This window comes from Nocardioides sp. SRI_004 (assembly GCF_057586415.1).
Genome location: NZ_JBYCZV010000005.1, coordinates 56,511 through 168,175, shown reverse-complemented (window position 1 = coordinate 168,175; position 111,665 = coordinate 56,511). Strand labels below are relative to the sequence as shown.

The 111,665-nt window shown below is 71.0% G+C and carries 111 protein-coding genes, 1 tRNA gene and 1 pseudogene (2 of these 113 cut by a window edge); 72 read left to right on the top strand and 41 right to left on the bottom strand.

From position 1 onward, the window contains the following. From AC2YHB_RS08570 to AC2YHB_RS08535, 8 genes are all read left to right on the top strand, one after another. Positions 1–236: the final stretch of a CDP-alcohol phosphatidyltransferase family protein gene (locus AC2YHB_RS08570; RefSeq protein ID WP_179647527.1), read on the top strand. It extends 424 nt beyond the left edge of the window; only the last 236 of its 660 coding nucleotides appear in the window; its start codon lies off the left edge, out of view; the stop codon is at positions 234–236. 6 nt (positions 237–242) lie between these two features. After that, on the top strand, positions 243–704 hold the full coding sequence (locus AC2YHB_RS08565; protein WP_051932344.1) for a hypothetical protein: 462 nt from the start codon (positions 243–245) through the stop codon (positions 702–704). Positions 705–723: 19 nt separating this feature from the next. Further along, complete coding sequence (locus AC2YHB_RS08560; protein WP_179647526.1) at positions 724–888, top strand: hypothetical protein; 165 nt, start codon at positions 724–726, stop codon at positions 886–888. 22 nt (positions 889–910) lie between these two features. Further along, complete coding sequence (gene nadD, locus AC2YHB_RS08555; RefSeq protein WP_257026784.1) at positions 911–1,543, top strand: nicotinate-nucleotide adenylyltransferase; 633 nt, start codon at positions 911–913, stop codon at positions 1,541–1,543. Next, positions 1,540–1,926, top strand: a complete 387-nt coding sequence (rsfS, locus tag AC2YHB_RS08550; RefSeq protein ID WP_036546624.1) for a ribosome silencing factor — start codon at positions 1,540–1,542, stop codon at positions 1,924–1,926. Before nadD ends, rsfS begins: the two co-directional genes overlap by 4 nt. Continuing rightward, positions 1,923–2,525 (top strand): histidine phosphatase family protein, encoded by a 603-nt coding sequence (locus AC2YHB_RS08545; RefSeq protein WP_179647525.1) that lies wholly within the window; start codon positions 1,923–1,925, stop codon positions 2,523–2,525. The genes rsfS and AC2YHB_RS08545 overlap by 4 nt, the downstream gene beginning before the upstream one ends. 135 nt (positions 2,526–2,660) lie before the next feature. Then, a tRNA-Ala gene (locus AC2YHB_RS08540) sits at positions 2,661–2,736 on the top strand. Positions 2,737–3,213: 477 nt separating this feature from the next. Beyond that, entirely contained in the window at positions 3,214–5,298 is a 2,085-nt protein-coding gene (locus AC2YHB_RS08535) for a hypothetical protein (RefSeq protein WP_179647524.1), read from the top strand. 152 nt (positions 5,299–5,450) lie between these two features. On the opposite strand, the gene AC2YHB_RS08530 is transcribed toward AC2YHB_RS08535, so the two are convergent. Then, a complete protein-coding gene (locus AC2YHB_RS08530; protein ID WP_036546606.1) occupies positions 5,451–6,050 on the bottom strand; it encodes a TetR/AcrR family transcriptional regulator in 600 nt (199 codons plus the stop codon). A gap of 174 nt (positions 6,051–6,224) precedes the next feature. Between AC2YHB_RS08530 and AC2YHB_RS08525 the strand changes: the two genes are divergently transcribed. From AC2YHB_RS08525 to AC2YHB_RS08505, 5 genes are all read left to right on the top strand, one after another. Next, positions 6,225–7,643 (top strand): APC family permease, encoded by a 1,419-nt coding sequence (locus tag AC2YHB_RS08525; protein WP_179647523.1) that lies wholly within the window; start codon positions 6,225–6,227, stop codon positions 7,641–7,643. A 26-nt stretch (positions 7,644–7,669) separates the two neighbouring features. Beyond that, on the top strand, positions 7,670–8,716 hold the full coding sequence (gene speB / locus AC2YHB_RS08520; RefSeq protein WP_036546600.1) for an agmatinase: 1,047 nt from the start codon (positions 7,670–7,672) through the stop codon (positions 8,714–8,716). Continuing rightward, a complete protein-coding gene (locus AC2YHB_RS08515; protein ID WP_487353782.1) occupies positions 8,713–10,086 on the top strand; it encodes a flavin monoamine oxidase family protein in 1,374 nt (457 codons plus the stop codon). The genes speB and AC2YHB_RS08515 overlap by 4 nt, the downstream gene beginning before the upstream one ends. 9 nt (positions 10,087–10,095) lie before the next feature. Beyond that, positions 10,096–10,893, top strand: a complete 798-nt coding sequence (locus AC2YHB_RS08510) for a class I SAM-dependent methyltransferase (protein WP_487353781.1) — start codon at positions 10,096–10,098, stop codon at positions 10,891–10,893. Between the two features lie 88 nt (positions 10,894–10,981). Next, positions 10,982–12,190, top strand: coding sequence for a glycosyltransferase 87 family protein (locus AC2YHB_RS08505; protein WP_487353780.1), 1,209 nt, complete (start codon positions 10,982–10,984; stop codon positions 12,188–12,190). Here the strand turns inward: AC2YHB_RS08505 and AC2YHB_RS08500 are convergent. Next, positions 12,152–12,751, bottom strand: a complete 600-nt coding sequence (locus AC2YHB_RS08500; RefSeq protein ID WP_207006275.1) for a 1-acyl-sn-glycerol-3-phosphate acyltransferase — start codon at positions 12,749–12,751, stop codon at positions 12,152–12,154. The genes AC2YHB_RS08505 and AC2YHB_RS08500 overlap by 39 nt on opposite strands. Before the next feature lie 89 nt (positions 12,752–12,840). After that, positions 12,841–13,020: a hypothetical protein gene (locus tag AC2YHB_RS08495; RefSeq protein ID WP_179647519.1), complete on the bottom strand. Its 180-nt coding sequence runs from the start codon at positions 13,018–13,020 to the stop codon at positions 12,841–12,843. A 92-nt stretch (positions 13,021–13,112) separates the two neighbouring features. Between AC2YHB_RS08495 and AC2YHB_RS08490 the strand changes: the two genes are divergently transcribed. From AC2YHB_RS08490 to AC2YHB_RS08470, 5 genes are all read left to right on the top strand, one after another. Further along, positions 13,113–13,535 carry a Fur family transcriptional regulator gene (locus AC2YHB_RS08490; RefSeq protein ID WP_207006274.1) on the top strand — a complete coding sequence of 141 codons (423 nt, stop codon included), beginning with the start codon at positions 13,113–13,115 and terminating at the stop codon, positions 13,533–13,535. A gap of 25 nt (positions 13,536–13,560) precedes the next feature. Further along, positions 13,561–15,771: a catalase/peroxidase HPI gene (gene katG, locus AC2YHB_RS08485; protein ID WP_207006273.1), complete on the top strand. Its 2,211-nt coding sequence runs from the start codon at positions 13,561–13,563 to the stop codon at positions 15,769–15,771. Positions 15,772–15,850: 79 nt separating this feature from the next. Beyond that, complete coding sequence (locus AC2YHB_RS08480; RefSeq protein WP_487353779.1) at positions 15,851–16,150, top strand: GNAT family N-acetyltransferase; 300 nt, start codon at positions 15,851–15,853, stop codon at positions 16,148–16,150. Beyond that, positions 16,147–16,617 (top strand): carboxymuconolactone decarboxylase family protein, encoded by a 471-nt coding sequence (locus tag AC2YHB_RS08475; RefSeq protein WP_036546585.1) that lies wholly within the window; start codon positions 16,147–16,149, stop codon positions 16,615–16,617. Before AC2YHB_RS08480 ends, AC2YHB_RS08475 begins: the two co-directional genes overlap by 4 nt. Before the next feature lie 77 nt (positions 16,618–16,694). Then, positions 16,695–18,773: a PhoX family protein gene (locus AC2YHB_RS08470; RefSeq protein ID WP_179647517.1), complete on the top strand. Its 2,079-nt coding sequence runs from the start codon at positions 16,695–16,697 to the stop codon at positions 18,771–18,773. A gap of 64 nt (positions 18,774–18,837) precedes the next feature. Here the strand turns inward: AC2YHB_RS08470 and AC2YHB_RS08465 are convergent, their stop codons facing one another. Further along, complete coding sequence (locus AC2YHB_RS08465; protein WP_036546578.1) at positions 18,838–19,599, bottom strand: SDR family NAD(P)-dependent oxidoreductase; 762 nt, start codon at positions 19,597–19,599, stop codon at positions 18,838–18,840. A gap of 86 nt (positions 19,600–19,685) precedes the next feature. Here AC2YHB_RS08465 and AC2YHB_RS08460 point away from each other — a divergent pair, with 86 nt between their 5' ends. From AC2YHB_RS08460 to AC2YHB_RS08445, 4 genes are all read left to right on the top strand, one after another. Next, positions 19,686–21,458, top strand: coding sequence for an ABC transporter ATP-binding protein (locus tag AC2YHB_RS08460; protein WP_308645445.1), 1,773 nt, complete (start codon positions 19,686–19,688; stop codon positions 21,456–21,458). Positions 21,459–21,629: 171 nt separating this feature from the next. Beyond that, positions 21,630–24,110: a leucine--tRNA ligase gene (leuS, locus tag AC2YHB_RS08455; RefSeq protein WP_487353778.1), complete on the top strand. Its 2,481-nt coding sequence runs from the start codon at positions 21,630–21,632 to the stop codon at positions 24,108–24,110. A gap of 7 nt (positions 24,111–24,117) precedes the next feature. After that, on the top strand, positions 24,118–24,990 hold the full coding sequence (locus AC2YHB_RS08450) for a DegV family protein (protein WP_179647515.1): 873 nt from the start codon (positions 24,118–24,120) through the stop codon (positions 24,988–24,990). Between the two features lie 131 nt (positions 24,991–25,121). Further along, complete coding sequence (locus tag AC2YHB_RS08445; protein ID WP_179647514.1) at positions 25,122–26,072, top strand: helix-hairpin-helix domain-containing protein; 951 nt, start codon at positions 25,122–25,124, stop codon at positions 26,070–26,072. Between the two features lie 52 nt (positions 26,073–26,124). Here the strand turns inward: AC2YHB_RS08445 and AC2YHB_RS08440 are convergent, their stop codons facing one another. Beyond that, a complete protein-coding gene (locus tag AC2YHB_RS08440) occupies positions 26,125–27,159 on the bottom strand; it encodes an HPP family protein (protein WP_179647513.1) in 1,035 nt (344 codons plus the stop codon). A gap of 37 nt (positions 27,160–27,196) precedes the next feature. Between AC2YHB_RS08440 and AC2YHB_RS08435 the strand changes: the two genes are divergently transcribed. Both AC2YHB_RS08435 and AC2YHB_RS08430 read left to right on the top strand, forming a co-directional pair. Further along, on the top strand, positions 27,197–27,979 hold the full coding sequence (locus AC2YHB_RS08435; protein ID WP_487353777.1) for a DUF4131 domain-containing protein: 783 nt from the start codon (positions 27,197–27,199) through the stop codon (positions 27,977–27,979). Positions 27,980–27,986: 7 nt separating this feature from the next. Further along, the gene (locus tag AC2YHB_RS08430) at positions 27,987–29,681 is read left to right on the top strand and encodes a recombinase family protein (RefSeq protein ID WP_487353776.1); all 1,695 of its coding nucleotides are present in this window, start codon (positions 27,987–27,989) and stop codon (positions 29,679–29,681) included. A gap of 235 nt (positions 29,682–29,916) precedes the next feature. Here the strand turns inward: AC2YHB_RS08430 and AC2YHB_RS08425 are convergent, their stop codons facing one another. From AC2YHB_RS08425 to AC2YHB_RS08390, 8 genes are all read right to left on the bottom strand, one after another. Then, complete coding sequence (locus tag AC2YHB_RS08425; RefSeq protein WP_487353775.1) at positions 29,917–30,312, bottom strand: hypothetical protein; 396 nt, start codon at positions 30,310–30,312, stop codon at positions 29,917–29,919. Positions 30,313–30,616: 304 nt separating this feature from the next. After that, positions 30,617–30,964, bottom strand: a complete 348-nt coding sequence (locus AC2YHB_RS08420; protein ID WP_487353774.1) for a hypothetical protein — start codon at positions 30,962–30,964, stop codon at positions 30,617–30,619. An 11-nt stretch (positions 30,965–30,975) separates the two neighbouring features. Further along, positions 30,976–31,872, bottom strand: a complete 897-nt coding sequence (locus tag AC2YHB_RS08415; protein WP_487353773.1) for a phage major capsid protein — start codon at positions 31,870–31,872, stop codon at positions 30,976–30,978. Between the two features lie 105 nt (positions 31,873–31,977). Next, a complete protein-coding gene (locus AC2YHB_RS08410; protein WP_487353772.1) occupies positions 31,978–32,478 on the bottom strand; it encodes a hypothetical protein in 501 nt (166 codons plus the stop codon). Continuing rightward, complete coding sequence (locus AC2YHB_RS08405) at positions 32,475–33,812, bottom strand: phage portal protein (RefSeq protein WP_487353771.1); 1,338 nt, start codon at positions 33,810–33,812, stop codon at positions 32,475–32,477. The genes AC2YHB_RS08410 and AC2YHB_RS08405 overlap by 4 nt, the downstream gene beginning before the upstream one ends. A gap of 1 nt (position 33,813) precedes the next feature. After that, entirely contained in the window at positions 33,814–35,292 is a 1,479-nt protein-coding gene (locus AC2YHB_RS08400; protein ID WP_487353770.1) for a terminase large subunit domain-containing protein, read from the bottom strand. Positions 35,293–36,549: 1,257 nt separating this feature from the next. Further along, positions 36,550–36,924: a hypothetical protein gene (locus AC2YHB_RS08395; protein ID WP_487353769.1), complete on the bottom strand. Its 375-nt coding sequence runs from the start codon at positions 36,922–36,924 to the stop codon at positions 36,550–36,552. A 174-nt stretch (positions 36,925–37,098) separates the two neighbouring features. Continuing rightward, positions 37,099–37,296: a hypothetical protein gene (locus AC2YHB_RS08390; RefSeq protein ID WP_487353768.1), complete on the bottom strand. Its 198-nt coding sequence runs from the start codon at positions 37,294–37,296 to the stop codon at positions 37,099–37,101. A gap of 142 nt (positions 37,297–37,438) precedes the next feature. Here AC2YHB_RS08390 and AC2YHB_RS08385 point away from each other — a divergent pair, with 142 nt between their 5' ends. Both AC2YHB_RS08385 and holA read left to right on the top strand, forming a co-directional pair. Beyond that, the gene (locus AC2YHB_RS08385; RefSeq protein WP_487353767.1) at positions 37,439–39,028 is read left to right on the top strand and encodes a ComEC/Rec2 family competence protein; all 1,590 of its coding nucleotides are present in this window, start codon (positions 37,439–37,441) and stop codon (positions 39,026–39,028) included. 45 nt (positions 39,029–39,073) lie between these two features. Further along, on the top strand, positions 39,074–40,045 hold the full coding sequence (holA, locus tag AC2YHB_RS08380) for a DNA polymerase III subunit delta (protein ID WP_036546565.1): 972 nt from the start codon (positions 39,074–39,076) through the stop codon (positions 40,043–40,045). Positions 40,046–40,165: 120 nt separating this feature from the next. Here holA and rpsT read toward each other — a convergent pair whose 3' ends face one another. Beyond that, positions 40,166–40,426, bottom strand: coding sequence for a 30S ribosomal protein S20 (gene rpsT / locus AC2YHB_RS08375; protein ID WP_036546562.1), 261 nt, complete (start codon positions 40,424–40,426; stop codon positions 40,166–40,168). Positions 40,427–40,628: 202 nt separating this feature from the next. Here rpsT and AC2YHB_RS08370 point away from each other — a divergent pair, with 202 nt between their 5' ends. After that, on the top strand, positions 40,629–41,105 hold the full coding sequence (locus tag AC2YHB_RS08370; RefSeq protein WP_179647511.1) for a hypothetical protein: 477 nt from the start codon (positions 40,629–40,631) through the stop codon (positions 41,103–41,105). 12 nt (positions 41,106–41,117) lie between these two features. On the opposite strand, the gene AC2YHB_RS08365 is transcribed toward AC2YHB_RS08370, so the two are convergent. Further along, positions 41,118–42,041 carry a phosphotransferase family protein gene (locus tag AC2YHB_RS08365; protein WP_308645444.1) on the bottom strand — a complete coding sequence of 308 codons (924 nt, stop codon included), beginning with the start codon at positions 42,039–42,041 and terminating at the stop codon, positions 41,118–41,120. An 8-nt stretch (positions 42,042–42,049) separates the two neighbouring features. Continuing rightward, positions 42,050–43,075: a LacI family DNA-binding transcriptional regulator gene (locus tag AC2YHB_RS08360; protein WP_036546554.1), complete on the bottom strand. Its 1,026-nt coding sequence runs from the start codon at positions 43,073–43,075 to the stop codon at positions 42,050–42,052. A 120-nt stretch (positions 43,076–43,195) separates the two neighbouring features. Between AC2YHB_RS08360 and AC2YHB_RS08355 the strand changes: the two genes are divergently transcribed. Together AC2YHB_RS08355 and AC2YHB_RS08350 are read left to right on the top strand one after the other, a co-directional pair. After that, the gene (locus tag AC2YHB_RS08355; protein WP_179647510.1) at positions 43,196–44,632 is read left to right on the top strand and encodes a purine-cytosine permease family protein; all 1,437 of its coding nucleotides are present in this window, start codon (positions 43,196–43,198) and stop codon (positions 44,630–44,632) included. Next, positions 44,629–46,263: an amidohydrolase gene (locus AC2YHB_RS08350; RefSeq protein ID WP_179647509.1), complete on the top strand. Its 1,635-nt coding sequence runs from the start codon at positions 44,629–44,631 to the stop codon at positions 46,261–46,263. Before AC2YHB_RS08355 ends, AC2YHB_RS08350 begins: the two co-directional genes overlap by 4 nt. Here the strand turns inward: AC2YHB_RS08350 and AC2YHB_RS08345 are convergent. Then, the gene (locus tag AC2YHB_RS08345) at positions 46,230–47,822 is read right to left on the bottom strand and encodes an alkaline phosphatase D family protein (RefSeq protein WP_179647508.1); all 1,593 of its coding nucleotides are present in this window, start codon (positions 47,820–47,822) and stop codon (positions 46,230–46,232) included. The genes AC2YHB_RS08350 and AC2YHB_RS08345 overlap by 34 nt on opposite strands. A gap of 102 nt (positions 47,823–47,924) precedes the next feature. Here AC2YHB_RS08345 and lepA point away from each other — a divergent pair, with 102 nt between their 5' ends. After that, positions 47,925–49,796, top strand: a complete 1,872-nt coding sequence (gene lepA / locus AC2YHB_RS08340; RefSeq protein ID WP_179647507.1) for a translation elongation factor 4 — start codon at positions 47,925–47,927, stop codon at positions 49,794–49,796. Further along, positions 49,793–50,737 (top strand): aminoglycoside phosphotransferase family protein, encoded by a 945-nt coding sequence (locus AC2YHB_RS08335; protein WP_308645443.1) that lies wholly within the window; start codon positions 49,793–49,795, stop codon positions 50,735–50,737. The genes lepA and AC2YHB_RS08335 overlap by 4 nt, the downstream gene beginning before the upstream one ends. Here the strand turns inward: AC2YHB_RS08335 and AC2YHB_RS08330 are convergent. Then, the gene (locus AC2YHB_RS08330) at positions 50,709–51,758 is read right to left on the bottom strand and encodes a hypothetical protein (RefSeq protein WP_179647506.1); all 1,050 of its coding nucleotides are present in this window, start codon (positions 51,756–51,758) and stop codon (positions 50,709–50,711) included. The genes AC2YHB_RS08335 and AC2YHB_RS08330 overlap by 29 nt on opposite strands. Positions 51,759–51,780: 22 nt before the next feature. Here AC2YHB_RS08330 and AC2YHB_RS08325 point away from each other — a divergent pair, with 22 nt between their 5' ends. The 7 genes from AC2YHB_RS08325 to AC2YHB_RS08295 all read left to right on the top strand — a co-directional run bounded on the left by AC2YHB_RS08325 (position 51,781) and on the right by AC2YHB_RS08295 (position 59,007). Continuing rightward, positions 51,781–52,470 (top strand): MOSC domain-containing protein, encoded by a 690-nt coding sequence (locus tag AC2YHB_RS08325; protein ID WP_179647505.1) that lies wholly within the window; start codon positions 51,781–51,783, stop codon positions 52,468–52,470. Between the two features lie 47 nt (positions 52,471–52,517). Next, on the top strand, positions 52,518–54,353 hold the full coding sequence (locus AC2YHB_RS08320) for an AMP-dependent synthetase/ligase (RefSeq protein ID WP_179647504.1): 1,836 nt from the start codon (positions 52,518–52,520) through the stop codon (positions 54,351–54,353). A gap of 199 nt (positions 54,354–54,552) precedes the next feature. Next, positions 54,553–55,458, top strand: coding sequence for a dioxygenase family protein (locus AC2YHB_RS08315; protein WP_179647503.1), 906 nt, complete (start codon positions 54,553–54,555; stop codon positions 55,456–55,458). A gap of 23 nt (positions 55,459–55,481) precedes the next feature. Further along, complete coding sequence (hemW, locus tag AC2YHB_RS08310) at positions 55,482–56,693, top strand: radical SAM family heme chaperone HemW (RefSeq protein WP_179647502.1); 1,212 nt, start codon at positions 55,482–55,484, stop codon at positions 56,691–56,693. Positions 56,694–56,726: 33 nt separating this feature from the next. Continuing rightward, entirely contained in the window at positions 56,727–57,176 is a 450-nt protein-coding gene (locus AC2YHB_RS08305) for an FAD synthase family protein (protein ID WP_242530272.1), read from the top strand. Continuing rightward, positions 57,173–58,750: a class I SAM-dependent methyltransferase gene (locus AC2YHB_RS08300; RefSeq protein ID WP_179647501.1), complete on the top strand. Its 1,578-nt coding sequence runs from the start codon at positions 57,173–57,175 to the stop codon at positions 58,748–58,750. Before AC2YHB_RS08305 ends, AC2YHB_RS08300 begins: the two co-directional genes overlap by 4 nt. Next, positions 58,747–59,007, top strand: coding sequence for a DUF6752 domain-containing protein (locus AC2YHB_RS08295; protein ID WP_036546530.1), 261 nt, complete (start codon positions 58,747–58,749; stop codon positions 59,005–59,007). The genes AC2YHB_RS08300 and AC2YHB_RS08295 overlap by 4 nt, the downstream gene beginning before the upstream one ends. 4 nt (positions 59,008–59,011) lie before the next feature. Here the strand turns inward: AC2YHB_RS08295 and AC2YHB_RS08290 are convergent, their stop codons facing one another. From AC2YHB_RS08290 to AC2YHB_RS08280, 3 genes are read right to left on the bottom strand one after another with little or no spacing between them, the layout of a single operon-like run. Then, a complete protein-coding gene (locus AC2YHB_RS08290; protein ID WP_308645442.1) occupies positions 59,012–59,860 on the bottom strand; it encodes a DUF3097 domain-containing protein in 849 nt (282 codons plus the stop codon). A gap of 20 nt (positions 59,861–59,880) precedes the next feature. Further along, positions 59,881–60,660 carry an MBL fold metallo-hydrolase gene (locus AC2YHB_RS08285; protein ID WP_179647500.1) on the bottom strand — a complete coding sequence of 260 codons (780 nt, stop codon included), beginning with the start codon at positions 60,658–60,660 and terminating at the stop codon, positions 59,881–59,883. A gap of 57 nt (positions 60,661–60,717) precedes the next feature. Next, positions 60,718–61,458 (bottom strand): hypothetical protein, encoded by a 741-nt coding sequence (locus tag AC2YHB_RS08280; protein WP_487353766.1) that lies wholly within the window; start codon positions 61,456–61,458, stop codon positions 60,718–60,720. 215 nt (positions 61,459–61,673) lie between these two features. On the opposite strand from AC2YHB_RS08280, the gene hrcA reads away from it, so the two are divergent. From hrcA to AC2YHB_RS08265, 3 genes are read left to right on the top strand one after another with little or no spacing between them, the layout of a single operon-like run. Continuing rightward, on the top strand, positions 61,674–62,687 hold the full coding sequence (hrcA, locus tag AC2YHB_RS08275; protein WP_051932334.1) for a heat-inducible transcriptional repressor HrcA: 1,014 nt from the start codon (positions 61,674–61,676) through the stop codon (positions 62,685–62,687). A gap of 29 nt (positions 62,688–62,716) precedes the next feature. Beyond that, positions 62,717–63,886 carry a molecular chaperone DnaJ gene (gene dnaJ, locus AC2YHB_RS08270; RefSeq protein WP_036546521.1) on the top strand — a complete coding sequence of 390 codons (1,170 nt, stop codon included), beginning with the start codon at positions 62,717–62,719 and terminating at the stop codon, positions 63,884–63,886. A gap of 11 nt (positions 63,887–63,897) precedes the next feature. Beyond that, on the top strand, positions 63,898–64,641 hold the full coding sequence (locus AC2YHB_RS08265) for a 16S rRNA (uracil(1498)-N(3))-methyltransferase (RefSeq protein ID WP_179647498.1): 744 nt from the start codon (positions 63,898–63,900) through the stop codon (positions 64,639–64,641). Between the two features lie 79 nt (positions 64,642–64,720). Here the strand turns inward: AC2YHB_RS08265 and AC2YHB_RS08260 are convergent, their stop codons facing one another. The 4 genes from AC2YHB_RS08260 to AC2YHB_RS08245 are packed head-to-tail and all read right to left on the bottom strand — an operon-like array spanning position 64,721 to position 68,271. Continuing rightward, the gene (locus tag AC2YHB_RS08260; RefSeq protein WP_179647497.1) at positions 64,721–65,773 is read right to left on the bottom strand and encodes a winged helix DNA-binding domain-containing protein; all 1,053 of its coding nucleotides are present in this window, start codon (positions 65,771–65,773) and stop codon (positions 64,721–64,723) included. After that, complete coding sequence (locus AC2YHB_RS08255; protein WP_179647496.1) at positions 65,770–66,702, bottom strand: Gmad2 immunoglobulin-like domain-containing protein; 933 nt, start codon at positions 66,700–66,702, stop codon at positions 65,770–65,772. Before AC2YHB_RS08255 ends, AC2YHB_RS08260 begins: the two co-directional genes overlap by 4 nt. 31 nt (positions 66,703–66,733) lie before the next feature. Further along, the gene (locus tag AC2YHB_RS08250; protein ID WP_179647495.1) at positions 66,734–67,672 is read right to left on the bottom strand and encodes a GerMN domain-containing protein; all 939 of its coding nucleotides are present in this window, start codon (positions 67,670–67,672) and stop codon (positions 66,734–66,736) included. Then, a complete protein-coding gene (locus AC2YHB_RS08245) occupies positions 67,672–68,271 on the bottom strand; it encodes an RNA polymerase sigma factor (RefSeq protein ID WP_308645441.1) in 600 nt (199 codons plus the stop codon). The genes AC2YHB_RS08250 and AC2YHB_RS08245 overlap by 1 nt, the downstream gene beginning before the upstream one ends. A 67-nt stretch (positions 68,272–68,338) precedes the next feature. Between AC2YHB_RS08245 and AC2YHB_RS08240 the strand changes: the two genes are divergently transcribed. The 4 genes from AC2YHB_RS08240 (at position 68,339) to AC2YHB_RS08225 (ending at position 71,668) form a co-directional block, all read left to right on the top strand. Continuing rightward, positions 68,339–68,683: an HIT domain-containing protein gene (locus tag AC2YHB_RS08240; RefSeq protein ID WP_036546504.1), complete on the top strand. Its 345-nt coding sequence runs from the start codon at positions 68,339–68,341 to the stop codon at positions 68,681–68,683. 108 nt (positions 68,684–68,791) lie between these two features. Then, positions 68,792–69,892: a PhoH family protein gene (locus AC2YHB_RS08235; protein ID WP_179647494.1), complete on the top strand. Its 1,101-nt coding sequence runs from the start codon at positions 68,792–68,794 to the stop codon at positions 69,890–69,892. Beyond that, the gene (gene ybeY / locus AC2YHB_RS08230; protein ID WP_179647493.1) at positions 69,889–70,350 is read left to right on the top strand and encodes an rRNA maturation RNase YbeY; all 462 of its coding nucleotides are present in this window, start codon (positions 69,889–69,891) and stop codon (positions 70,348–70,350) included. Before AC2YHB_RS08235 ends, ybeY begins: the two co-directional genes overlap by 4 nt. A 19-nt stretch (positions 70,351–70,369) precedes the next feature. Then, a complete protein-coding gene (locus AC2YHB_RS08225) occupies positions 70,370–71,668 on the top strand; it encodes a hemolysin family protein (protein ID WP_487353765.1) in 1,299 nt (432 codons plus the stop codon). Here AC2YHB_RS08225 and AC2YHB_RS08220 read toward each other — a convergent pair. After that, the gene (locus AC2YHB_RS08220; RefSeq protein ID WP_179647492.1) at positions 71,655–72,578 is read right to left on the bottom strand and encodes an MBL fold metallo-hydrolase; all 924 of its coding nucleotides are present in this window, start codon (positions 72,576–72,578) and stop codon (positions 71,655–71,657) included. The genes AC2YHB_RS08225 and AC2YHB_RS08220 overlap by 14 nt on opposite strands. Before the next feature lie 3 nt (positions 72,579–72,581). Then, the gene (locus tag AC2YHB_RS08215; protein WP_179647491.1) at positions 72,582–72,869 is read right to left on the bottom strand and encodes a DUF1330 domain-containing protein; all 288 of its coding nucleotides are present in this window, start codon (positions 72,867–72,869) and stop codon (positions 72,582–72,584) included. 33 nt (positions 72,870–72,902) lie between these two features. On the opposite strand from AC2YHB_RS08215, the gene AC2YHB_RS08210 reads away from it, so the two are divergent. The 12 genes and pseudogenes from AC2YHB_RS08210 to AC2YHB_RS08155 form a co-directional block, all read left to right on the top strand. Next, positions 72,903–73,247 (top strand): hypothetical protein, encoded by a 345-nt coding sequence (locus tag AC2YHB_RS08210; protein ID WP_036546489.1) that lies wholly within the window; start codon positions 72,903–72,905, stop codon positions 73,245–73,247. A gap of 114 nt (positions 73,248–73,361) precedes the next feature. Next, a complete protein-coding gene (locus AC2YHB_RS08205; RefSeq protein WP_179647490.1) occupies positions 73,362–74,270 on the top strand; it encodes an ABC transporter ATP-binding protein in 909 nt (302 codons plus the stop codon). Then, positions 74,267–75,049 (top strand): ABC transporter permease, encoded by a 783-nt coding sequence (locus tag AC2YHB_RS08200; protein ID WP_179647489.1) that lies wholly within the window; start codon positions 74,267–74,269, stop codon positions 75,047–75,049. The genes AC2YHB_RS08205 and AC2YHB_RS08200 overlap by 4 nt, the downstream gene beginning before the upstream one ends. Before the next feature lie 17 nt (positions 75,050–75,066). Next, positions 75,067–76,173 (top strand): sensor histidine kinase, encoded by a 1,107-nt coding sequence (locus AC2YHB_RS08195; protein WP_179647488.1) that lies wholly within the window; start codon positions 75,067–75,069, stop codon positions 76,171–76,173. Then, the gene (locus AC2YHB_RS08190; RefSeq protein WP_179647487.1) at positions 76,170–76,787 is read left to right on the top strand and encodes a response regulator transcription factor; all 618 of its coding nucleotides are present in this window, start codon (positions 76,170–76,172) and stop codon (positions 76,785–76,787) included. Before AC2YHB_RS08195 ends, AC2YHB_RS08190 begins: the two co-directional genes overlap by 4 nt. 60 nt (positions 76,788–76,847) lie before the next feature. Further along, positions 76,848–78,212: an FAD-binding oxidoreductase gene (locus AC2YHB_RS08185; RefSeq protein WP_036546478.1), complete on the top strand. Its 1,365-nt coding sequence runs from the start codon at positions 76,848–76,850 to the stop codon at positions 78,210–78,212. Positions 78,213–78,214: 2 nt separating this feature from the next. Next, on the top strand, positions 78,215–79,513 hold the full coding sequence (locus AC2YHB_RS08180; RefSeq protein WP_306457082.1) for an SAM-dependent methyltransferase: 1,299 nt from the start codon (positions 78,215–78,217) through the stop codon (positions 79,511–79,513). 147 nt (positions 79,514–79,660) lie between these two features. Beyond that, positions 79,661–84,364 (top strand): beta strand repeat-containing protein, encoded by a 4,704-nt coding sequence (locus AC2YHB_RS08175; protein WP_179647484.1) that lies wholly within the window; start codon positions 79,661–79,663, stop codon positions 84,362–84,364. Positions 84,365–84,391: 27 nt separating this feature from the next. Then, complete coding sequence (locus tag AC2YHB_RS08170) at positions 84,392–84,892, top strand: phage tail protein (protein ID WP_036546471.1); 501 nt, start codon at positions 84,392–84,394, stop codon at positions 84,890–84,892. A gap of 13 nt (positions 84,893–84,905) precedes the next feature. Beyond that, positions 84,906–85,412, top strand: a complete 507-nt coding sequence (locus AC2YHB_RS08165; protein WP_179647483.1) for a phage tail protein — start codon at positions 84,906–84,908, stop codon at positions 85,410–85,412. A 24-nt stretch (positions 85,413–85,436) separates the two neighbouring features. Further along, positions 85,437–85,955 carry a phage tail protein gene (locus AC2YHB_RS08160; protein ID WP_487353764.1) on the top strand — a complete coding sequence of 173 codons (519 nt, stop codon included), beginning with the start codon at positions 85,437–85,439 and terminating at the stop codon, positions 85,953–85,955. A 3-nt stretch (positions 85,956–85,958) separates the two neighbouring features. Then, a pseudogene (locus tag AC2YHB_RS08155) lies at positions 85,959–86,396 on the top strand (GNAT family N-acetyltransferase); the annotation flags it as partial. Positions 86,397–86,429: 33 nt separating this feature from the next. Here AC2YHB_RS08155 and AC2YHB_RS08150 read toward each other — a convergent pair. Then, complete coding sequence (locus AC2YHB_RS08150; protein ID WP_373366961.1) at positions 86,430–86,717, bottom strand: DUF6916 family protein; 288 nt, start codon at positions 86,715–86,717, stop codon at positions 86,430–86,432. A 29-nt stretch (positions 86,718–86,746) separates the two neighbouring features. On the opposite strand from AC2YHB_RS08150, the gene AC2YHB_RS08145 reads away from it, so the two are divergent. Genes AC2YHB_RS08145 through era form a run of 3 tightly spaced genes read left to right on the top strand, consistent with a single transcriptional unit; the run spans position 86,747 to position 88,995 of the window. Next, on the top strand, positions 86,747–87,169 hold the full coding sequence (locus AC2YHB_RS08145; RefSeq protein ID WP_179647481.1) for a DUF6916 family protein: 423 nt from the start codon (positions 86,747–86,749) through the stop codon (positions 87,167–87,169). 27 nt (positions 87,170–87,196) lie between these two features. Then, a complete protein-coding gene (locus tag AC2YHB_RS08140) occupies positions 87,197–87,970 on the top strand; it encodes a siderophore-interacting protein (protein ID WP_179647480.1) in 774 nt (257 codons plus the stop codon). Then, a complete protein-coding gene (era, locus tag AC2YHB_RS08135; RefSeq protein WP_179647479.1) occupies positions 87,967–88,995 on the top strand; it encodes a GTPase Era in 1,029 nt (342 codons plus the stop codon). Before AC2YHB_RS08140 ends, era begins: the two co-directional genes overlap by 4 nt. A gap of 136 nt (positions 88,996–89,131) precedes the next feature. On the opposite strand, the gene AC2YHB_RS08130 is transcribed toward era, so the two are convergent. From AC2YHB_RS08130 to AC2YHB_RS08120, 3 genes are read right to left on the bottom strand one after another with little or no spacing between them, the layout of a single operon-like run. Then, positions 89,132–89,974, bottom strand: coding sequence for a septum formation family protein (locus AC2YHB_RS08130; protein WP_487353763.1), 843 nt, complete (start codon positions 89,972–89,974; stop codon positions 89,132–89,134). A 26-nt stretch (positions 89,975–90,000) separates the two neighbouring features. Further along, positions 90,001–90,807: a septum formation family protein gene (locus AC2YHB_RS08125; RefSeq protein ID WP_051932330.1), complete on the bottom strand. Its 807-nt coding sequence runs from the start codon at positions 90,805–90,807 to the stop codon at positions 90,001–90,003. 58 nt (positions 90,808–90,865) lie between these two features. Beyond that, a complete protein-coding gene (locus tag AC2YHB_RS08120; protein WP_207006237.1) occupies positions 90,866–91,366 on the bottom strand; it encodes a flavodoxin family protein in 501 nt (166 codons plus the stop codon). A gap of 36 nt (positions 91,367–91,402) precedes the next feature. Here AC2YHB_RS08120 and AC2YHB_RS08115 point away from each other — a divergent pair, with 36 nt between their 5' ends. Further along, a complete protein-coding gene (locus AC2YHB_RS08115; RefSeq protein ID WP_487353762.1) occupies positions 91,403–92,383 on the top strand; it encodes a hypothetical protein in 981 nt (326 codons plus the stop codon). Positions 92,384–92,395: 12 nt separating this feature from the next. Here AC2YHB_RS08115 and AC2YHB_RS08110 read toward each other — a convergent pair whose 3' ends face one another. Genes AC2YHB_RS08110 through AC2YHB_RS08100 form a run of 3 tightly spaced genes read right to left on the bottom strand, consistent with a single transcriptional unit; the run spans position 92,396 to position 94,337 of the window. After that, on the bottom strand, positions 92,396–93,280 hold the full coding sequence (locus AC2YHB_RS08110) for a hypothetical protein (protein ID WP_036546457.1): 885 nt from the start codon (positions 93,278–93,280) through the stop codon (positions 92,396–92,398). Further along, positions 93,280–93,732, bottom strand: coding sequence for a hypothetical protein (locus AC2YHB_RS08105; protein ID WP_036546455.1), 453 nt, complete (start codon positions 93,730–93,732; stop codon positions 93,280–93,282). Before AC2YHB_RS08105 ends, AC2YHB_RS08110 begins: the two co-directional genes overlap by 1 nt. Further along, positions 93,732–94,337 carry a hypothetical protein gene (locus AC2YHB_RS08100; protein WP_487353761.1) on the bottom strand — a complete coding sequence of 202 codons (606 nt, stop codon included), beginning with the start codon at positions 94,335–94,337 and terminating at the stop codon, positions 93,732–93,734. Before AC2YHB_RS08100 ends, AC2YHB_RS08105 begins: the two co-directional genes overlap by 1 nt. 245 nt (positions 94,338–94,582) lie before the next feature. Here AC2YHB_RS08100 and leuA point away from each other — a divergent pair, with 245 nt between their 5' ends. The 5 genes from leuA (at position 94,583) to AC2YHB_RS08075 (ending at position 99,118) form a co-directional block, all read left to right on the top strand. Continuing rightward, positions 94,583–96,340, top strand: coding sequence for a 2-isopropylmalate synthase (gene leuA / locus AC2YHB_RS08095; protein WP_487353760.1), 1,758 nt, complete (start codon positions 94,583–94,585; stop codon positions 96,338–96,340). Positions 96,341–96,358: 18 nt separating this feature from the next. Beyond that, on the top strand, positions 96,359–97,234 hold the full coding sequence (locus AC2YHB_RS08090; RefSeq protein ID WP_179647474.1) for an alpha/beta fold hydrolase: 876 nt from the start codon (positions 96,359–96,361) through the stop codon (positions 97,232–97,234). A 65-nt stretch (positions 97,235–97,299) separates the two neighbouring features. Beyond that, positions 97,300–97,911: a hypothetical protein gene (locus AC2YHB_RS08085; RefSeq protein ID WP_179647473.1), complete on the top strand. Its 612-nt coding sequence runs from the start codon at positions 97,300–97,302 to the stop codon at positions 97,909–97,911. Positions 97,912–97,919: 8 nt separating this feature from the next. Continuing rightward, a complete protein-coding gene (locus AC2YHB_RS08080) occupies positions 97,920–98,516 on the top strand; it encodes a hypothetical protein (RefSeq protein ID WP_179647472.1) in 597 nt (198 codons plus the stop codon). 251 nt (positions 98,517–98,767) lie between these two features. Then, positions 98,768–99,118: a hypothetical protein gene (locus AC2YHB_RS08075; protein WP_179647471.1), complete on the top strand. Its 351-nt coding sequence runs from the start codon at positions 98,768–98,770 to the stop codon at positions 99,116–99,118. Positions 99,119–99,136: 18 nt separating this feature from the next. Here AC2YHB_RS08075 and AC2YHB_RS08070 read toward each other — a convergent pair whose 3' ends face one another. Further along, the gene (locus AC2YHB_RS08070) at positions 99,137–100,180 is read right to left on the bottom strand and encodes a lipase family alpha/beta hydrolase (protein ID WP_179647470.1); all 1,044 of its coding nucleotides are present in this window, start codon (positions 100,178–100,180) and stop codon (positions 99,137–99,139) included. 52 nt (positions 100,181–100,232) lie between these two features. Then, the gene (locus tag AC2YHB_RS08065) at positions 100,233–101,045 is read right to left on the bottom strand and encodes an ion transporter (RefSeq protein WP_179647469.1); all 813 of its coding nucleotides are present in this window, start codon (positions 101,043–101,045) and stop codon (positions 100,233–100,235) included. 17 nt (positions 101,046–101,062) lie between these two features. Between AC2YHB_RS08065 and recO the strand changes: the two genes are divergently transcribed. The 3 genes from recO to AC2YHB_RS08050 all read left to right on the top strand — a co-directional run bounded on the left by recO (position 101,063) and on the right by AC2YHB_RS08050 (position 103,383). Continuing rightward, positions 101,063–101,815: a DNA repair protein RecO gene (recO, locus tag AC2YHB_RS08060; RefSeq protein ID WP_036546441.1), complete on the top strand. Its 753-nt coding sequence runs from the start codon at positions 101,063–101,065 to the stop codon at positions 101,813–101,815. 13 nt (positions 101,816–101,828) lie between these two features. Then, positions 101,829–102,650 carry an isoprenyl transferase gene (locus AC2YHB_RS08055; protein WP_179647468.1) on the top strand — a complete coding sequence of 274 codons (822 nt, stop codon included), beginning with the start codon at positions 101,829–101,831 and terminating at the stop codon, positions 102,648–102,650. Between the two features lie 154 nt (positions 102,651–102,804). Next, complete coding sequence (locus tag AC2YHB_RS08050; protein WP_487353759.1) at positions 102,805–103,383, top strand: hypothetical protein; 579 nt, start codon at positions 102,805–102,807, stop codon at positions 103,381–103,383. 93 nt (positions 103,384–103,476) lie between these two features. Here AC2YHB_RS08050 and AC2YHB_RS08045 read toward each other — a convergent pair whose 3' ends face one another. The 5 genes from AC2YHB_RS08045 to AC2YHB_RS08025 form a co-directional block, all read right to left on the bottom strand. Further along, positions 103,477–104,481 carry a metal ABC transporter permease gene (locus AC2YHB_RS08045; RefSeq protein WP_036546435.1) on the bottom strand — a complete coding sequence of 335 codons (1,005 nt, stop codon included), beginning with the start codon at positions 104,479–104,481 and terminating at the stop codon, positions 103,477–103,479. Continuing rightward, positions 104,478–105,302 (bottom strand): metal ABC transporter ATP-binding protein, encoded by an 825-nt coding sequence (locus AC2YHB_RS08040; RefSeq protein WP_036546928.1) that lies wholly within the window; start codon positions 105,300–105,302, stop codon positions 104,478–104,480. Before AC2YHB_RS08040 ends, AC2YHB_RS08045 begins: the two co-directional genes overlap by 4 nt. Further along, positions 105,299–106,252, bottom strand: coding sequence for a metal ABC transporter substrate-binding protein (locus AC2YHB_RS08035; protein WP_487353758.1), 954 nt, complete (start codon positions 106,250–106,252; stop codon positions 105,299–105,301). The genes AC2YHB_RS08040 and AC2YHB_RS08035 overlap by 4 nt, the downstream gene beginning before the upstream one ends. Before the next feature lie 64 nt (positions 106,253–106,316). Further along, positions 106,317–106,886 carry a TetR/AcrR family transcriptional regulator gene (locus tag AC2YHB_RS08030; protein ID WP_218864579.1) on the bottom strand — a complete coding sequence of 190 codons (570 nt, stop codon included), beginning with the start codon at positions 106,884–106,886 and terminating at the stop codon, positions 106,317–106,319. Continuing rightward, a complete protein-coding gene (locus AC2YHB_RS08025; RefSeq protein WP_487353757.1) occupies positions 106,883–109,117 on the bottom strand; it encodes a molybdopterin-dependent oxidoreductase in 2,235 nt (744 codons plus the stop codon). Before AC2YHB_RS08025 ends, AC2YHB_RS08030 begins: the two co-directional genes overlap by 4 nt. A 95-nt stretch (positions 109,118–109,212) precedes the next feature. Between AC2YHB_RS08025 and AC2YHB_RS08020 the strand changes: the two genes are divergently transcribed. The 3 genes from AC2YHB_RS08020 to AC2YHB_RS08010 form a co-directional block, all read left to right on the top strand. Further along, complete coding sequence (locus AC2YHB_RS08020) at positions 109,213–109,524, top strand: antibiotic biosynthesis monooxygenase (protein ID WP_036546925.1); 312 nt, start codon at positions 109,213–109,215, stop codon at positions 109,522–109,524. 85 nt (positions 109,525–109,609) lie between these two features. Beyond that, complete coding sequence (locus tag AC2YHB_RS08015) at positions 109,610–111,007, top strand: glycine--tRNA ligase (protein WP_036546424.1); 1,398 nt, start codon at positions 109,610–109,612, stop codon at positions 111,005–111,007. Continuing rightward, a protein-coding gene (locus AC2YHB_RS08010) for a hypothetical protein (protein ID WP_207006223.1) crosses the window boundary here: on the top strand, positions 111,001–111,665 show its 5' portion. 136 nt of this gene lie beyond the right edge of the window; the window shows 665 of its 801 coding nt (coding positions 1–665); the start codon lies at positions 111,001–111,003; its stop codon lies beyond the right edge, outside the window. The genes AC2YHB_RS08015 and AC2YHB_RS08010 overlap by 7 nt, the downstream gene beginning before the upstream one ends.

Below are 111,665 nucleotides of genomic sequence, written 5' to 3'. Positions count from 1 at the left end.
CCAATTACTTCCACGTCATCGACCGGCGGATCTACCTGTGGAACTGGTCGCGGGTCGGCAAGGCGGCCAACTCGGGCGCCTTCGCCGTGATCCTGCTGGTCAGCGGCTGGGTCTGGCTCGGCACGATCATCGCCGTGGGCCTGCTCGTGCTGAAGTGCGTGTCGCTGGGCTGGCTGCTGAAGCTGGGCCTGCCGGTGCCGGTCCGTGAGCCGGCGACGTCGGGCGAGAAGGCCTGATCGACCATGCTGCTGTGGCTGACGACGTTCGCGTTCAGCGTCGCGTCCGCCCTGCTCCCGTTCCTGCCGATCGAGGTCTACATCCTCGGTGCCGGCGCCGCGGAGGGCGGTACGGCGGCCGCGATCTCGCTCGGGATCGCCGCCGGCGCCGGTGCCACCGTAGGCAAGATCATCGTCTACGAGGCCGCCCGGCGCGGCTCGGAGTCGAAGTGGGCGCAGAAGAAGCTCTCGGGACCCAAGATCAAGGCGTCCTACGACAAGTGGATGGGCCGCATGCAGGGCCGCCCCTGGTACGCCGCCGCCATCATGTTCGTCGCCGCGTCGGCCGGCATCCCGCCGCTCCTGGCGATGGCGGCCATCGGCGGCATCCTGAAGATGCCGATGTGGGCCTTCATCCCGACCGTGTTCGTGGGGCGCTCGATCCGCTTCACGCTCCTGTTCCTGGGCGTCGACTTCGCCGTCCACTGACTCCGATAGGATCCGGGCCATGCTCAGCCAGATCAGCCTCACCGCCCTCGCCGTCGTCAGCGCCGCTGAGGAGCACGGCGAGCCCGCCGTGAACCCGTGGTTCATCGGCGGCGGCGTGCTGGCCTTCCTCCTGTTCCTGCTGCTCGGACTGGTCTGGTTCGGCGGCGGCCGCGACCACAGCTGACGTCCCGGCGAAGGGACTGCAGTTGCCGGGGCCGGACGGGCGCACCCGCGTCGGGGTGATGGGTGGCACGTTCGACCCGATCCACCACGGCCACCTCGTCGCCGCGTCGGAGGTCCAGGGCTGGTTCGACCTCGACGAGGTCGTCTTCGTGCCCACCGGGCAGCCGTGGCAGAAGGCGGACCGGGACGTCTCGCCGGCGGAGCACCGCTACCTGATGACGGTCATCGCGACCGCCGCGAACCCCCGGTTCACGGTGAGCCGCGTCGACATCGACCGCGCCGGCCCGACGTACACGATCGACACGCTGCGGGACCTGCGTGCCCAGCGTCCCGATGCCGACCTCTACTTCATCACCGGCGCCGACGCGCTGACCGACATCTTCAGCTGGCGCGACGCGGACGAGGTCTTCGCCCTGGCCCACTTCGTCGGCTGCACCCGGCCGGGCGCCGACATGGACCCCGCGACGTTGGCGAAGATTCCGCACGATCGTGTGACCATGGTGGAGGTGCCGGCGCTGGCCATCTCGTCCACGGACTGCCGTGAGCGGCAGCGGGCCGGCCAGCCGGTCTGGTACCTCGTCCCGGACGGCGTCGTGCAGTACATCACCAAGCACGGGCTCTACGCGCCCGACACCACTGGAACGGAACCTGAATGACCGCCTCTGAGCACGCCGTCGAGCTGATCCGCGCCGCCGCGGTCGCGGCGTCCGACAAGCTCGCCACCGACCAGCTGGCCTTCGACGTGAGCGAGCAGCTCGCGATCACCGACGCCTTCCTGCTCGCCTCCGGCGGCAACGACCGCCAGGTCCGCGCCATCGTCGAGGAGGTCGAGGACAAGCTGCGCGAGCTCGGGGCCAAGCCGATCCGCCGCGAGGGCCACAGGGACGGTCGCTGGGTGCTGCTGGACTACGGCGACGTCGTGATCCACGTCCAGCACAGCGAGGAGCGCGAGTTCTACGCCCTCGAGCGGCTCTGGCGCGACTGCCCGGTCATCGACCTGCCGGCCGAGATCAACGGGCCCGCCCCCGCGTCGGAATGAGCCCCCGCCGGATCGTCCTGCTCCGCCACGGGCGGACCGCCTGGAACGCCGCGCACCGCGTCCAGGGCCAGCTCGACACCGAGCTGGACGAGACCGGCCTCGAGCAGGCGCGCGCCGTCGCCCCGCTCGTCGCCGCGCTGTCGCCGTCGCTGGTGTGGACCAGTGACCTGGCCCGCGCCCGGGTGACCGCGGAGGTGGTCGCCAAGGAGTGCGGGCTCGTGCCGTCGTACGACGAGCGGCTGCGGGAGTTCCGCCTCGGCGAGCTGCAGGGCCTGACCCACGCCGAGATCGAGGCGCGCGACCCGGCCGCGTTCACCCGCTTCCGCAACGGCGAGTGGGACGGGATCCCCGGCGCGGAGTCGCCGCAGGAGGTCGCCGACCGCTATGTCGCCTGCCTGCGCGACCTGGCCGCCACGCTCGGCCCGGGGGAGTGCGGTGTCGCCGTCTCGCACGGCGCCGCGACGCGCACCGGCCTGGTCGCCTTCTTCGGTTGGCCGCTCGCGCAGGCGCGCGACCTGCGCGCCCTGGGCAACTGCGGTCGCGTCGTGCTCGAGCAGCGCACGACCGGTGCGTGGGCGCTGGCGACGTACAACGCCTGACCGGTGGTCGAGGAGGTCGCGCAGCGACCGTCACGAGACCCGCAGCGCGGAAACCGACCCCCGGATTTCACCTTCGCAGGATCGGTTGGCTAGTATTCCTTCCCGTTGCCCCGCCTTCGGGTGGAGCGGCGAGTTGGGGGTGTGGCGCAGCTGGTAGCGCACCTGCATGGCATGCAGGGGGTCAGGGGTTCGAGTCCCCTCACCTCCACCAACGGACTGGTCAGGGCCGGGTTCCGAATCCCGAACAGGGAGACGAGCCTGGCCCTCCAGCATTTTCCCGGGAGCCACGTCCCGTGGCCGCCGCGACGGCGCCGCTCGTCAGGCGCCGGCATCTGTCTGCCCACCCAACAATGTGGGCGTACTGTGAGGCCGCTGTGCGAGAGTTCGTCGCCGACGTCGGGCAACGGGTTGCTGCAGGCGGCTGCGACCCTCGCCTGTCGACTTCGCCCTGAGACCCACCGCAGGCGCCTTTGTTCGCGGCGGGGGCCGCTTCTGTTGTCACGGCCTGTTCCCGGCGCTGTGGCGTCCTCCCTTCGCGCCCCGGTCGCTTCCTCCCGAGATCGGTGTATCAGCGGCCCTCGTCCCGCGCTCCTCCTCGCGGGGGGACCCGACGGCGGGACCGTCCTGCCGCCGCGCACACAGGAGGAAGCAGATGTCCACAGAGATTCCTCACGCGGCCGAGTTCCGCGTGACTCGGGAGCGCACGCACGTCCGGCGACTGCTGGCCGTGAACCCGAACTACTTCGGCACCGCGCCCGGGCTGGGCTTCGAGGCCGTCCTCGACCAGAAGGGCGACACGACCTACGAGGCGCTCAGCTGCGTCTCCTTCAGTCCCGAGCGTGACCGTCTCGAGGCGACCATCCAGGTCAAGCGGTCCAGCGGGTACGGCGGCCCCCTGTGCTCGGCGGGCACCAGCGAGCACGTCCGGTTCTACGTCAGCTACGACGAGGGCGCGACCTGGGACGACGCCGGCGCCGCCAGCGCGTCGGTCCACGACATCCCGGCCGGCCAGGACTGTGAGAAGGCCGCCCAGCTGCCGCTGTCCTACGTGGTCGGCGTCAACTACCAGCCGAAGCGCAAGTGGTGCGCCACCCCCGTGCTGCCGCTGGTGCGGGCGATCCTCAGCTGGGAGATCATGCCCGACCCCGGCATGCCCGACCAGACGCCGATCTGGGGCGACGTCCGCGAGGTGCACGTACAGGTCCGGCCGCGGCGGTGGATCCTCCCCGACCTGGTCGACAGCCTCAAGCTGTCCGACGCGGCGATCGCCAAGCTGCCGCCGTACCTGCTGGAGGAGCTCCCATCGCCGATCCCGGACCCCGGGCCGAAGCTTCCCCTGCCGTTGAGCGCCGTGGCCGAGCTGTACGCCGGTGGCGAGAAGGAGCACGCAGTACCGGCGCACCGCTTCGCGTTGCCGCACCTGGCCGCGACCCAAGTGGCGGGCACCATGGGCGTCACGTCCTATGTCGCACCGGCGAACCTGGCGCTCGAGAGCAAGATCGACCTCTCCGAGGTGCTCAAGGTCCTCGAGTCCGCCAGCGGCGACACGACCTACGAGCAGATCGAGTGCGTCGGCCTGGACAACAACGCCGACCAGATCGTCGGCACCTTCCGGGTCAAGCGGCCCAGCGGCTTCTCCGGCGGTCCGTGTACGGCGGGCAGCAAGGAGTACGTCGCCTATTGGGCCGACTTCGGCTCGAAGGACTGCTCCTACACCTACCTGGGCACGGTCGAGGTCGCGACGCACGACTACGCCACGATCCCGAGCGGCGGGCTCTGCTACGCCGCGCCGCTGACGGTGGACCTCGGCCAGTTCCGCAAGGGGTGCGACACCCCGGTGATCGGCCGGGTCCGCGCGGTCCTCTCGTGGGGGACGCCGCCGTCGACGACCAACCCGAACGCCGTGCCGCACTGGGGCAACCGGATCGACACCCACGTCCAGCTGCGCCCCGGCCACGCGTACGACGGCGTGGCGCGCTTCACCCTCGTCGGAGGCGTCGAGTCCAGCAAGGTCGACGGCGCGACCGGCCTCACCCTGCCGGGCGGCCACATCGCGGAGACCGGCTACGCCCTGCCCGACGCCTGCCCGTTCGCGGGACAGGTCACGCTGCACGGGCCGCTCGACCCGGCGCTGGTCGGGTCCAGCTACCGGATCCGGGTCCGCAACATCACTGCCGGCGGTCCGGTCACCGACCTGACCAGCGCGTTCTTCGTGGTTGACCAGAACGGGGTCGGGTCGTGGGTCACGCCCGGTGCCTCCGGCTGGATCGGCTGGCCGACATGGAGCAGCGACACCACCGGTGTGCTCGGGATGTTCACGCCGGGTGGCGACGACCTGTGGGAGGTCCAGCTGGAGGTCGGCGGCCTCGGTGTCGTCGACGTGCGCAGGGTGCAAATGGACAACACCCTCAACTCGTCGATCGTCGTCGGCGACCCCGACAACGCGGGCGACCTGAACCTGCAGACGATGGGTCAGTGCCGGGTGCCGAAGGCGCCGCTCGCCGGCACCTTCGTGGCCCGCGACGAGCACTTCCACAGCTGGTCGTTCAGCGTGCTCGGGGGACCGACGGGCACCGTGCCGGCGACGCCGGTGACCTGTGCGATCAGCCCGGCCACGCAGACGCCCGCCGGTGGGCAGCCGTTCTCGATCGACCTTTCCGCCCTGGCGTCGTGCGGGTACGTCGTTCGGCTCGGGATCACCGACCGTGCTGTCGTGAACAGCACGGGGTTCGGCCGGACGGCGTACGTCGACCGCGGCATCTGCATCGAGTAGCCCGCGAGGGCGACGGGGCCCGGACCGTGCGGTCCGGGCCCCGTCACTGGCCTACAGACGTGGCCCTGCGCTGAGTGCGGCCATCGACGACCGGGCCGGGGCCACTCTCCCGCTGCTGATCCTGGGCGTCGGCACTGCTCGCCATCGCCGTTTCAGGGACACGGTGACGTGAAGGCGTCGAGGACCGCCCGCGTGTGCTCGACGACGCGGGCCCGCAGGGCGGTGCCGCCACCGTTGACGATCGCGATCGCGAAGCCGTCCCACATGGCCCGCAGCCGCTCCGAGGTGCCCTCACGGTCGGTCAGACCGGGGAGCAGGTCCAGCAGCTGCAGGAGGTCGGCGTGCCACCGCTGGTCGAGCTCGCGCTGGGCGGCGGCCAGGTCGGCGTCGTACGGCGCGCGGGCCCAGAGCTCGAGCCACAGCTGCCAGCGCGGGTCGCGCTCGTCGACCGGCAGGTAGATGGTCGCGAGCTCGAGCACGGAGGCCAGGTCGCCCTCGCCGGCCGCGGCGGCCTCGAGCAGGGGGGCGCGCTCGACGGCGTACTGCTGCTCGCTCCAGCGCAGCGTCTCGAGGAAGAGGCCGTCGCGGGTGCCGAAGTAGTAGAGGAGGTGGCCGCCGCTGGTCTCCAGCCGGGCGGCGAGCGCGGCCATGGTGACCTTGCTCAGCCCCTGCTCGCCGATCATCTCGAGCGCCGCGGAGAGGACCTTCTCGCGGGGGTGGTCCAGGCGACGGTTCGAGCGCGTTCGCGCCACGGCGGGCCTCTTTCCTGCAGCGTCGAGGGTCGGTTCCGGTCGACGGATCGTCTCACCGGTCGACCCAATTCTGGTCGAGGGGGTTGACGTGGCGGGTGATCTGCGCCACTTTGAATACCGTTCAAAGATTTGTACGACGTTCAAAATAGCGTCGTTCGACGGAAGCTGGGACCGATGACCTCCACCACCGACCTGCCTGCGGGCGCGTCCACCGACGCGTCCACCGACGCGTCCGCCGCCACCGGGAAGGGCCTGGCCCGCGTGCTCGGCCCGGCGGGCGGCGTGCTGATGGTGCTCTCGTGCATCACGCCGGCGTCCAGCCTGTTCATCATCGTGCCGGAGATGATGGCCAGTCAGGGGAGCGGCGTCGTGCTCACCGTGATCGCCGGCATCGTCGTCTCCGTGGCCGTCGGCGCCTGCTACGCCGAGCTCGGCACCCGGGTGGCGAGTGCGGGCGGGGAGTACGCCATGGTCACCCACACGCTCGGCAAGGGCGTGGGCTGGCTGACCTTCGCGCTGTCCGGCGTGCTGCTGTGGCTGATCCCGCCGATCATCGCGCTGGGCACGGCCGACTACCTCACCGACATCCTCACCATCGACCGCGGCCTCGCGGCGGCCGTCGTCATGCTGCTGTCCGCGGGCATCGCGATCCTCGACGTGCGGTCGAACGCGTTCGTGACCGGCATCTTCCTCGGGCTCGAGGTGCTCGCGGCGAGCGTGGTCGCGGTCCTCGGTGTCTTCCACCTGCAGCGCGGCCCGGGCGAGCTCGTCGTCCCGCACGTCGTCGGCGAGGGCGCGGTGAACCCGTTCACCGCAGCGATCCTCGTGTCCGGGCTGACCGTCGGCATGTTCGTGGTCAGCGGCTTCGGCACGGCGGCCTACCTCGCCGAGGAGATCGTCGAGCCGCGCCGCAATGTCGCCCGCGTCGTGTTCTGGTCCCTCGGCCTCGGGGGCGTGGTCATCCTGGTCCCGACGATCACGACCGTCCTCGCGGTCGACGACCTGGGTGCCCTCGCGACCGGCAACTTCTCCGAGTTCGTCCGCGCCTGGGGCGGCGACGCCACCGCCGTCGCGGTCAACCTGGGCATCGCGATCGCGATCCTCAACGCGGCGATCGTGATGGTGCTGCAGAACGCCCGGGTCGTCTACGCCTCCGGCCGCGACCGCTCGTGGCCCGAGCCGGTCAACCGCGCGGTGACCCGGGTGCACGCCCGCTGGGGCTCGCCGTGGGTCGCCACGCTGATCATCGGCATCCCCGGCGCGGTGCTGGCCTACGCCATCGACATCGAGGCCCTGCTCGGCATCACGTCCGTGGTCATCTCCGCCATGTACGTCGTCGTGGCCCTCTCGGCGCTGAAGGTACGACGGATGGAGTCCGCCGCCGGCTGGCGGATGCCCCTGTGGCCGCTCCCGCCGCTGCTGGTCGTGGTGGTCGTGGGCTACGCGCTGCTCAGCTCGACCGGCACCGACCTGGCGATCACGGGCGCGCTGCTGCTCGGCGCGTTCGTCTACTACCTCGCGTACCTGGCCCGGAAGCCGGAGGATCGGTTCATCGTGATCGACCCGACCGACGACCCGGTCCTCGCCGACTGACCATCCCTCAAGGAGAGAGAAGCACCATGGCACGCTACGGAGCCCAGTTCGGCCCCGACATCACCTTCCTCGGCGTCGAGCGCTGCGACTGGACCGACCCGTCGACGTACGACGGCGCGGACATCGTGATCCTCGGCGCCCCCTTCGACGGTGGCACGTCCCACCGCTCCGGCACGCGCTTCGGGCCCCAGTACATCCGGCAGACCTGCTATCTCGCCCACGACGGCTCGCGGCCCTCGCTCGCGATGCGGGTGGACCCGCTGCAGGAGCTCACGGTCCTCGACGCCGGCGACGTGGAGATGTTCTCCGGCGACGCCGAGCGCTCGGTGCGCGACCTGCAGGAGGCCGTCCACGCGGTCACCCGCAGCGGCGCGATCCCGCTCATCCTGGGCGGCGACCACACGATCGCGTGGCCGGACGCCGCCGGCGTGGCCCAGCACCTCGGGCAGGGCCGGGTGTCGATGATCCACTTCGACGCGCACGCCGACACCGGCGACATCGAGTTCGGCTCGCTGGTCGGGCACGGCCAGCCGATGCGCCGCCTGATCGAGTCCGGGGCGCTGCGCGGCGACCGCTTCCTCCAGATGGGCCTGCGCGGCTACTGGCCCGGCCCGGAGACCCTGGACTGGATGGCCCAGCAGGGGATGCGCTCCTACGAGATGACCGAGATCGTCCACCGCGGCCTCAACACCTGCCTCGACGAGGCGTTCACGATCGCGACCGACGACTGCGACGGCGTCTTCCTGTCGGTCGACATCGACGTGTGCGACCCGGGCCACGCCCCGGGCACCGGGACGCCGGAGCCCGGCGGGCTGACCGCCCGCGAGCTGCTCGACTCGGTGCGGCGCATCTGCTACGAGCTGCCGGTCGTGGGGATCGACGTGGTGGAGGTTTCGCCGCCGTTCGACCACGCGGAGATCACCTCCTTCCTCGCCAACCGGGTCGTCCTCGAGGCGCTGTCCGGCATCGCGCGGCGCCGCCGCGACCAGCGTGACGGCACGACCTGGGACCCGTCGCTCCCGCTGCTCGCCGACCGCAACACCACCAACGAGTCCGGGGAGGACCACCGATGAGCACCCATGACGTGATCGTGATCGGAGCCGGGGTGACCGGCCTGACCGCCGCGCTGCGCCTCGTGGAGGCCGGGCAGGACGTCCTCGTCCTCGAGGCCCGCGACCGGGTCGGCGGGCGCCTGCGCACCGACGTGGTCGCCACGACGGGGGAGCCGGCGCCCTTCGAGATCGGCGGGCAGTGGGTCTCGCCCGACCAGACCGCCCTGCTCGGGCTGCTCGACGAGCTCGCCCTGCCGACGTACCCGCGCCACCGCGCGGGCGACTCGCTCTACGTCGCCCGTGACGGCGAGCAGCGCCGGTTCGCCGAGGACCTGCCGGTCGCGGAGACCACGGCGGCCGCGATCGAGCGGCTGACCAAGGTGCTCGACGGCCTCGCCGAGCAGATGGACCCGGCCCGGCCGTGGGAGCTGCCCGGCGCCGAGCAGCTCGACCGGATCTCGTTCCGCGCCTGGCTGGAGGAGCAGTGCGACGACGTCGAGGCGTGCGACAACGTCGCGCTGTACGTCGGCCCGGCGATGCTGACCAAGCCGGCCCACGCGTTCTCCGCGCTCCAGGCCGTGCAGATGGCCGCGAGCGCGGGCTCGTTCAGCAACCTCGTCGACGCCGACTACATCCTCGACCGCCGGGTCGTCGGCGGCCTGCAGTCGGTGCCGCTCGCGCTGGCCGAGCGGCTCGGTGACCGGGTGCGCCTCGGCCAGGACGTCACCCTCGTCGAGTGGACCGACGACCGCGCGGTGGTGCACGTGGGCGCGGAGGCCCATGCCGCGCGACGCGTCGTGGTCGCCGTACCGCCGACGGTCGTGCGCCGCATCCGCTTCTCGCCGGAGCTCCCGGCCGGGCACCGCATCGCCCGCGAGAACCAGTCCTTCGGCCTGGTCATCAAGGTCCAGGCGATGTACGCGACGCCCTTCTGGCGCGAGGCCGGACTGAGCGGCACCGGGTTCGGTCCCTATCTCGACGTCCACGAGGTCTACGACAACACCCCGGACGGGGAGGACCGCGGCGTGCTGGTCGGCTTCGTCTCCGACCTGACCGCGGACGAGCTCGGCGCCCTCGACGCCGACGCGCGCCGGCGTCGGGTCCTCGACGCGCTCGCGGCCTACTTCGGCGACGCCGCCCGCGAGCCGGTCGGCTACGTCGAGAGCGACTGGCAGCACCAGGAGCTGACCGGCGGCGCCTACGGCACCAGCTTCGGCGTCGGTGGCCTCACCCGCTACGGCCACCTGCTGCGCGAGCCGCTCGGCCCGATCGAGTTCGGCAGCAGCGACGTCGCGGGCCACGGCTTCCAGCACGTCGACGGCGCGGTGCGGGTCGGCGCCGAGATCGCGCAGCGGATCCTGGGGCGCCTCACCGGGGGCGAACGCGAGTAGCCTCGTCCCATGGGGTCGAGCGACTCCGCCTTCGTCGGGCGGATCCCGGAGCTCTACGAGCGCCTGCTGGTCCCGCTCGTCTTCGCGGAGCCGGCGCGCCACCTCGCGGCGGCCGTGCTCGAGGGGGACCCGCAGGACGTCCTCGAGACGGCCGCCGGCACCGGCGTGCTGACGCGTGCGCTGGTCGCCGGGGGAGCGGCGAGCATCACCGCGACCGACCTCAACGAGCCGATGCTGGCGGCGGCGCAGGCGCTGTGCCCGTCGGAGCGGGTGCGCTGGGAGGTGGCCGACGCGCTCGCGCTGCCGGTGGCCGACGCGTCGTACGACGCCGTGGCGTGCCAGTTCGGGGTGATGTTCTTCCCCGACAAGGTGCGCGGGTACGCCGAGGCGCGGCGCGTGCTGCGGCCCGGGGGCTCCTTCCACCTCAACGCCTGGGACCGGGTCGAGGCCAATCCCGCCTGGTGCGTGGTCAGCGACGCGCTGAACGCCGCCGCGGGGGAGGCGCCGCTGCTGTTCCTGCGCCGGATGCCGTACGGCTACCACGACCCCGACGTCATCGGTCGCCACCTCGAGCAGGCCGGCTTCGAGGAGACGACGGTCGAGCGGATGACCGGCACCAGCGTCGCGGACGCGGCCACCACCGCGACGGCGATCTGCCAGGGCACCCCGCTGCGCTCGGAGATCGAGGCGCACCCCGTGCTCGACGTGGAGCAGGCGACGGAGATCGCGACCGAGGCGCTGCTGCGCGAGTACGGCGCCGGGACGTTCGAGGCGGCGATCAGCTGGTTCCAGGCCAGCGCCTCCTGAGCGTCGCCCCGGCGACGACTGGATGAAGACTCCGTACGTCGGCGTCCGCGGCGCCGTCCGCGCCCGTCCGGCGACCTAGCCTCGACGGGTGGAGACGCGGACCCCCCATCGCCTGGTCGCTGCCCTGGCCGTCGCCGTGGGACTGCTGTGCGGCGTGCTCGCCTGGCGCTGGAGCTGGTTCATCGACCTGCGGGTCTACGAGCTCGGCGCCAGTGCCCTCTTCGGCGGCGACCTCTACGGGGTGCGCTTCCACGTCGCGGACCTGCCGTTCACCTACCCGCCGTTCGCTGCGGTGCTGATGCTGCCGCTGGCCGTGCTGCCGATCTGGCTCAGCGCGTTCCTCTGGGCGGTCGCGTGCGTGGTCGTGCTGGCGTTCGTGGTGGACCTCGTGCTGCGCTCCTGCGGCGCGGCGCCGACCGGGCTGCTCCTGCCGGCGGCCGTCGCGGTCGCGCTCGCGGCGGAGCCGGTGTGGTCGACCTTCTCCTTCGGCCAGGTCAACCTGTTCCTGATGGCGGCGATCCTCGCCGACGTGCTCCGCCCCGACCGCAGGCGTGCGGGCTGGCTGGTCGGCGTCGTCGCGGGCATCAAGCTCACCCCGCTCTTCTTCGTCGCGTTCCTCGTCGTGATCGGCCGGCGCCGGGCGGCCGGCACCGCCGTGGCGAGCTTCGCGGGCACGGTGTTCGTCGGCGCCGTCGCCGCGCCGGGCGCGTCGTGGGCGTACTGGACCGACGTGCTGTGGGACCCGGGCCGCGTCGGCGGGGTCGAGTACGCCGGCAACCAGTCCGTGCTGGGCATCCTCAGCCGGCTGCTGGGGCACGAGGCCTCGACCTCGCTGTGGCTCCTCGTCGCCGGTACGACGGCGGTGGTCGCCCTCGCCTCCGCCGCCCTCCTGTGGCGCTCGGAGTCCCCGGCCGCCCGGCCGTTGGCGGCGTGCACGGCGGCGTACGGGATGCTGCTGGCCTCGCCGATCTCGTGGGACCACCACTGGGTCTGGCTGGTGCCGACCGTGATCGCGCTGTGGCACAGCGGCCTGCCGAGGGCGCGCCCGGTCGCCGGCGTGGTCGCCGCGGTGGCGTTCTCGCGGGCGATCTGGTGGTCACCCTTCCGCCACGGGCGCGAGTACGGCTGGGGCCTCGCCGAGGGGATCGCCGGCAACGCCTACGTGCTGACGGCACTGGGGCTGCTCGTCGCCTGCGCCTGGTGGGGCCTGCGGGGGAGTGGCCCGGACGGCTCGGGCGCCGGCGCCGCGGGCGCGACGTCAGGCGTCCGGCGGGGTGTCCGCCGACTCCTCGCGTAGCCGCGGCTCGGTCCGGTTGTCGGGGCGGATGCCGTGCTTGTCGGCGTAGAAGGCGCGAACGAGGTCCATGTCCGCGACCACGTCACCGGTGGGATGGAAGGTCGGCCCCATGCCGAGGCTGCGGGTCGGCCCGTCGACGAAGCCCAGGCTGATCGGCAGCCCGGTCTGCTGGGAGATCCGGTAGAAGCCGGGCTTCCAGAACTCGCCGGTGCTGCGGGTGCCCTCGGGCGCGATGACCAGCTGGAAGGCGTCGTCGGTCTCGGCGGCCGCGAGCAGGGCGCGGACGGTGGCGCCCGGGCTCGACCGGTCGAGCGGGATCCCGCCGGTCCTGCGCAGGACCCAGCCGACGACGCCCTTGAAGTAGCGGTCGGCGACGAGCACGTGCGGACGCACGCCGTTGGCCCACGCGATCATCAGCATCGCGACCCAGTCCCACTGGGAGGTGTGCGGTGCGCCGACGAGGATCCCGCCGCCCTTCGGCACGTCGCCGACGAGGCGCCACCTCGTCACGCGCAGCGCGCCCCGGGCGATCGCGCGTCGGATCCTCATCTGGTGTGCCATGACCCGACCGTAGTGCCCGGCCGTGGTGCCCAACCGCGCCGGTCTCCTTGCCGGAGGGGCAGGGTGGCGCGACGGGGCGTCGTACGACGTCAGCCGCCGTGGCGGTTCGACGGGTCGACCGGCGGGCTGGTGGGGTCGGGGTCGAGGCGCTCGGTGTCGTGGGCGACGTCCTCGTTGCGCTTCCGGTCGGCGATGAACGCCCAGACCAGACCGCCGGCGATGAAGACGACGACGACGCCGATCAGGATGGCCATAGCTGCGGTGTCCATGGCGGGGCAGTACCCGGGACCGCGGAGAACAGCCGCCGACACACCCTGCCCAAAGTCTTGACTCATTCAAGAAAAGTGGCAGGATGGCGGACATGGACCAGCCCGACTTCCAGCAGCAGCTGCGGGACGTCGCGCTCCGGGTCACCCGACCCCGGCTGGCCGTCCTCGAGGCCGTGCACGCCCACCCGCATGCCGACACCGAGTCGGTCATCGCGGCGGCGCGGGCACTGCTCCCGGACGTGTCGCACCAGGCCGTCTACGACTCGCTGCACACCCTGGCCGAGTCCGGCCTCGTGCGCAGCATCAAGCCGGCCGGCTCCGTGGCGCGCTACGAGACGCGCACCGGGGACAACCACCACCACGTCGTGTGCCGCTCCTGCGGCTCGATCGCCGACGTGGACTGCGCCGTGGGGCACGTGCCGTGCCTGACGGCGTCCGACTCCCACGGCTTCGTCATCGACGAGGCCGAGGTCATCTACTGGGGCGTCTGCCCCGACTGTTCCGTCCGCACCTGAGTGACCACCCCCTGAAAGGTTGAGCATGTCCGAGAACGCAGGCTGCCCCGTCGCCCACGACGGAGGAAGCGAGAGCGAGAACCCCGCTCTGTCCTCGCCGACGCCGAAGACCCACCGGCCCCGGACCAACCAGGACTGGTGGCCCAACCAGCTGGACCTGTCGGTGCTGCACGCGCACGCGCCGGCCGGCAACCCGCTGGGTGAGGCGTTCTCCTACAAGGAGGAGTTCGCGAAGCTCGACGTCGAGGCGCTCAAGCGCGACGTCACCGAGGTGCTGACCACCTCGCAGGACTGGTGGCCCGCCGACTTCGGCCACTACGGCGGCCTGATGATCCGCCTCAGCTGGCACGCAGCCGGCACCTACCGCATCTTCGACGGCCGCGGCGGCGCCGGCGACGGCGCGCAGCGCTTCGCCCCGCTCAACAGCTGGCCCGACAACGGCAACCTCGACAAGGCCCGCCGCCTGCTGTGGCCGGTCAAGCAGAAGTACGGCCAGAAGGTCTCGTGGGCCGACCTCCTCGTGCTCGCCGGCAACGTCGCGCTCGAGTCGATGGGCTTCAAGACGTTCGGCTTCGCGTTCGGCCGCGCCGACGTGTGGGAGCCCGAGGAGATCAACTGGGGCACCGAGGACACCTGGCTCGGCGACGAGCGCTACAGCGGTGAGCGCGACCTGTCGAACCCGCTCGGCGCGGTCCAGATGGGCCTGATCTACGTCAACCCCGAGGGCCCCAACGGCAACCCGGACCCGCTGGCCTCCGCCCGCGACATCCGCGACACCTTCGCCCGGATGGCGATGAACGACGAGGAGACCGTCGCCCTCATCGCCGGTGGCCACACCTTCGGCAAGACCCACGGCGCGGGCGACGCGGCGCTGGTCGGCCCCGAGCCGGAGGGCGCCCCGATCGAGGCGCAGGGCCTGGGCTGGCTGTCGTCGTACGGCACGGGCAAGGGTGCCGACACGATCACGTCGGGCCTGGAGGTCACCTGGACCGACAAGCCGACGCAGTGGAGCAACCGGTTCTTCGAGATCCTGTTCGGCTACGAGTGGGAGCTGACCGAGAGCCCGGCGGGTGCGAAGCAGTGGGTCGCCAAGGACGCCGAGGCGATCATCCCGGGGCCGGCCCCGGACTCGCCCAAGCGGCTGCCCACGATGCTGACCAGCGACCTCGCCCTGCGCTTCGACCCGGAGTACGAGAAGATCTCGCGCCGCTTCCTGGAGAACCCCGACGAGTTCGCCCTCGCCTTCGCGAAGGCCTGGTATAAGCTGCTCCACCGCGACATGGGCCCGGTGGACCGCTACCTCGGCCCGTGGGTGCCCGAGGCGCAGCTGTGGCAGGACCCGGTGCCGGCCGTCGACCACCCGCTGGTCGACGACGCCGACGTCGCGGCCCTCAAGGCCGCGGTCCTCGCGTCCGGCCTCTCGGTCGCCGAGCTCGTCGCGACCGCCTGGGCCTCGGCGGCGTCGTTCCGCTCGACCGACAAGCGCGGCGGCGCCAACGGTGCCCGCATCCGGCTCGCCCCCCAGCGGGACTGGGAGGTCAACCAGCCCGAGCAGCTCGCCAAGGTCCTCGGCAAGCTCGAGGAGATCAAGGCGGCGTTCGACGCCCAGGGCGAGAAGCGGATCTCGCTGGCCGACCTGATCGTGCTCGCCGGCTCCGCCGCGGTGGAGAAGGCTGCCAGCGACGGCGGCTTCGCGGTGACGGTGCCGTTCACGCCGGGACGCACCGACGCCACCGAGGAGCAGACCGACGTCGACTCGTTCGCCGTCCTCGAGCCGCGGGCCGACGGCTTCCGCAACTACGTCCGCCCGGGCGAGAAGCTGCCGCTGGAGACGCTCCTGGTCGACCGCGCCTACATGCTCGACCTGTCGGCGCCGGAGATGACCGTCCTGCTCGGCGGCCTGCGCACCCTCGGCGCCAACGTCGGCGGTTCGGCGCACGGCGTGCTGACCGCCCAGCCGGGCGTCCTCTCGACCGACTTCTTCGTCAACCTGCTCGCCCCGGGCACGGTCGTGAAGGCGTCGGAGGGCGAGGAGCACGTCTACGAGATCCGCGACGGCGCGACGGGTGAGGTCCGCTGGACCGCCACCGCGGCGGACCTGATCTTCGGCTCCAACTCGCAGCTGCGCGCCCTCGCCGAGGTCTACGCCAGCGACGACGCCAAGGAGAAGTTCGCCCAGGACTTCGTTGCCGCCTGGGTCAAGGTCATGGAGCTCGACCGCTTCGACCTGCGCTGATCCACCGCACCACGCCGGAGGCCGCCCCGCTCGGGGCGGCCTCCGTGTGTTTTCCGGCAGGTCCCGGCAGGATGGCGCCATGACCGATCCGGCGATCACCTACGTCCACGCCCCCGAGCACCATCGCTACGAGATCCGCGACGGCGCCGAGCTCGCGGGCTTCACGCAGTACCGGCTGCCGGATGACGTGCACGTCGACTTCGTCCACACCGAGGTCGACGACAAGTACGCCGGGCAGGGGCTCGCCGGCGGCGTCGTGGCGTTCGCGCTCGCCGACGTCCGGGCCCGGGGCAAGCGGATCATCCCGCACTGCCCCTACGTCGCGAGGTGGCTGACCAAGCACCACGAGTACGACGACATCACCGACTGGCCGGCATGAGCGGGCCCGACGGGACCGCGCGGCGGCACGTCTTCCTCGACAAGGCCCAGCCGGCGTCGTACAAGGCAGCGGCGGCGCTGGCCCAGGAGGTCGGCGACGCCGCCGAGGCCGCCGGCATCAGCCGCGCCCTCGTCGAGCTGGTCAACCTGCGGGTCTCGCAGATCAACGGCTGCGCCTACTGCCTCGACCTCCACCACCAGCGGGCGATCGAGGCGGGGGAGTCCGAGCGCCGCATCGCGGTGCTGCCGGCCTGGCAGGAGACCAACCTGTTCACGGCCCAGGAGCGCGCGGCACTGGAGCTCGCGGAGTCGATCACCCGGCTCCTCGAGCCGGTCGAGCGGCTCTACGTCGAGGACATGGCCCGCGCCGTGCTGGGCGACGCCGCGTTCAGCGCCGTCGCGTGGGTGGCGATCACGATGAACGCCTTCAACCGGATCTCGATCACCAGCCACCACCCGGTCCGGTAGCGGACCGGCGCCGCCGCTTCACCCCCGGGCCACCTCGGGTCCGGTTCGGGTTCACCGGTCTCTGGTCGGCTGCGCCCATGACATCCGCGCGTCCCGAGAACCGTCCGCTGCTGTCCCTCGTCCCCGAGGGCACCCGGCACGGTTCGCGCTCCCATGTGACCTGTTTCTTCCGTTGTGGCAACGCCTGCGACCAGCCGGAGCCCAACCCGACCGACAACCCGCACGTCCGTGACGAGATCACGAAGGCGGTCGCCCGCCGTGCCGTCCTCCGCGGTGGGGCCGCGGGGGCCGGTGCGCTGCTGGTCGGCAGCCTCGTGACCGAAGGCGGCCTCGCTGCGGCGGCGACCACCGGACCGGCCGCGCGTGCGGCCGCGGCCGGGGGCGTCCTGGCCACCGACCGGTTCCGCCCGGTCGGGCCCAACAAGCGCGACGCGTTCACGGTGCCGTCCGGCTACCGCAGCAGCGTCGTCATCAAGTGGGGTGACCCGGTGGTCTACGGCGCCCCGGAGTTCGACCCGAGGAAGCAGTCGGTGAAGGCGGCCGAGCGCCAGTTCGGCTTCAACTGCGACTACGTCGGCGTGCTGCCGCTCGGCCGGAGCACGGCGCTGCTCGTGGTCAACCACGAGTACACGACCGAGCCGCACATGTTCCCGGCCGGCACCTACACCGACGACGAGATCAAGCGGATCTCGATGACGAACCACGGCATGTCGGTCGTCCGCATCGTGCGTGGCGCGACGCCCGGGTCCTGGCGCCAGGTGAAGGCGCTCAGGTCGTGCACCGAGAACCGGCGCATCCACATCCGCACCGCCTTCCGGCTCACCGGGCCGGCGGCGGGCGACGCCCGGCTGCGCACCACCGCCGACCCGACCGGCAAGCGGGTGCTCGGCACGCTGAACAACTGCGCCGGCGGCACGACGCCGTGGGGGACGGTGCTCTCCGGCGAGGAGAACTTCAACCAGTACTTCGATGCCGGCGCCGGCCTGAGCCCCGACTACGCCGCCCAGTACGCCCGCTACGGCATCAACGGCTCGGGCCGTGGCTGGGGCACCGTCGACCCGCGCTTCGACCTCTCCCAGGAGCCGCACGAGCCGCACCGCTTCGGCTGGATCGTGGAGGTCGACCCCTACGACCCGACGTCGACCCCGGTCAAGCACACGATGCTCGGCCGCTTCAAGCACGAGGGCGCCAACATCGCGCTGAGCAGGAGCGGCCACGCGGTCGCCTACATGGGCGACGACGAGCGCGGCGACTACCTCTACAAGTTCGTCTCCGCCGGGAAGGTCGACCGCTCCGGCACCGCGGCCGCGAAGCGGCGCAACATGACCCTGCTGACCAAGGGCACGCTGTTCGTCGCGAAGCTCACTGGCGACGGCACCGAGGACGGTCGCTTCGACGGTAAGGGGAAGTGGATCCCGCTCTGCTCGGACACCGAGTCCTTCGTGCCCGGCATGTCGGTCGCCGACGTGCTCATCTTCACCCGGCTGGCCGCCGACAAGGTCGGCCCGACGAAGATGGACCGCCCCGAGGACGTCCAGCCGAACCCGGTCAACGGCCGCGTGTACGCCGCCCTGACGAACAACTCCAACCGCGGCTCCGGTGCGATGCCCGTCGACGAGGCGAACCCGCTGCCGAGTTCGAAGGTGCGCGCGAGCATCGGCGCCCCGCTGACCGACGCCTCGGGCAACCGCAACGGCTACGTGCTGGAGATGACCCCCTACAACGGCAGCCACACGGCGAACAGCTTCACCTGGGACCTGTTCCTCGTGTGCGGTGACCCCGAGGCGCCGGAGACCTACTTCGGCGGCTTCGACAAGTCGAAGGTCAGCCCGATCAGCTGCCCCGACAATGTCGCCTTCGACCGCGCGGGCAACCTGTGGATCTCCACCGACGGCAACGTGCTCGGCAGCAACGACGGGGTCTTCCGGGTGCCCGTCGCCGGGCCGAACCGCGGCCAGGTGCAGCAGTTCTGCACGGTGCCGAAGGGCGCCGAGGCCTGCGGACCGCTCGTCACCGACGGCGACCGCTCGCTGTTCGTCGCCGTCCAGCACCCGGGCGAGGTCTCGGGGGCGACCTTCGAGGCGCCGGCCAGCACCTGGCCGCACACCGACGACTTCCCGCGCCCCGCGGTGGTCGTCTCCTACCGCGACCGCTGACGTCGTACGACGCGACGAGGCCCCCGGCAGCAGCCGGGGGCCTCGTTCGTACGACGGGTGCCGATCAGGTGATCGTCATGCCGCCGTCGACGGCGAGGGTCTGTCCGGTGACATAGCCCGCGGCGTCGGAGGCGAGGAAGACCAGCGTCGCGGCGAGCTCGCGCGGGTCGCCCTTGCGGCCGGCGGGGATCCGCGCCTGCTGCGACTCGAGGTAGCCCGGCGGGTAGGTCTCGGTCATCTCGGAGGCGAAGAAGCCGGGCGCGATGGCGTTGACCCGGATGCCCTTGCGCCCGGTCCACTGCTGGGCCAGGTCGCGGGTCAGGCCGATGACGCCGGCCTTCGAGGCGGCGTACGCGGCCTGGGGGAGCCCGGCGGTGGTGATGCCGAGGACCGAGGAGATGTTGATGATGCTCGACCCCGGCTGCATCACCCGGCCGCACGCCTGGGCCATCCAGTAGCTGCCGTTGAGGTTGATGTCGATGACCTGGGTGAACTGCTCGGGGGTCTCCCGGGTGGCCGGGACGGCGGTGCCGACGCCGGCGTTGTTGACGAGGACGTCGACGCGGCCGAACTCGGCCATCGCGGCGTCGACCAGCGCCTGGCAGGAGGCGGGGTCGGCGACGTCGGTCTGCACGGACAGCGCGCGGCGGCCGGCGGCCTCGACCAGCGCGGCGGTGTCGGCGAGGCGCTCGACGCGCCGGGCGCCGAGCGCGACGTCGGCGCCGGCCTCGGCCAGTGCCTTGGCGAAGTCGACGCCCAGCCCGGAGCTGGCGCCGGTGACGACGGCGACCTTGCCGTCGAGTCGGAACAGGTCGGTGACAGTCATGGCGTCACGCTAGCCGCCCCGGCGCCGGCCCGGCGGGCGCGTCCGACTAAGGTTCACCTAACTTGTCGGCCGGTGGGAGGAACGCGGTGGACCCGGTGATCGAGCGGCCGCTCGGCGCGCTCTGGAAGCGCTATCGCGGCTTCCGCGGCCGCTTCGTGCTCGCCGTGGCCATGTCGACGCTCAACAAGGTGGCCGACGTGGTCCCCGAGCTGCTGATCGGCGCCGCCGTCGACGTCGTGGTCCGCGGCGCGGACTCGTTCGCCGGCGATCTGCTGGGCGTGGAGTCCCGGCACGCCCAGCTCCTCTGGCTCGCCGTGATCAACCTCGTGGTCTGGGTCGTGGAGTCGGCCAGCGAGTACGCCGCCGACGTGCTCTGGCGCGGCCTCGCGCAGGGCATCGAGCACGACCTGCGGGTCGAGGCCTACGACCACGCCCAGCACCTCCACCTGGGCTGGCACGAGGCGCGGCCGCAGGGCTCGACGCTCGCCACGCTCAACGACGACGTCAACCAGCTCGAGCGGCTGCTCGACCGCGGCCTCCCCGAGATCCTGCAGACCGCCCTCAACGTGGCGCTCGTCGGCATCGTGTTCGCCGTCGCGTCGTGGCAGCTGACCCTCTTCGCCTTCCTCCCGATCCCGGTGATCGTCGTCGGCTCGCTGTACTTCCAGAAGCGGCTGGAGCCGCTCTACGACCGGGTCCGCGAGTCGGTCGCCGACCTCTCCGGGGCGCTCGGCGCCAATCTCGCGGGCATCGCCACGATCAAGGCGTTCACCGCCGAGGACCGGGAGCGCGACCGGATCGCGGCCGTGTCGGCGGCGTACCGCGAGGCGAACGTGGTGGCGATCCGCTCCTCGGCCGCGTTCGTCCCGCTCGTGCGGATGGCGATCCTCGCCGGGTTCACGTGCACGCTGCTGCTGGGCGGCTGGGCCACGCTCGACGGCGACCTCGAGCTGGGCCTCTACTCGGTGCTGGTGTTCATGACCCAGCGACTGCTGTGGCCGCTCACCGCGGTGGCCGAGGTCCTCGACCTCTACCAGCGCGGCCGGGCCTCGACGGCGCGGATCCTGGCCCTGCTCGCCGAGCCGGTCGACGTACCGGCCGGCACGTCGGTGCTGGCCAGGCCGGTCGGGGGACGCGTCGAGCTGCGCGGCGTCCGGGCCGGGTACGCCGACGGGCCGGACGTGCTCCACGACCTCGACCTCCTCGTTCCCGCCGGTGAGACCCACGCGATCGTCGGTTCGACCGGGGCCGGCAAGTCCTCCCTGCTTCGGCTCGTGCTGCGCTTCGACGACCCCCGGGCGGGCCAGGTGCTGCTCGACGGCACCGACGTGCGCGACCTCGACTGGGACTCCCTGCGCGGCTCGATGGGGTACGTCGCCCAGGACGTCTACCTCTTCGCGGGGTCCGTCGCCGACAACATCGCCTACGGGCGCCCCGACGCGACGCGCGAGGAGGTCCGGGCGGCCGCGGAGGCCGCTGCCGCCGCCGAGTTCGTCGAGCGGCTGCCCGACGGCTACGACAGCTGGGTGGGGGAGCGCGGCATCACCCTGTCCGGGGGGCAGCGGCAGCGGATCGCGCTGGCCCGGGCACTGCTGCGCGACCCCGCGATCCTGGTGCTCGACGAGGCCACCAGCGCGGTCGACAACGAGACCGAGGCGGCGATCCAGCAGTCGCTGCGCCGGGCGGGCGAGCGGTGCACCACGATCGTGGTCGCCCACCGGCTCTCGACGGTGCGCCACGCCCACCGGATCTGGGTCCTCGACGGCGGCCGGGTGGCGGAGGCGGGCACCCACGACGAGCTGGTCGCACTGGACGGCGCCTACGCCGCGCTGTGGCGGGTGCAGACGGGCGAGCGATGAGCGCCGCCCGCGCGTGGAGGAGTAGCATGCCCCTGTGCGGATGAACCTGCTCCTTGGATAGCCGCGTCGACCACTGACGAAGACCGTCGACGCGGCCGCCCCTCGATGCCCGAGGGGCTTTTCTGTGTCACGGACCGATCGGTCCACCAGGTAGCAGGAACGAGACAAGGGATGGCGATGAGCGAGAACGACGTCCACTACGACGTCCATGCGGTCGAGAAGAAGTGGCTGCCGGTCTGGGAGCGGCTCGACCCGTTCCGTGCGGACGACGCGGTCGTCACGTCGGGGGAGAAGCCGAAGCGCTACGCGCTGACGATGTTCCCCTACCCGAGCGGTGACCTGCACATGGGTCACGCGGAGGTCTTCGCGCTCCACGACGTCATCGCGCGCTACTGGCGCTTCCGCGGCTACGAGGTCCTGAACCCGATGGGCTGGGACTCCTTCGGGCTGCCCGCCGAGAACGCCGCCATCCGCAACGACGAGCACCCGGCGACGTACACCTACGCCAACATCGAGACGCAGTTCGAGTCGATGAAGCGCTACGGCATCAGCTTCGACTGGTCCCGCCGGTTGCACACCTCGGACCCCGAGTACTACCGGTGGACCCAGTGGCTGTTCCTGAAGTTCCGGGAGCGCGGGCTGGCCTACCGCAAGAACTCGCCCGTCAACTGGTGCCCCAACGACCAGACCGTGCTGGCCAACGAGCAGGTCCTGGCCGACGGCACCTGCGAGCGCTGCGGCGCCGAGGTCACCAAGCGCGAGCTGACCCAGTGGTACTTCAAGACCACCGAGTACGCCCAGGAGCTGTACGACGCCCTGGACGGCCTGCAGGCCACGTGGATCGACAAGGTCGTCAACGCCCAGCGCAACTGGATCGGCCGCTCCGAGGGCGCGCACGTCCGCTTCGACGTGGACGGCCACGACCCGATCACCGTCTTCACGACCCGCCCCGACACGCTGTGGGGCGCCACCTTCATGGTGGTCGCCGCGGACGCGAAGCTGGCCGCGGAGCTGGTCTCCGACGAGCAGCGCCAGGCGCTGGAGGACTACGTCGCCGACGTGCGCAAGGCCTCCGACATCGACCGGCTGGCCACCGACCGCCCCAAGACCGGTGTCTTCCTGGGCGTGCACGCCGTCAACCCGGTCAACGGCGAGCGGATCCCGGTGTGGGCCTCCGACTACGTGCTGGCCGACTACGGCACCGGCGCGATCATGGCCGTGCCCGCGCACGACCAGCGCGACCTGGACTTCGCCCGGGCGATGGACCTGCCGGTGCGGCGGGTCGTCGACACGGGCGAGGACAACCCCGAGGAGTCCGGCGTCGCGACCGGCGGCAACGGCACCTACGTCAACTCCGGTCCGCTGGACGGCCTGACCGACAAGACCGCCGGCATCCACCAGGTGATCGAGCTGCTGGAGGCCGACGGCCACGGCAGCGGCACGGTCAACTTCCGCCTGCGCGACTGGCTGCTGTCCCGCCAGCGCTACTGGGGCGCGCCGATCCCGGTCATCCACTGCCCGGTCGACGGCGAGGTCCCGGTGCCGGAGGACCAGCTGCCGGTCGAGCTGCCCGAGCTGCGCGGCGCCGACCTGAAGCCCAAGGGCACCTCGCCCCTGGGCGCGGCGACCGAGTGGGTCAACGTCAGCTGCCCGACCTGCGGCGGCCCGGCGACGCGCGACACCGACACCATGGACACCTTCGTGGACTCGTCCTGGTACTTCTTCCGCTACCTGTCGCCGCACGACGACAGCCAGGCCTTCGACCCGGCGCTGGCTGCGGCGTGGGGCCCGATCGACCTGTACATCGGTGGCGACGAGCACGCGGTGCTGCACCTGCTGTACGCGCGCTTCTTCACCAAGGTGCTGCGCGACATGGGCCTGATCGACTGGGACGAGCCGTTCTCGGCGTACCTGTCGCAGGGCAAGGTCATCAACAACGGCCGCAAGATGAGCAAGTCGCTGGGCAACGGCGTCAGCCTGGGGGAGCAGCTCGACTCCTTCGGCGTGGACGCGGTGCGGCTGACCCTGGTCTTCGCCAGCCCGCCCGAGGACAACATCGACTGGGCCGACGTCTCACCGGCCGGCTCGGCGAAGTTCCTGCAGCGCGCGTGGCGGCTGTCCGGTGACGTGACCTCGGCCCCGGGCGTCGACCCGGCGACGGGTGACGTCACGCTGCGCAAGGTGACCCACAAGACGGTGCACGAGGCCGCGCAGCTGCTGGAGTCCTACCGCTTAAACGTCGTGGTCGCCCGCGTCATGGAGCTGGTCAACGCCACCCGCAAGGCGATCGACTCGGGCTGCGGCCCGGAGGACCCGGCGGTGCGCGAGGCGGCGGAGACGGTCGCGATCCTGCTGTCGCTGGTGGCGCCGTACACGGCCGAGGAGATGTGGGAGCGGCTGGGCCACGAGCCGACCGTCGCCCAGGTCCCGTGGCCCACGGTCGACGAGGCGCTGCTGGTCGAGGACGCCGTGACCGCGGTCGTCCAGATCCAGGGCAAGGTGCGCGGTCGCCTGGAGGTCTCGCCCGACATCAGCGAGGCCGACCTGGAGGCGGCGGCGCTGGCCGACCCGGCGGTGCAGAAGGCGATCGACGGCCGCGAGGTCCGCAAGGTGATCGTGCGGGCTCCCAAGCTGGTCAACATCGTGGTGTGATCGGTCCGTGTCCGTAGCAGTCGTCACCGACTCCGCCTCGACCGTCCCCGCCGAGGTCGCGGCCTCCGGCCTGGTCCACGTGGTCCCGCTCCAGGTGATCATCGACGACGAGTCGTACGACGAGGGCTCGGACGGTGTGACCCCTGAGCGGATCGCCGCCGCGCTGCGCGAGAAGCGGGCCGTCAGCACGTCGCGACCGGCGCCCGCCGCCTTCTCCGAGCTGTACGCGCGGCTGGCCGACGAGGGCGCCACCGAGATCGTGTCGATCCACCTGTCGGCCGAGGTGAGCGGCACCTTCGAGTCCGCCCTCGTGGCCTCGCGCACCGCGCCGGTCCCGGTCACGTGCGTGGACTCCCGGCAGGTCGGGGTCGCGACCGGGTACGCCGTCGAGTCGGCCTGCGCCGTCATCGAGGCGGGCGGCACGGCCGCCGACGCGGCGAAGGCCGCGCGAGCGCGCGCCGAGGCCGCGACGTCGTTGTTCTACGTCAACACGCTGGAGTACCTCCGGCGCGGCGGCCGGGTCGGTGCCGCGGCGGCGGTCTTCGGCGGTGTGCTCGCCGTGAAGCCGCTGCTCGGCATCGTCGACGGCGTGATCGCCCCGCAGGCCAAGGTGCGGACCGCTGCCAAGGCGATCGCCCAGCTCGAGGCGATGGCCGTGGCGGCCGCGGGGGAGCAGCGGGTCGAGGCCTGCGTCGCCCACCTGGCGGCCGAGGAGCGGGCGACCGCGATGGCCGAGCGGCTCGCCGAGCAGCTCGGCGACCGGTTGGTACCGTCCCGCGACGGCAGCCCGGTGCGCTGCGTGGAGCTGGGGGGCGTGCTCGGCGCGCACGTGGGGCCCGGGATGCTCGCCATCTGCGTGGCGCCGGTTCTCGACGACTGAGCGGCACACCAGCCCCGCGCGCCACCCGACCGTCCCGTAGCCGTCCACAGGCCGATGCGCCGGCGGGTCGTCCTCCACAGGCGCCGGGCTGCGCCCGGTGACCAGACGGCTCGGCTGCCTAGCGTGCCGGCATGCACTCCCGACGCCCACCCGCCGCCGACACCGCCGCGCGCCGCCTGGCCCTGATCGCCGCCGGTGCCGGCGGGGCCGAGCCCGCCGGCGGCGCCGTCGACCGGGCCCTCGGCGGCGACACCGTCGACACGACGGCTCCCTGGTGGGCGGACCACACCCGGGTGGCGGACCGGGGAGCCCCGCCGTCGCCGGCCGGCGTCACGCAGCCGGCTCACGTCCCGGAGCCACCCCCGGCGATCCCGGTCCCGGGGCGGCATGCGGCACGGCGTCGTACCTCGTGGGGGGTGGTGGCTGCGGTCCGTGACCGGGTGCCGCCGCTGGCGCCGGTCCACGTCGCCGTGGTGGCCCTCGTCGTCGCGGTCGGGCTGGCCGTCACGACCTGGTGGGTGGTGCGCGACGACCCCGAGCCCCCGGTCGCGCCGGTCAGCGCCGACGCCGTGGAGCCGCTGGTGCCGGCCGCCTCGCCGTCGTCGGCAGGAGCGGCGACGGCAGGACCGGCCGCCGCAGGTGCGGGCGGGCAGGTCACCGTCGACGTCGCCGGCAAGGTGCGTCGCCCGGGGATCGTGGTGCTCGATGCCGGCGCCCGGGTCACCGACGCGGTCGAGGCGGCCGGCGGGGCCAAGCCGAATGTCGACCTGTCCTCGATCAACCTCGCGCGGGTGCTCGTCGACGGGGAGCAGATCGTCGTCGGCGCTCGCGGTGCGCCGGCCGGGGCAGCCGGGGCGTCCGGCCCGGGCAGCGCTGCCGGTCCGGGTGCCGCGCCGGTCAACCTCAACCTCGCGTCGCAGGCCGAGCTGGAGTCGCTGCCCGATGTCGGACCGGTCACCGCGCAGGCGATCATCAGCTGGCGGGAGGAGCGCGGCGGGTTCACCAGCGTCGACGAGCTGCTGGAGGTCGACGGGATCGGCGAGAAGACCCTGGCGAAGCTCGCGCCCCACGTGACGGTGTGACGGGGTGGCGACGCGGTCAGCAGCGCCGTCAGGTCCGCCGTCAGGTCCGCCGTCAGGACGCGCCCAGCAGCGCCCGGTGGAGGACCGCGATCAGCTCGCCGCGCGTGATCATCCCGACCAGCCGGTCCTCCGCGTCGACCACGGGCACGTTCTTGTAGCCCTCCGAGGTCATCGCCGGGACCAGCTCGGCGACCGGGGTGTCCTCGCGGATCGTGGTGACGTCGGTCCGCATGATCGAGTCCACGGTCTCGAGCTCGACCAGGTCGCGGGTGAAGAGGTCGATGATCGACACGACGCCGATCACGTGCCGCTCGTCGTCGACCACGGGCAGGGTCTTCACCTGGCGCTGGACCAGGAGCGTCCGGGCGCGATAGATGGACTCGAACGGGTGGGCCACCACGACGTCGCGGTTCATGATCCGTGCGACGGGGATCGACCCCAGCCGGCGGTCGAGGGCGTGCGTCTCGGCGTCCCGGACGATCGCCACGACGTCGGCGGGGAGCACGTCGAGGCGGTCCGCGAGCCGCTTCATGGCCTCCTCGACGTCCGGGGTCGTGATGCCGAGCTCGGTCGCGGCGCTCGCCGGCGACGGTGGTGCCGGGCGGTGGGGGTAGCGGCGGCCGGTGAGGTTGTTGACGGCGACGGCCACGACGAGCAGCGCCGCGGTGTTGACCGCGACGGGCGTGAGGACGAACAGGACGCCCTGCTCGTGGATCGCCGGGGTGGCCGTGGCCGCCAGCAGGGCGCAGGCGCCACCGGGCGGGTGGAGGCAGCCGAGCAGCATCATCGTGCCGATCGCGGCGCCGACCCCGAGGGCCGCGGCCAGCAGCACGTCGTCGACGAGCCAGTGGGCGCCGAGGCCGACCCCGGTCGAGATCAGGTTGCCGCCGAGCACCGGCCACGGCTGCGCCAGCGGGCTGGCCGGCACCGCGAAGAGCAGCACGGCACACGCCCCCATCGGGGCGACGATGAACGGGAGCATCTCAGGGCCGCCGGGCACGGCGCGGGCGGTCGCACCCGCCACGGCGATGCCGACGAGGGCGCCGAGCGCACCACGCGCCAGCTCGGGAGTGGTGTAGCGGCTCACGGCGATCACCCTAGGGTGCACCCGCGGAGCGTGGCCCGTGGCTGAGCCGGATCCCGCCACCCGCCCTCCGCACGACTTCCGGGTGCCGGTGCTGGGCTGCGCCGCGTGGCTGGGCGGGATCGCCGCCGCTCGCGCCGGCGAGCTGGCCGGTCCCGTGCTGGCGGGGCTGCTGGCCGCGGCCGGTGCGCTCGCGTGGAGGGGCCGCGGGGGTCGGGCCTCGCCGCGGCAGCGGCTGGTGCTGGCGTCCGTCGTCCTCGGGGCGGCGGTCCTCGCTGGTTCGCTGCTGCGGCTGGAGGCGGTGGCGACGAGTCCGTTGAGCGCGTGGGCGGGCGACCGGGCCACGGCCGACCTCGTCGGCACGGTGGTGTCCGACCCGCGGCTCGTCGAGGGGAAGTGGGGCGACCGGGTCGTCGTACGGCTGCGGGTGGAGGAGGTCACCGCTCGCGGGGAGCGCCGACGGCTCGGTGGGTCCGTGGTCGTCCTCGGGGACCCGGTGTGGGCCGCGGTCGAGCTCGGCGAGCAGGTGCGGGCGGAGGGACGTCTCGCCCCCTCGGACAGCGCGGAGGTCGGCGCGCTGCTCATGTCGGGCCGGCCGCCGGTGCGGATCCGCGGTCCCGATCCGTGGTGGCGCGCGGCGGGGGCCGTGCGGGCGTCCATCCGTGCGTCGGTGGCGCACCGGCCGCCGGCCCAGGCGGGCCTCGTCCCGGCCCTCGTCGACGGCGACGACGCCGCCCTGCCCGACGAGGTCGAGGCCGACTTCCGGACCACGGGACTGACCCACCTGACGGCGGTGAGCGGAACAAACAACCGACTGTCATAGTGGTCACATGAGCACACACACCACGGGCCAGAGGCAGGCCACTACAGGCAGGGCAGGGGAGAGGGCCAGCAACCCCACAACCCCGCACCTACGGGCATCTGAGGACGTTCTGACGGGACGGGAGTACCTGCGCGTCAGTCAGGACCGGGCAGGCACCGGCAAGAGTCCTGATGAGCAACACGACGACAACGCGGCACGGTTCCCCGGTTCGCTGCACCCTGACCCGTACAGGGACGACAACCGGAGTGCATCCCGGTACGCCACGAAGACCCGTGAAGATTTCTCCCGGTTGCTCGATGACCTAGCCACGGGGAAATTCGGTGCCGATGCCCTCGTGTTGTGGGAATCCTCGCGCGGCTCCCGCACCGTCAAAGAATGGGTCACGCTGCTAGACCTTTGTGAGACTCGTAAGGTCCGGATCTTTGTCACCACGCATGACAGGACGTACGACCCCACGAATGGCCGTGACCGTCGCACGCTCCTAGAGGATGCCGTTGATTCTGAATATGAATCCTCTAAAACGTCGTCTCGTGTTCGTCGGCACACTGCCAAGAATGCAGAGGCAGGCATGCCGCACGGAAGAATCCTGTTCGGCTATGACCGTCTCTACGATTACGACGCCAGAGGGAACCGCACTTTTCGGGAACAGGTGATCCGAGAAGATCAGGCAACCATCGTTCGTGAGGCTGCATCCCGGATCGCGGCAGGAGATTCCTGTTACGGGATCGCTAAAGACCTCAACTCTCGTAAAGTGCCGATCCCTCACAAGCCGATTAATGATCGCAACATTCCGGAATGGAACGGCGCTCAGATTCGGAGAATGCTTCTGAACCCCGGCTACATCGGAAAGCGTGTACATCAGGGGAAGATCGTTGGTGATGCCGTGTGGCCCGCCATTCTGACTGATGAACTTTTCTTCAAGTGCCAGCGGATTTTGACGGACCCAAAACGGAAGCAAATCAAAGACGGTTCGATCAAGTACCTATTGAGTGGAATTCTGACGTGTGAGAAGTGCGGACGCATCGCCCGCGTGATGCCGCAACGTGGCGGATACCGGACGTACTACTGCAAGGATTTCTGTACGTCTCGCCGTCTCGACTACGTGGATTCCTTCGTTGAGGAATTGGTCATTGCTCGACTCTCTGACCCTGAGGTTTTGACTCTCCTCAACTCAGCCAATGAGGGAGCCTCTGACGTTCTCGACAAGATCGAGAAGAAGCGCACCATGCTTGAGGAAATGGAAGACCTCGTAACTACTGAGGAACTCTCCCCGGCATCGTTTGCGCGCATGGAAAAGAAGACCCTTGCTGAGATTGAGGCTCTAGAAAGAGAGGCTCACAAAAACGATGTGGCTCCCGTGATCCGTGAAATGTCAGGACCGGATGCCGAAGCAAAGTGGAACGCTGCATCGCTGATGAAAAAGCGGGAAGTGATTCGTACGTTGTTTCTCGGAATCACAATGATCCCCGTTCCTGCTGAGGATCGTGGCAAGCGTGGATTTAATGAGAACCTGATAGACCCCGTTTGGATTCCGGGAATTGATCGGCTCCCCGTGAAGCGGAAGACCGTCAAGATTCCTGCCCGCGTTGCCAGGAACCACAAAGAGGGAATCAGGGCAACAAAGGCACGGAAGATTGCTGACGCTGCACCGGCTCTCACTCCGTCCCAACTGGACACCGTAAAGAGGGCACTTTCCAACTGAACAAGAAACGGCACTACAGGTGAGCAATCTGACAAACTCTGCCTGTAGTGCCGTTTCGTTTTTGCGAACAGGAACGGGAGAGCGAAGGGAAAATAACTCTCTCCCGTTCCTGTTCTGTTGTGAGGCAGGGGAGCGGAACCATAGTCACCCCGGTTTCTAGGACCGCTCAACCCTTCCCCGGCACTCTGAGCCATGTCCGACCCAAACGGCGCTCAGAGTGCGGTTTCTGTGGCTCTCAGTGCGTTACCTGTCGTGGTTTGGTCAGGGGATGACGCGAGAGATAGTTCTGAATCGCAATCCTGATGATCTGCGCGTTGTTCATCCCGTGATAGTCCGCCAAATTGTCGAGATGCTTACGCGTCGAAACGGTGAGGGAGAGATGAACCTTCTTTGTGCGCTTCTGTGTCCGGTCATCTCGCCACGCAAAGTTTGTTGCCAACTGCTGATTCAGGTCTAGGTACTGCATCAGGATCATTCGAATCATGAACGTTGGCAGTACGCCGTGAACTTTTGCGATTCCCTCAATTGCTGACCACATCTTCGGGGTTGCGAAAAAGTAGACCGGCTCAACAAACCGTTCGTTTCCCCGTGGTGAGATTTTCGAATTCGGATCGCCCCATGCATGAGTCATGACACGAAAACTTCTGTGTAGGCAACGTCTTTGAGTCCCGTCACCTTTCGCCAACCGATGATTGGTCGAGTTCCGTACTCAGGCAATGTGAGTTCTCCCAAACCGTCAATCGGTGCGTCACCCATGAGAGCGACTGTCACCCGAGAGACTTCCTGAGTCCCGTTACTTGACCTGACAACACGTTCCCCGGCACTGATCCGCGCTTTGTACGGTTCGGGATCGCCATAAATGGGATTGCCGTAGTCGTCGTATCCGATGAGGCCACCGGGGAGCGTCACAGTTTCGGGATACCACCGGGGATGAATCATCGTGCCGTCTTTCGGTACCTGTTGAGAGTCGTAATCTCAACCAACGTCCACCCGTACAAAGTTCCGTGAGTGATCTGGTAATCCCCAAACTCTTCACGCTTTGCCTGTTCAGGATTCATGACCGTTCGGGCTGTTGCCATGATGAGAACGGAACGAATCTCAGGAACGATCCCGGTCACGTCGCCGTCATCATCAATCTCGAAGCCCTTGCCGCGCGTGTATGCCTTTGCGAGTTCAGTAACGATGCCGACGTGAATCCCGGCAAGGGTGACGAGTTCTGTTTCGCCACCCCTGCCAAGAAACGCGGCAACCTCTGTCCCTGTAGGAACACTGACGATTGCCATTGTTGGATTCCTTACTCAGTCACGCCACGGAGAATGACGACAGCCTCAGGGTTGATCGGTGCAGCGTCGTAACGGGTGATAACCCTCAGTGCCTGCTGGTCATATTCGGCGTATCGCTCTGCAAGGACCGTCACAGACGGATCAAGGTCACGAGCAACGGCAACCTGAGCAAAGTCAGCAAGAACGATTGCTGACTCTGTACCGGCTCCAAGAGTTTTTGGAATCCGGTTGGTGACAGTTACGGGGTATCCCAAAAGCAGATACTTGCCGCGCTCAGTCGGGTCAGGGGTCAACTGGTAACGCTGCTGACTGTCTTTGATCTTCCGGAGATTCACAAAGTCACGGGAATTCATGACCCACCGAACCGCAGCGCTTTCCGGGTCAACCTCTGCGCCAAGCGCAAGACCGATTGCATCGTGAAGGTCATCAAGAGACGGCACACCGACAGCGGCCATTTCCTGAGTGTCGTCCCAATTCAGAATTCCGGTTGGCGTGATCTTGCCAGCACCATCGGGAGTTCCGTCGCCGTTGTAGAGCGCTTCGTCAACCTTTCCGGCGACGTCGATAACGAGACGGTTCCTGAGTGACTGATCCAAGGAAGTGACGGTCTGACGCGCAAGTTCGTTGCTGAAACGAACAATCGTCTTCACGCTCTTGAGATTCGACGGAAGCAAAGTGATTTCCGTGAATGTCGGATCTTCCTCACCGATCAACCCATTTTCCGCAACCCAATCGGGCGAGGTTGCGTTAGGAAGCTTCGGAACACGAACGGGAGAACCATTCGAATTGAAGATGTTGGAACTAGGAACAGAGGCAAGGAACGTGCTTCGCTTCTCAAGCGGAGAGACCAAGACCTTCTGAACCTGATCCTGAGTGAGTGCAGAACTGTTTGCAGTAGAAACGGGCATAACTAGACCCGGTGCCTTTCTGTCGAGTTTGTGAGTTCTCAACTAGGCATCGGGTCTAGTCAGTGCGGTTGTGTCATCAGGACACGGATTCAGTTTGTGGCGGGATCAACCCGCGTTAGTTCGAAGAATACCGGCAAGTGAGAACCCGTCATCCTGACTGGTCACACCCTGACCGATATTTCCTTTTGCTGCCCTGTAGGCAAAGTGAGGTTTCCGAGAAACTAGGTCCTCTGCCGCTTCCTTGATCTTTGCGGGATCTGGAAACCCCTCGTCATCGGTCATCGTCTCTTTGTCGAATTCCAAATCTGTCGGGTCAGCAAGGATTCCGTTTGTTGAGTCTCTGATGACCGTCTCTGTCAGCCGGGTCAGTGCCGCATCTCCCTTGCGTGCCTGATCCCGGTATCCCTGAGACTCACGGCGCAACTTCTGGACGTAGGCACGGGTGAAGGTCTGTCCGTCCGCTCCCTGCCCCTCTGTGTCTGCCTCTGTGCCGTTGTCAGGGTCTTCCTGGCCCTCTGCCCCGCTCGATCCCTGTTCGTCGTTCTCAGGGTCGCTCTGGTGGCCCTCGTCGGGGTCAGGATTGGTTTCAATGGGTGTGGTGGTCATGCCGCGTTCCCTTCCTTGGTTGTGATCTTGAGAGTTCTAAGAGCGGAGGGATTAAATCCGAGCCTTTCGAGAAGAGGAATCGGCACGTCATTGAGTGTCCCGGCAATTTTCGCGGCTGCATCGGCTTCCTGCGCAATGGTGCGCGTTGCCGGATCTGCCCAAAGCGGGGAAATGTGCTGATCGTCTTTCAGTTGCTTTTCAGCGACCTGATAAGTCAATCGCTGCACCTTTTCCCACGAACGGCCAAAGGTCCGCATGCGTGCGTGTGCCCGTGCCGTGAGGGATGCCTCAGACGCACGGATCGAGTCGGCAGAGACGGGAGCGTTGCTCAGAACCCCCACGTAGTGCGCGGGAAGCGTGCTGACGGCCATGATCTGCCCGTACAGGACACGGACGGCAGTTTCGTACGCTCCCAAATCGGAAGTGCTGAACGAACCAAACCGCGCGGCGTCGTTCTCGGAAGTCCATGCTTCTTCGCTGTCGTTGTTGGTTTCAAAAGGGACCTGAGCATTTCCGGTTGGTTCTCCGGTGTCGTCGTCTTCTTCGTCTTCCAATTCAATGCCGGATGCCCACCTACGGGGACGCGCGTAATACTCAGAGGAAACCATCAGGTCACTGAGAATCTTTGTGAGTCCGTCAGTTGCCGGGATTACGTCACGAATCTCTGAAACTCCGTCCTCATCAACGAGACGGTCAGTGTTTTTGAAAGGCACAACCGGAACGACACCTAGGGGATTGTCGATCGGTTCTCCCACCACTTCCCACGCACCAGCAACGGGAGCGGTTCCGTGATTTGCTTCAAACCGGATGATTTGATCCGGGAGATAGAGAACCGCCACATCCTTTTTGTGCTCCGGATTCTCAATGTCGGGACGACTCCATTTTTTGACTGCCCACAACACTTCGTGAGTTCCGGGATCTTCGTACGCGTACATCTGGCGCGCCGATTCGGCGGAGAGAACGGGATTCTTCTTACCGTCTCCCCAAACGATGACGAATGACCTACCTAGCGCCAGTGCCTCACGGTGAACCGAAGCGCTCTGCTCATCCATGTCATTGCGGTTCCAGACAGACCATGCCCATTCGTCAAGGTCGCCGTTGTTCGTGATCCCGATAATCCGCATCCGTTCCGCAATCGAGTTGACCACCAGACGGGGAATGTTGACATTCAATTTGTCCAAACGACCTTTGAGCGCTTCCCTTGTCTTTGGCGGGAGGAACGCTAGCGGCTGCTCACCGTTGTAATACTCGTCCAATTTCTTGAGCGGAGACTGTCGCTCTTCCAATTTGGAGAGAGCCACGCGCAAAATCTTGTGCTCTTTGGTTTCCTGCATTTCAAATCACCCTTAGTTTCTTGCTCTTTGTCTTCTTGTTGGACGCGTGGAAATGGGCACGGTCAAGCGCACCGATTGCGCAGACGGCAAGGTCGATTTTGTGAGGACTCATCTTTCGTTCCTTCACCACAACGTCACCGTGAGGGGTAGAACGCGCTACGCAGTTGGCTACGTGAATTCTCAGACGCTCATCCCCGTCATGAGTGAAATCAGCATCAATAGTGGCGGCATAAAAGCGATCTGTAGCCGGAGCCATTCGAGAAACAACGTTTGTGGGGTACTCAATAACCCTTTCCTCACCGTATTTCCTGACCCATTGCTCAATATCGGTTCTCCAACCCCACGGATCACAGGCCAACTCCTTTACGTTGTGATTAACAAAAAGCTTGTCCACGGCGGAATGCACTTCTTCACGCGGAACACGCCACCGGGGATCACCTGGGTTTTCCCACTTCCCAATAACGAATAGATGTGGCTTTTCTCCTTGCTTTGGGATTGTGCAAGCAACGAGAGCCGTACTGTCTCCACTTGCTGAGCCGTCAAAGAAGGCAACAACGGGAGTTTTGGGGTGAATGACTACATTCTCGGATTCAAGAGCGGCAAATTCCTCGTCAGGAACCCATTTGGAGAGGTCATAAACCCACTGACCGAGCCTGAGACGCCGAAAAGAAGCCTCACGAGAGGTCTTCATGACATCCCGCAAACCATCGTCGGCGAGGAATGGGTCTTTATCAGAAAGAGCCGGATTTGCAATTCGCCACGCTTCTACGTCGTCAATATCGCAATCGTCCGGCGCTGCATATTCTTTGAGGAAGAAACTGGGGCTATTTCCGTCCCTGCCATGCTCGACAAGCGACCACATCACCGATTGTTTGGTGTTTGAGGGTGTCGAAATTGCAAATGTCAAGGATTCAGGACGTTTTCCGCTGGCAGTTGTGGCCGCTTCCCACACTTCCGGGGTCACAACGTGCAATTCGTCCACAATCAAGAGCGACGGATCATAACCGTGCAAGGAATCTGGCTCAGCCGAGAGAGCAACCATCAAAGAATCGTTGTGAGGAACTACAATTCGATCCCTAAAGACTTGACAACGCTCAGAAAGGGCCGGATTCAACTCGATCATGCGCCGCGCGATGCGCAAAGTGATCTCAGCCTGAGACTGGCTAGACGCAACGATGATGATTTCGCTGCTCATCGGACCGTCAAAAAGGTTCCAGACAGCCAACATCGCCGCTAGAGAGGTCTTTCCGTTGCCTCTAGGAAGGGAAATGACGGCAGTACGGACACCCGGAGCGAACGAACCCCGGATAATTTCCTTCTGAAATTCCCTAAGACGCACCTTCTTGCCCGCGCCATGGCCCTTTGTGACGGTAATGAAGCGCTCGATGAACTTTATGACGCGCTCAGGACCGCTCTTAGGCCACGATTTCGGCGTGGTGAGCGCTGGGGCAGTGATTTGCCGTTTGGGTCCGGCTTTCATGCGCTCAACTATTTGCGACTTTATGCAGTTGTCACCCCGGCTCTATCGCTCTCTCGGAATGCGCGCGCGGGTATGCATAGGCCCGGATGGTTATGCAGTCTGTTTATGCATATTTTGTCTTTGAACGACTCACACGGAGTGTGATCGTGAAAAAGACTCTGGGGGGCTGGGAACGTAGTTTCGCGGTTGGGTAACGTCCCCTGCTCTTAGGGGATGAATAAATATACAGGCGATGCATAAACAGGATCGAACTTCATGCATCGCGATTGCAGAAACATGCAAAGCAATGTGTGCCGAGAGATAGGTGTACTCACTCACGATTGAACGTGAGGTCTCTTGCCTTACCTTTACGTGAGTTGCAATCACGACAGAGAACATCGAAGTCCAACACTGTCAACTTCTCTCCCCGCGCAATCTTCACCCACGTTTCTTCTTTGTGGTCACAACAAAGGGGATTGCTGGCCGATCCTCTGTGCCCACACCACAGACACCACGGCTGTAATCGCTTGGCTTTACGGGCAATACGCCTAAACGCTTTGTCGTATCCGGCTTCCTCAGGGCTAAGGCGATGCCTCATAGGAATCTTTCGGCAGTCAGGGCAACGACCCTTAAGGCCCTTTTCGCATACCTGTCCGCACTCGATGCAACTGATTAGAGGCATCACAAACCCGCTTCTTTAGTCCGGACATGGCAAGACCCCTGACGGGTGGGAGTGTCAGGGGTCTTGCACTTAGGAGGATTACGAGATGCCGTAAAGGTGATGCCCGACGAACTTCGCGCAATCTGTAGCCATTCTCTGTTGTCGAGAATCTTTCGTCACCCGCTACGCAAAGTTGGGGTAGTCGATTCGGTTCGGTGGCCCGTACGAACCTCTGATGTGGTTTCTCCCGGCTTGCCAGTGCTCTCGGGTCTCTTTGTCCCGGTCCAGTAGTTCCCTGCCCGTAGGTCGACGGGAGAGAATATTTCTGAGATGTGAGTATGAAACTCCTAATTGCAATGCCGCTTCTCTTGCGGTCAGTGACCGTTCCATCAGAATCACGGCATCACGGTACAAATCAGGGTGCCTTGTGGTTTGCCTGATGTTAGGAGGTTCCATATCCGTTTCTGTTTGCTTGTTCCAGATTCGGCGTACCTGTTCGTAACTCAGTCCGAAATATTCTGCTGTGTCTCTTAGTGAGTATGTGTCCTTGCAACTTCTGATCTTTTCATCCCGAAGAATCACACGATCAAGAATCTTCTTCTGAACTTTGATCTTCCTCATCTCGATTCCCTCTGAATTTCTTTAAGTTCCCTTGCGATTTGTTCGGGACTTGCTTGACTGGCCTTCACCGTGCCCTGAGAATCCGGTTTCGGTTGTCTACTTCTTCTTACTATTACCTTCTTTTTCTTATTCTTTTCGGAAGTAGTTTTAACTATGGTTGTACTTATACCGCCCTGACTTACCGAAGCCGGGGAATCCGAAGCCGGATCTACCGAAGCCGGAAAAGCCGGTCTCGGTGAGAACGTGATGACCGACCCCTGAGAATCCGGTTTCGGCTTGAGGTTCCATCTCGTGATCTTCCTGAACATTCCGGTTTCAGGATCTTGAATATTGTCTCTGATCGCGGTTCCGCGCGATACGTGCTCATTCATTGCCTTGACGATCGCGTCTCGTCCCTCTGTGCAGTGGTCTCCTAGTTCCCGCGCTGTTGTGGGCATCTCGTCTAGAGCAAGTGAGACAGCGGCAATGCCTTTAGCGCGTAGTGAGAACTGGGAATCTTTGATGATCCGAGAAAGCAATCGGTCCCGTTCATTCCGCATCACTCATCACTTCTTGCCCTTCACAACGCGCCGAACCTTCTTCGGCTTACCGTTGGGATGGGTCATGCCGTTCATGTAGTAATCCAACGCGCGGCGTGTGAGTTCTCCCATTGAGGCACGCTCATGGAAAGCGGCTACCCTCATCTGTTCGTGCATTTGCGGGGTGATCTGAATAGTGAATACTTTGGTCTTCCGGTCTTGCATCGGGCTTTCCTTTCGATTGGGTTACATCGAGTAAAAGGCCAGTCGTGGAATGTGTCAAAGTGCCCTATTCATTTCTTGATTATCAAAACGTGTTCCCTAGGAGCACGCACGCGTCGGGAGACAGGCCCCTGTCTATGAGTTGATGAGCGGCACCAACCTGACCCTCGTCGTCGGCGCCCTGCTGCTGGTCGCCCGGTTCGTGGGCGTCCGCGGCCGGTGGTCGGTGCTGGTCGGGCTGGCCGGGATCGTCGGCTTCGTCCTGCTCGCCCGCACCGAGCCGAGCGTGCTGCGGGCCGCGGCGATGGGCACCGTCGGGTTGTTCGCCTTCGGTCCGGACGGACGGCGTCGGGGCCTGCGGGCGCTCGGCGTCGCGCTGGTGGCGCTCGTGCTGGTCGATCCCACCCTCGCCACGTCCGCGGGCTTCGCCCTCTCGGTGCTGGCGACCGGCGGCATCGTGCTGCTGGGCCCGCCGCTGACCGAGGCGCTCGCCCGCTGGCTGCCCCGCGGTCTGGCGGAGGCGGTGGCGGTCCCGACCGCCGCCCAGCTGGCCTGCACGCCGGTCGTGGCCGTCCTGTCGGGGCAGGTCAGCCTCGTCGCGGTGCTGGCGAACCTGCTCGCCGGACCCGCCGTGGGGCCCGCGACCGTACTGGGCCTGGCCGGCGGGCTCGTCGGGCTGGTGCTCCCGGTCGCGGGCCGCCTGGTCGGGACCGGCGCGGCCTGGTGCGTCGCGTGGATCATCGCCGTCGCCGAGCGGGGTGCGGCCCTGCCCGGCGCGGCGATCGCCTGGGGGACCGGGCCGCTGGCGGTGCTGCTGCTCGTGGGGCTCTGCGCCGTCGTCGCCCTCGTCCTGCCCCGGCTCGTGCGCCGTCGCGCCTGGGGCGTCTCGATCGCGGTGCTGCTGCTGGTCGTGGTGCTCGGGGTGCCCGGCCGGATCTGGTCGTCGCCGTCCTTCGGGTGGCCGCCGGAGGGCTGGGTGCTGGTCGCCTGCGACGTCGGGCAGGGCGACGCGCTGGTGGTGTCGGTCGGCCCGCGGGCGGCGGTCGTGGTCGACAGCGGCCCCGACCCCGGCGTCGTCGACGACTGCCTCGACCGGCTGGGTGTCGAGCAGGTGCCGCTCGTGGTGCTCACCCACTTCCACGCCGACCACGTGGACGGCCTGGCCGGGGTGCTCCGCGGACGCCGAGTCGGTGCCGTCGAGGTGACGGCGGTCCTCGACCCACCGACCGGGGTGGAGGAGGTCGAGGACGTCGCGCGCCGGGCCGGGGTGCCGGTGCGGACGGCGTCGTACGGCGCGACCCGGAGGGTGGGCACCGCGGTGCTCCAGGTGGTGCACCCGGACATTCCTCTCCCGGTGCCGGGCGCCGGCGACGGGAGCTCCGCCAACGACGCCAGCGTCGTCCTCGTCGTCGAGGTCGACGGGCTCCGGCTGCTGCTGACCGGTGACGTCGAGCCACCCGGTCAGGCCGAGCTCGCCCGGCTGCTGCCGGGCCTCGACGTCGATGTCCTCAAGGTGCCCCACCACGGCAGCCGCCACCAGGACGAGGACTGGCTGGCGTCCCTGCGCCCCGAGGTCGCGCTCGTGTCCGTGGGTGCCGACAACGACTACGGGCACCCGGCAGCGCAGGTGCTCGACCACCTCCGCGCCGCGGGCGCCGACGTGCACCGGACCGACGAGGAGGGCGACATCGCGGTCGTCGCCGGGGGAGGGGGCCCGCGGGTCGTGGACCGCTGACCGCCGCCCGCGCTCCTGTCGGGCGCGTGTGGGAAGGTGTCTCCCATGCGGGCCGCTGACGTGTTGGGACGGGTCATCCTGGTCACCGGCAAGGAGGAGTTCCTCGGCGCCCGCACGGTCGACGACGTCAAGGCCGCCGTGCGCGAGCACGACGCCGAGGCCGAGTTCGCGGACAGCCCCGCGGCCGACCTGACGCTCGCCTCCCTCGGCGAGATGTCGGCCCCGTCGCTGTTCTCGGCGGTGCGCTGCGTCGTCGTCCGCGGACTCGAGAACCTGCCTGACGAGTCGGTCGACGGGCTGCTCGGCTACGCCGCCGCGCCGGCCGACGACGTCGCCCTCGTCCTGGTGCACGGCGGTGGCCAGAAGGGCAGCGGCGTGCTCACCAAGCTCCGCAAGCTCAAGCCGGTCACGGAGCACAAGTCCGAGGAGCTCAAGCCCTCCGACTTCCCGGCCTTCGTCGCCAACGAGGTACGACGCCACGGCGCCACCATCGACCGCGACGCTGCCGACGTCCTCATCGAGGCGGTCGGCCGCGACCTGCGTTCGCTCGCCGGCGCGGCGAGCCAGCTCGCCAACGACTTCCCGGGGGAGCGGATCGGCGAGTCCCAGGTCAAGCGCTACTTCGGCGGCCGGGCGGAGGCCAAGTCGTTCGCCGTCGCGGATGCGGCCTTCGCCGGGCGCGGCCAGGTGGCGCTCGAGGAGCTGCGCTGGGCGCTCGACGCGGGCACGGCGTCGGTGCTGATCACGTCGGCGTTCGCCGGCAGTGCGCGCGGCCTGGCCCGGCTGGTCAGCGCCCCGCGCGGGATGCGTGACGCCGACCTGGCCCGCGAGGTGGGCGTCCCCCCGTGGAAGCTGCGCTCCCTGCGCGACCAGGCCCGCGGCTGGACCGAGTCGGGCCTGGCCCGCGCCATCCGGGCGGTCGCGCAGGCCGACGCGGACATCAAGGGCGCGGCGAGCGACGCGTCGTACGCGCTCGAGAGGCTGGTGCTCACCATCACCGCCCTGCGCCAGCGTTGAGTTGCCACTTTGGCCCGTTGAAATGCCAGAAGCGGCGGTCGACGACCGCCGCTTTCGGGCATTTCAACGGGCCAAAGTGGCAACTAACGCGGCTCCGGACCGGAGCCAGAACAGGGAAGCTCAGAGAGAGGCAGCCTGCTTGGAGATCGAGGACTTGCGGTTCGCAGCCTGGTTCTTGTGGATGACGCCCTTCGAAGCAGCCTTGTCGAGCTTCTTCGTGGCGTCCTGGGCCAGCGCGAGGGCGCTGTCCTTGTCGCCGGCCTCGGCGGCCTCGCGGAACTTGCGGATCGCGGTCTTCAGGCCCGACTTGACGGCCTTGTTGCGCTCGTGGCGCTTCTCGTTCTGCTTGTTGCGCTTGATCTGGCTCTTGATGTTCGCCACGGGTGATTGCCTCTACGTGTTCGGGTGGATGTCTGGTCTGGTCCGGAGCGCGGACCCGCGGGAGCCGGCCGACCGACGAGGGCAGGCGCAGGCACGCGGGAGACGCGACCAGCAAGGCTAACAGCGGGCGAACAGTGGCCCCAAATCGCCAACCGGCCGTCCTCGTTGCCAGTGGCGGCCCCCACCTGCTGGGATGGCCGCCGTGACTCCCCCCTCACAGCCGCAGTTCCCGGTCGGCGTCGTCATGATCCTGCCGACGATCGCCTTCTGGACGCTCGTCATCATGGGCGCCACCCGCGACGGCGGCAAGCACGCCGGCACCTACGCCGCCTACGCGTTCGCGGTGGCGGGCGTCGGCCTGGCGGTCTTCGCGTTCCTCAAGATCCGGCAGGTCCGGGCCCGCAACGCCCACAAGCGCAGGGCGATGGAGGACGGCATCCGGACCACGGCGCGGATCGCCGGCACGCGCGTCCGCGGACACCTCAACCAGGATCCGTACGTCGTGTTCACCCTCGAGGTGAACCCCGAGTCGGGCGAGCCCTACCGGGTGACCGTCGACGAGCTGGTGTCCCAGCTCGCGATCCCGCGGATCCAGGTCGACACGGTCCTCGACGTCCACGTGCACCCTGACGACCCGCGGTTCGTCGTGATCGACCCCGCGGCGCTCGGGCGCGGCTGACCGGTCGGGCGGTCAGGAGCTCCAGCCGCGCCGCTCGGCCAGCCACTGGTCGATGACGTCGCGCTGCCACGCCTGGGCCGCCCGGATGTGCGGCGACGTCGGCGGCACCGGCTCGTTGGCCGACGCGGCGAAGTAGCCCAGGATCAGCGCGAGGACGACGTCGACGTGCTCGGGCGGCACGCCACCCAGGAGCGGGTGCTCCGCGATGTGCGCGTCGACGTCGAGCCCGTCGCCGCGCGGCCCGATCAGCAGGAACAGCGAGTCGAGCCAGGCGGCCCCGACGACCGGCCAGTTCCAGTCGCACAGCACGGCCCGGCCGTCGGCCAGGACGAGGATGTTGTCGTCGCGGATGTCGGTGTGGACGAGCGTGTCGCCGGCCACGACGTCGGCGTAGCGCGCGGCGAGGGCGCCGATCTCCGCCGCTCGCGGGTGGTCGAGCCGGTCCCAGAGCGCGGGCCAGGACGCGAACTCGTCGACGGCCGAGCCGAGGCCGGGCGGCGCCGGGGTCAGCAGGGACGCCATCTCCACGGCCATCGCCGAGGCGAGTGAGAGGTCGGCGTCGGTCCACGGGCGCAGCGGCGCCCGCCCGTCGACGTACTCGATGCCGACGAGGAACCAGTCGGCGACCTCGTCGGTCCACAGCAGCCGGGGTGCCGGTGTCCCGGGCGGGAGGGCGCCGAGCTTGCGGGCCTCCTCGCGGTAGGAGTCGGCGAACAGCCGCTGGGCGCGGACCGAGGCGGCCTTGACGAAGTGTCGGGAGCCGTCGGCGCAGGTGAGCACGGAGGCGAAGCCCGGCGTGAACCCGGCGCCCTGCGAGAGCGCCTCCTCGACGGGTGCGCCCAGCCGGGTCTCCACCGCGTCGCGTACGGCCGGCGGCAGGTGGGCCCACTCGACGCGTCGGGCGGTGCGGCCGTGGGGGATCCGGGTGGGAATCACGCGGCCCATCATGGTGCCGAGGAGGCCCGGACCAGCAGCCGCCCCAGGGGTCGGCCGGAGTGGTCGGGTCGGGGTCGGTCGTCCAGGCGGGCGGCGAGCTCCTCGACCGCGCGCCGCGCCAGCTCCTCCGGCTCGAGGTCGATCGAGGAGATCGCGGGCTCGGCGGTGCGCAGGCTCTCGGCGTCGGACCCGGCGACGACGCGGACGTCCTCGGGCACGCGCAGGCCACGCGCGGTGAGGACGGCGACCGCGGCGAGGGCGTCATTGCTGACGAGTGCGTAGATGCCGTCCGGCGCGGGCCCGGTCCCGAGCGCGGCGGTGATCGCGCGGTGCCGGGCCCGGTCGTCCAGCCCCTCGGGCACGTGGGCGGCCGTCGGCGTGATGCGGCGGTAGGCGCACCAGCGCTCGTGGACGGCGGTGGTGCGCAGGTTCCACTCGTTGCGGTCGGTCCCGGTGACCAGGGTGATCCGACGCGAGCCGGCGTCCCACAGGTGGTCGAGGGCGAGGGTGGTGAGCCGGCCGGACTCGATGTCGACGTGGAGCGGGCCGGCCGCACCCGGCGGGCGCCCCGGGACCTCGCCGACCGTGACGAACGGGATGCCGGCGCTGGTCAGCATCGCCACGAGCGGGTCGTCGGTCACGGGCTCGGTGACGATGAACCCGTCGCTGGCGAGCGCGGCCCCGGCCGCCTGCGGACCGGTCGGATCGGACACGAGCATCAGGCCGAGGCCCCGGCTCAGCGAGGCCATGGCGGCGGCTCCGGCGAAGCGCGCGAAGTAGTCGACGTCGTACAGGAGCTCGGGGCGGGACGGGTCGAGCTGGCGCGAGACCAGCGCGATCACGCCGAGTCGGTTGCGGCGCAGTCCCTGGGCGATCACGTCGGGCCGGTAGCCGAGGTCCTGGGCCGCCGCCCGCACCCGGCGCTGGGTCGTCGGGGCGACGGTGCCGTTGCCGGTGAAGGTGTGCGACACCGTCGTCACCGAGACGCCCGCGCGCTGCGCGACGTCGCGGATCGTGGGGCGCCGGGTCGTCATCCCGCCACGCTAGGACGGTCCAAACCGTTTTGGCCAGCGCGGGCGGAGGTCTGGTCCAAATCGATTTGGATTCCTAGCGTGACGCCGCACACATCCCGCAGAATCCACCCCGGGGGAACCATGGCCATCGACCAGACGCCGCCTGACGCGCAGCCCACGACGAGCGCCGACCACACGCTGCTGCCCGGCCACGTCGAGACGCACGGCATCGACGTGATCCCGGACGCGGAGCGCCACGGCACCGCGCGCAGCCTCTTCGCCCTGTGGGTCGCGCCCAATGTCAACTACCTGTCCTTCGTCGTCGGCGGCGTCCTCGTGCTGATGGGGCTCTCGCTGCTCCAGGCCGTCGCGGCGGTCGTCGTCGGCTCGCTGTTCTCGATCGCCACCGGCATCGTCGCGGTCACCGGCCCGGCGTCCGGCACGCCGAGCCAGGTCGCCACCCGGACCATGTACGGCGTGCGCGGCAACCGGGTCGCGATCGCGGTCAACGGCTGGTTCGTCTCGGTCTGCTACATCGCGCTCAACTGGGTCACCGCGTCGGTGATCGGCTTCGCGCTGGCGCAGCGGCTGGGCATCGGTGCCTCGACGCCCGTCCAGGTCGTCGTCGTCCTGGTCATCGCGGCGGCCACCACGGCGATCTCGGTCTACGGCCAGGGCCTGATCATGCGGCTGTACGGCCCGCTGTCGGCCGGCCTGACGGTGGTGTTCCTCGTCGTGTCCGGCTTCCTGGTGGCGAAGGCGGACCTCTCCTACACACCGCCGCTGGCGCTGCACGGGGCGGACCTCTGGATCACGTGGACCGCCGCGGTCACCCTGATCGCCGCGACGCCGCTGTCGTACACGATCAGCTCGGACTTCGCCCGCTACCTGCCGAGCTCGACCAGCCCGGTGGCGGTCGCCGCCTGGACCACCCTCGGCAATGTCGTGCCCAACCTCGTGTTCCTGACCGTCGGGGCGCTGGCGGCGACGGTGACCGACCTGTCCGACCCGGAGACCGGACTCGAGGGCATCGCCCCGGGTTGGGTGATCACCGTGTTCCTGGTGGCCATCATCGTCGGCATCCTCGCCAACAACGCGCTGACGACGTACAGCTCCGGGCTCGCGCTCCAGGCCGTCGGCCTGCCGCTCAGTCGCGTCGCGAGCGTGGTGGCGACCGCCGTCGTCGGCGTCGCGATGACGCTCTACGCCCTCTTCGTGTTCGACTTCCTCGACACGGTCAGCAGCGGCCTGGTCCTGCTCGTCACCCTCGTCGGGCCGATCATGGCGATCTACGTGACCGACATCTTCCTCCGCCGCAACCAGTACGACGGCGCCGAGCTCAGCGACAGCACGCCGGCCTCGCGCTACTGGTACACCGGCGGCGTCAACCTGGCCGGCGCGATCGCCTGCCTCACCGCCTTCGGCGCGGCCCTCATGTGTGCGAGCACCGAGGCCTTCACCGGCCCGGTCGCCCGCTCCCTCGACGGGCTCGACCTCTCCCTGCCGGTCGGCATGGTCGGCGCCTCCGTCCTCTACCTCGCCCTCACCCGCCTGTTCTACGGAAGGACCATCCTGTGACCGACCCGACCGACACCCTCGTCCTGCGCGGCGGACGGATCTTCACCGCCGACCCGGCACGGCCCTGGGCGGAGTCGGTCGTCGTCGCCGACGGCCGGGTCGTCTCGCTCGACCAGGACGGCCCGGACGGAGCGAGGGTCGTGGACCTCGACGGCGCCTTCGTGCTGCCTGGCTTCGTCGACGCCCACACCCATCTCGTCGAGATGGGGGCCTCGGCCGGGGAGGTGGCGCTCGTCGACGCCGCCGACGTGGCCGAGATCCAGGCCCGCGTGGCGGCGGCCGCCGCCGAGGGGCGCGAGCGGGTGATCGGCAACGGCTGGCTGCACCCCGCGCTCGGCGGTCGCGAGCCCCACAAGGAGATCCTCGACGCGGTCGTCCCCGACGTGCCGGTCTACCTCCAGGCCAACGACCTGCACTCCACGTGGGTGAACTCCGCGGCGCTGCGCGAGCTCGGCATCGACGCAAGCACGCCGGACCCGATCGGCGGCACGATCGAGCGCGACGCAGCGGGGGAGGCGACCGGCCTGCTCAGCGAGATGGCCGCCCTCGGCCTGGCCCGCTCGTTCCTGGCCGCGCAGGTCACCGACGCCGACCGCGACGCCTGGCTGCGGGCCGGGATGGCCCGCTATCTCGCCGACGGTGTGACCACGGTCGTCGACATGGGCGTCGAGGAGCACGACCTGGCCGCCTTCGAGCGGGCCCTCGCGGCGGACGCCCTGCCGCTGCGGGTCGTCGGCCACTGGCTGGTCAAGCCCGCCGCCACGACCGAGGAGAACCTCGCGCAGGTCGAGACCGCCATCGCGCACGCCCGCCGCCTCGACGGCGAGCGGCTGCGGATCACCGGCATCAAGGTGATGGCCGACGGCGTCATCGACAGCTGCACCGCCTCGATGGCCCGGCCGTACGCCGACGGCAGCAACGCCGCGCCCATCTGGGACCGCGAGGCGCTGACGCCCGTGGTCGTCGCCGCCGACGCGGCGGGCCTGCAGGTCGCGATCCACGCGATCGGCGACGAGGCCTCGGCGATCGCCCTCGACGCGCTGGAGGAGGCGATCCGGGTCAACGGCCCGCGAGATCGGCGCCACCGGATGGAGCACCTCGAGGTCGTCTCCGAGGAAAGCATCGCCCGCCTCGCCCGGCTGGGCGTGGTCGCCTCGATGCAGCCGGTCCACGCCGACCCCGCCATCCAGGACAACTGGCGCGCGATGCTCGGCGACGACCGGGTGGAGCGAGGCTACCCGTGGCGGGAGGTCACCGACGCCGGTGGCGTTCTGGCCTTCGGCACCGACGCGCCCACCGCGCCGCACCCGCCGCTGCCCAACATGTACGTCGCCACGACCCGTCGGTCCGCCCTGGTCGACGGCCTGCCCGCGAACACGCCGCACCTGGCGGTCCCGCTGGCCGAGGCGCTCACCCACGCGACCCGGGACGCGGCGTACGCGTCCCGGCTCGAGGACGTCGTCGGCAGCATCGCCCCGGGCAGGGCGGCCGACCTGGTCGTGCTGGCGCGCGACCCCTTCGCGACGGCGCCCGAGGACCTGCTCACCACCGAGGTGCTGCGGACCTTCGCCGGCGGGATCGAGGTCGCCCGGGAAGGTCAGCGGACGGCGGGGTCCAGCGTCCTGGTGTAGAGCGCCGCACCCTCGACGTCACGCAGGGTCACGGTGAGCCGGCCACTGCCGCCGTCGACCTCGACCTCCCCGAAGTACTGGTGGCCGGCCGCCGGTGACGCGTTGGCGACGGGCGGCGCGGCGACGAAGTCGGCGACCGGCCCGAAGGTGCCGTCGAGCCGGTTGGGCCCGAAGCCGCCGGCGTTGAGCGGGCCGGACACGAACTCCCAGAACGGGTCGAAGTCCTGGTACGCCGCCCGGTCGGGGGAGTAGTGGTGCGCCGCCGTGTAGTGGACGTCGGCGGTCAACCACACGTGGTTGCGGATCCCGGCGCGCGACAGCGCGGTGAGCACCTCGGCGATGTCGGCCTCGCGGCCCAGCGGGCCACCGGGGTCGCCCTGGGCGAGGCCCTCCTGCAGCGGGCCGTCCGGTACGACGAGCCCGAGCGGCAGGTCCGCGGCGATCACCTTCCACGTGGCCCGCGAGCGGCGCAGGCGGTCGATCAGCCAGGCGGTCTGGCGGCGGCCGAGCACCCCGCCGTCGTGGTCCGCGGCCGGCTCGGTGTTCGCCGTGTTCGGGTCCTTGTGCGTGCGCATGTCCAGCACGAAAAGGTCGAGGTGCGGGCCGTAGGGGATGACCCGGTAGACCCTGCCCTCGGGGTCGGGGGAGATGCCGGCGACCGGGGTGTACTCGTGGAAGGCCCGCGCCGCGCGGGCGGCGAGCACGTCGACCCGCTTCTCGGTGTAGCGGGCGTCCTCGAGGATCTCGCCCGGGTACCAGTTGTTCGTGACCTCGTGGTCGTCCCACTGCACGACCGTTGCCGTCTCGGCGAGGAAGGCACGCCAGTTGTCGGCCATCAGGTTGTAGCGGTACTGGCCGCGGTACTCGGCCAGCGTCTCCGCGACCTTGGTCTTCTCCGGGATGACCAGGTTGGTCCAGGTCGACCCGTCAGGCAGCGCCACGGAGGACTGCACCGGCCCGTCGGCGTACACGTTGTCGCCGCTGCAGAGGAAGAAGTCGGCGTTGCGGGCCCGCATCGCGTCGGCGATCCGGAAACCGCCGTAGGCCGGGTTCACGCCCCAGCCCTGACCGGCGATGTCGCCTGACCACAGGAAGCGGACGTCGTCGCCGTGGCCCGGCGCCGTGCGCAGTCGGCCGACGGTGGGCTCGCTGGACGCGCGGTCGTCGTCGAGGTCGACCGCCCGGATCCGGTAGTGGAGGTCGGTGCCGGGCGGCAGGCCGCGCAGCCCGATCCGGCCGGTGTGGTCCGACGCCGGGCCGACGACCGGGCCGGGGATCGTGCGGGCGCCGCGGAAGGAGGCGTCGCGGCTGATCTCGGCGACCAGGCGCGCCGGACGGTCGGCCTTGGCCCACAGCACGGCGCCGGTCTCGCGCACGTCGCCGGACTGCACGCCGAGCGGCAGCAGCGGCCGGTCGCGGCGGACGAGCAGCGGGGCCGCGGAGGCGCGGCCGGTGAACAGGCCGGAGGCGGCGCCGCCGGTGAGTGCGGCGCCGGTGCCGAGGGCGGCGCCACGCAGGAGGGTGCGGCGGGAGGTGGGTTCCGGGGAGGCCGAGATCATGGCGCCACGCTCTCGTCGTACGGCGAACGCGAGGGGGCACCGGGGGTGAACCGCGGGCGGCGAATTCCTGAACCCGTCCGGCTTTGGGAGAATGGCCCCACCATGTCTGCCGCCGCCCCGCAGCCGGGTCACACCGACCCCGCGATCATCCGCAACTTCTGCATCATCGCGCACATCGACCACGGCAAGTCGACGCTCGCCGACCGGATGCTGCAGCTGACCGGCGTCGTGGGCGAGCGCGAGGCGAAGGCGCAGTACCTCGACCGGATGGACATCGAGCGGGAGCGCGGCATCACCATCAAGTCGCAGGCCGTGCGGATGCCGTGGACGGTCGCCGCCGACAACGAGGCGGGCGCCGAGCCGGGCACCTACATCCTCAACATGATCGACACCCCGGGCCACGTGGACTTCACCTACGAGGTCTCCCGCTCGCTGCAGGCGTGCGAGGCGGCGATCCTGCTGGTCGACGCCGCCCAGGGCATCGAGGCGCAGACGCTGGCGAACCTCTACCTCGCCATGGGCGCGGACCTCCACATCATCCCGGTGCTCAACAAGATCGACCTGCCGAGCGCCAACGTCGAGAAGTACGCCGCCGAGCTGGCCAACCTCGTGGGCTGCGAGCCCGAGGACGTGCTGCTCACCTCCGCCAAGACCGGCGTGGGCGTGGAGGCGCTCCTGAACGAGATTGTCGCGTCGGTCCCGGCGCCCGTCGGCGACGCCGGCGCGCCGGCCCGCGCGCTCATCTTCGACTCCGTCTACGACACCTACCGCGGCGTGGTCACCTACGTCCGGGTCGTCGACGGCGAGCTCTCGCACCGCGACAAGATCAAGATGATGTCGACCGGTGCGCTGCACGAGATGCTCGAGGTCGGCGTGATCAGCCCCGAGCCGATGAAGGCCGCCAAGCTCGGCGTCGGCGAGACGGGCTACCTCATCACCGGGGTGAAGGACGTGCGCCAGTCGCGGGTCGGTGACACGGTCACCGTCAACGGGCGCCAGGCCGCCGAGCCGCTGGGCGGCTACGAGCACCCCAACCCGATGGTCTTCGCCGGCCTCTACCCGATCGACGGCGACGACTACCCGACCCTGCGCGACGCGCTGGAGAAGCTCCAGCTCAACGACGCCGCCCTCACCTTCGAGCCGGAGACCTCCGGCGCGCTGGGCTTCGGCTTCCGCTGCGGCTTCCTGGGCCTGCTGCACATGGAGATCACCCGCGAGCGGCTGGAGCGCGAGTTCAACCTCGACCTCATCTCGACCGCGCCCAACGTGGTCTACGACGTCGTGATGGAGGACGGCACCAAGCTCACGGTCACCAACCCGAGCGAGTACCCCGACGGCAAGATCGCCGAGGTCCGCGAGCCGATCGTCGACGCGACGATCCTCGCCCCGGCCGACTTCATCGGCACGATCATGGAGCTGTGCCAGCAGAAGCGCGGCAACCTGCAGGGCATGGACTACCTGTCCGAGGACCGCGTCGAGATGCGCTACACGCTGCCGATGGGCGAGATCGCCTTCGACTTCTTCGACCAGCTCAAGTCCAAGACCAAGGGCTACGCCTCGCTCAACTACGAGCACTCCGGCGACCAGGCCGCCGACCTGGTCAAGGTCGACATCCTGCTGCAGGGCGAGCCGGTCGACGCGTTCTCCGCGATCGTCCACAAGGACGCCGCCTACTCCTACGGCGTGATGATGGCCGGCAAGCTCAAGGAGCTCATCCCCCGGCAGCAGTTCGAGGTGCCGATCCAGGCCGCCATCGGCGCCCGGGTCATCGCCCGGGAGAACATCCGCGCCATCCGCAAGGACGTCCTCGCCAAGTGCTACGGCGGTGACATCACCCGCAAGCGGAAGCTGCTGGAGAAGCAGAAGGAAGGCAAGAAGCGGATGAAGATGGTCGGCCGCGTCGAGGTGCCCCAGGAGGCCTTCGTCGCCGCGCTGTCGACCACCGGCCCGGCGGGCGACAAGCCGAAGAAGTGACCGCAGGACCGGTGCGGATCCCGCCCGGGCTGGACGCGCAGCGCGCCCTGGGGCCGCAGTGGTCCACCTGGCTGGACCGGCTGCCGGCCATCGCCCGGGCGGTCCTCGACGAGTGGGAGCTCACGCCGGAGGGCGAGAGCTGGCACGGGTTCTGCTCGCTGGTGCTGCCCGTGACGACCGCCGACGGCGTCGCGGCGGCGCTCAAGGTCGGCCTGCCCGACGACGAGTCCGAGCACGAGCACCTCGCCCTCCAGCACTGGCACGGTCGCGGCGCGGTGCGGCTGCTGCGCGCCGACCCGGGCCGCCGCGCGCTCCTGCTGGAGCGGCTCGACCGCGAGGACCTCACCGGGCAGTGGGACGTCGAGGCCTGCGAGGTCGTCGCGGGCCTGTACCCGAGCCTGCACGTGCGTCCGCTCCCGCAGCTGCGCTCCCAGTCGTCGTACGTCGACCGGTGGGCCGCCGCGCTGCGCGGGGATGCGGGCACCGTGCCGGTGCCGCGCCGGCTCGTGGAGCAGGCCCTCGGCCTCGCCGCGGAGCTCACCGCCGAGCCGGCCACCGCGGTGCTCCACGGCGACCTGCACTACGCCAACGTGCTGCGCGGGGAGCGCGACGGCGAGCCGGCCTGGCTGGCGATCGACCCGAAGCCCACCAACGGCGACCCGCACTACGAGCTCGAGCCGATGCTGCGCGACCGCTTCGACGAGTACGCCGCTCCCGGCGCCTTCGGCTCCGTGCGCGACGGCATCCGGCGCCGCTTCCACACGCTGGTGGACGCGGCTGGCTTCGACGAGGACCGGGCGCGCGGCTGGGTCGTCGTCCGGTCGGTCCTCAACGCGCACTGGGCGTTCGAGGACGCGGTCCGGGCGGACCGTGCGCTGGACGCCGAGGAGCGCTCGCACGTCACGGCGTGCATCACGATCGCGAAGGCCGTCCAGGACTGACGTCGACCGACTCGACGAGCCGGTCGAACACGGCCCCGTGGTCGCGCCACCAGGCCGGCGTCGCTCCCCACCGGACCCGTGCGCTGGCACTCTGCACGACGACGATGCGCCACGTGCCGGCCGGTTCGTAGTTCTCCGTCTCCTCGGCGCGCACCACCTCCCAGCTCAGCCGGTCGGCGCGCTCGCCGCTGATCGTGGCCACGCCTCGCTCCAGCCGGATGCCGGTCGCCTCGGGGTCGCGCCGGACCCGGGCGGCGAGGGCATCGATCCCGGACGGAGCCGGGTCGACCTCGCCACCCTCGAGGGTGGTCAGGGATCCGTCGACGTAGATCCGGCAGCGACCGGCCTCGCCCTCGACCCAGCCGACGTCCTTCGGCGGGGCGAAGGTGAGGCTCCGGTGGCCGGAGCCGCCCCGGTCGGGGCAGCTCGCCCGGGTCCCGGCGAGCACGGCGACCGAGCGTCGTACGAGGTCCAGCGCGGTCGCGGGCAGCGGCTCGCCGTCCGGCACGCTCCAGCTGAGGCGGATGCCCGCGGCGAGCAGCGAGACCACGCGCGTGGGGGAGCCGTCGCTGAAGGAGTACCACCGCAGCTCCTCGGCGGTGCTGCCGTCGAGCCCGGGGACGTCGCTGCGGTAGGTGACGTCGCCGACGGCGTCGTCCCCGTCGTCGGACACGTAGGGATCCAGGTAGGTCTCGCGCCACCGCGCCAGCGACTCGTCCGGGTCGATCTGGACGGAGAGGGCGCGGCGGGGGTCGGAGCGCAGCGTGAAGGCGCAGCCGTTGCCCTCACGATGGGAGCTGGTGGCCTGCTGCGGGACGACCAGGCGGATCGTCATCCCGGTCCCGTCACCGCGCAGGTCGGGGCAGAGCACCTCGCGATGGCCGGGCGGCACCTCGGCGGACGCGGCGGGGAAGGGGTGCGGGGCGACGAGTGCCGGGGTGCTGGGACCGCGCGCGCCGTCCTCGTGGCTGCACCCCGTGAGTGCGGCGACGACGAGGAGAAAAGGGAGGAAGCGCAGCATGCAGCGACGGTAGCCTCGGCGCATGCAGTACGTGCGCACCATCAGCACCGGCCGGCCGCAGGCCCGGGGCTGGGCCGGGATCGGCCACACCTCCATCGAGAAGCGCCCGGTGCTCGGCCCGGTGGCCGTCCACGAGCTCGGCGTCGAGGGCGACCAGGTCTCCGACACGCTCCACCACGGCGGCCCCGACCAGGCCGTCTACGCCTACGCGCGCGAGGACCTCGACTTCTTCGAGGGCCTGGTCGGGCAGCCGATCCGCGACGGCCAGTTCGGCGAGAACCTCACCACCGAGGGCATCGACCTCAACGCCCTCGAGGTCGGCACCCGCCTCCGGATCGGCGACGAGGTCGACGGTGTCCTCCTCGAGGCGGTCTACGTCCGGACCCCGTGCAACGACTTCAAGGGCTGGATGCGCGAGTCCGGCTACGACCCGAAGGCCTGGGTGAAGCGGTTCACCGCCGAGGCGCGTCCGGGGCCCTACCTCCGCGTGCTCGAGACGGGCACGATCGAGGCCGGCGCCCCGATCGAGGTCGTGCACCGCCCGGGCCACGGCGTGACGATCCGGGACATGTTCGTGGCGCTCAACACCGACCGCAGCCGCCTGCCCGACCTGCTCGTCGTCGACGGCCTGCTGCCCAAGGTCCGCGAGAAGGCGGAGGAATTCGTCCGTCAGGTGGCGCCTTCGCTACCGCCCCTTGAGCCGTTGATCTAGGTTACTGACCAGTTACGCCGGTCTCGGACGAGCATGCAGGGAGCGTCATGCCCATCAATCACGACACGAATTTCCTCCAGAACCTGCCGAAGAACTGCGCCGTGCAGTTCCTCGACCGGGTGGAGCGGAGCGCCAACCGGGAGGCCTTCCGCTTCCCGCGTGGGGAGGCGTGGGAGTCCGTGACGTGGCGCCAGGCCGGTGACCGGGTACGACGCCTCGCGGCCGGCCTGCTCGCCCTCGGCCTCGAGCCGGAGCAGCGCGTGGGCATCGCGTCCTCGACCCGCTACGAGTGGATCCTCGCCGACCTCGCCATCATGTGCGCCGGCGGCGCCACCACGACCGTCTACCCGTCCACGGGCGGCGAGGACACGGCGTACATCGTGGGCGACTCCGAGTGCCGGATCGTCTTCGCCGAGGACGAGTCGCAGCTGCAGAAGCTGCGCGACCACCGCGCCGAGCTCCCGGCGCTGGGCAAGGTCGTGTCCTTCGACCCCGCGCTCGCCGACGGTGACGACGGCGACTGGGTGATCTCGCTCGACCAGCTCTCCGAGCTCGGCGACGCCCACCTGGCCGCCAACCCGTCCGCCGTCGACGACGTCGCCCAGGCGATCGAGCCCGACCAGCTGGCGACGCTGATCTACACGTCCGGGACCACCGGCAAGCCCAAGGGCGTGCGGACCCTGCACCGTGCGTGGGTGTTCGAGGGCGAGGCCATCAAGGCGCAGGACATCCTCCACGAGGACGACCTCCAGTTCCTCTGGCTGCCGATGGCGCACTCGTTCGGCAAGGTGCTGCTCTCGACCCAGCTCGCCTGCGGGTTCGCCACGGCGATCGACGGCCGCGTCGACAGGATCGTCGACAACCTGGGCGTCGTGAAGCCCACCTTCATGGGCGCGGCCCCGCGCATCTTCGAGAAGGCGCACGCGCGGATCGTCACCATGCAGGCGGCCGAGGGCGGCGCCAAGGAGAAGATCTTCCTGAAGGCGTTCGAGGTCGGCACCAAGGTCGACGAGCTCAGGCTCGCCGGCAAGCCGGTCCCGCTGCCGCTCAAGGTCCAGCACGCCCTGTTCGACAAGCTGGTCTTCAGCAAGGTGCGCGAGCGCTTCGGTGGCCGGGTGAAGTTCTTCATCTCCGGCTCCGCCGCGCTCAACGCCGACATCGCCGCGTGGTTCCACGCCGCCGGCATCCTCATCCTCGAGGGCTACGGCATGACCGAGAACGCCGCCGGCGCCACGGTCAACCACCCCGACGCCTACAAGCTCGGCTCCGTGGGCCAGCCCTTCCCGGGCACCGAGGTCCGCATCGGCGAGGGCGGCGAGGTCCAGCTCAAGGGCCCGCACGTCATGGCCGGCTACCACAACCGCCCCGACGCGACCGCCGAGGCGCTGACCGAGGACGGCTGGCTGCGCACGGGCGACAAGGGCGAGCTCGACGACGAGGGCTTCCTGCGGATCACCGGCCGGATCAAGGAGCTCTTCAAGACCTCCGGCGGCAAGTACATCGCCCCGCCGGCGATCGAGGCCAAGTTCAAGGCGATCTGCCCCTACGCCAGCCAGTTCATGGTCTTCGGCGCGGAGCGCAACTTCGTCTCCGCGCTGATCACCCTCGACCCCGACGCGATCGCCGGTTGGGCCGCCGACAACGGCAAGGAGGGCAAGGACTACACCGCGCTGGTCAACGACGACGCGGTGCAGGCCATGGTCGGCGAGTACGTCGACCAGCTCAACGCCCAGCTGAACCGCTGGGAGACGGTCAAGAAGTGGAAGCTGCTCGACCACGACCTGTCGATCGAGTCCGGTGAGCTGACCCCGTCGCTGAAGGTGAAGCGCAACGTGGTCGAGGCCAACAACAAGGACCTCATCGCGTCCTTCTACACGTCCTGAAGTCCGCGGCGACCGATCGGTGAGTTTCACCGGCCGGCCGGTGAAACTCATGGTTGGACGACGAAGTTTCATCGTCCAACCATGAGTTTTGTCGTCCAAGGACGCCAGTTTCTCCGGCCGGCCGGTGAAACTGGCGCCTCGTCGCCGCCCAACAGCCCGCCCACAGCAACCGCACAGGTTCCGCCCCGAGACTCGGGGCATGAGCCACCACGGATCGACCGAAGAGACCGAAGAGCACGACCTCGGGCTGTCCCACGACCTGCCGCGGATCATGGCGCGTCGTGGGCTGCTCGGGCTCCTGGGCGGGGTCGGCGCTGCGGCCGCGCTGAGCGCCTGCGGCAGCGACGACACCACGTCCTCCACCTCGGGCAGCACCACCTCGGGCAGCTCCACCTCGGGTGGTACGACGCAGGGCGGCCCCGGCACCCCTCCGGACGGGGGCGGCGCGATCGGTGGCGACACGAGCCTCGAGGTCGCGGACGGCGAGATCCCCGAGGAGACGGCCGGTCCCTACCCGGGCGACGGCAGCAACGGGGTCAACGTGCTGACGGAGTCGGGCGTCGTACGCAGCGACATCACGACCAGCTTCGGTGACGCCTCGGGGGTCGCGGAGGGCATCGCGACCACGGTGCGGCTGAAGGTCTACGACCTCAACGGCGACAGCGTGACGCCGCTGGCCGGGGCCGCGATCTACCTGTGGCACTGCGACCGCGAGGGCCGCTACTCGCTGTACGACGACGAGATCGTCGGCGAGAACTACCTCCGCGGCGTCCAGGAGGCCGACGACGAGGGCAACCTGACCTTCACCACGATCTTCCCGGCCTGCTACTCCGGTCGCTGGCCGCACATGCACTTCGAGGTCTACGAGAGCCTGGCGAAGGCGACCAGCGCCGACAACAAGCTGCGCACCTCGCAGCTGGCGCTGCCCGAGGACGTCTGCAACGACGTCTACGCGACCGAGGGCTACGAGCAGAGCGTCAGCAACCTGTCCCAGCTGAGCCTGGAGTCCGACGGCATCTTCAGCGACGGCTACTCCCTGCAGATGGCGAAGGTGACCGGCTCGGTCGAGGAGGGCTACACCGTCTCCCTGAACGTGCCGGTGTAGATCCGGGCTGGGAGACTGGGCGGATGCCGTCCGCTCTGCCCGAGGGTGATCCCGCCCCGACCGACGGGTCCCTGCCGGAGCAGGCGCTCGCCGCCCTCGGCGAGGGCCCGTTCGGGTTCTACGTCCACGTGCCGTTCTGCCGCGTCCGCTGCGGCTACTGCGACTTCAACACCTACACGGCCGAGGAGCTCGGCCCCGGCGTCTCCCGGTCGTCGTACGTCGACCAGGCGATCCAGGAGGTCCGGCTGGCCCGCCGCGTGCTGGGTGCGGCGGAGCGCCCGGTGGACACGGTCTTCCTGGGCGGCGGCACCCCGACGCTGCTGCCGGCGGGCGACCTGGGCCGGCTGCTGCGCGCGATCGACGACGAGTTCGGCCTGGTCCCGGGCGCCGAGGTGACGACGGAGGCCAACCCCGACTCGGTCGACCTCGCCTACCTGACCGAGCTGCGGGAGGCGGGCTACACCCGGGTCTCGTTCGGCGTGCAGTCGGCGGTGCCGAAGGTGCTGGCGGTGCTCGACCGGACGCACGACCCGCTGCGGGTCCCCGGAGTCGTCGAGGCCGCCCGCGCGGCGGGCTTCGACCAGGTGAGCCTGGACCTGATCTACGGCACGCCGGGGGAGAGCACGGAGGACTGGGAGACCACCCTCGAGGCCGCGCTGGCGTGCGCGCCCGACCACGTCTCGGCGTACTCCCTCATCGTCGAGGACGGCACCGCGCTGGCCCGGCGCGTGCGCCGCGGCGAGCTGCCGATGCCGGACGAGGACGACCTCGCCGACAAGTACGTGCAGGCCGACGAGCGGCTGACGGCCGCCGGGCTGGGCTGGTACGAGGTGTCCAACTGGGCCCGCGACGACGCCGCGCGGTGCCGGCACAACCTCGGCTACTGGGCCGGTGCCGGCTGGTGGGGGGTCGGCCCCGGCGCGCACTCGCACCTCGGCGGCGTGCGCTGGTGGAACGTGAAGCACCCGGCGGCGTACGCCGGACGGCTGGCCGCGAGGGAGAGCCCGGCCCACGCCCGGGAGGTGCTCGACGACGACACCCGGCGCGTCGAGCGGGTCCTGCTGGAGCTGCGGCTGCGCAGCGGCCTCGATCCGGCGGTGCTCGACGACGACGGCCGACGGGCGCTCGCGGGCCTCGTCGCGGAGGGTCTGGTGGAGGACCGGACCGACCGGGTGGTGCTGACGTTGCGCGGGCGGCTGCTCGCCGACGGCGTGGTGCACCGCCTGCTGAGGTGAAAGTTAACTAACTGCAGTGTTACACTCGACTTTATGAAGAAGTCGGGACCCTCGATGTCGGGGCCAGTGATCGGCTACGTGCCGGGCGCCTTCGACCTGTTCCACATCGGTCACCTCAACGCGCTGCGCCAGGCACGGCAGTGGTGCGACGTCCTGGTGGCCGGTGTGGTCGCCGACGAGGTGTGCCTGGACACCAAGGGCGTCCAGCCGACCGTCCCGCTGGCCGAGCGGCTCGAGATCGTCGAGGCGATCGGCATCGTCGACGCCGTCTACGCCGAGAACACCGCGAGCAAGATCGACTCCTGGCGCGACGTGGGCTTCCACCGCATCTTCAAGGGCGACGACTGGAAGGGCACCGCCAAGGGCCTGCGCCTCGAGCAGGACATGGCCGCCCTCGGTGTCGAGGTGACCTACTTCCCCTACACGCTGCAGACGTCCTCGACCGCGCTCCGCAAGGCACTGGCGCACCGCGGGGCGTCATGACCACCGTCGTCTCCGACGACGGCATCCTCCTCCCGGCCGCCTCGCGGCCCTTCCTCGTCGAGATCGACGGGCACTACGTCTGGTCGCTCACGCCCGAGCGCGACGGCGTACGGAAGCCCGGGGGAGTCCTGGTGCCGTGGCCGGGAGTGCTGCGTCCCTACCTCTCCGGCCGCGGCCGGGTGCGGGTCACCGATGCCACCGGAGCCGAGGTCCTGTACGACGCCGAGGTCGGCCTCGGTGCGGGCGAGGGTCCGCTCGCGGTCGTGGACCGCGCGGGTCACCGGTTGTGCGTCGACAAGGTCGGTCACCTGACCCGGTCGTTCGAGGCGACCGCCGAGGAGGTGCGTGAGGAGATCCTCGCCGGCACCCGGCGCGCGATCGACGACCTCCGCGAGCACGCGGGCGTCAAGGCCTACCTCAACTACGGAGCGCTGCTCGGCGCCGTGCGCGAGGGCCGGATGCTGGCCCACGACTCCGACACCGACCTTTGCTACCTCTCCGACCACTCCTCGCCGGCCGACGTGATCGCCGAGTCCTACCGGATCACCCGCGCGATGCGCGAGCGCGGCTGGAACCTCCTGCGCATGTCGGGCGGCGACATCAAGCTGCTGCTGCCGCTCTCCGACGGCCGGCTGTGCCACATCGACGTCTTCGTGGCCTTCCACGTCGGCGACACCTTCTTCCAGCTCGGCAACCGGAGCGGGTCGCTGCCGCGCAGCGCGATCGAGCCGTTCTCGACGATCGAGCTGCACGGGCACGAGTTCCCGGCGCCGCGCGACCCGGAGGCGATGCTGGCCTTCCTCTACGGCCCGCACTGGCGCACCCCGGACCCGTCCTTCCGCTACGCCGACCCGCCGGAGGGCGTGCGCCGGCTCGACGGCTGGCTGCGCGGCTTCCGCACCGAGATGGGCCTGTGGACCGGGCTCTTCAACGGACCCGGCCAGCGCGAGGTGCCCGCGGGCTCGTCCTCCTTCGCGCGCTGGGTCGCTCCCCAGCTCGGTGAGCTGCCCGTCGTCGACGTCGGCACGGGCACCGGCCGCGACGCGCTGTGGTTCGCGCGGCGCGGCTTCCGCACCGGTGCCGTCGACTTCTCGCGCGGCGGCCTCGGCGTCGTGCGGCGCAAGGCCAACCGGCGCGAGCTCGACGTCGAGGCCAGCCAGCTGATCCTCGGCGAGCTCCGCTCGACCCTGATGCACGGGACCCGCCTGGCCCGCGACCCGCACCACCTCTACGCCCGCCACCTCGTCGGCTGCCTCGACGCGGCCGCCCTCGACCAGCTGTGGCTGCTCGCCCGGATGGCCCTGCGGCCCGGCGGCGGCAAGCTCTTCCTGGAGTTCCAGGCCACCCACGACGCGCCCGACGGTGCCACCGGCACCCCGCTGGCGCCCGACGGGCTGGTCCGGCGCGTGGACCCCGAGGCGGTCCGGGCCGCGATCGAGGCCGCCGGCGGCGTCGTGGAGCACCTGGTCGTCGTACCGGGCGAGGACATGCTGGACCACCCGGACCCCGCCGTCTGCCGGATCCGGGCCTCGTGGCCCGCGCCCGCGGCTCGCACCCCGAAGGAGAACCGATGAGCACCCACGAGCTGAAGGCGCGGCTGCGCGAGCAGGCCCGCGACCGCCTCCCCGCCCCCGTCGTCGACCGGATCCGCGCGCGGTCGAGCCTGCGCGAGCGGGTGCGCGTCCTCGAGGCCGAGGTCCAGGAGAACCGCCAGCTCAACCGGCGCATCGCCGAGCTGACCGATGTCGTCGCGGAGCTGCTGATCCCGCTCGAGGCGCGTGACCAGGACCGGGTCGACGAGGTGCTGGCGCGCTACCAGCAGGGCCTCTAGGCCCTCAGGACCCCGGCGCGGTCACGAAGTCGATCAGCTCCTCGACCCGCCCGAGCAGCTGCGGGTCGAGGTCCTGGAAGCCGCGTACTCCGCCGAGGACGTGCTTCCACGCCCGGGCGATGTCGGCCTGGTCGCGGTGCGGCCAGCCGAGCTGCTGGCAGGTGCCCTTCTTCCAGTCGATGCCCTTGGGCACCTTCGGCCACTCCTTGAAGCCGAGCCGGTCGGGCTTCACGGCCTGCCAGATGTCGATGAACGGGTGGCCGACGATCAGCACGTCCTTGCCGACCGGCGACTTCATGATGCCCTGCGCGATCCGGCTCTCCTTGGAGCCCGCGACGAGGTGGTCCACGAGGACGCCGACGCGGCGGTTGGGCCCCGGCTTGAAGTCGCGCAGGTGGTCGGCGAGGTCGTCGACGCCGCCGAGGTACTCCACGACCACGCCCTCGATCCGCAGGTCGTCACCCCAGACCTTCTCGACCAGCTCGGCGTCGTGGCGGCCCTCGACGAAGATCCGGCTGGCGCGGGCGACCCGCGCCTTGGCGTCGTGCACGGCGATCGAGCCGCTGGCGGTGCGGGTCGGCCTCGCCGGCGCCGCCTTCGTGACCGGCGGGGTCAGGATGACCGGCTTGCCCTCGAGCAGGAAGCCCGTTCCGAGGGGGAAGGTACGCCGCTTGCCGCGCCGGTCCTCGAGGGTGACGGTGTGCAGGTCGCGGTCGACGGCGACGATCTCGCCGCACCAGTCCGTGGTGACCTCCTCGACGACCAGGCCGTGGTCGGCCGGTGTCTCCACCGCGCGGCCCCGCTTCGGGACCTTCCAGTCTCCTGCCAGCACGTCGGTCCCGTAGCGATCCACGACGGACCACCTTAGGTGGGTCAGATCAGCGGGAGCTGGCGGCGCGCCCGGGGCAATTGCGCGTACCCACGGGGAATCGCGTGGTGCAGGGCGTCCTCCGGGAACGGCCAGTCCGCTGCGGCGTACGCCTCGGCCTCCGGTACGCCGCGACCGGCCAGCTCGCGAATCGTCTCCGCGACGGCGCGCAGCTCGTCGCACTGCTGCTCGACGAAGCGGCGGTCCACCACGGCGCCGTGGCCGGGCACGACGACCGTGTCCGGCGTGGCCAGCCCGAGCACGAGGTCCAAGGTCTGCGGCCACTCCATCGGCCACGAGTCACTGCCCAGCGCCGGGGGAGCGGACTCCTCGACGAGGTCGCCGACGAGCAGCACGTCGGCGTCGGGGACGCGGACCACCAGGTCGCCCGCGGTGTGGCCGCGGCCGGGGTGGACGAGCTCGAGCTGGCGGTCGCCGAGGTCGATCACGGCCGCGCTGGAGAAGGTCCGGTCGGCGGGCGGGGCGGCGGGGTCGGTCGCGTCCGCAGCGGCCTCCGTCGCGTGGATGGGGAGCGCGGCGTCGTACTTCTCGCGGAAGGCGGCGTTGCCGAGCACGTGGTCGAAGTGGTCGTGGGTGTTCACCACGGCGACCACCGGGCCCGCCTGCAGGTCGCCGATGCCGACGATCGCGGCCCGCGCCTCGGCGGCGGTGGCGAGCGTGTCGACCACCACGAGGCCGCGCTCGCCGCCGACGACGGTCAGGTTGACGTCGTACGACGGGACACGGCGGACCCAGACCCGGTCCGCGACCTCGATGAACGGCACGCGGTCAGGCTACGGGGGTCTCGTGACGGCTGCTGCGCAGCCTCCTCGACCGACGAGTCAGCAGAGCCCGGCGTGCAGCTCCTCGCGCAGCAGCTCGCCGAGGTCGGGCGCGGTGCGTGCCGCGCGGGGGAAGGACAGGGTGGTCTCGTGGGACCCGGTCGGGTCGACCCACTGGAGGACCACGCCGTCGGGACGCAGCCCGGCCAGGTGGACGCCGACGACGTCGCCGAGGCGGGTGCCGGTGCGGGTCGCGACGGCCCGGCGCAGCTCGTCCTGGTGGCACTGGTTGGCGTGCTCGACCGAGCGCTGCAGGAAGCCGCGGTTGAGGTCGTGGACCGGGGAGCTGAAGGCGGTGAGCGGGACCCGGATCCGGGCGTCCTCGCGGCCGTGGCCCTCGCGGGAGAGCAGGGCGAAGTCGGGACGGAGCAGGACCCGCATCCGCACCTCGGTGCAGCACTCGCAGTCCTCGAGCCCGGTCGCCTCGAGCCGCCCGGAGAGGGTGAGCGTCGCGTCGCGGTCCGGCGAGCCCGGCCGGCCCAGGCCGCTGTGCAAGGTCAGCAGGGCGCCCCGGCCGTCAGTGGCGGCGATCGCGAGCGCGGCGTCGGCGGGGCAGGCGAAGAGCGGGCGACCGCCGTGGTCCTGCATCTCCAGGTGGGCGTCCTCGAGGCCGGCGGTGACGTCGTCGACGCCGTCGACCACGAGGTGGACGTCGGCCGGGCAGGCGAGGATGCTGCGGGCCGCGGCGGCCAGGCGGTGGACGTCGGTGCGACCGGCGTCGAGACCGGGGTCGAGGGACATGCCGGCTCCTTGGGATCGGTTCGGCCTGATTAGGTGAGCCTAACCTACCTGCTCTGCGCGACGGTGGGAAGGCCGTGTCGCCGGTCCCGCGGATCCGGGGGTGCGCGGGTAGCATTGGCACTCCAGCGGGTGGAGTGCCAAGGTCCACCGGCGTCGGTTCGAGCCGGTTCGAGCCGGTTCGAGTCGGTCAAGCGGTGCGTGAGCAGGAGGTGGGCATGCAGGAGGAGCGCAGGCTCGCGGTGCTGCGCGCCATCGTCGAGGACTACGTCGCGACCGAGGAGCCGGTCGGCTCCAAGGCGCTGGTCGAGCGGCACAGCCTCAACGTGTCGCCCGCGACGATCCGCAACGACATGGCCGCCCTGGAGGACGAGGGCTACCTCGCCCAGCCGCACACGAGCGCCGGCCGGGTGCCGACCGACAAGGGCTACCGGCTCTTCGTCGACCGCCTCTCGACCGTCAAGCCGACCACGACCGCCGAACGACGCGCCATCGCGAGCTTCCTCGACGGCGCCGTCGACCTCGACGACGTGGTGCACCGCTCGGTCCGGCTGCTCGCGCAGCTGACCCGCCAGGTCGCGGTGGTGCAGTACCCCACCCTGTCGCGCTCGACGGTGCGCCACGTGGAGATCGTCGCCCTCACCCCGACCCGGCTGCTGCTGGTGCTGATCCTCAGCACCGGTCGCGTCGAGCAGCGCCACGTCGAGCTCGAGTCCGAGCTCGGCGACGACCAGCTCGCCGCGCTGCGCTCGCGGGTCAACCTCGCCGCTACCGGTGAGGTCATCGGCGACGCCGCCACCGCGCTCGGCGCGCTCGTCCAGGCGCCGGACGCCGACGCGGCCACCCGCGCGGTGGTCGACGCGTTGGTGGAGGCCATGAGCGACCACCGCTCCGACGAGCGGATCGTGGTGGGCGGAACGGCCAACCTCGCCCGCTTCGGCGACAGCTTCGACACCTCGATCCGGCCGTTGCTGGAGGCCCTCGAGGAGCAGGTCGTCCTGCTGAAGCTGCTCGGGGAGGCCACGACCGGTGGCGCCCTGACCGTCAGGATCGGCGCGGAGGGTCCCTACGAGGAGCTCGCGTCGACCAGCGTGATCGCGACGGGCTACGGACCCGACGACGCGCTCGCGTCGCTGGGCATCGTCGGCCCGACCCGCATGGACTACCCAGGAACGATGGCGGCAGTGCGCGCGGTGGCGCGCTACGTGTCGCGCATCCTCGACGAGAGCTGAGCGCCGCTCAGCCGCGTGATGGAGAAGAAGTGAGCCAGGACCTCTACGAGCTGCTCGGTGTCGCCCGCGACGCGGACGCCGACACCATCAAGAAGGCCTACCGCAAGCTGGCCCGGCAGCTCCACCCCGACGTCAACCCCGACGAGGAGAGCCAGGAGCGGTTCAAGCAGGTCACCGCTGCCTACGAGGTGCTCTCCGACCCGCAGAAGCGGGCGTCGTACGACCGTGGCGGCGACCCGTTCGGCGGCGGCTTCGGCGGGCAGGGCGCCGGCTTCTCGTTCACCGACATCATGGACGCCTTCTTCGGTGGCTCCGGGGCCGGAGCCGGCGGTGGTGGCCGGGGTCCGCGCCCGCGGGTCCGGCGCGGCCAGGACGCCCTGATCCGGATCGAGGTCGACCTCGCCGAGGCCGCCTTCGGCGTCTCCCGCGAGCTCAAGGTCGACACGGCCGTGCGCTGCTCGACGTGTGGCGGCGAGGGCGCAGCGCCCGGCAGCCACCCGGTGCCGTGCGAGACGTGCCGCGGTGCGGGCGAGGTCGCCCACGTGCAGCGCTCCTTCCTCGGCGAGATCCGCACGCTGCGCCCCTGCGCCGCCTGCCGCGGCTACGGCTCGGTCATTCCGGACCCCTGCCGCGAGTGCGCCGGCGACGGCCGGGTCCGCTCGCGTCGTACCCTCACCGTCAAGATCCCCGCCGGCGTCGACACCGGCACCCGCGTCCAGCTCAGCGAGCAGGGCGAGGTCGGCCCCGGCGGCGGCCCCGCCGGTGACCTCTACGTCGAGATCCAGGTCGCCCCGCACCCGACCTTCTCGCGCCACGGCAACGACCTGCACTGCACCGTCTCGGTGCCGATGACCGCAGGTGCGCTCGGTACGACGATCCAGATGCCGACCCTCGAGGCCGACCTCCCCGACGCGGAGGACGCCGGCCTGGAGACCGCGTTCGAGCTGCCGATCCCCGCCGGCACCCAGTCCGGCCACGAGGTCGTGCTGCGCGGCAAGGGCGTCCCCGGCCTCCGCGGCGGACGGGGCGACCTGATCGTCGCGATCGCCGTCGAGACCCCGACGAGGCTCGACCCGCGCCAGGAGGAGCTGCTCCGCGAGCTGGCGGCGATCCGCGGCGAGGAGCAGCCGACCGGCGACGTGCGTCCGGCCCACAAGTCCGTCTTCGGCCGCCTCCGCGACGCCTTCACCGCGCACTGAGCCGGCCGGGCATGACCCTCCCGCAGCACCTCGTCCCGTCGCTCGACGGCGTCGCCGCCGGTGACGCCGTGACCGTCGAGGGCGACGAGGCCCACCACGCCGTCGTCGTACGACGCCTGCGGGTGGGCGAGGCCCTGCTGCTCACCGACGGGGTCGGCCGGCTGGTGACCGGCGAGGTCAGCGAGACCACCAAGCGGTCGTTCACCGTGGTCGCCCGGGCGGTCGAGGACCTGCCCGAACCCCGCCCGCGGGTCACCGTGGTGCAGGCGCTCCCCAAGGGCGAGCGCGGCGAGCTGGCCGTCGAGGTGCTGACCGAGGTCGGCGTCGCGCGGATCGTGCCCTGGGCGGCGTCGCGCAGCGTGGCCGTCTGGAAGGGCGAGCGGGCCGCGAAGTCGCTCGCCAAGTGGCAGGCCACCGCCCGCGAGGCCGCCAAGCAGGCCCGCCGCGCCTGGCACCCCGAGGTCGTGCCGCTGGCGTCCACCGACGACGTCGTGGCGCTGGTCGGCGAGGTCGACGTGGCGGTCGTGCTCCACGAGGACGCCACCGAGCCGCTGGGCGCGCTCGCGCTGCCACCCGACGGCGACCTGCTGGTCGTGGTCGGCCCGGAGGGCGGGCTCACCGACGACGAGGTGGGCCGGTTCGTCGAGGCGGGCGCGGTCGCCTGCCGGCTCGGCCCGGAGGTGCTCCGCACGTCGACCGCGGGCGTCGCCGCGGTGTCGGCGCTGCTGTCGCGGACGTCCCGCTGGGGCGGTTGAGCGGCGTCGCCGATTGGGCGGGAACGACAGCTCGCGGGGTCGAGATGTTGCGGATTGGTCCCAAACCGCAACGACTTTCTCACGATGCGAGCAGTGCCTCGACCCGCCCGACCTCCTCGTCCAGCTCCGCCTTCTCCGCCTTGCTGAGCGGCCGCAGGATCTCCCCGAGCACGACCGTGCCGTCCTCGACCCGCCACAGCCCCTCCAGCCAGCCGTCGGCGAAGAGCGCGTTGGACTGGGCGCCGTTGACACCCATCCAGGTGTTGCGCCGCTCGGGGGCGGTGACCCGGTCGCGGCCGGCGTGGGAGAGCCAGACGTTGTCGTAGGTGCCGAGCAGGCGCACCGGGGCGGGCGCGTCCTCGTCGGCGATCGGGGCGCCCTCGACGTCGTAGAGGACCTTGCCGTCCTCGTCCTCGTGCCGGACCAGGTCGTCCATCGCCTTGAGCACGGGCACCAGCCGGGTGATGCCCGACCAGGTGGTGACGTCGGCCGCGGTGGCCGGTCCGAAGGCGCGCAGGTAGCGGCGGACGACCTCGGGCACGTCCGGCTCGGCCAGTGGCGCGCCGAGCCAGCGGTCGGCGAAGTCGTAGGCGACGGCCGTCGACGTCGTCGGCTTCCAGCAGCCGCGGGGCGGCAGCTGCACCAGCACCTCGGCGACCCGGGCGACCTGGCCCAGCTGGCTCGCCGTGTACGACGGGAAGTGCTCCGCGAGCGCTGCCGACATCGCCCGCTGGGGCAGCGGCCCGTCGGCCAGCACGGTGCGGACGGCGGTGGCGAACGCCTCGCGGTCGACCTCGCGCGCCTCGCCGATGGACTGGCTCATCCGCAGCTCGCGGTCGCGCACGGGCGCCGCCCACACCGGCAGCGTGAGGGCGTCGGCGGGCAGGTGCAGGTGGACGGTGTCGCGCAGGCTGAGCACCCGCGCCAGCTCCCGCGACTCGAGCGCCCGGCTCACCTCGAGTGGGTCGAGGTCGGTGAGCCGCGCCGCGAGCGAGAGGTACGGCGGCATCGACTCCTGCGCCTGCAGCCCGACCAGGTGCTCGACCATCTCGGCAGGGGTCCGGTCGACGCGCGCGAGCAGGTGCTGGCGCAGCAGCAGGGTGCGGTTGAGGCGACGCTTGGTGAGCCTCACTCGATCGTGATCCGCTTCGTGTCCTCGGTCGGTCCGCCGCCCTCTCCGTTGGAGGGGTCGTCGGTCCGCGCGATGAGGGTGTACGCGCCGGGGGCGAGGTCGCTCAGGTCGATCTGCGTCTCCCAGGGGTAGAGCTTGTCGGTCCAGCCCTCGGCCGTGGCGAAGCCCTCGAGGACCTCCTTGCCGGTGCTGTCCTCGATCGACCACGGGACCGTCGCCTCGAACGAGCTGGCCCGGCCGGTCGCGGTGATCGTGCCGCTGACGACCGTCCCCTCGGCGGGCTCGGTGATGTTGACGAGCGCCAGCACGTCGAGCTGCGGGGCGGCCTTCAGGCCGGCTCCGACGGGGACGCCGAGCAGGGTCGGGGCGGGCTTTCCGTCGTACTCGACCTTGACGGGGAGGCGGTCGCCGACCGCGCCCTGCAGGGTGTAGACGAGCTGCTGGACGGCCAGCCGGGCCTGGGCCCGGTCGAGGTCGCCGCGTCCGAGCCAGTCCTCGTCCTCGACCTCGACCACGATCGCGCCGCCGGCCTCCTCGACCGAGGCGAAGCGACCACTGGGCCACGAGGTCCGGTAGTCGGGGTCGACCGGGTCGCCGGCAGTGACCGCCGCCGCGGCCGCCACGAGCGGGTCGACCCCTGCGGACTGGGTGAACTCGCGGAACAGCCGGTCGCCGCCCGGGGTGTCGCCCACGTAGTAGACCGGGATCACCTTCGGGGCGGGGGAGTCGGTCGCGGTCGCGCTGCCCGACGGGGTGTCGGTGGCGTCGCTGCCGTCGCTGCCATCGGTCGGGTCCGACGCGTCACTGGTCGCGGTCGTCGGGTCACCGGCGGTGGGGGCGGGGTCGTCGTCGCCGCACGCGGCGAGGAGCCCGAGGCTGAGCGTCGCGGCCACCACGGCGGTGGCGGTACGACGAAGGGGGGTGCTCATGGAGTCGATCCTTCCGTGCGTGGTGGATGCGTCAGTGGACGACGAAGGTCCGCGTGTCGGTCGCGGTGGCCACATCGGCGCCGAAGGCGGCGATGACATAGCGCCCGGGCGCGAGGTCACTGAGGTCGAGGGTCATCGTCCAGGCGGCCTCGGTGACGTCGACGTCGCCGGCCCGGACGACCTCGTCGGTGGCGTCGCGGAGCTCCCACGCGACCCGCTTCGGGCCGGTCCGGGCGGCGGATGCGCGGCCGCGGACCACCAGGGTGCCGCTGGTCTCGAGCCCCTCGACGGGGTCGCTGATGTTGACCGGTGCGACGACGGAGCCGTCCCGCCGCACCGACGTCGCACCGGCGAGCGGGCCGTCGGGCGTCGCGAAGGTCACGGGCGTGGTCTGCTGCAGCACGCCCTGCACCGTCTGCACCGCCTGCTGGAGGGCGAGCCCGGCCGGGACGGCACGGATCCGGCTCCCGAGCTCGACGCGGATGCCGTCGTCGACGACCGCGACGCTGGTGAAGGAGCCGTCGGGCCACAGGGTGGTGTAGTCGGGGTCCTCCGGGCCCGCATCGACCTCGAGCCGTCGCAGGGCCGCGAGCGCGCGGTCGGTGGCCGGCCCGGCGTCCACCACCTGGAACTCCCGGTAGAGCCACGTCCCGTCCGTGGTCTCGCCGACGAAGTAGGTGCCGACGAGTGCGGGCTGCGATCCGGCGGCGCTCTGGTCGTCGCCGCCGGGCAGCCCGAGGTTGCCGGCCAGCGCGACCGCGCCGACCACGGACGCGGTGGCCACCCCGGCGCCGAGGACGGCGAGCGTCCACCGCTGGCGGGTCCGCCGCGGTGCGGGGGCGGTCCGACGCCGGATCTCGCCGAGCCGGTCGTGCGGCTCGACGTCGGCCACGGCGTCGGTGAGCAACCGCTGCAGGGCCAGGTCGTCGGGGCCGTCGAGGCCGTCGATGTCATCGCGTTCGTGTGCCATCACTGGCCGTCCTTCAGGTCGTGCGCGGCGAGGAGCGGCCGCAGGGAGGCCGCACCGCGGGAGGCGTGGCTCTTCACCGCGCCGCGGCTGATGCCGAGGGTCTCGGCGATCTCCGCCTCGGAGAGGTCGAGGTAGTAGCGCAGCGCGAGCACCTCGCGCTGCCGTCGGGGGAGCTGTTGCAGGGCCTCCAGCACCGAGCGCCGGCGGCTGTCGGCGAGCACCGGCTCGTCGGCGGGAGGTGCGTCGTCGACCCGGTGCTGCCGGGCCAGGTGCCGCTGGACGACGCCGCGGTGGCGCAGCGCGGACCGGGACCGGTTCACGACGGTCTGCCGCAGGTAGGCGGGCGCCCGGTCCGGGTCGTCGAGCCGGGCCCAGCGGCGGTGCAGCTCGATGAAGGCGTCCTGCACGACCTCCTCGGCCTGGCCCTGGTCGCGCACCAGCAGCACGGAGAGCCGGACCAGCTGGTCCCAGTGGGCGACGTACAGCGTCTCGATCGCGGAGTCGGCGTCGCTCGCGCGCTGGGTCATGGCGTGCCCCGTCGCCCCGGCGAGGCTGCCGGGGGAGAGAGGAGGAGCGCCGAGCACCGCATGGATCGTCACGTTAGTTCCACGCGCCAGCGGTGGAACCGGTTGACACCGTTTCGCAACGATCTGCGAGGGTGGCCGGGTGAGCGACCCGGACTGCCTGTTCTGCAAGATCGTCGCCGGCGACATCCCGGCCGAGATCGTCCACGAGGGCGAGCGCACCATCGCGTTCCGCGACATCAACCCGCAGGCGCCCCTGCACGTGCTGGTGATCCCGCGCGACCACGAGCCCAACGCCGCCGCGACGGCCGCCGCCGACGCCGCGACCTTCGCCGAGATCCCGGCCACCGCGAGGGCCGTCGCCGCCGCCGAGGGGTACGACGACTACCGGCTCGTCTTCAACACCGGCGCCGGCGCCCAGCAGACCGTCTTCCACACGCACTGCCACGTGATCGCCGGCCGGCCGCTGAACTGGCCCCCGGGCTGACCTCCGCGCTGACCTCCGCGCTGACAAACGAGTGGGCGCGGCGTGGTCCCTCCCGTAGCATGGAGGAGACCGACCGCCGTACTGAAAGGCCGCCCGCCCCGGGCATCCATGACCGACTCCACCCCCACCCCGATCACCGCCACCCGGCACACCGTCGTCGTGCCGAACAGCATCGACATGGTCACGCTCTTCGGTCCCGGTGACGAGCACCTCGGCATCATCGAGAAGCAGTTCGGCGTCCAGGTCCACGTCCGCGGCAACCGGGTCACCCTCAGCGGCGACCCCCACGAGCTGGAGCTCGCGGAGAAGCTCATCGAGGAGCTCGTCGCGATCCTGCGCACCGGCCAGGGCATCACGCCCGAGGTCGTCGAGCGCGTCGAGGCGATGCTGCGCGCGCAGACGTCCACGTCCGAGCGGCCCGCCGACGTGCTCTCGGTCAACATCCTGAGCAACCGCGGCCGGTCGATCCGCCCGAAGACGCTCAACCAGAAGCGCTACGTCGAGACGATCGACAACCACACGATCACCTTCGGCATCGGCCCGGCCGGCACGGGCAAGACCTATCTCGCGATGGCCAAGGCCGTCCAGGCGCTGCAGGCCAAGCAGGTCACCCGGATCATCCTGACCCGACCGGCGGTCGAGGCCGGCGAGCGGCTCGGCTACCTGCCCGGCACGCTGAGCGAGAAGATCGACCCCTACCTGCGTCCCCTGTACGACGCCCTGCACGACATGCTCGACCCCGAGTCGATCCCCAAGCTGCTCGCCGCCGGCACGATCGAGGTCGCGCCGCTGGCCTACATGCGTGGTCGCTCGCTCAACGACTCCTTCATCATCCTCGACGAGGCGCAGAACACCACGCCCGAGCAGATGAAGATGTTCCTGACCCGGCTCGGCTTCGGCTCGAAGATCGTGGTGACCGGCGACGTCACCCAGGTCGACCTGCCGTCCGGCACGCAGTCCGGCCTGCGGATCGTCGAGGGCATCCTCGACGGCGTCGACGACCTCGCCTTCGTCCGGCTCACCAGCCACGACGTCGTCCGGCACAAGCTGGTCGCGCGGATCGTGGCGGCCTACGACGAGTTCGACGCGAAGAAGGAGGCGCAGCGGGAGGTCCGCCAGAACCGCCGCTTCGACACCGTCACCGACAAGCCCGCGAAGACCGAGCAGAAGACCGAGCCGAAGACCGAGCAGAAGGACCCCACGGAGTGAGCATCGAGATCCTCGACGAGTCCGGCTCCGGGTTCGACGTGAAGCACTTCTCGCGGCTCGCCCGCTTCGTGATGGACCAGATGCGGGTGCACCCGCTCGCCGAGCTGTGCATCACGGCCGTCGACGAGGCCACCATCGCCGAGCTCAACGGCAAGTGGATGGAGAAGGAGGGGCCGACCGACGTGCTCGCCTTCCCCATGGACGAGCTGCGTCCCGGCAAGGTCAACGAGGAGCCCGAGGAGGGCGTCCTCGGCGACCTGGTCCTGTGCGTGTCCGTCGCCGAGAAGCAGGGGGCCGAGGCCGGCCACGGCACGCTCGCCGAGCTCGAGCTGCTCACGACCCACGGCATCCTCCACCTGCTGGGCTACGACCACGCGGAGCCCGAGGAGCACAAGGTGATGTTCGGGCTGCAGGACCAGCTGCTCGCCCAGTGGCGCGCCCACCTGGCCGCCTCCTGACGCCGGGTCGGGGGAAGGCATGATCGCCGGCAGTCTCTGGCCGCTCGTCGCAGCGGCCGTCCTCGTGGTCCTCGCCGGACTCTTCGCCGCGGCCGACGCGGCCCTCGCCGGGTTCTCGCGCGCCCGCGCGCAGGAGCTGCTGCAGGAGGGGCGCGGTGGTGCGCGGCGCCTGGTCGTCGTACTCGAGGACGCGCCGCGACACCTCAACACCGCCCTGCTCCTGCAGCTGCTGTGCGAGATCGCGGCCATCGTCGTGGTCACCCTGCACATCGACGAGCGCGTCGACGCGTCCTGGCTGACGCGCGCCGGGCTCGCGATCGGCGTCATGCTCGTCGTCTCCTTCGTCGTCATCGGTGTCGCGCCGCGCACCGTGGGGCGCCAGCACGCCGAGACGGTCGCGATCTGGTCGGCCTGGCCGCTCTCCGCGCTGACCACGGTCCTCGGCCCGGTCCCGCGCCTGCTGATCCTCGTCGGCAACGCGATCACGCCCGGCAAGGGCTTCCGCGAGGGCCCGTTCTCCACCGAGACCGAGCTGCGGGAGCTGGTCGACATCGCCGAGGCCTCGGAGCTGATCGAGGCCGACGAGCGGAAGATGATCCACTCCGTCTTCGAGCTCGGCGACACGACCGTGCGCGAGGTGATGGTGCCGCGCGGCGACGTCGTCTACATCGAGGCGTACAAGAACCTCCGCCAGACCAAGTCGCTCTTCCTGCGCTCGGGCTTCTCGCGGATGCCGGTCATCGGGGAGAACCTCGACGACGTCCGCGGCTTCGCCTATCTCAAGGACGTCGTCCGCCGCGACTTCGAGGACCCCGACGTCGAGCTCACCCAACCGGTTGAGGAGATCATGCGCCCGGTGCACTGGGTGCCCGAGTCGAAGCCGGTCGACGACCTGCTCCGCGAGATGCAGGCGCGCCGCCAGCACGTCGCCATCGTCGTCGACGAGTACGGCGGGACGGCCGGCCTGATCACGATCGAGGACCTGCTCGAGGAGATCGTCGGCGAGATCACCGACGAGTTCGACGAGGCCGAGGTCGAGGTCGAGCACCTCGAGGGTGCCGAGGGGCCGGTGCGCGTCTCCTCGCGCTACCCGGTCGACGACCTCGACGAGATCTTCGGCTTCGACATCGAGGAGGAGGACGTCGACTCGGTCGGCGGTCTGCTCGCCAAGCACCTGGGCCGGGTGCCGATCCCGGGCTCCGTCGTCGAGGCCCACGGCCTGCGCTTCGAGGCCGAGCAGGCCGCCGGCCGGCGCAACAAGATCGGCACCGTGCTGATCTCGCGGGTGGTCGAGGGCGACCGGCTCACCGAGGACTGATCGCCCACGGGTCCTCCCGACGCCACAGCGTCGGGAGGTGGAGGCCGACCCGCTGGCGTCGCGCCAGGTCGGTGAGGACCTCCATCGTCACGTCGAGGTCGTCACCGGCGTAGGGCAGTGCCCGCAGCGGCAGGTGCAGCGGCCGGAAGAAGTCGTCCCAGTGCAGCAGCACCACCTCGCTGGCCCCGGTCGCCTCGACCGTCTCGGCCCAGTAGGTGCGCAGGTAGTCGCGGTCCTGCACGCCGAGCTGCCCGACCCCGAGGTAGACCACGTCGGCCTTCCGGCCGGACAGTGCCCCGGCGCGGAAGCCGGCGCTGCCCTGGATCAGTGCGGTGCGGCCGCTCGTGTGCTCCACGAGGATCGACCAGGCCTCGCCGCACCGGTAGGCGCCGGCCCGCGTCGGCGGCACCACCGGTGCGTCGATCGTGCCCGGGTAGCGGTCCGGCGGGCAGTGCTCCGACTCCAGCCAGGTCAGCGTGAAGGAGCCGAAGCTGTGGGGCTCACCGGGCACCACCTCGAGGATGCGGTCCTCGGGCAGCCCGGAGCCACGGCCGATGTGGGCTGCCGAGGATCCGCCGGCGAGCACGGCGCCGGTCCGTCGTACGACGGCGGGGGAGTCGAGCGCGTGGTCGAAGTGCGTGTGCACCGGCGCCACCACGGCCAGCTGGTCGATCCCGGCCCGGCGCAACGCGGCGTCGATGCGGGCGTCGTCGGGTGCGAGCCGGCCGAGCAGCACCCGGCCCATCGACGGCCGCGAGAAGTAGCCGTCGGTGAGCAGCGCCGTCTCCCCGTCGTCGACCAGCACCGTCGAGACGCCCAGGAAGGTGGTCGCGAAGGCGCCCTCGGCCTCGGGGACGTCGAACCGGTCGGCGTACCGCGCGAGGTCAGGGCGACCGAGGCGGGCGCGCACGGGTCAGACCCCGGGCACGATCCGCAGGTCGCGCACCGCGCCGTCGTCGAGTGCCTCCAGCGCTTTCTGGTACTCCGGCGAGTCGTGGGCCGCCAGCGCCGCCTCGACGCTCTCGAACTCGATCAGCACGCAGCGCTGCTCGAGGCCGGCCTCGTAGACCTTCTCCGGGATCCCGCGCGCGAGGAAGGTGCCCCCGGCCTCGATGAGCGCCGGTCCGGCGAGCGCGGCGTAGGCGGCCAGCTTGTCCGCGTCGAGGACTTCCCGGTAGTTGCTGATCCAGTAGGCAGGCATGGGCTCATCCTGCCGTGCTGGGACAATCGCTGCATGACCGACCTCTCCGCCGAGGACAAGAAGCTCGTCACCCTCGCCCGCGCCACGCGGGCGCGCATCCAGGCCGCCGAGGGCGCGGCGGTGCGCGACACCGACGGACGCACGTACGCCGCTGCCACGGTGGCGCTCCCGTCGCTCCAGCTGACCGCGGTCCAGGCGGTGGTGGCGATGGCCGTCGCGTCCGGCTCGACCGGCGTCGACGCGTGCGTGGTGCTCGGCGACGCGCAGGACCTCACCGAGCCGGACGCCGCGGTGCTGGCGGACTTCGCCGGTCCCGGGGGCGTCACGGTCCACGTCGGCGACGCCCGCGGCACGATCGGCGCGACCCACACCGCGTGACGTCCGCGTGACTCCATGACCCCATGACGCCGTGACGACCCCATGACAGATGTCATGCCCGGGTCGTGACGACCGGGCGAGGTCGCGGGGACGTCCCGCGGCCACGCTGGAGGCATGACGACAGATCCGATGCTTCCGGCCGTCCGGCTGGCCGGGGTGACCAAGGACTTCGGGCAGGTCCACGCGGTGCGCGGGATCGACCTGGAGCTCCATCCCGGCGAGATCGTGGCCTTCCTCGGCCCGAACGGCGCCGGCAAGACCACGACGATCGACATGGTCCTCGGCCTCACCCGGCCGACCAGCGGCACCGTCGAGGTGCTCGGCATGGAGCCGCGCAAGGCCATCGCCCGCGGCCTCGTGGCCGCGGTGATGCAGACCGGCGGCCTGCTCAAGGACCTCACCGTGCGCGAGACGGTCGCCTACACGGCCAGCCTGTTCACCGACACCCGCCCGGTGGACGAGGTGCTGGAGAAGGCCGGGATCGCCGGCATCTCCTCTCGCAAGGTCGGCAAGTGCTCGGGCGGCGAGCAGCAGCGGCTCCGGTTCGCGATGGCGCTGCTCTCCGACCCCGCGCTGCTGCTGCTCGACGAGCCGACCACCGGGATGGACGTCGAGGGGCGTCGTACCTTCTGGTCGGCGATCAGGGCCGACCTCGACACCGGCCGCACGGTGCTCTTCGCGACGCACTACCTCGAGGAGGCCGACCAGTACGCCGACCGGATCGTCCTCGTGAGCAGGGGCAAGGTCGTCGCCGACGGCTCCGGCCCCGAGATCCGCGCGCTGGCGAGCGGACGCACGCTGCGCGCCCACCTGCCCGGCGCCGACCCGGCCACCGTCGAGCGGATCGCCGCCCTCGGCGGCGTCGAGGGCGTGGAGACCCGCGGCGAGACCCTGATCGTGCGGGCCAAGGACAGCGACGCCGTCGCCCGCCATCTGCTCACCGAGACCACCGCCCGCGACCTGGAGATCACGGCCGCGGGCATCGAAGAGGCGTTCCTCAGCCTGACGGGAGACAACCGATGAGCACCACCTTCGACCCGGCCGCCCGCCGGGTGCCGCCGATGGGCGGGTTCAACCTCACCGTGCTGGCGATCGAGCTGCGCCGCATGCTGCGCAACCGCCGCACGATCATCTTCACGCTGGTCTTCCCGGCGGCGATGCTGCTCGCGTTCGGAGGCCAGCAGGGCTGGGACGAGAGGGCCGGGAGCGGCAACGTGGCGGCGTACATCCTCGCCTCCATGGCCCTCTACGGCGCCGCCCTCACCGCGGCAGCCGGTGGCTCGATGGTCGCGCTGGAGCGCTCGCTGGGCTGGTCGCGCCAGCTGCGCCTGACGCCGCTCAACCCGGTCGTCTACATCCTGATGAAGGCGCTGGTCGCCCTCGTCATGGGAGCCCTCGCGGTCGCGTCGGTGAACGTGGTCGGCGCCGCGCAGGGCAAGGCGGAGATGCCGGTGCACGTCTGGGTCGGCTGCGCCGTCGTGACGCTGTTCTGCACCCTGACCTTCGCGGCGCTCGGTGTCTTCGTCGGCTACGTCGTGCCGGGCGAGAACGCCATGCAGGTCCTCGGCCCCGGCCTGGCGCTGCTGTCCTTCCTCGGCGGCGTCTTCATCCCGCTCGACGACTACTCCGAGATGGTGCGCCACATCGCCTACTGGACGCCGATGTACGGCGTCGCGGAGATCGCGCGCTGGCCGCTGACCCACGAGCTGCCGTGGTTCGCCGTCGTCAACGCCGTCGCCTGGTTCGCCGTCTTCGTCGCCGGCGCGGCGTGGCGGATGAGCAAGGACACGGCCCGCGTGTGACCACTAGCGTGACCATCGTGGACTCCCCGGGACAGCTTCCCCAGCGCCCACTCGGGCGGCTCGGACCGTTGTTCGCCGCGATCTGGCTGGCGTTCCTGATCGACCCGGTCCGGGCGGCCTGGACCGAGCTGCCGGCCGCGCACGCCTGGCTCGGGCTGGTCGCGACGCTCACCTTCGCGGCGACCTACCTGGGCCTCTGGGTCGCCCTGCGGACGGGACGGGCCCGTCTGGCCACGGCGCCGCCGCCGGCGCACCGCATCGCCTGGACCGCGGCGCTGACCGGCCTGGCCGCGGTGATGGTGGCGGCGCTGGGGCAGGTCGGGACCGCCAGCGTGGTCTACCTCGCGGTCGCGGTCGTGATGCTCTTCCCGTACGTCGTCTTCGTACCCGTCGTGCTGGCGCTGGCCGCCGCGGTGCTGGTCACCGGGGTGACCGTGCCGGGCTGGGAGCACAGTCCGTGGCTGGCCTTCTCGGTCGTCGCCGCCTCCCTCGCCGTCTTCGGCGTGCGCTCCATGATGAACCGCAACATCGAGCTGATCCGCGCCCACGAGGCCAGTGCGGAGCTGGCCGCCGAGCGCGAGCGCACCCGCCTGGCCCGCGACCTGCACGACATCCTCGGCCACTCGCTGACCGTGATCACGATCAAGGCCGAGCTCGCGGGCCGGATGCTCGACGTCGACGTCGACCGCACCCGGGCCGAGCTCGCCGACCTCGAGCGGCTCAGCCGCGACGCCCTCGCCGACGTACGACGGGCGGTGCAGGGCTACCGCGACCTCAGCCTGCCGGCGGAGCTGGCGCGCGCCCGCACCGCGCTCGAGGCCGCCGAGATCGAGGCGACCCTGCCCAACAGCACCGACGACGTGCCGACCGAGCTGCGGGAGCTGTTCGCCTGGACCGTCCGCGAAGGAGTGACCAACGTGATCCGCCACTCCGGCGCCCGCCGCTGCACGGTGGCGCTGGCGCCGACCCGGGCCGAGGTCCGCGACGACGGACGCGGGCCGATGGGCGACGACGTGCCCGGCTCGGGCCTGACCGGCCTGCAGGAGCGGGCGTCCGCGGCGGGTGCCCGCCTCGTCACCCGCCGCCTCGACCCCGGCTGGTCGCTGGTGGTGGAGGCCCGATGACCGCGGCAGCGATCCGGCTGGTCCTCGCCGACGACCAGGCGCTGGTCCGCGGGGCGCTCTCGGCGCTGCTCGGACTCGAGCCCGACATCGAGGTGGTGGCCGAGGCGGGGACGGGCGAGGAGGCGGTGGCCCTCGCGCGCAGCGAGCGGCCGGACGTCGTACTCATGGACGTGGAGATGCCGGGCATGGACGGGATCGAGGCCTGTGCGGCGGTGCGTGCCGCCAGCCCGCAGACCCGGGTGCTGGTGGTGACCACGTTCGGGAGGCCCGGCTACCTGCGTCGCGCGCTGCAGGCCGGCGCCTCGGGCTTCGTCGTCAAGGACACCCCGGCCTCGCAGCTCGCCGACGCGGTGCGGCGCGTCCACCAGGGCCTGCGGGTCGTCGACCCGGCTCTTGCCACCGACTCGCTGGTCAGCGGGGAGTCGCCGCTGACCGCCCGCGAGACCGACGTGCTGCGCGCGGCACGGGACGGCTCGTCGGTGGCCGCGATCGCGTCGCGGCTGTTCCTGTCCGAGGGCACGGTGCGCAACCACCTGTCCGGCGCGATCGGCAAGACCGGGGCGGGCAATCGGGCCGAGGCGGTCCTCGTCGCGGAGGGGAATGGATGGCTGTGAGTGCAGGTTGCGCAAAAACGCGGATGTCACCGGAGCGGGAGCGAGGGTAGGTTGCGGAACGTGGCAGATCGAGGCTGGCACCAGCACGAAGGTGCCGTCACAAGGCTCGCGTCGTCGTACGCCGCCATCCCTCCGGGGGAGACGGTGCGACTGGCGAAGCGCACGACCAACCTGTTCCGCGCGAGGGCGCAGACCTCGGCCCCCGGGCTCGACGTCTCCGGCCTCGACGGCGTGATCGAGGTGCTCCCCGACAGTCCCGACGGGCCGGTCGCAGAGGTGCAGGGCATGTGCACCTACGAGGCCCTCGTCGACGCGACCCTGCCGCACGGCCTGGTGCCCCATGTCGTCCCGCAGCTGCGCACGATCACGCTCGGCGGCGCGGTCACCGGCCTCGGCATCGAGTCGAGCAGCTTCCGGCTGGGCCTGCCGCACGAGTCGGTGCTCGAGATGGACGTCTTCACCGGTGCCGGCGAGGTCGTCACGACGCGGCCGGGCGACGAGCTGTTCGACGCCTTCCCCAACTCCTACGGCTCGCTCGGCTACGCGACGCGGCTGCGGATCAAGCTGGAGAAGGTGCCGCCCTATGTCGCGATCCGCCACCTCCGGTTCGACGACGCTGCGCTGATGGCCAAGACGCTCGCCGAGATCGCCGCCGCGCAGGAGTACGACGGCGAGCCGGTCCACGGCCTCGACGGTGTCTCGTTCGGGCCGGACGAGCACGTGCTCACCCTCGCCCGGTGGACCGACGAGGCGGGCCCCACCTCCGACTACGCCGGGCAGGACGTCTACTTCCGTTCGCTCCAGCGTTGTGACCGCGACCGGCTGACCGCCTACGACTACCTCTGGCGCTGGGACACCGACTGGTTCTGGTGCTCGGGGGCCTTCGGTGCCCAGAACCCCCGCATCCGGCGGTTCTGGCCGCGGCGCCTGCGCCGTTCCGACGTCTACATGAAGCTGCTCCACCTGGATCGCCGCTTCGGCATCGCCGACCGGCTCGACCGCCGTGCGGGCCGGCCGCTGCGCGAGCGGGTGGTGCAGGACATCGAGGTGCCCGTCGAGCGGCTGCCCGAGTTCCTCGCCTGGTTCGACGAGGAGGTCGGGATGCGGCCGGTGTGGCTGTGCCCGCTGGTCGCCACCCGGGCCTGGCCGCTCTACCCGCTCGAGCCCGGCCGGCTCTACGTCAACGTCGGCTTCTGGGGCACCGTCCACGTCGGCCCCGAGGCCGCGGATGCCCCGAGGAACCGGGCGATCGAGGCGAAGGTGCACGAGCTCGGCGGCCACAAGTCCCTCTACTCCGACGCCTTCTACGACCGCGCGACCTTCGACGCGCTCTACAACACCCCGCACCTGGCCGCAGTGAAGCGGCAGCACGACCCCGACGACCGACTGACGACCCTCTACGACAAGGCGGTGAGGAGCCGATGACCATGCAGGGCATCGCACCGACGATCGAGTCCCTCTTCAAGGGCGGCCTGCCCGTCTGGTTCAAGGCGTACGACGGCAGCGCTGCCGGCCCGCTCGACCAGCCCTACGGCCTGGAGCTCGTCAACGAGCGCGGCCTCTCCTACATCATGACCGCGCCCGGCGACCTGGGCCTCGCCCGTGCCTACGTGGCCGGCGACCTGGTGCTGCACGGTGCCCACCCGGGCGACCCCTACGAGGCCTTCTCCCTGCTCAAGGACACGACCGACTTCGGCGTACCGAAGCCGAGCGAGCTGGTCGGCGTGATCCGGGCGCTCGGCGTCAGCCACCTCGTGCCCCCGCCCCCGCCGCCGCAGGAGCACCTGCCCGCGTGGCGGCACCGCCTGGAGGGGCTGCGCTCGTTGACCAGCCCGTTCGGCCGCTGGGGACGGCACTCGCAGGAGCGTGACGCCGATGCCATCCACCACCACTACGACGTGTCCAACACCTTCTACGAGCACGTCCTCGGGCCGTCGATGACCTACACCTGTGCGGTCTTCCCGACCGAGGACGCCACCCTCGAGGAGGCGCAGGACCACAAGTACGACCTGATCTGCCGCAAGCTCGGCCTGAAGGCGGGCGACCGGCTGCTCGACATCGGCTGCGGCTGGGGCGGCATGGTGCGCCATGCCGCCAAGCACTACGGCGTGAAGGCGCTGGGGGTGACCCTGTCGCGCGAGCAGGCGACCTGGGCGCAGGAGGAGATCAAGCGCCAGGGCCTCGACCACCTCGCCGAGGTGCGCCACTCCGACTACCGCGACGTGGAGGAGACCGGCTTCGACGCGGTCAGCTCGATCGGCCTCACCGAGCACATCGGGATCGCCAACTACCCGGCGTACTTCTCCTTCATCAACGGCAAGCTCAGGCCGCAGGGCCGCGTGCTCAACCACTGCATCACCCGCCACGACAACATCGACAAGAGCACGGGCGCGTTCATCGACCGCTACGTCTTCCCCGACGGGGAGCTCGCCGGGTCCGGCACGATCGTGACGGCCATCGAGGACGCCGGCCTCGAGGTCCAGCACCACGAGAACTTCCGCGTCCACTACGCGAGGACCCTCGCCGGTTGGTCGAAGAACCTCGCCGACAACTGGGACGCCTGCGTCGCGGAGACCGACGAGGGAACGGCCCGGGTGTGGGGCCTCTACATGGCGGGCTCGCGGATCGCCTTCGACCGCAACGAGATCCAGCTCCACCACGTGCTCGCCACGAAGACGGAGGACGGGACCAGCGGATACCCGCTGCGCCACGACTTCGGGGCGTAGGCGTGATGCCCGGGCCGGTCGGGACCTAGGTCCCGGGTTTGCGCATTCGGGTCCCGGCGCCCCCACCGCGCTGCCACAGTGAGCCGCGGGGGAGGGGCGCCGGTCCGGCGTACCTACGTGCATGTGCCGTGAGGGACGGAAACCCGGATGAACGACGCTCCGAAGAGCTGGGTCCTGCGCATCACGAGCTGGGGTGGCGGTGCCGCGTTGGTGCTGGCATCGGGAGCCGGCTCGGTGCCGGTCCCCACCGTCCCGGTGGCGGCGCTGCCCTGCACGATCTCCGGCACGTCGGGCAATGACGTCCTGGTCGGCACGCCCCGGGCGGACGTGATCTGCGGCCTCGGCGGCAACGACCGCATCTCGGGACGCGGCGGCAACGACGTGCTCCGCGGTGGCCCGGGCAATGACGTCCTCGACGGCGGTGACGGCGCCGACCGCCTGTACGGCGGGACCGGCGCCGACCGGATGTCCGGCGGCGCGGGCAACGACTGGCTCCGCGGCCGGGCCGGCAACGACACCGGCTCGGGCGGCCCGGGCGACGACGTCGTCTTCGGCGGCGCGGGCGCGGACCAGCTCGTCGGCGGATCCGGCACGGACAAGCTGATCGGCGGGTCGGAGGACGACGTGCTCCGCGACGTCGACGCCGCGACCACGGTCGACCGCCTCGAGTGCGGCCTCGGCTCCCACGACCGCGCCTACGCCAACCGCGCGGACCAGCTGTTCTCCTGCGAGTCCCGCACGCTTACCGGCAACCCGCCGCCGGCCGAGCACGCACCGGTCGCGGTCGACGACGTCGTCAGCACGCTCGAGGACACCGTCCTCACCCTGCCGCTGACCGGCCCCGGCAGCCCCGCCGCGAACGACACCGACGCGGACGGCGGCGTGCGCACCGTGGTCGCCGTCTCCGGCGCCGACGGCGGAACGGTCGCGATCACCGGCGGCGAGGTCCGCTTCACCCCCGACGACGACCTGTGCGGCGACGCGGCCGCCGGCTTCGACTACACCGTCGAGGACCCGACCGGCCGCCGCGACACCGGCCACGTCACGGTCGACATCACCTGTGCGCCGGACGAGCCGGTCGCGGTCGACGACGACGTCACGGTCACCGAGGACGTGGACGCCGCGGTCGTGGACGTGCTCGCCAACGACACCGACGCCGACGGCGACGACCTCGCACCCGAGGTGGTCGGCCAGCCCGCCCACGGATCGGCCGAGGTGGCCGGCGGCGAGGTGACCTACACGCCCGACGCGAACTACTGCAACACCCCGCCGGGGACCGATCCCGACGCGTTCACCTACCGGCTCAGCCCGAGTGGTGCGCCGGCCACGGTCACCGTCGCGGTCACCTGCGTCGATGACGCGCCCCACGCCGTCGACGACGAGTACCTGCTCGACGAGGACGATGCGGCCACCGCGCTCACCGTCCTGGCCAACGACACCGACGTCGATGCAGGTCCGGTCGGCATCGCCGCGACCAGCCAGCCCGCCAACGGTGCGGTCGCCATCACCGGCGGCGGCACGGGCCTCACCTACGCACCGGCTGCGGACTACTGCAACGACCCGCCCGGTACGACGACCGACACCTTCACCTACACGCTCGCCCCCGGAGGGTCCACGGCCACGGTCAACGTGGTGGTCAGCTGCGTCGAGGACGCCGCCGTCGCGCACGACGACGAGGTCACGGTCGCCGAGGACGCCGCGCCGACCACGCTCGACCTTCTCGGCAATGACGAGGCCGGCGACGGCGCGTCCCCGACGGTCACCGCGGTCAGCCCGCCCGCGCACGGCACGGCCGTCCTCAGCAGCGGCACGGTGACCTACGAGCCGGACGCGAACTACTGCAACGAGTCGCCGGACGTCGACACCTTCACCTACACGATCTCCGGCGGCTCCTCGGCCGCGGTCGCCGTCCACGTCACCTGCGTCAACGACGCCCCCACGGCGGCGGAGGTCACCTTCGACGCCGCCAGCGCCGCGATCGGCAACACCCCGCTCGTCGTCGACGACCCGTCGGACGGCGCGCCCGTCGTGGGTGGCGCGCACAAGACGGTCACCGGCGACCTGCTCGCCGCCGCCTCCGACGTCGAGACGCCCGGCTCGGTGAGCATCGTCGCCGACACGCTCGCCACCGACCAGGGCGGCTCGGTCACCCTGGAGGCCGACGGCGACCTCACCTACACCCCGCCCGCGGGGTGCACCGGGACACCCGACACCTTCACCTACGAGCTGACCGACGGTGACGCCACGGGCCAGGCCGACGCGACCATCGAGTTCGCCGGCTGTGTCTGGTACGTCGACAACGACGCCGCCGGCGACAGCGGCACCGCGACCGCGCCCTTCGACACGCTGGCCCAGGCGGTAAGCGCCAGCGCCGCCGGCCAGACCCTGTACGTCGCCCGGGGCGACGGCTCCACGACCGGCTACGACGGGGGCGTCGCGCTCAAGGCGGACCAGCAGCTCGTGGGGACCGCGGCGGACCTCGAGGTCGACGGCTACCTGCTCGTCGCCGGCGACGCGGGCCAGCGGCCGGCGCTGACCCGCACGGGCGGCGACGTCGTCGACCTCGCCACCGGCAACCTGGTGACCGGTGTCGCCATCGACCCGTCCGGCGCCGGGAGCGGCATCGCCGGCTCGCCGGGCGACGGCAGCGTGAGCGTGACCGACGTCCGGATCGTCGACACCGGCACCGCCGGCACGCAGCCGGCGTTCGAGCTCAGCGGGACCTCCGGCACCTCCACGGTGACCGACCTGGTCGTCGACAACACCGACGCCACGGGCGCAGGCGGCGGCTCCACCGGCATCCGGCTCGCCAACGCCGGCACGGTCACCTTCAACGCGACGGGCACGACCACGGTCGCCACCCGCGGCGCACCGGCGGTCGACGTCACGGCCACGCCGGGCGCCCACCTCGCGCTCGACGCGGTGACCTCGATCGACAGCGCCACCGACGGCATCAACCTCGAAGGACTCCAGGCCGGGACCTTCACGGCCGACGGTGGCTCGATCACCGGCGCGGCGGGTGTCGCGTTCGACCTCGACGGCGGCAGCGGCGACGTGACCTGGGGCGGGACGATCGCGGACGGGACCGGCGCCAGCGTGGACGTCACCGGCCGGACCGGCGGCACCGTCGCCCTCGGCGGCTCGATCACCGACGGCGCGGACGCCGGGGGCGGCATCAGCCTCAGTGGCAACACCGGGGGCAGCACCGTCCTCTCCGGTGCCTCGAAGGTGCTGAGCACCGGCACCGGCGCGGGCGTCTCGATGGCGTCGAGCGACGGTCACGCGCTGCGGCTCACCGGTGGCGGGCTGGTGGTGACCACGACGACCGGCAAGGGCGTCGACGCGGTCGGCAGCGGCACGCTCGTCGTCAGCGGAGCCGGCAACCGGATCACCACGGGAGCTGCCCGGGCACTCGGTGTCGTCAGCACCGACATCGGCGCCGGTGGCCTCACCTTCGAGCGGATCAGCAGCAGCGGCGCCACCAACGGCATCGTGCTCGACACCACCGGGTCCGCGGGGTCCCTGACCGTCACCGGCACGGGCGGCACCTGCACCCCGGCCGACACGACTGGTTGCACGGGCGGGGAGATCGCCTCCACGACCGGGGCGGACAGCGCGTCCACGACGCCCACGGGCACCGGCATCGTGCTGCACGACACCCAGGCGCCGAGCCTGACCCGGATGTGGGTCCACGACCACAGCAACTACGCGGTGCGGGGCAGCAGCGTCCGTGGCCTGACCATCGCGAGCAGCGTGGTCGGCGGCGCCAACGGCGACAACGGCGCGGCGCCGTACGACGACTCGAGCATCCTGCTCACGGACCTCACCGGTGCGGCGTCGATCACCGGCACCGTCATCAGCGGCGGCTTCGAGGACAACCTCCGGGTCGCCAACGCGGGCGGTTCGCTGGACCGCCTGACACTCGACCAGGTGACCTTCCCGGCGGCCGGCAGCCGGCCGGCGAACGACGCACTGTCGGTGGAGTCCGCCAGCGGCGCCTCCGCGTTGAAGGTCACCGTCACCGACAGCACCTTCGAGAGCGCCAAGGGCGACCTGCTCCAGTTCTCGCACGGGGGGAGTGGCACGGGCGACCTCGTGGTGACGGGGAGCTCGTTCAGCGACAGCCACCCGGCGCTCGCGACCGGTGGCGGCGGGGTCACCCTGTTCCAGGCGGGCACCGCCGGGACGACCACGCTGAACCTGTCGGGCAACTCCTTCCGCGACGCGGCGGGCACGGCCGTGACGGTGGCCAAGGATGCCGGCGGGTCGGTGCAGCAGGGCACCTTCGCCAACAACACCATCGGCGTCAGCGGTGTCGCCAACTCCGGCTCGACCGGCGGCTCCGGCCTCCTGCTGCAGACCGTCGGCGGCGGGACCTCGACCTGGTCGGTGACCGGCAACCAGGTCCGCGGCTACAACAACTACGGCATCCTGGTGCAGGCCGGCGGCGGCGCGTCGGCGCAGTCCGGCACCTTCAACACCACCATCACGGGCAACACGATCGCCGAGCCGGGCACCGTGCTGACCGGCTTCTCCCGGCAGGGCGTCCACTACAACATCGGCACCGTGCCGGGGGACACCTTCCTCGCCTGCGCCGCGGTGTCGGGCAACACGCTGGCCGCCAGCGGCGCCGACTCGGTACCACCGACGGTCGATGCCGACATCCGGCTGCGCCAGCGCCAGTTCACCACGATCCGCCTGCCCGGCTACGGCGGCGCGGCCGGGGACGACGCGGCCGTGCAGGCGTTCGTCTCCGGCAACAACGGCGGCGCCCCGACCGTCGTCGCGACCGGGACGTCCGGCAGCGGGGGCGGCGGCTACACGGGTGGTGCGGCGTGCCCGACTCCCTGATCCCCGACACCGAGAAACGGAGCAACCGTGGCTGAACCCTTCCTCGGCGAGATCCGCCTGATGTCGATCGTCTTCCCCCCGCAGGGCTGGGCGCTCTGCAACGGGCAGTTCCTGCCGATCAACCAGAACCAGGCGCTGTTCTCGCTGCTCGGTACGACGTACGGCGGCAACGGCCAGACGACCTTCGCCCTCCCGGACCTCCGCGGCCGGGTCCCGATCCACACCGGCAACGGGCACACGCTCGGCGAGGCGGCGGGGGAGCAGGCCCACACGCTGACGGCCGCCGAGCTGCCCCAGCACACGCACCTCGTGCGGGCGTCCACCGCGGCGACCGGCGGCACCTCCAGTCCCGTGGGCGCCTACCTCGGCGGCGGCAACAACGTCTACCGCGAGGGCGGGAGCACGGTCGCGCTGGCCCCGGCGACGGTGACCGGCGTCGGCGGGAGCCAGGCACACCTCAACATGCAGCCCTTCCTGACGATCAGCTTCTGCATCGCCCTCGTGGGCATCTTCCCGAGCCGAGACTGAGGAGCGACGAGCGATGGCGCAACCCTATGTGGGCGAGATCCGCATGTTCGGCGGGAACTTCGCCCCGGCCGGCTGGATGTTCTGCGAGGGCCAGCTCCTGCCGATCAGCGAGAACGAGACCCTGTTCCAGCTGATCGGCACGACCTACGGCGGCGACGGCCAGAGCACCTTCGCGCTGCCCGACCTGCGCGGCCGGATCCCGGTCCACCAGGGCAACGGCTTCGTGCTGGCGGAGACCGGAGGCGTCGAGGAGGTCACCCTCACGGCCAACCAGATCCCGTCCCACACGCACCCCCTGCAGGTCGTCAACGGCCTGCCCGGCAACCAGGTCGACCCGACCGGCAACCTGCCCGCGATGTCGTTCAACGTGGTGCCGTACATCAACGACGCGCCGGCGGTGAGCCTGGCCGGCGGCGCCGTGCGCGGCGTCGGCGGCAGCCAGCCGCACACCAACATGCAGCCCTACCTCTGCATCAGCTTCATCATCTCGCTCTTCGGCATCTTCCCGAGCCCGAGCTGAGACCGGAACCGAAGGACAGAGACCATGGCCGACCCGTTCGTGGCCGAGATCCGCATCTTCCCGTTCAACTTCGCCCCGCGCGGCTGGGCGTTCTGCGACGGACAGCTGCTGCCCATCTCGCAGAACACCGCCCTCTTCTCGCTGCTCGGCACGACCTACGGCGGCGACGGCAAGAGCACCTTCGCGCTGCCCGACCTGCAGGGGAGCGTGCCGATGCACCCCGGACAGGGCCCCGGGCTGAGCCTGCACGACCTCGGCGAGCAGAGCGGGTCCGAGACGGTGACGCTGATCGAGTCGGAGATGCCGGCCCACAGCCACCAGCTGCGGACGAGCCCCGAGCCGGCCGACACCAACGCACCGGGCGCCTTCTCGACGCTGGCGACCTCGACCGGCGGCACGCTCTACCAGGCCACCGCGGACACCGACCTCGGTCCCGGTGCGCTCGCCACGGCCGGCGGCAGCCAGCCGCACAACAACATGCAGCCCTACCTGACGCTCAGCTTCTGCATCGCGCTGCAGGGCGTCTTCCCGCCGCGGGGCTGACCGGTGAGCACCGTCCTCTCCCAGGTGGGCCTGCGGGCCGTCGTACCCGACGACCACGAGCTCCTCGTCGCCGTGTACGCCGCCAGCCGCGCCGACGAGCTCGACCAGGTCGCCTGGCCCCCGGGCCAGCGTGAGGCCTTCGTGCGGATGCAGTACGACGCGCAGGACCGCCACTACCGAGCCGCCAGCCCCCACGGTCGCTTCGACGTGGTGGAGGTGGACGGGCGCCCGGCCGGCCGGCTGTACGTCGACGTGCGCGACGACGACGTACGGATCGTCGACATCGCCCTGCTCCCGGAGTTCCGCGGCCGGGGCATCGGCAGCGCGCTGCTCCGGCAGGTGCTCGCCGAGGCCGCGGCGCTGGGCCGCACGGCGAGCATCCACGTCGAGGTGCACAATCCGGCGGGTGCCCTCTACGAGCGGCTCGGCTTCCGTCCGGTCGCCGAGCGCGGCGTCCACCGGCTGCTGACGTGGTCAGCCGAAGGCGGCCTCGTAGCGGCCGTGGCCGATCGGCACGAGGAAGAGGTCGATCGTCCCGAGGTCGCCGTGCTCGACGCGGCGGACGGCCTGGCCGAGCCCGTCGGGGCCGTCGAGGACGAGCGCGAACTGGTGGCGGGTGGCCCCGTCGGGGCCGGGGCCACCGAGGTCCGGGCCGAGGGTGGCCTCGACCAGCACGAGGGCGACCCGGCCGCCGTCGGCGGTGGCGACCGTGAAGGTCTCGCCGATGCGTCCGGCGAAGTCGTCATGGGTGAGCCACTGCACGCGGCCACCGTACCGAGCAGGAGGAACTGATGTCCGACCTCACCCGCCGTGCCGTGATCGGTGCGAGCGCCACGGGGCTCGCCGCCACGGTCGTCGCCGTCGGCCCGCCCGCCACCGCCGCCCCGGCGCCGGCCGCCGCAGCCGTGCAGCCGGTCACCCGGGGCGCGACGCTCTACCGCCGCGGGCGGTTCGCGAAGCGTCGTACCCGCGCGTTCTGGGTCGCCGGCCCGGGCGTGCGGCTGTCCATGAAGCTCGTCGCCGTCACCGACCTCTCCTCGGGCGGTGCCCGTGGGTCGCTGCGCAGCTTCGAGCTGACCTTCCGCGCGCGCCGTCGGGGACCCGAGCAGGGCACCTACACCGTGAGCCGGAGCCAGTTCGCCGCGACCTCGCTCTTCCTCGTGCCGACCGACGCGTCGCGGCGCACCTACCGGGCCGTCGTCAACAACCGGTAGGAGCGGCTCAGCCACTAGCCTTGGCGGGTGAGCACCCGGGCCCAGCAGTACGCCGCCGACGTCGTCGCGCGGGAGCAGGTGACGCCGCACCTGGTGCGCCTCACCGTCGAGGTCCCGGGCTTCGCGTCCACGGGCATCGCCGACGAGTGGGTCGGCCTGGTCGTGCCCGGACAGTTCCAGAGCCGCTACTACACGGTGCGCTCCGTCGAGGGCTCGCGGCTGGTCCTCGACGTGGTGGTCCACCAGGTCGGCCTCGTCACCGAGTGGGCGTCCGGTGACCCGGTCGGCCAGCAGGTGACCATCACCGAGCCCAAGGGCTCCTTCCTGCCGCCGCCGGACGCCGGCTGGCTGCTCCTGGTCGGCGACCTCACCGCGCTCCCGGCCATGGCCCGGATCGCGGTCGAGCACGGGTCGGCCCTGCCGACGCGGATCGTCGCCGAGGTCCCCACCGACTCGCGCATCGACGGCTACTTCACCGACGGCGTCGAGGTCACCTGGCTGCCGACCGACGGGGACAGCCGGCTCGCGGAGGTCGTGGAGTCCCTCGACTTCCCCGAGGGCCCCGGCTACTTCTGGATGGCGGGGGAGTCCGCGCAGATGCGCGCCATCCGCAAGCACCTCATGCGGGAGCGCAAGCTCCCGAGCACCCAGTACGACGTGATGGGCTACTGGCGCTCGGTCGCCCAGCGTCAGCCGCGCGCCGTCGACCCGGGGCCGATCTGGCGTGCCGGGAAGGCCGCCGGCAAGTCCGACGAGGAGATCTGGGCCGACTACGACGCCGCACAGGAGGCCGGACGATGAACGACGAGTACGACGAGGTCGACGAGCTCGACGACGAGGACGAGTTCGACGAGGACTTCGGCGCGCTGCCGCCGCCGGCCGCGCCGGTCTTCGGCCTGGGCGACGTCCCCGAGGGCTACCGCAGCGGCTTCGCCTGCTTCGTCGGGCGCCCCAACGTCGGCAAGTCGACGCTGACCAATGCGATCGTCGGCCAGAAGATCGTGATCACCTCCGACAAGCCGCAGACCACGCGGACCGTGGTGCGCGGCATCGTGCACCGGCCCGACGGCCAGCTCGTGCTCGTCGACACCCCCGGCCTGCACCGCCCGCGGACCCTGCTCGGAGAGCGGCTCAACGACCTGGTGCGGACCACCTGGTCCGAGGTCGACGTGGTCGCCGTGTGCTTCCCCTCCGACGAGAAGATCGGGCCCGGCGACAAGTTCCTCGTCACCGAGCTCGCCAAGGTCCGCAAGACCACCAAGATCGCGGTCGCCACCAAGACCGACCTCGCCACCCCGGACCGGATCGCCGAGCACCTGCTCGACATCGCCGAGCTGGGCCGCGAGACCGGCACGGACTGGGCCGAGATCGTGCCCGTGTCGTCCGTAGGCGGCGACCAGGTCGACCTGCTCGCCGAGCTGCTCGTCGGCCTGATGCCCGAGGGACCCCCGCTCTACCCCGACGGCGACCTCACCGACGCACCCGAGGAGATCCTCGCCGCCGAGCTGATCCGCGAGGCCGCCCTCGACGGCGTCCGCGACGAGCTCCCGCACTCCATCGCCGTGGTCGTCGAGGAGATGGGCCTGCGCGAGGGCCGCCCCGACGACAAGCCGCTGCTCGACATCCACGCCAACCTGTACGTCGAGCGTGACTCCCAGAAGGGGATCATGATCGGCAAGAAGGGCGCCCGCCTGCGCCAGGTCGGCACGACCGCGCGGCAGCAGATCGAGGCGCTCCTCGGCACGCCGGTCTACCTCGACCTGCACGTCAAGATCGCCAAGGACTGGCAGCGGGACCCGCGCCAGCTCCGCAAGCTGGGTTTCTAGTTCTTCGCGCGAGCGCGTCTCCGCCGCGATGACGGGGGCAGCGAGCTGCCGTCGCGCGGCTCCCGCCGCGCTGCCGCGCCGCGGTTGCCTCCGGCGGATGGCTGAGTCTGCCTGGCGGCAGGCCGACAGTGGTCGCTCAGTCGGGGGCCCAACAGCGGCCGAAGGCCTGCCCCATGTCCCACTGCTCCTTCGTGGGCCACTCGTAGCCCCACTCGAAGGTCAGCGGGTCCTCGGCGACGTCGGCCGCTGCGTCCTCGCACTTCGTGCGACCGGCGGCGCGGACCTTCTTCTCCCCGGGGTACTTCCCCTCCTCGAAGACGACCACGTCGATCGCGCGCCACGAGTGCTTCGCGGAGCACAGCACGCGCTCGAAGTTCTTCGCGTCCGGCGCCGCGGTCCCGCACATGGCGTACTGCTTGCGGCCCTTGGACGTGCCGAGCACGCCCTTGAGGCCGGCCTTCAGGTCGGCGAGCGTGGAGGTGCCGGCGAGGACCACCGCGTCGCAGCGGTACCAGGCGGCGCCCGCATCGGAGTCCTCGAGGGTGGGGGTGTACCAGGTCGGCCGGATCATGGAGAGCCGGAGCTGCTCGACGCTGCCGCCGACGTACGACTTGAGCGCCCGCGGGCAGGCGGTGGCGACCTGGGCGCGGACCCGGTCGGAGTCGACCGCGAGCAGGTGGCCGTCGACGACGGCGTCGATCGAGCCGACCGCGACCGTCTCGGTGGTGTGGCCCTTGGTGCAGGCGACCGGCGCGGACTCGGAGGTCGCTGCGATGGCCTCCTCGTAGGTCAGCGAGTAGCAGGCGCCGACCTTCGGCGCGGCGGGCGGCTCCGCGGCCGGCTTCTGCGTGGCGGCGGGCTTCTCCTCCCGCGTCTCCGGCTCGTCGCTGCTACAGGCCGCGAGCGCCGCGGACAGCCCGAGGGCCAGCGCCGCGGACAGCAGGCGCCGGGTCGTGGGGGTGTGGGGGGTGGTGCGCATGCCTCGGTCTCGTTGCTGCCTGGTCACTACTTGGTCGTCTTCGCCCAGCACACCGACCGGCGGATGCCGGCCTTCCACTCGGCCTGGTGGAAGAAGGTGAAGCCGTACTCGAACTCCGCCGGGTAGTTGAGCCACGCCTTCACCGAGTTGGCGCAGAACGACCGGGTCCGGCTCTCCATCACCCGGTCGCCCGGGTACTCGTCCTCGGGGGCACCCAGCTTGACGGTCGTGACCGCCCGCCAGTCGTGCTTCTGGGAGCAGGGCACCTTCTCGCCCGCCGCCACCGACGGCCCGGAGGCACAGCTGAGCCAGCTGTCGTTGGGCCGGCCCGACAGCATGCCGCGCGCCGTCTCGGGCAGCGGCCGGTACTCCGGGCTGGAGCTGTTGCCGCCGATCACGTCGCAGCGGTACCAGCGCGCACCCTTGCCCCACGCCTTCTCCGACGGGCGGAACCACGCCCAGCTGAGGGTCGTGCGGAGCACGAGGCTCTCGTCGGCGCCGACGAACTCGGCGAACTTCGTCGAGCAGGTGCGGTAGGCGTAGGTGCCGAGGGCGGTGTCGTCGTAGTCGACGTCGTCGAACTCGCCGGGGAGCTCGCCGACGGCGAAGGTCTCGGCGGTGTGCCGGGTCGCGCAGTCGACGGTCTTCGTCGCGTTGGCGGCCTTCGCGACGTCGTCGGGGGTGAGGTCGCGGCACACACCGCTGTCCGGCAGCGCCGTGGAGTCGACGAGGTCGGGGTCGGTGTTGCCGCCCTGGGCCTCCGATCCGCAGGCCGCGAGGGAGGCGCCGAGGAGGGTGAGCACGAGCACGGCGACGGCGCGTCGCAGCAGCATCGCAGTCCTCCTCGTCCCGTGTCCCCCGGTCCGCGCGGCCGTCCCGGTGCGGTCCGGGTCAGCTCGTCAGCAGTGCCGCGATAGTAGCGCCCAGCGCGTAGGCGGCCTCGCTCGCGGCGTCGTCGACCTCGCCGAGGACACCCAGCACGTCGTACCCCTGCTTCCAGCCGAGCGCCCCGACGATCGACTGGACCGAGCGCTGGGCGCCGGTCAGGTCGTAGCGCCCGTGCAGCCAGAGGCCGTACGGGCGTCCGGCGGTCGCGCCCGCGCCATCGGCCGGGGCGCCGGTGGGGTCGAGGGCGCCGCCGACCGCGAGGAAGGTCGAGTCGAAGAAGTGCTTGAGGGCGCCGCTCATGTAGCCGAAGTTGGCCGTCGTGCCGAGCACGTACCCGTCGGCCGCCAGGACGTCGTCGGCGGTCGCCTCGAGTGCGGCGCGCACCTCGACCTCCACGGCACCGGCAGCCTGCACGTCCTCGTCGTGGGCGCCCGCGACGACCCGGTCCAGGAGGGCCTGCATCGAGCGGCTGGGGGAGTGGTGGACGACGAGGAGGCGGGGCACGCCGTCAGCCTAGGTCGATCCGGACATACTGGCCCGGTGGCGACTCGGCGACGCACTCTCCTGGCCATCACGCTCCTGGTCGGGGGAGGTGTGCTCGGCGCGTGCGCCGAGGACCACCCGGTCGAGGCCGGCGACGTCGTCGCGGCCGGTGGCCAGCCGATCCGCACGCCCGCCTTCGACGTCCGACTCCCCACGGGGACCCTGGAGGTGCGCCTGCGGGCCGCGACGCCGACCGTGTCCGCGTCCGACACGGCCGAGGGTGAGGACCTGCCGGCCGTCGACGGGGTGCGCTACCTCGGCGTCGGCTGGGACCTGCGCCCGACGGGCACGCCGCCCGGGTCGGCCGGCCTGTTCGCCGGCGTCGGCGAGCGGCCGACGCTCACCCTGGTCGGCGAGGGCGAGCGGATCGACCTCGCCGTGCGCGACGCCGCCGCAGGAGTCTTCGCGGCCGTTCCGGAGGACCTGCCGGAGACCGGCCACCTCGAGGTCGGCTTCGACGGCGTCGTCCAGCAGGTCTCCCTCGACGGCTACGAGGTGGAGCCCGGCGCCGCAGCCGCGCTGTACGACGACCCGCCGGCCGGGCGGCAGGAGCAGGACTGCTCGGGGTCGGCCGCCGAGGTCGGCGTCACGCTGGACCAGACCTGTGGCGCACTGCTCGTCGAAGTGCCGTGGGCGCCCGAGGCCGGCTGGGCGCCGACCGGCACGACCTGGGCGGCGATCCGGCTCGAGGCCCGCCTCGACACGGCGGAGGTCGGCCGCGGGACCGGCGCGGCGTCGTACACGGTGACGGGGGCGGAGGTCACCGCGACCCTCGGCGGGGAGCCGCCGGTCGCCACGCTCGAGCGCCCGGCCACCGGCGCCGGCGACACGAATGCCTGGCTGGTCTTTGCGGAGCCGGACGCGCCGGCGGACCTCGCGGTCACCGTGGAGTACGCCGCCGACCGGACCTCGGGGAGCGAGGGCCGGCCGGCGACGACCAGGTTCACGACGACGTCAACCACGCGGGTGACGCCCTGACCGACGGTCCGGTCAGGCGGTCTTCCAAGGGGAGTTGAGCCCGCCCACGAGGCGGCTCTGGTCGGGCCAGCGGCCGTTGGGCAGCCCGAACTCCTGGTCCTGGAGCGTGGCGTGCAGGCCGTCCCAGTCGCCGGCCGAGGCGACATTGAGCGTCACCCAGTAGTTGGCCCACGTCTGCACGATGCCCGCGATCGCCTCGATGCAGCCGGCGAGCGTCTTGGCGACGACGCCGACACCGAGCGTGACCCAGTTGCCCGCGTCGCCGAGCTCGGCGTCGCCCTGGATGAACTTCGTGCCGAGGCCGACGAGGCCCTTGGCGGTGTCGACCCAGAACTTGAGCAGGTTGGTGCAGTTGTCGTCGAGCAGGTCGGCCGACTTCTGCATCATGGTCTGCATCGACACGAGCGCCTTGTGCTGCTTCTCGGACAGGACGATGAAGTTGTTGAAGCCCTCGCCGGTCCACTTGGCCTTGAGGTAGGTGTTGACGGTGGCGATCGTCTCCCCGTCGTTCGGGCCGAGCGCGCGGCTCGCGTCGCGGTAGTTCGACGCGATCTGGCTGATCAGCAGGGGGTCGCCGAAGAAGCCGCCGATGGTGGTGCGCAGGTCCTCGAGGAACTTCTCGAACTCGTCCCAGGTGTCCTTGCAGAACTGCTCGAACTTGTCCTCGATCTGGTCGCCGATCGCCCAGCCGACGATGCCGCCGACGATGCCGCCGCCGAGCAGGCCGAGCAGTCCGCCGATCTCGGAGGCGTGGCTGCTCGCGAAGGACGCGAGCTCCTTGAGCCAGTACTCGATGCTGTCGGCGATGTAGTCGACGCACTCGTTGACGAGGGTCAGGATCGTCTCGCGGGTGTCGCTGGTCGTCAGGTCGACCGCCGGGGGAGTGGGTGCGCCCATCAGTGGATGTCCAGGTTCTTGAAGTTGTCGCCGACGGTCTGGTCGGTGCCGACCGCGTCGTTCGCGGTCTCGACGAGGCCGTTGGCGATCTGGGTGAGGATGTACTGCCCGTCCTGGGTGGCTCGGTAGAGGACCTTGTTGATGTCCTCGTGCATCGAGCCGACGGTGTAGAGGGTGTCGGTGACCCCGAAGATCCACGGCTTGCCGTAGCCGACCGCGATCAGCGGCCGCGCCGTGGCCAGGTCCTCCGCCTCGGCGTCGAAGTGGTGGGAGGCCTCGATCAGCCGCGCGGGCGCCATCTCGAAGCGGTCGCCCCAGCCGCCGGGCGGCGGGTGCTCCTCGCCGTAGCCCTTCGGCGGCTCGGGGTAGAGGACCGTGGGCGGCTGGACCTGGAAGTGCCCGCCGCTGAAGCTGTTGTCGCCCTCGAAGTTGTACTCGTCGTCGTCGACCATCAGATGCTTCCCTTCTCTCGCAGGTCGTGGAACGCCTCCCGCAGTGCGTAGTGCGCGAGCTCGACGCCGGTGGAGGCCAGCCAGTCGCCGTCGACGGTGATCTCGCCCAGCCCTCCGGCGACCGACGCCGCCACGGTGACCTCGCCGTCGCGCGAGGTGCCGCGAACCGTCCGGAAGCCGCGGTCGTACGCCGCTCCGCCCGGGTCGGGCACCGGCTGCGACGGGATCTCGATCGGCCGGAAGCGCGGACGTGGTGGCACGGTCAGCGCGCGGCGGCCCTCGACGATCGCCCGCCCGCGCTCCTCCTCCTCGGGGGTCGGCACCCGGTCGCGCCACTTCTCCTCCGCCGCCTCGGCGAGGCGGGCCAGCGAGGCGCCGGTGTGGGCGGCGCGCACGGCTCGGGTGAAGGCGTCGGGCGTGCGCAGCCCGTCGAGGTGCTCCACGCGGGAGGTGATCACCCACCCGCTCGCGTCGACGTCGAGGCTGATCGCCCCGGTGGGGTCCTGGCCCGTCGACGGCTCGTCGTCGGGGAAGCGGTCCGCGCCGCGACGCTGGCGGAGGTAGGCCAGCCGCTGCTGCAGGCCCGGGTCGGTCGTTGGGGGCACCGGGAGTCCTTCTGTCGTTTCGCGATGGGGTGACGCGCTGGACGAGGTCGGCCTACCCGTGCCGATCGCGGCGAAACCGCACCGTCCGGCCGCACGGGCCGCGCCGGCTCCTGTTAGAGTGGCGACGTCATGATGCGAGCCCTCCTTCTTAGCGGCCGCAGCGAGGTCTGAAGCCGGACCCCTCGTTGCGGAGTGAGTCGCGCGCCCGGCGCCCCCTCTTGAGAACTCACCAACCCGAGGAAGTCATGACCAAGCCGAGCGTCACCATCCCCACCCAGCAGCCGTCGGGGATGCCGTACCACCGCTACACCGCCTTCGAGCCCGTCACGGTGCCGGACCGCACCTGGCCGGACCAGAAGATCACCCACGCGCCGCGGTGGCTCTCCACCGACCTGCGTGACGGCAACCAGGCCCTCATCGACCCGATGAGCCCGTCGCGCAAGCTGAAGATGTTCGAGCTCCTGGTGAAGATGGGCTACAAGGAGATCGAGATCGGGTTCCCGGCCGCGAGCCAGACCGACTTCGACTTCGTGCGCCAGCTCGTCGAGGAGGACCGCATCCCCGACGACGTACGCGTGTCCGTGCTGACCCAGGCCCGTGAGGACCTGATCGCGCGCACCGTCGAGTCGCTGCAGGGCGCCGACAAGGCGACCGTGCACCTCTACAACGCGACCGCGCCGCTGTTCCAGCGGGTCGTCTTCGGGGTGACCGAGGCCGAGTGCATCGCGATCGCGACCCGCGGCACCGAGTGGGTCATGAAGTACGCCGACCAGCTGCTGCCGGGCACCGACTTCGGCTACCAGTACAGCCCGGAGATCTTCACCCAGACGCCGACCGACTTCGCGCTCGAGGTCTGCGAGCGGGTCTCCGACGTGTGGCAGCCGGAGGAGGGGCGCGAGATCATTCTCAACCTGCCGGCAACCGTCGAGATGTCGACGCCCAACACCTACGCCGACCAGATCGAGTACTTCTCGCGCCACCTGACCCGGCGCGCCCACTCGGCGATCAGCCTGCACCCGCACAACGACCGCGGCACGGCCGTCGCTGCGACCGAGCTGGCCCTGATGGCCGGCGCCGACCGGGTCGAGGGCTGCCTGTTCGGGCACGGCGAGCGCACGGGCAACGTCGACCTGGTGACCCTGGCCATGAACCTGTTCAGCCAGGGCATCGACCCGCAGGTCGACCTGTCCGACATCGACGAGGTCCGCCGCACGGTCGAGTACTGCACCCAGCTGCCGGTGCACCCGCGCCACCCGTACGCCGGCGACCTCGTCTACACCGCCTTCTCCGGCTCCCACCAGGACGCGATCAAGAAGGGCCTGGAGGACCTCGACCGGATCGCGGCCGAGCAGGGCAAGCCGGTCGGTGAGATCCCGTGGGAGGCGCCGTACCTGCCCATCGACCCGAAGGACGTCGGCCGGACCTACGAGGCGGTGATCCGGGTCAACAGCCAGTCCGGCAAGGGCGGCGTGGCCTACGTGCTGAAGGCCGAGCACAGCCTGGACCTGCCGCGCCGCGCGCAGATCGAGTTCAGCCGGGTGATCCAGCAGCACACCGACGCGCAGGGCGGCGAGGTGACGCCCGAGGCCATCTGGGCGATCTTCCGCAAGGAGTACCTCGACCGCGAGGAGCCCTACAGCCTGATCGCCTTCACCTCGACGGCCGACGAGGGCGGCGACGACCGCCAGGAGGTGCAGCTCCGCGTCCGCGGCGAGGAGCAGACCTTCATCGGCCTGGGCAACGGCCCGGTCGCGGCCTTCGTCGACGGTGTGCGCCAGGCCGGCGCCGACATCCGGGTGCTCGACTACGCCGAGCACGCGCTGTCGTCCGGCGGTGACGCGGTCGCCGCGGCCTACGTCGAGTGCGAGATCGCCGGCGAGATCGTGTGGGGCATCGGCATCCACCACAACATCGTCACGGCCTCGCTCCGTGCGGTGGTGTGCGCGGCCAACCGGGCCCGGGGGACCACGATCCCCGCGACGCCGATCGCGCCGGTCGGCTGACGGGCGGCTGAGGAGCAGATGACGGGACGGGCGGCCCTGGCCTCCGAGCAGGTCGGGCAGTACTTCGTCGAGAGCGCTCGCGGACGCGACCGCCTCGAGTTCACCGAGTACGGCGCCGGCGAGGCCTGGGTCGTCCTCGTCCCCCCGCTGCTCGTGCCCCGGCGGGTGCACGACCACGCGGCCCGGACCCTCGCCGCGGCGGGTCTGCACGTGCTCGTGCTCGACCCGCTCGGCCACGGGGGATCGGACCGCCCGGCCGACCCGCTCGCCTACTCCGTGACGGCCTTCGCCGAGCAGGTCGTGGCGCTGCTCGACCACGTCGGCGCCACGCGTGCGGTCGTCGGTGGCAGCTCGCTGGGCGCCAACGTGGCGCTCGAGGTCGCCGTCCTCGCGCCCGAGCGGGTCGCGGGCCTGCTGCTCGACGGACCGGTCCTCGACAACGCGCTGGCCGCGCAGCTCGCCGTCCTCGGACCGGTCATGTACGCCGCCCGCTTCGCGCCCGTCCCGCTCAGCCTGCTGCGCCTCGCCTCCCGGCCGTTGCCCGCGCGGGTCCTGCCCGAGTGGCTGCGCCTGGCCCGGGAGACCCTCGACCAGAGGCCGGGCACGGTGGCCGCGGTGATCCACGGCGTCCTGTTCGGGCGGCTCGCGCCGTCGTCGGCCGAGCGGTCGGCGATCACCGCCCGTGCGCTGGTGCTGTCCCGCACCCGCGACCCGTTCCACCCGGTCGGCGACGCCGAGATGCTGCTCGCCGAGATGCCCGCCGCCAGCCTCGAGCAGGCCCACATGCCGCTCGAGTGGCGGCGTCGCCCCGAGCGCCTGGACCTGGTGGTCAGCCGGTTCGCGCGGGAGTGCTCGCGCGGCTCGCTCCGCGCGCGTCGTACCCGCTCGTCGTAGGGACGACTCGGGCCGATCTGTCGATTCGCCTGCGCTAACCCCTTCCGCTTGGAAGGATCGCGCCCATGACCCCCCTCGACTCTCGGATCTTCGGCATGCCCGCGCTCCGTCGCCTGCTCGCCGTCCTCGCCCTCGCCGTCGCCGTCCTGCTCTCGTCCGCCGGGATCGCCTCGGCCCAGAACTGGTCCCTCGCCGACCCCAAGGGCGACGTCGTGTCGATCACCGAGGACGCGTCCGAGCCGGTGCCGGCGCCGAACCGGCGCGCTGGCGACGTGTGGCGGACCTCGGTCAGCCACACCGCCACCAAGGTCGTCATCCGGGTCACCATGCAGGCCGTCCCGACGCGGGACTGGAGCGCGTTCGCGCAGATCCGCACGCCGCGGACGTCCTTCGACCTAGTGCAGTTCAAGTTCGACGGCTTCCGCGGCCTGTCCTTCTCGAAGACCAACGGCTCCGGCGCGGAGATCCGCTGCCGCGGCAAGTCCTCGCGGATCGACGGCACCGCGCTCGTGCTCACCGTCCCGCGCACCTGCCTCGGCAACCCGGCGAGCGTCCGGGTCGGCGTCGGCGTCGTCGTCTACGACCAGGACATGGAGATCATCTACGCCGACGACGCGCTCCGCCGCGGCATCGGCCTCGACGACCTCCGCCTGTCCCCGCTCATCCGCCGCGGCTGAGGCCCACGATGCAGGGAACCGCGCTGCACCGCGCGCTCGCGGTGCTGGTCCTCGCCGGCGCGCTGCTCGTCACCTCGGCGGGCGTCGCGTCCGCCGAGAACTGGTCGCTCGCCGACCCCAAGGGTGACGTCGCGTCGATGACGCTCGACGACTACGAGGACGGCAACGCCCCGACGCCCTCCCCGGACCGGAGGATCGGCGACGTGTGGCGGACGTCGATCGGCCACACGTCGCGCAACGTGGTCGTCCGGATCACCATGCAGCAGGTGCCGCGGGGGGACTGGTCGGCGTTCGCCCACATCGTGACCCCGCGGGCGCAGTTCTTCGTGATCCAGTCGAAGTACGAGGACTACCGCCAGCTGATGCTGCTCAAGGCCAGTGGCCGCGGCGGCGTGGTCAAGTGCCGGGCCAAGTCCTCGCGGATCATCGGCAGCGCCCTCGTGCTGACGATCGCCCGCAGCTGCCTCGGCCGGCCCGCGTCGGTGCGGGTCGGAGCCCAGGTCAGCGTGTACGACGCCGACACCGAGACCGTCCACATGGACGACGCACTGCGCCGCGGCTGGAGCGACGTGCCCCGCCTCTCGCCGCGCATCCGTCGCGGCTGAGCCCGACCATGAAGGGAGCCTCGATGACCATCTTCAGCCGACTCCTCGTGACGTGTTGCGTCACGGTTGCCCTCGTCTGTGCGTCCGCAGCGGGTGCCCACGCGGCGTCCTGGACGCATCGCGACGCTGCGCGCGACGTCGTCAAGGTCGTCCAGGATGGCGAGGTGCGTCCGGTTCCGGACCGGCGTGCCGGTGACATCAGGACTGTCGTGGCACGACACCTGAGCACGACAGTCGTCGTTCGGTTCACCATGGCCACGCCCCTGCCGCGCGGTCGCTGGTACTTCTCGATGAACGTCGACACGCGAGCGCAGACCTACGGGATCTATGTCAGCGGTCGCGGTGGGGCCGCGGACCGACCGGCGTTCTCCCGGCAGGGACCTGGCGGTGACGACGCCGTCTGCCGGCGGCTGCGCGTCGTCGTGGACCAATCGTCGTCGTCGGTGAAGGTGGTCGTCCCGCGGGCGTGCATCGGACGGCCGCGCGTGGTGAGGGTGGCCTTGGACCTTGCGACCTACGTGGGCGACACGACCTACCAGGACGACGGACTGCAGCGAGCTGCCTTCGGCAATGTGTACTCGCCGTTCCTGCGCCGCGGCTGACGCCCGCCGCACGCTGCCTCAGCAGCCGGCGGCGTACACGTAGCAGCGGAGCGCGGGCTCCTTCTTCAGCAGGGGCGCGCCGCTGAGGGTCACGCTCGGGACCACGGTCAGCAGCAGGTTCGGCAGCGCGGTGAGGATCGGCGCGAAGCCGGCGACGTCCGCGGGGTCGATCCCGGGCATGTACAGCTGCGAGCACCACTTCCGGTCGACCCGGGAGGCCCGTGCCGGCCCGTCGTGGGTGAGCGCGTCCATCACGATCGCGTACGTCGCCGGGCTGACCGTCCCGGTCATCACGTGCTCGTAGGGGTCGAGCGGGCAGACGTCCTGGACCCGGACGTTCACGATCCGGCCGGCGCCGGTCGTCAGGCCGGAGGACGGCGGCGGGACGACGACCTCGTCGAGCATCGTGTAGACGTTCGTGTAGTCGATGCCGGCGAAGGTCTCGGCCCGGCTGTTGAGCGCCTTCATGAACGCCGATCCGGCCCGCTGCTGCCACACCGCGGGCACGCACGTCGTCAGCCCGGTGATGCAGCCGGCCAGCACGGTGGTGCCGTGGTTGGACGGCGCCATGCCGATCACCTCGGCGACCTTGGCGCGGGTGTCGGGCCAGAACCGCAGCGCCCAGCGTCCGCTCATGCCGCCCTGGCTGTGGCCGAGGATCGCGATCCTCCGGCCGGTGCGCGCGTACATGCGCCGGATCGCGTTGACGAGGTACTCGCCGGCCACCTGGATGTCGCCGAAGGTGTGGTACGGCATCGTGACCGTGCAGTGGTAGCGGCGCTGCTTCGTGAAGACCTTGGCCCAGTTCCACGAGTAGTTCTCCTCCGGCGTCACGCTGGTCGCCGGGTTGAGCAGGACGGGCCGTGGCCCCGCCTTCGGGTCGCCGTGGCACTGCAGCGCCGCGTCGAGGGTGGCTGCCGGCACGGTCAGCCGCGGCCCCGGCCGGTCGAGCGGCGCGTACGACGGCGAGGTGGTGTCGGCCCGCGCCGGGGCCGGCGCCAGGGTGGCCCCGGCGGTGAGCGAGGCGGTGAGCAGGAGCAGGCAGGTCAGCAGGCGGCGCACACCACGACAACTCGGCGTACGACCGGCGCGTTACGACGTCCGGCGCCGACCGTCAGCGGCCGACCTTCTCCGGCTGCAGCCGCATCTCCTCGTGCATCCGCTCGCGCACGTTGCCGCGCAGCTGGACCGCGGACTCGCGGATCGCGTCCGAGATCAGCTCGTGCACCCGGGGGTCGGCGAGCCCGCCCTGCAGGATCCGCAGGACCGTGTCGCTCACCAGCCGCACGATGTCGTCGTGGAAGGGGACGAACCTCAACCGGCCGGCGGCCTGGTCCTCCCGGATCAGCTCCACGATGAGCGCATCGAGCTCGGCCCGGTTCTCCTCGATCGCCGCGGAGACGTGCTCGGCGTAGTTGCCGGTCTGGACGACGGCGATCACCTCGTCGAGCACCGCCACCGTGACCGGTCGCTTGATGATGTTGACGATCGTCTCGGTGAACCTGCCGACGATGTAGGCCGTGGCGCGGTCGCCGAAGGCCCGGTCGGCGGCGCGGCCGAGGCGGGCGAGGATGATCACCACCCGCAGCAGCCGGAACGAGCGGAAGGCCGGGTCGGAGAGCGGCACCATGCCGAGGACCTCGTACCAGTACGAGCGCAGGAACCGCCAGCCCATGCCGGAGCGCCGCCAGCGCCACACGAACTCGACGGCGAAGATCGCGCAGATCGCGTAGTCGAGGTGGACCACGCGCTCGTGCACCTCGGGGTCGACGTCCCAGAAGGTGATCCACACCAGCAGGCCCACCGACACGATGGCGAGCAGCAGCATCAGCCAGTCGACGAAGGTCACCGGAGGCGCCGCCGGCTTGCCCGGTCGACGAGGAGGTCCGTTGCCGTGCGGGGTGGCGGCGGCGTCCAGTGCGCTCATGGGCGCAGAATAGGAGAGTGGTCCTCTACCGTGACGAAGCGATCGTGCTGCGCACCCACAAGCTGGGCGAGGCCGACCGCATCATCACGCTGCTGACCCGCGACAACGGCCGGATCCGCGCGGTGGCCAAGGGCGTGCGTCGTACGACGTCGCGGTGGGGCTCGCGGCTCGAGCCGTTCACCCACGTGGACCTCCAGCTCGCCGAGGGCCGCAACCTCGACACCGTCACCCAGGCCGAGACCCGCGGAGCGTACGCCGCCCCGATCGGCTTCGACTACGAGCGCTACACCGCCGGCACGGCGATGCTCGAGACCGCCGAGCGGCTGGTGGTCGAGGAGCGCGAGCCGGCGCGCCAGCAGTTCGCGCTGCTGCTCGGCGGGCTGAACGCGATGGCGGGCGGCCAGCGCTCGCCCGGCCACGTGCTCGACTCCTACCTGCTGCGGGCGCTCGCGATCGCCGGCTACGCGCCGGCCTTCGTCGACTGTGCCCACTGCGGCCGGCCGCCGGTCACCGCGACCGGCGAGCTGGTCAGCCACCGCTGGTTCAACCCGTCGATGGGCGGTGTGCTGTGCTCGACCTGCCGCATCCCGGGCTCGGCCTCGCCGGCCCCGGAGACCCTCACCCTGCTGGGCGCCCTGCTGGCGGGGGACTGGACGGTGATCGAGGCCGCCGAGCCGCGCCACGTGAAGGAGGCCACCGGCCTGGTCGCCGCCTTCGTGCAGTGGCAGCTGGAGCGGGGGCTCCGGTCGCTGGCCTACGTCGAGCGCTGACAGACTGGCACCCGTGAGTCGCTCCTCCCGTCGTACCCGTGCCGCCGCGGCGGCCGCTCGTCCCGAGCCCCTGCCGCCGACCCCGCACCCCTCGGGCGCGACGCCGCCGCCGCTCCCTCCGGAGCTGGTGCCGAACCACGTCGCGATCGTGATGGACGGCAACGGCCGGTGGGCCAAGGAGCGTGGCCTGCCGCGCACGCGCGGTCACGAGGAGGGCGAGTCCAGCCTGTTCGACGTCGTCGAGGGCGCCATCGAGATCGGCGTGAAGGCGGTCTCGGCGTACGCCTTCTCGACGGAGAACTGGTCGCGCAGCCCCGACGAGGTGAAGTTCCTGATGGGCTTCAACCGCGACGTCGTACGCCGCCGCCGCGAGGAGATGCACGAGCGCGGCATCCGGGTCCGGTGGGCGGGCCGCGCCCCGAAGCTCTGGAAGTCGGTCATCGACGAGCTCCGCACGACCGAGGAGCTCACGAAGCACAACGATGTCCTCACCCTGACGATGTGCGTCAACTACGGCGGGCGCTCCGAGCTGGGCGACGCGGCCCGGGCGCTGGCCCGCGACGTCGCGGCCGGCAGGGTCAACCCGGAGCGGGTCGACGATCGCACGCTGGGGCGCTACCTCTACGTGCCGGAGCTGGCCGACGCCGACCTGATCTGGCGCACGTCGGGGGAGCAGCGGCTCTCGAACTTCATGCTCTACCAGGCGGCGTACGCGGAGTTCGTCTTCAGCGACGTGCTCTGGCCCGACGTCGACCGGCGGCACCTGTGGGCGGCCATCGACGAGTACGCCCGGCGGGACCGCCGCTACGGCGGCGCCGTGCCCAACCCGACCTGACGCCTCGCCGCCGTCGGGGGCTTCCACGGACTGGACGCCCCCTCGCCACATCAGAGAACCCTCACTAGTTTTCGGGTACTCGTTGGGCCCGCCATGGGGATGCACGGCGCCGGACGCGCCGGGCATGGGCTCGGACCCAGGGAGGGAGACCCAGATGATCCGTGCTGCAGTGAAGCTGCTGCTCGCACTCACGCTCACGCTCGGAGGTGTGGCCACGGTGGCCGCGCCGACCCCGGCGCAGGCCGCGGCGACCGCGGCCGCCGACTGTTCGGCGACCGCCGCCCGCGTCGCCGTCTTCACCGACCGGCTCGCCGACGTCCGGGCCCGGCACACCCGTGCCGTCAACCGGACCCGGGAGCTGCGTCGTACCGTCACCAGGCTGCAGCGCAGCGTCGACGCGCACCGCACCCAGCGCAAGGTCCGCAAGCTCCGCCACGCCCGTGCCGAGCTGCGGGCCAGCCAGGCCCGGGTGCGCACCATCGGCGGCATCGCCAACCGGACCCGCGACAACCTCGTCGCGGCCCGCATCGCGCACCGCCTCTGCACCGCCCCGCCGGAGGAGGCCGAGACCGAGCTGCTCGACATCCTCGACCTGCTCGGGCTCTCGCCCCTGCTGGAGATGATCGGCCTGCCGGCCCTGCTGCAGTCGCTCGGCGTCGTCGACCTGCTCGACTCGCTCGGCCTCGCCGACATCCTCGAGAACCTCGGCCTCGGCAGCCTGATCGGCCGCTGAGGTTCGCCACGCACCTACCGGAATCGTCGTCGCCCGCTGCTCCTGGCGACGAATCCGGTTGGTGCGTGGCTCCTCGGGTGCGGAGCGGACCGGCTAGTGCTCGTCGTAGTGGGCGCCGTGCGCGGCGTGGCGGTGCCCGTCGTGCACGTAGTCCACGTGGTCGTCGTGGGGCACGGCGAGGTGGCCGCAGCCCGGGCCGTGGTCGTGCGGGTGCTCGGCGCAGGCCTCGTGCTCGGGGAGCTCCCCGGCGGGGAAGGGCTCGCGCAGCCGCGCCCGGTGGCGGGTCCAGATCCCGATCGGCCAGGCCACGATGTAGCAGGCGAGGGCCAGCAGGACGATCGTCGGGCCCGGCGCCACCGTGGCCTTGTACGACGCGAAGGTGGCCACCACGAGGCCGCCCACCGAGGCCAGCGTGCCCAGCGCCATGGCGGCGGCGATGGTGGTGCGGAAGGAACGGGTCAGCTGCTGCGAGGTGGCGACCGGCACCACCATGAGCGCGGAGACCAGGAGCAGGCCGACCGTGCGCATCGCGACGGTGACGCTGACCGCGGCGAGCACCGCCACGAGCACGTTGTAGGCGCGCACGCGCAGCCCGGCCACGCGCGCGAACTCCTGGTCCTGGGCGACGGCGAACAGCTGGGGGGCGAGGCCCACGCACAGGCCGACGACGGTGATCGCGAGGACCATCGTGAGGATCAGGTCGTCGACCGAGATGGTGGTCAGCGAGCCGAAGAGGTAGCGGTTGAGCGACGCGGCGCTCTCGCCGCCGAGGCCGGTGAGGAAGATGCCGCTCGCCAGGCCGCCGTAGAAGAGCAGGGCGAGCGCGACGTCGCCGTTGGTCTGGCCGCGCTCGCGGATGATCTCGATCAGGACCGAGCCGATCACCGCGACGATGACGGCGAGCCACACCGGCGAGGTGCCGGTGAGCAGGCCCAGCGCGACGCCGGTGACCGCGACGTGGCCGATGCCGTCGCCCATCAGGGCGAGCCGGCGCTGGACCAGGAAGGTGCCGATCGCCGGGGCGGCGAGCCCGGTCAGCAGGGCCGCGATCAGCGCCCGCTGCATGAAGGGGAGTGCGAACAGCTCGGCGGGGCTCATCGCGCCTCGCCCCCGATCCGGTCGACGGGGGAAGCAACCCCGGGCACGTGGTCGGCGCGGGCGGCACCGGTGCCGTGGTGATGGTGGTGGGTGTGCGGCTCGCCGAGCCACGGCTGGTGCACCTCGTGGTCGCGCAGCGGCGCGCCGTCGTACACGACCCGGCCGTCGCGCATCACGACCGCACGGTCGACGAGGCGGGCCAGCGGGCCGAGCTCGTGGGCGACCAGAACGATCGTCGCGCCCCGCTCCTTGAGCCGCGCGAGCGTGTCGGCGAGGACCTGCTGGTTGGGCAGGTCGACGCCGGCGGTCGGCTCGTCGAGGAAGAACAGGTCGGGCTCGCCAGCGAGGGCGCGGGCGATGAGCACGCGCTGCTGCTGGCCGCCGGACAGGTTGCTCACCGCGTCGCGGCGGCGGTCGGCGAGGCCGACGATCTCCAGCGCGTCCTCGATCGCGGCCCGGTCGGCGCGGGACAGGGGCCGCAGCAGCTTGCGGCGGGTGAGCCGGCCCGCGGCCACGACCTCCCAGACCGACGCCGGGACGCCGGCGGCCGCCGTGGCGCGCTGGGGGACGAAGCCGACGCGGAACCACTCGTCGTACGACGCCAGCGGGGTGCCGAAGAGGCGCACCTCCCCGGCGACGAGCGGACGGAGGCCGACCAGGCTGCGGACGAGGGTGGACTTGCCGGAGCCGTTGGCGCCCATCAGGGCGACGAACTCGCCGGGCTCGACGGTGAGGTCGATCCCGCGCAGCACGGGACGGCCGCCCAGGGCGACCGTCCCCCCGCTGATGGAGACCGCGCTGAAGGAGTCCGCGCTCGTCATCGGCACCCGTTGGCAGCCTGCAGGGCGGACAGGTTCGACTTCATCAGGGAGAGGTAGTCCTCGCCCGAGGTCGCGTCGGACAGGCCCTCGACCGGGTCGAGGACGCCGTTGGTCAGGCCGAGGTCGGAGGCGATGCCCTCGCCGAGCGCGGGCTTGAGCGGCTCGCTGAACACCGTGGTGATGCCCTCCTCCTTGATCAGGTCCTGCAGCTCCCCGAGCACGGCGGCCGTCGGCTCGGCGTCGGGGGAGAGGCCGACGATCGGGGCGATGTGCAGGCCGTACTTCTCGAGGTACCCGAACGCGTCGTGCGACACGACGATGGTGTCACGCTCGCAGTCGGCGAGGCCAGTGGCGTACGACGCGTCGAGGGCCTCGAGGTCCTTGCGCAGCGCCGCTGCGTTCGACGTGTAGGTGTCGGCGTGGTCCTCGTCGAGGGAGGCGAGCTCGGCGGCGACCGCGTCGGCGACGTCGGCGACCCGCACCGGGTCCTGCCAGAAGTGCGGGTCGAGGCTGCCGTGGTCGTGCTCGTGCTCGTCCTCGCCGGCGTGCTCCTCGTGCTCCTCGGCGGACTCGTCGACGGGCAGGAGGTCGGCGAGCCCGGCGACGTCGAGGGTGTCGCCCTGCGCGTTCTGCGCGATCGTGTCGTCCACGGCGGGCTGGAAGCCGGCCTCGTAGACGACGAGGTCGGCCTCGGCCACCTCGGCGGTCTTCGCGACGTCGAGCTCGAGGTCGTGCGGCTCCGAGCCGGGGCTGGTCAGCAGCTCGACATCGGCGCCGGTGCCCTCGGTGACCCGCTCGGTCAGCCAGGCCAGCGGGTAGAAGGCCGCGGCGACGGTCGGGCCGCCGCCCGAGCCGCCGCTCGACTCGCCGCCACCCTCGCTGAACGCCGAGCAGCCGGAGGCCAGCAGGGCGGCGGTGGACAGCAGGGCGAGACCGGAAGTGAAGCGCATGAGAATCATTCTCATCCGCTCGTGGTCGGCGGTCAAGTCGGCGCGATCCTGTCCCGAGGCGCGATCAGGCCAGGGTGCGGGCGAGCTCCCGTCCGACGGCCCGTAAGGGTGCGTCGGTACGACGCGCGCGGCTGACCAGCAGGGCGCCCTCGACCGCGCTGACGACCAGCGCCGCGCGGTCCGCCGCCTCGTCGGCCGCCAGGCCGCGCCCGCGCATCGCACCGGCGAGCAGGTCCTCCCACTGGCCGAACGCGGCGCCCGCCGCGTCCCGCGCGCCGGCCGTGTCGTCCGGCGCCAGTGCCGCGGCGGCGACCGGGCAGCCGGCCGCGAAGTCGCTGCCGAGCAGTACGCCGGACCAGTGGTCGACGAGCAGGTCGACCGTCGCGACCGGGTCGGCGCTGTCGACCAGCTCGCCCAGCAGCCGCGCGATGAAGTCGCCCGCACGCCGGGTCGCCTCGCGCGCCAGCTCGTCCTTGCCGCCGGGGAAGTGGTGGTAGATCGAGCCCCGTGGGGCCCTGCTGTGCGCCACCACGTCGCGCAGCGAGGTCGCCGCGACGCCGCGCTCGCGGAACAGGACGATCGCGCTGTCGACCATGGCGTCCCGTGGGGAGCGGGTCGGACGGCGGGTGCTCACACGCGCTCCAGCCGGGCCGGGACGTACTTGTGCCACGGGGTGCCCGCGATCGGGTCGCGGTGGTGCAGCGAGGTCAGCTCGTTGGGCGCGACGCCGGGCGTCCCGTCCGGGTGGGCGACGCCGAGCCCGTTCGGGAGCGACACATGGCCCTGTTGGAGGGTGTCGGTCACCTCGACGACCGCGACCGCGCTGCCGCGCTCGGTCACCACGCGCAGCGTGTCGCCGTCGCGCACGCTCAGCGCCCAGGCGTCGTCGGTGCTGATCCGCAGCGCACCACCGGCGTCGCGGCGCCGCCAGGAGGGATCGCGGATGATCGTGTTGGCGGTGAACGCGCGCCGCTCGCCCGCCGACAGCACGAACGGGAACTCCTCGGTCGTCCACGAGCTCTGCTCCGACGCGAGGCCACGCAGCCGGTCGAGGAGCTCCGGGATCTCCAGCGTGAAGCGGCGGTCGGGTCGTCGTACGTAGTCCCAGGCGTGGTCGTGGTCGTCGCGGGTGAACACCACGGCCTCGCCGGTGAGGATTCGCTCGAAGAGGGCGTTGCCGGGCTCGAAGCCGGTGCCCGTGAAGCCGGCGCGGGCGACCGACGCGGGCTGGTTCATCGCGCACAGCTGCGCCACGCCCCACAGGGCCGCGGTGCCGCGGGCGTCGCCGAGCGTGGGCCCGAGCGTCTCGTAGAGCACGTGCCCGGCGAGGCCCATCAGCCGCGGGTCGGCGCCGACGGCGGCGAAGAAGGCCTCGGCGTACGACGCCAGGCCGGCCTCGGCCGCCTCCCGGAGCGGCTCCAGCGCAGCCTCGTCCACGACGCCGAGCGCGCGCACGACGCGGGCGTAGATCTCCGGCTCGGGCAGGGTTCCGGGCAGCGGGTCCATGAGCGGGGCGCGCAGGTGGAAGACGTTCTCCGGGAAGTCGACGTTGAAGAAGGTGCACTCCCACTTCTCGAACTGGGTGGCGGCGGGCAGCACGTAGTCGGCCTCGAGCGCGGTCTCGGTCATCGCGATGTCGATGACGACGCTGAGGTCCAGCCTGCGCATCGCGCGCCGGAACCCGGCGGAGTCCGCCAGCGAGTGGGCCGGGTTGACGCTGTCGACCCACATCGCGCGGAACCGGTCGGGGTGGTGGGTGTCGATCTCCTCGGCGATCGAGTTGCAGGGCACCAGCCCGGAGATGATCCGCGCGCCGGTCACCGGCGTCGTCCTCGAGCCGCCGCCCCCGCCGCCGCCCGCCAGGGCCGCGAACGTCGAGTGCAGGAACATCCCGCCCCGCTTGGCGAAGTTGCCGGTGAGGATCCACAGCATCTTGTTGAGGTAGGAGCTCAGCGTGCTGTGCGGCGCCTGCTGGATGCCGAGGTCCTCGTAGGTGCACACGCTCTCCGCGGCGGCGATCCGCCGGGCCGTGGTGCGGATCAGCTCCTCGTCGACGCCGCAGCGCCGCGCGAAGTCGGCCACGTCGATCTCCCGGTACGCCGCCAGCACCGGCTCGGCTCCCGTCGTGTGGTCGGCCACGAAGGCGTGGTCGAGGAGGTCCTCCTGCACGAGGACGGCGCCGAGCGCGGCGAGGCACCAGGCGTCGGTGCCGGGCCGGACCTGCAGGTGGATGTCGGCCATGGCGGCCGTCTCGCTGCGCCGCGGGTCGATGACGACCATCGTGCGGTCGGGGTCGGCGGCCATCTCCTTGAGCACCGGGCGGGCGCGCGGGAAGGAGTGCGACTGCCAGGGGTTCTTGCCGACGAACACCACGACCTCGGCGTGCTCGAAGTCGCCCTTCGTGTGGCCGCCGTAGAGCCGCCCGTCGACGTACATCTCGCCGGTCTTCTCCTGCGCGAGCGCGTTGGAGCGGTAGCGGACCCCGAGCGCGGCCTGCAGGGCCTGCCCGTAGCCGCCGCCGAGGTGGTTGCCCTGGCCGCCGCCCCCGTAGAAGAAGATCTTGTCGCCGCCGTGCTCGTCGCGGATGGCTGCCAGGCGCTGCGCGATCTCGGCGATCGCGGTGTCCCAGTCGATCTCCTCGTAGGAGCCGTCCGCGCGCCGGCGCAGCGGGCTGGTCAGCCGCGGCGTGCCGTTCTGGTAGCGGTCCAGGCGCAGCGGCTTCTCGCAGGTGTAGCCGGCGGAGGAGGGGTGGGACTTGTCGCCGCGGATCCGCACCAGCTGCCGGTCCTCGACCTGCACCTCGATCCCGCAGTTGCACTCGCAGAGGATGCAGGCGGTCTTGCGCCAGGCGGGCGTGGTGGTCATCGGGGACTCCTGCCGGAGGTGGTTATGACAGGTGTCATAGTCATGGGCGCTGCGGTCGTGCGTCAAGGGCCGGCCCGCTGCGTAGAGTGCGCCCCGTGCTCGTCGTGAACAGGTTCCGGGCCGGGGACGACCCCGCCTCCCTCCGTGCCGACCTCGAGCTCGTGCACGGGCTGCTCGCCGACAAGCCCGGGTACGTCGCCGGCTGGATCGGCCGCAACCTCGACGACCCCGACCTGTGGACGCTGACCACGCGCTGGGAGAACGTCGGCGCGTACCGGCGGGCCCTGTCGTCGTACGAGCTCAAGCTCCAGATGCCCGTGCTGATGCGGGCGATCGACGAGCCGAGCGCCTACGAGGTCGTCGAGCCGAATGCGGTGCTGAATGTCGCGGAGCCTCGCGTAACCTAGGAGTTCGCTCCCGCGAGCATCCAGAGAAGCACCCAGACACGTCACGCCCGACAGCCAGCCGGGCTCGTCCCATAAAGGATTCCCAGTGGCCAAGCCGCCCCCGTCCACCGTCGACCACGTCGTCTCCCTCGCGAAGCGCCGAGGCTTCGTCTACCCCTGTGGAGAGATCTACGGCGGCACCCGCTCGGCCTGGGACTACGGCCCGCTCGGCGTGGAGCTCAAGGAGAACATCAAGCGCCAGTGGTGGCGCTCGATGGTGCAGAGCCGCGACGACGTCGTCGGCCTCGACTCCAGCGTGATCCTCCCGCGCCAGACCTGGGAGGCCTCCGGCCACGTCGCGACCTTCACCGACCCGCTGACCGAGTGCCAGTCGTGCCACAAGCGCTTCCGCGCCGACCACCTGCAGGAGGCGGTCGCGGAGAAGAAGGGGATCGACGACCCCGACGACGTGCCGATGTCGGAGATCGCGTGCCCCAACTGCGGCACCCGCGGCGCCTGGACCGAGCCGCGCCAGTTCTCCGGCCTGCTCAAGACCTACCTCGGCGTCATCGAGGACGAGTCGGGCCTGCACTACCTGCGCCCCGAGACCGCGCAGGGCATCTTCCTCAACTTCGCCAACGTGGTGACCTCGCAGCGGATGAAGCCCCCGTTCGGCATCGCCCAGATCGGCAAGAGCTTCCGCAACGAGATCACGCCGGGCAACTTCATCTTCCGCACCCGCGAGTTCGAACAGATGGAGATGGAGTTCTTCGTCAAGCCGGGTGAGGACGAGGAGTGGCACCAGTACTGGATCGACACCCGCACGAAGTGGTACACCGACCTCGGCATCAACCCCGACAACCTGCGCCACTACGAGCACGCCAAGGAGAAGCTGTCGCACTACTCGAAGCGCACCGTCGACATCGAGTACCGCTTCAACTTCGCCGGCTCCGAGTGGGGTGAGCTCGAGGGCATCGCCAACCGCACCGACTTCGACCTGTCGACCCACGCCGAGCACTCGGGCAAGGACCTGTCCTACTTCGACCAGGCCAACAACACCCGCTACGTGCCCTACGTCATCGAGCCGGCAGCCGGTCTCTCGCGCAGCCTGATGACCTTCCTCGTCGACGCGTACGCCGAGGACGAGGCGCCCAACACGAAGGGCGGCGTCGACAAGCGCACCGTGCTGCGCCTCGACCCGCGCCTGTCGCCGGTCAAGGTCGCCGTGCTGCCGCTGAGCCGCAACGAGGACCTCACCCCGCGGGCGAAGGCCGTCGCGACCGAGCTCCGCGCGCTGTGGAACGTCGAGTTCGACGACTCCGGCGCCATCGGCAAGCGCTACCGCCGCCAGGACGAGATCGGCACACCCTTCTGCGTCACGGTCGACTTCGACACCCTCGACGACCAAGCCGTCACGGTCCGTGACCGGGACACCATGTCCCAGGAGCGGGTGGCGCTCGACAAGCTCACGACCTACTTCGCCGAGCGGCTCGTCGGATGCTGAGGCGCACCCGGCCGGCCCGCGCCGTCGTCGCCGCGGGCCTCGCGCTCGTGGTGGCCGGCGGGCTGGCCGGGTGCGGCTCGGACGACGGCAAGGACGCCGGCGACAAGGCCTCGCCGAGTCCGTCGGAGAGCTCCACCGGCCCGGCGTCGTACCTCCCGGTGCCGGAGGGGGTCACCCTCACCGAGCCGGGCACCGCGCTCGCGCTGGGCGAGGAGGGCGTGATCGCCTTCGAGCGGCGCCAGGACGAGATCGGCGTGCTCTCGGTCGTGGTGGAGCGGATCGAGCGGACCTCCTTCCAGGAGTCCTTCCCGGGGTGGAACGTCGACGACACGACCGCTGCCCGCACGCCGTACTTCGTGCGGCTGAAGGTCACCAACGCCGGTGACACCGACCTGGGCGGCCTGCGGCTCGACAACGTGCTGTGGGCCGACGACGGCAACAACCTCGAGGCGCCGAACTACTACACCGCCGCGCAGCTGCCGGCATGCAACGGCGCGGCGCTGCCCACGCCCTTCGCGACCGCCGCCACCGCCGAGCTGTGCCAGGTCTACTTCATCGCCCCGGCCCACTCCTTCGAGAGCGTGTCCTTCCCGCCCTACGGCGGCCTGGACGCGGTCACGTGGAGCGGTCCGATCAGCAAGGTGACCAAGCCCGCCAA

Bases quoted from the DNA above. Each gene is read 5' to 3' on its own strand.
- AC2YHB_RS08565 (WP_051932344.1), top strand. From the start codon at position 243: ATGCTGCTGTGGCTGACGACGTTCGCGTTCAGCGTCGCGTCCGCCCTG.
- AC2YHB_RS08560 (WP_179647526.1), top strand. From the start codon at position 724: ATGCTCAGCCAGATCAGCCTCACCGCCCTCGCCGTCGTCAGCGCCGCT.
- rsfS (WP_036546624.1), top strand. From the start codon at position 1,540: ATGACCGCCTCTGAGCACGCCGTCGAGCTGATCCGCGCCGCCGCGGTC.
- AC2YHB_RS08545 (WP_179647525.1), top strand. From the start codon at position 1,923: ATGAGCCCCCGCCGGATCGTCCTGCTCCGCCACGGGCGGACCGCCTGG.
- AC2YHB_RS08525 (WP_179647523.1), top strand. From the start codon at position 6,225: ATGACCTCCACCACCGACCTGCCTGCGGGCGCGTCCACCGACGCGTCC.
- speB (WP_036546600.1), top strand. From the start codon at position 7,670: ATGGCACGCTACGGAGCCCAGTTCGGCCCCGACATCACCTTCCTCGGC.
- AC2YHB_RS08515 (WP_487353782.1), top strand. From the start codon at position 8,713: ATGAGCACCCATGACGTGATCGTGATCGGAGCCGGGGTGACCGGCCTG.
- AC2YHB_RS08510 (WP_487353781.1), top strand. From the start codon at position 10,096: ATGGGGTCGAGCGACTCCGCCTTCGTCGGGCGGATCCCGGAGCTCTAC.
- AC2YHB_RS08500 (WP_207006275.1), bottom strand. From the start codon at position 12,751: ATGGCACACCAGATGAGGATCCGACGCGCGATCGCCCGGGGCGCGCTG.
- AC2YHB_RS08495 (WP_179647519.1), bottom strand. From the start codon at position 13,020: ATGGACACCGCAGCTATGGCCATCCTGATCGGCGTCGTCGTCGTCTTC.
- AC2YHB_RS08490 (WP_207006274.1), top strand. From the start codon at position 13,113: ATGGACCAGCCCGACTTCCAGCAGCAGCTGCGGGACGTCGCGCTCCGG.
- katG (WP_207006273.1), top strand. From the start codon at position 13,561: ATGTCCGAGAACGCAGGCTGCCCCGTCGCCCACGACGGAGGAAGCGAG.
- AC2YHB_RS08480 (WP_487353779.1), top strand. From the start codon at position 15,851: ATGACCGATCCGGCGATCACCTACGTCCACGCCCCCGAGCACCATCGC.
- AC2YHB_RS08475 (WP_036546585.1), top strand. From the start codon at position 16,147: ATGAGCGGGCCCGACGGGACCGCGCGGCGGCACGTCTTCCTCGACAAG.
- AC2YHB_RS08470 (WP_179647517.1), top strand. From the start codon at position 16,695: ATGACATCCGCGCGTCCCGAGAACCGTCCGCTGCTGTCCCTCGTCCCC.
- AC2YHB_RS08465 (WP_036546578.1), bottom strand. From the start codon at position 19,599: ATGACTGTCACCGACCTGTTCCGACTCGACGGCAAGGTCGCCGTCGTC.
- leuS (WP_487353778.1), top strand. From the start codon at position 21,630: ATGGCGATGAGCGAGAACGACGTCCACTACGACGTCCATGCGGTCGAG.
- AC2YHB_RS08445 (WP_179647514.1), top strand. From the start codon at position 25,122: ATGCACTCCCGACGCCCACCCGCCGCCGACACCGCCGCGCGCCGCCTG.
- AC2YHB_RS08430 (WP_487353776.1), top strand. From the start codon at position 27,987: ATGAGCACACACACCACGGGCCAGAGGCAGGCCACTACAGGCAGGGCA.
- AC2YHB_RS08425 (WP_487353775.1), bottom strand. From the start codon at position 30,312: ATGACTCATGCATGGGGCGATCCGAATTCGAAAATCTCACCACGGGGA.
- AC2YHB_RS08420 (WP_487353774.1), bottom strand. From the start codon at position 30,964: ATGGCAATCGTCAGTGTTCCTACAGGGACAGAGGTTGCCGCGTTTCTT.
- AC2YHB_RS08415 (WP_487353773.1), bottom strand. From the start codon at position 31,872: ATGCCCGTTTCTACTGCAAACAGTTCTGCACTCACTCAGGATCAGGTT.
- AC2YHB_RS08410 (WP_487353772.1), bottom strand. From the start codon at position 32,478: ATGACCACCACACCCATTGAAACCAATCCTGACCCCGACGAGGGCCAC.
- AC2YHB_RS08405 (WP_487353771.1), bottom strand. From the start codon at position 33,812: ATGCAGGAAACCAAAGAGCACAAGATTTTGCGCGTGGCTCTCTCCAAA.
- AC2YHB_RS08400 (WP_487353770.1), bottom strand. From the start codon at position 35,292: ATGAAAGCCGGACCCAAACGGCAAATCACTGCCCCAGCGCTCACCACG.
- AC2YHB_RS08395 (WP_487353769.1), bottom strand. From the start codon at position 36,924: ATGAATGAGCACGTATCGCGCGGAACCGCGATCAGAGACAATATTCAA.
- AC2YHB_RS08390 (WP_487353768.1), bottom strand. From the start codon at position 37,296: ATGCAAGACCGGAAGACCAAAGTATTCACTATTCAGATCACCCCGCAA.
- AC2YHB_RS08385 (WP_487353767.1), top strand. From the start codon at position 37,439: ATGAGCGGCACCAACCTGACCCTCGTCGTCGGCGCCCTGCTGCTGGTC.
- holA (WP_036546565.1), top strand. From the start codon at position 39,074: ATGCGGGCCGCTGACGTGTTGGGACGGGTCATCCTGGTCACCGGCAAG.
- AC2YHB_RS08360 (WP_036546554.1), bottom strand. From the start codon at position 43,075: ATGACGACCCGGCGCCCCACGATCCGCGACGTCGCGCAGCGCGCGGGC.
- AC2YHB_RS08355 (WP_179647510.1), top strand. From the start codon at position 43,196: ATGGCCATCGACCAGACGCCGCCTGACGCGCAGCCCACGACGAGCGCC.
- AC2YHB_RS08345 (WP_179647508.1), bottom strand. From the start codon at position 47,822: ATGATCTCGGCCTCCCCGGAACCCACCTCCCGCCGCACCCTCCTGCGT.
- lepA (WP_179647507.1), top strand. From the start codon at position 47,925: ATGTCTGCCGCCGCCCCGCAGCCGGGTCACACCGACCCCGCGATCATC.
- AC2YHB_RS08330 (WP_179647506.1), bottom strand. From the start codon at position 51,758: ATGCTGCGCTTCCTCCCTTTTCTCCTCGTCGTCGCCGCACTCACGGGG.
- AC2YHB_RS08325 (WP_179647505.1), top strand. From the start codon at position 51,781: ATGCAGTACGTGCGCACCATCAGCACCGGCCGGCCGCAGGCCCGGGGC.
- AC2YHB_RS08320 (WP_179647504.1), top strand. From the start codon at position 52,518: ATGCCCATCAATCACGACACGAATTTCCTCCAGAACCTGCCGAAGAAC.
- AC2YHB_RS08315 (WP_179647503.1), top strand. From the start codon at position 54,553: ATGAGCCACCACGGATCGACCGAAGAGACCGAAGAGCACGACCTCGGG.
- hemW (WP_179647502.1), top strand. From the start codon at position 55,482: ATGCCGTCCGCTCTGCCCGAGGGTGATCCCGCCCCGACCGACGGGTCC.
- AC2YHB_RS08305 (WP_242530272.1), top strand. From the start codon at position 56,727: ATGAAGAAGTCGGGACCCTCGATGTCGGGGCCAGTGATCGGCTACGTG.
- AC2YHB_RS08300 (WP_179647501.1), top strand. From the start codon at position 57,173: ATGACCACCGTCGTCTCCGACGACGGCATCCTCCTCCCGGCCGCCTCG.
- AC2YHB_RS08295 (WP_036546530.1), top strand. From the start codon at position 58,747: ATGAGCACCCACGAGCTGAAGGCGCGGCTGCGCGAGCAGGCCCGCGAC.
- AC2YHB_RS08280 (WP_487353766.1), bottom strand. From the start codon at position 61,458: ATGTCCCTCGACCCCGGTCTCGACGCCGGTCGCACCGACGTCCACCGC.
- hrcA (WP_051932334.1), top strand. From the start codon at position 61,674: ATGCAGGAGGAGCGCAGGCTCGCGGTGCTGCGCGCCATCGTCGAGGAC.
- AC2YHB_RS08265 (WP_179647498.1), top strand. From the start codon at position 63,898: ATGACCCTCCCGCAGCACCTCGTCCCGTCGCTCGACGGCGTCGCCGCC.
- AC2YHB_RS08255 (WP_179647496.1), bottom strand. From the start codon at position 66,702: ATGAGCACCCCCCTTCGTCGTACCGCCACCGCCGTGGTGGCCGCGACG.
- AC2YHB_RS08250 (WP_179647495.1), bottom strand. From the start codon at position 67,672: ATGGCACACGAACGCGATGACATCGACGGCCTCGACGGCCCCGACGAC.
- AC2YHB_RS08235 (WP_179647494.1), top strand. From the start codon at position 68,792: ATGACCGACTCCACCCCCACCCCGATCACCGCCACCCGGCACACCGTC.
- AC2YHB_RS08225 (WP_487353765.1), top strand. From the start codon at position 70,370: ATGATCGCCGGCAGTCTCTGGCCGCTCGTCGCAGCGGCCGTCCTCGTG.
- AC2YHB_RS08215 (WP_179647491.1), bottom strand. From the start codon at position 72,869: ATGCCTGCCTACTGGATCAGCAACTACCGGGAAGTCCTCGACGCGGAC.
- AC2YHB_RS08210 (WP_036546489.1), top strand. From the start codon at position 72,903: ATGACCGACCTCTCCGCCGAGGACAAGAAGCTCGTCACCCTCGCCCGC.
- AC2YHB_RS08205 (WP_179647490.1), top strand. From the start codon at position 73,362: ATGACGACAGATCCGATGCTTCCGGCCGTCCGGCTGGCCGGGGTGACC.
- AC2YHB_RS08200 (WP_179647489.1), top strand. From the start codon at position 74,267: ATGAGCACCACCTTCGACCCGGCCGCCCGCCGGGTGCCGCCGATGGGC.
- AC2YHB_RS08190 (WP_179647487.1), top strand. From the start codon at position 76,170: ATGACCGCGGCAGCGATCCGGCTGGTCCTCGCCGACGACCAGGCGCTG.
- AC2YHB_RS08180 (WP_306457082.1), top strand. From the start codon at position 78,215: ATGCAGGGCATCGCACCGACGATCGAGTCCCTCTTCAAGGGCGGCCTG.
- AC2YHB_RS08175 (WP_179647484.1), top strand. From the start codon at position 79,661: ATGAACGACGCTCCGAAGAGCTGGGTCCTGCGCATCACGAGCTGGGGT.
- AC2YHB_RS08165 (WP_179647483.1), top strand. From the start codon at position 84,906: ATGGCGCAACCCTATGTGGGCGAGATCCGCATGTTCGGCGGGAACTTC.
- AC2YHB_RS08160 (WP_487353764.1), top strand. From the start codon at position 85,437: ATGGCCGACCCGTTCGTGGCCGAGATCCGCATCTTCCCGTTCAACTTC.
- AC2YHB_RS08145 (WP_179647481.1), top strand. From the start codon at position 86,747: ATGTCCGACCTCACCCGCCGTGCCGTGATCGGTGCGAGCGCCACGGGG.
- era (WP_179647479.1), top strand. From the start codon at position 87,967: ATGAACGACGAGTACGACGAGGTCGACGAGCTCGACGACGAGGACGAG.
- AC2YHB_RS08130 (WP_487353763.1), bottom strand. From the start codon at position 89,974: ATGCGCACCACCCCCCACACCCCCACGACCCGGCGCCTGCTGTCCGCG.
- AC2YHB_RS08125 (WP_051932330.1), bottom strand. From the start codon at position 90,807: ATGCTGCTGCGACGCGCCGTCGCCGTGCTCGTGCTCACCCTCCTCGGC.
- AC2YHB_RS08110 (WP_036546457.1), bottom strand. From the start codon at position 93,280: ATGGGCGCACCCACTCCCCCGGCGGTCGACCTGACGACCAGCGACACC.
- AC2YHB_RS08105 (WP_036546455.1), bottom strand. From the start codon at position 93,732: ATGGTCGACGACGACGAGTACAACTTCGAGGGCGACAACAGCTTCAGC.
- leuA (WP_487353760.1), top strand. From the start codon at position 94,583: ATGACCAAGCCGAGCGTCACCATCCCCACCCAGCAGCCGTCGGGGATG.
- AC2YHB_RS08090 (WP_179647474.1), top strand. From the start codon at position 96,359: ATGACGGGACGGGCGGCCCTGGCCTCCGAGCAGGTCGGGCAGTACTTC.
- AC2YHB_RS08085 (WP_179647473.1), top strand. From the start codon at position 97,300: ATGACCCCCCTCGACTCTCGGATCTTCGGCATGCCCGCGCTCCGTCGC.
- AC2YHB_RS08080 (WP_179647472.1), top strand. From the start codon at position 97,920: ATGCAGGGAACCGCGCTGCACCGCGCGCTCGCGGTGCTGGTCCTCGCC.
- AC2YHB_RS08075 (WP_179647471.1), top strand. From the start codon at position 98,768: ATGGCCACGCCCCTGCCGCGCGGTCGCTGGTACTTCTCGATGAACGTC.
- AC2YHB_RS08065 (WP_179647469.1), bottom strand. From the start codon at position 101,045: ATGAGCGCACTGGACGCCGCCGCCACCCCGCACGGCAACGGACCTCCT.
- AC2YHB_RS08050 (WP_487353759.1), top strand. From the start codon at position 102,805: ATGATCCGTGCTGCAGTGAAGCTGCTGCTCGCACTCACGCTCACGCTC.
- AC2YHB_RS08045 (WP_036546435.1), bottom strand. From the start codon at position 104,481: ATGAGCCCCGCCGAGCTGTTCGCACTCCCCTTCATGCAGCGGGCGCTG.
- AC2YHB_RS08040 (WP_036546928.1), bottom strand. From the start codon at position 105,302: ATGACGAGCGCGGACTCCTTCAGCGCGGTCTCCATCAGCGGGGGGACG.
- AC2YHB_RS08035 (WP_487353758.1), bottom strand. From the start codon at position 106,252: ATGCGCTTCACTTCCGGTCTCGCCCTGCTGTCCACCGCCGCCCTGCTG.
- AC2YHB_RS08025 (WP_487353757.1), bottom strand. From the start codon at position 109,117: ATGACCACCACGCCCGCCTGGCGCAAGACCGCCTGCATCCTCTGCGAG.